The 90,699-nt window shown below is 73.8% G+C and carries 64 protein-coding genes and 2 pseudogenes; 29 read left to right on the top strand and 37 right to left on the bottom strand.

What is annotated here, in order from left to right; translation table 11 throughout:
- The first annotated feature begins 299 nt into the window (after positions 1 to 299).
- Complete coding sequence (locus tag AMK31_RS36515; protein WP_073945055.1) at positions 300 to 2,132, top strand: glycoside hydrolase family 15 protein; 1,833 nt, start codon at positions 300 to 302, stop codon at positions 2,130 to 2,132.
- A 38-nt stretch (positions 2,133 to 2,170) separates the two neighbouring features.
- Complete coding sequence (locus tag AMK31_RS36520) at positions 2,171 to 3,706, top strand: amidohydrolase (protein WP_073945056.1); 1,536 nt, start codon at positions 2,171 to 2,173, stop codon at positions 3,704 to 3,706.
- Between the two features lie 25 nt (positions 3,707 to 3,731).
- Here AMK31_RS36520 and AMK31_RS36525 read toward each other — a convergent pair whose 3' ends face one another.
- On the bottom strand, positions 3,732 to 5,087 hold the full coding sequence (locus tag AMK31_RS36525) for a lysine N(6)-hydroxylase/L-ornithine N(5)-oxygenase family protein (protein ID WP_385312649.1): 1,356 nt from the start codon (positions 5,085 to 5,087) through the stop codon (positions 3,732 to 3,734).
- Positions 5,088 to 5,141: 54 nt separating this feature from the next.
- Here AMK31_RS36525 and AMK31_RS36530 point away from each other — a divergent pair, with 54 nt between their 5' ends.
- The gene (locus AMK31_RS36530; protein ID WP_073945058.1) at positions 5,142 to 6,104 is read left to right on the top strand and encodes a methionyl-tRNA formyltransferase; all 963 of its coding nucleotides are present in this window, start codon (positions 5,142 to 5,144) and stop codon (positions 6,102 to 6,104) included.
- Between the two features lie 135 nt (positions 6,105 to 6,239).
- Positions 6,240 to 7,259, top strand: coding sequence for an iron-siderophore ABC transporter substrate-binding protein (locus AMK31_RS36535; RefSeq protein WP_073945105.1), 1,020 nt, complete (start codon positions 6,240 to 6,242; stop codon positions 7,257 to 7,259).
- Between the two features lie 72 nt (positions 7,260 to 7,331).
- Here the strand turns inward: AMK31_RS36535 and AMK31_RS36540 are convergent, their stop codons facing one another.
- The 9 genes from AMK31_RS36540 to AMK31_RS36580 are packed head-to-tail and all read right to left on the bottom strand — an operon-like array spanning position 7,332 to position 30,666.
- Positions 7,332 to 10,826: a non-ribosomal peptide synthetase gene (locus AMK31_RS36540; RefSeq protein ID WP_073945059.1), complete on the bottom strand. Its 3,495-nt coding sequence runs from the start codon at positions 10,824 to 10,826 to the stop codon at positions 7,332 to 7,334.
- A gap of 19 nt (positions 10,827 to 10,845) precedes the next feature.
- On the bottom strand, positions 10,846 to 18,756 hold the full coding sequence (locus AMK31_RS36545; protein WP_274535995.1) for a non-ribosomal peptide synthetase: 7,911 nt from the start codon (positions 18,754 to 18,756) through the stop codon (positions 10,846 to 10,848).
- Positions 18,753 to 23,330 carry a non-ribosomal peptide synthetase gene (locus AMK31_RS36550; protein ID WP_079187089.1) on the bottom strand — a complete coding sequence of 1,526 codons (4,578 nt, stop codon included), beginning with the start codon at positions 23,328 to 23,330 and terminating at the stop codon, positions 18,753 to 18,755. Before AMK31_RS36550 ends, AMK31_RS36545 begins: the two co-directional genes overlap by 4 nt.
- The gene (locus AMK31_RS36555) at positions 23,327 to 26,503 is read right to left on the bottom strand and encodes a non-ribosomal peptide synthetase (protein ID WP_073945060.1); all 3,177 of its coding nucleotides are present in this window, start codon (positions 26,501 to 26,503) and stop codon (positions 23,327 to 23,329) included. The genes AMK31_RS36550 and AMK31_RS36555 overlap by 4 nt, the downstream gene beginning before the upstream one ends.
- Positions 26,503 to 26,721: an MbtH family protein gene (locus AMK31_RS36560; protein ID WP_073945061.1), complete on the bottom strand. Its 219-nt coding sequence runs from the start codon at positions 26,719 to 26,721 to the stop codon at positions 26,503 to 26,505. The genes AMK31_RS36555 and AMK31_RS36560 overlap by 1 nt, the downstream gene beginning before the upstream one ends.
- Before the next feature lie 3 nt (positions 26,722 to 26,724).
- Positions 26,725 to 27,174: an aspartate 1-decarboxylase gene (panD, locus tag AMK31_RS36565; RefSeq protein ID WP_073945107.1), complete on the bottom strand. Its 450-nt coding sequence runs from the start codon at positions 27,172 to 27,174 to the stop codon at positions 26,725 to 26,727.
- A gap of 36 nt (positions 27,175 to 27,210) precedes the next feature.
- The gene (locus tag AMK31_RS36570) at positions 27,211 to 28,023 is read right to left on the bottom strand and encodes an alpha/beta fold hydrolase (protein ID WP_073945062.1); all 813 of its coding nucleotides are present in this window, start codon (positions 28,021 to 28,023) and stop codon (positions 27,211 to 27,213) included.
- A 27-nt stretch (positions 28,024 to 28,050) separates the two neighbouring features.
- On the bottom strand, positions 28,051 to 29,334 hold the full coding sequence (entS, locus tag AMK31_RS36575) for an enterobactin transporter EntS (RefSeq protein WP_073945063.1): 1,284 nt from the start codon (positions 29,332 to 29,334) through the stop codon (positions 28,051 to 28,053).
- A gap of 9 nt (positions 29,335 to 29,343) precedes the next feature.
- On the bottom strand, positions 29,344 to 30,666 hold the full coding sequence (locus AMK31_RS36580; RefSeq protein ID WP_073945064.1) for a salicylate synthase: 1,323 nt from the start codon (positions 30,664 to 30,666) through the stop codon (positions 29,344 to 29,346).
- Positions 30,667 to 30,836: 170 nt separating this feature from the next.
- On the opposite strand from AMK31_RS36580, the gene AMK31_RS36585 reads away from it, so the two are divergent.
- From AMK31_RS36585 to AMK31_RS36600, 4 genes are all read left to right on the top strand, one after another.
- Positions 30,837 to 32,468, top strand: a complete 1,632-nt coding sequence (locus AMK31_RS36585; RefSeq protein WP_073945065.1) for a (2,3-dihydroxybenzoyl)adenylate synthase — start codon at positions 30,837 to 30,839, stop codon at positions 32,466 to 32,468.
- Entirely contained in the window at positions 32,458 to 33,528 is a 1,071-nt protein-coding gene (locus tag AMK31_RS36590; RefSeq protein WP_073945066.1) for a FecCD family ABC transporter permease, read from the top strand. The genes AMK31_RS36585 and AMK31_RS36590 overlap by 11 nt, the downstream gene beginning before the upstream one ends.
- On the top strand, positions 33,525 to 34,604 hold the full coding sequence (locus tag AMK31_RS36595; RefSeq protein WP_073945067.1) for a FecCD family ABC transporter permease: 1,080 nt from the start codon (positions 33,525 to 33,527) through the stop codon (positions 34,602 to 34,604). The genes AMK31_RS36590 and AMK31_RS36595 overlap by 4 nt, the downstream gene beginning before the upstream one ends.
- A gap of 102 nt (positions 34,605 to 34,706) precedes the next feature.
- Entirely contained in the window at positions 34,707 to 36,353 is a 1,647-nt protein-coding gene (locus tag AMK31_RS36600; RefSeq protein ID WP_143204300.1) for a phosphodiester glycosidase family protein, read from the top strand.
- A 69-nt stretch (positions 36,354 to 36,422) separates the two neighbouring features.
- On the opposite strand, the gene fxsT is transcribed toward AMK31_RS36600, so the two are convergent.
- The 4 genes from fxsT to AMK31_RS36620 form a co-directional block, all read right to left on the bottom strand.
- Complete coding sequence (fxsT, locus tag AMK31_RS36605) at positions 36,423 to 41,156, bottom strand: FxSxx-COOH system tetratricopeptide repeat protein (protein WP_079187091.1); 4,734 nt, start codon at positions 41,154 to 41,156, stop codon at positions 36,423 to 36,425.
- A gap of 125 nt (positions 41,157 to 41,281) precedes the next feature.
- The gene (locus AMK31_RS36610) at positions 41,282 to 41,734 is read right to left on the bottom strand and encodes a YbhB/YbcL family Raf kinase inhibitor-like protein (RefSeq protein ID WP_073945068.1); all 453 of its coding nucleotides are present in this window, start codon (positions 41,732 to 41,734) and stop codon (positions 41,282 to 41,284) included.
- 42 nt (positions 41,735 to 41,776) lie between these two features.
- Positions 41,777 to 43,006, bottom strand: a complete 1,230-nt coding sequence (locus tag AMK31_RS36615; protein WP_073945069.1) for a DegT/DnrJ/EryC1/StrS family aminotransferase — start codon at positions 43,004 to 43,006, stop codon at positions 41,777 to 41,779.
- 105 nt (positions 43,007 to 43,111) lie between these two features.
- On the bottom strand, positions 43,112 to 44,227 hold the full coding sequence (locus tag AMK31_RS36620; RefSeq protein ID WP_073945070.1) for a GNAT family N-acetyltransferase: 1,116 nt from the start codon (positions 44,225 to 44,227) through the stop codon (positions 43,112 to 43,114).
- Positions 44,228 to 44,390: 163 nt separating this feature from the next.
- Here AMK31_RS36620 and AMK31_RS36625 point away from each other — a divergent pair, with 163 nt between their 5' ends.
- Entirely contained in the window at positions 44,391 to 45,836 is a 1,446-nt protein-coding gene (locus AMK31_RS36625) for a glyceraldehyde-3-phosphate dehydrogenase (RefSeq protein WP_073945071.1), read from the top strand.
- Between the two features lie 173 nt (positions 45,837 to 46,009).
- The gene (locus AMK31_RS36630; RefSeq protein WP_073945072.1) at positions 46,010 to 46,585 is read left to right on the top strand and encodes an AMIN-like domain-containing (lipo)protein; all 576 of its coding nucleotides are present in this window, start codon (positions 46,010 to 46,012) and stop codon (positions 46,583 to 46,585) included.
- Positions 46,586 to 46,763: 178 nt separating this feature from the next.
- Here AMK31_RS36630 and AMK31_RS36635 read toward each other — a convergent pair whose 3' ends face one another.
- On the bottom strand, positions 46,764 to 47,297 hold the full coding sequence (locus tag AMK31_RS36635; RefSeq protein WP_107468832.1) for a DUF2269 family protein: 534 nt from the start codon (positions 47,295 to 47,297) through the stop codon (positions 46,764 to 46,766).
- Positions 47,298 to 47,950: 653 nt separating this feature from the next.
- On the opposite strand from AMK31_RS36635, the gene AMK31_RS42505 reads away from it, so the two are divergent.
- Positions 47,951 to 48,262 carry a hypothetical protein gene (locus AMK31_RS42505; RefSeq protein ID WP_443333947.1) on the top strand — a complete coding sequence of 104 codons (312 nt, stop codon included), beginning with the start codon at positions 47,951 to 47,953 and terminating at the stop codon, positions 48,260 to 48,262.
- Positions 48,263 to 48,513: 251 nt separating this feature from the next.
- Positions 48,514 to 48,744: a response regulator transcription factor gene (locus tag AMK31_RS36650; protein WP_073945074.1), complete on the top strand. Its 231-nt coding sequence runs from the start codon at positions 48,514 to 48,516 to the stop codon at positions 48,742 to 48,744.
- 70 nt (positions 48,745 to 48,814) lie between these two features.
- Here the strand turns inward: AMK31_RS36650 and AMK31_RS36655 are convergent, their stop codons facing one another.
- Positions 48,815 to 51,271, bottom strand: coding sequence for a SpoIIE family protein phosphatase (locus tag AMK31_RS36655; RefSeq protein ID WP_079187092.1), 2,457 nt, complete (start codon positions 51,269 to 51,271; stop codon positions 48,815 to 48,817).
- A gap of 264 nt (positions 51,272 to 51,535) precedes the next feature.
- Here AMK31_RS36655 and AMK31_RS40575 point away from each other — a divergent pair, with 264 nt between their 5' ends.
- Positions 51,536 to 51,757, top strand: coding sequence for a hypothetical protein (locus AMK31_RS40575; protein WP_143204301.1), 222 nt, complete (start codon positions 51,536 to 51,538; stop codon positions 51,755 to 51,757).
- A gap of 35 nt (positions 51,758 to 51,792) precedes the next feature.
- Here AMK31_RS40575 and AMK31_RS40255 read toward each other — a convergent pair whose 3' ends face one another.
- The 5 genes and pseudogenes from AMK31_RS40255 to AMK31_RS40580 form a co-directional block, all read right to left on the bottom strand.
- A complete protein-coding gene (locus AMK31_RS40255; RefSeq protein ID WP_073945075.1) occupies positions 51,793 to 54,012 on the bottom strand; it encodes a serine/threonine-protein kinase in 2,220 nt (739 codons plus the stop codon).
- A 284-nt stretch (positions 54,013 to 54,296) separates the two neighbouring features.
- Positions 54,297 to 54,767: a hypothetical protein gene (locus AMK31_RS36665; protein ID WP_079187094.1), complete on the bottom strand. Its 471-nt coding sequence runs from the start codon at positions 54,765 to 54,767 to the stop codon at positions 54,297 to 54,299.
- A 157-nt stretch (positions 54,768 to 54,924) separates the two neighbouring features.
- Positions 54,925 to 55,479, bottom strand: a complete 555-nt coding sequence (locus AMK31_RS36670; protein ID WP_073945077.1) for a hypothetical protein — start codon at positions 55,477 to 55,479, stop codon at positions 54,925 to 54,927.
- Between the two features lie 137 nt (positions 55,480 to 55,616).
- Positions 55,617 to 56,475, bottom strand: a pseudogene (locus tag AMK31_RS40260) (IS5 family transposase).
- A gap of 177 nt (positions 56,476 to 56,652) precedes the next feature.
- A complete protein-coding gene (locus AMK31_RS40580; protein WP_143204302.1) occupies positions 56,653 to 56,973 on the bottom strand; it encodes a hypothetical protein in 321 nt (106 codons plus the stop codon).
- A gap of 245 nt (positions 56,974 to 57,218) precedes the next feature.
- On the opposite strand from AMK31_RS40580, the pseudogene AMK31_RS36685 reads away from it, so the two are divergent.
- The 7 genes and pseudogenes from AMK31_RS36685 to AMK31_RS36715 form a co-directional block, all read left to right on the top strand.
- Positions 57,219 to 57,407: pseudogene (locus AMK31_RS36685) on the top strand (MFS transporter); the annotation flags it as partial.
- A gap of 257 nt (positions 57,408 to 57,664) precedes the next feature.
- Positions 57,665 to 58,450 (top strand): GntR family transcriptional regulator, encoded by a 786-nt coding sequence (locus AMK31_RS36690; protein WP_073945078.1) that lies wholly within the window; start codon positions 57,665 to 57,667, stop codon positions 58,448 to 58,450.
- Between the two features lie 37 nt (positions 58,451 to 58,487).
- Positions 58,488 to 58,715 (top strand): 4Fe-4S dicluster domain-containing protein, encoded by a 228-nt coding sequence (locus AMK31_RS36695; protein ID WP_003992261.1) that lies wholly within the window; start codon positions 58,488 to 58,490, stop codon positions 58,713 to 58,715.
- A gap of 15 nt (positions 58,716 to 58,730) precedes the next feature.
- Complete coding sequence (locus AMK31_RS36700) at positions 58,731 to 60,074, top strand: ABC transporter substrate-binding protein (RefSeq protein ID WP_073945079.1); 1,344 nt, start codon at positions 58,731 to 58,733, stop codon at positions 60,072 to 60,074.
- Entirely contained in the window at positions 60,071 to 60,934 is an 864-nt protein-coding gene (locus AMK31_RS36705; RefSeq protein ID WP_073945080.1) for an ABC transporter permease, read from the top strand. Before AMK31_RS36700 ends, AMK31_RS36705 begins: the two co-directional genes overlap by 4 nt.
- The gene (locus tag AMK31_RS36710; protein WP_073945081.1) at positions 60,918 to 61,685 is read left to right on the top strand and encodes an ABC transporter ATP-binding protein; all 768 of its coding nucleotides are present in this window, start codon (positions 60,918 to 60,920) and stop codon (positions 61,683 to 61,685) included. The genes AMK31_RS36705 and AMK31_RS36710 overlap by 17 nt, the downstream gene beginning before the upstream one ends.
- Before the next feature lie 23 nt (positions 61,686 to 61,708).
- On the top strand, positions 61,709 to 64,441 hold the full coding sequence (locus AMK31_RS36715; RefSeq protein WP_385312638.1) for a fumarate reductase/succinate dehydrogenase flavoprotein subunit: 2,733 nt from the start codon (positions 61,709 to 61,711) through the stop codon (positions 64,439 to 64,441).
- A 63-nt stretch (positions 64,442 to 64,504) separates the two neighbouring features.
- Here the strand turns inward: AMK31_RS36715 and AMK31_RS36720 are convergent, their stop codons facing one another.
- The 5 genes from AMK31_RS36720 to AMK31_RS36740 are packed head-to-tail and all read right to left on the bottom strand — an operon-like array spanning position 64,505 to position 69,771.
- Positions 64,505 to 65,761, bottom strand: coding sequence for a vanadium-dependent haloperoxidase (locus AMK31_RS36720; protein ID WP_073945082.1), 1,257 nt, complete (start codon positions 65,759 to 65,761; stop codon positions 64,505 to 64,507).
- Positions 65,758 to 67,107 (bottom strand): LLM class flavin-dependent oxidoreductase, encoded by a 1,350-nt coding sequence (locus AMK31_RS36725; protein ID WP_073945083.1) that lies wholly within the window; start codon positions 67,105 to 67,107, stop codon positions 65,758 to 65,760. Before AMK31_RS36725 ends, AMK31_RS36720 begins: the two co-directional genes overlap by 4 nt.
- Positions 67,104 to 67,874: an ABC transporter ATP-binding protein gene (locus AMK31_RS36730; protein WP_073945084.1), complete on the bottom strand. Its 771-nt coding sequence runs from the start codon at positions 67,872 to 67,874 to the stop codon at positions 67,104 to 67,106. The genes AMK31_RS36725 and AMK31_RS36730 overlap by 4 nt, the downstream gene beginning before the upstream one ends.
- On the bottom strand, positions 67,850 to 68,716 hold the full coding sequence (locus AMK31_RS36735; RefSeq protein ID WP_073945085.1) for an ABC transporter permease: 867 nt from the start codon (positions 68,714 to 68,716) through the stop codon (positions 67,850 to 67,852). Before AMK31_RS36735 ends, AMK31_RS36730 begins: the two co-directional genes overlap by 25 nt.
- Positions 68,713 to 69,771, bottom strand: coding sequence for an ABC transporter substrate-binding protein (locus tag AMK31_RS36740; RefSeq protein WP_241842849.1), 1,059 nt, complete (start codon positions 69,769 to 69,771; stop codon positions 68,713 to 68,715). Before AMK31_RS36740 ends, AMK31_RS36735 begins: the two co-directional genes overlap by 4 nt.
- A 407-nt stretch (positions 69,772 to 70,178) precedes the next feature.
- Between AMK31_RS36740 and AMK31_RS36745 the strand changes: the two genes are divergently transcribed.
- The gene (locus AMK31_RS36745) at positions 70,179 to 71,354 is read left to right on the top strand and encodes an MFS transporter (protein WP_073945087.1); all 1,176 of its coding nucleotides are present in this window, start codon (positions 70,179 to 70,181) and stop codon (positions 71,352 to 71,354) included.
- A gap of 78 nt (positions 71,355 to 71,432) precedes the next feature.
- Positions 71,433 to 72,182, top strand: a complete 750-nt coding sequence (locus AMK31_RS36750) for a maleylpyruvate isomerase family mycothiol-dependent enzyme (RefSeq protein ID WP_385312636.1) — start codon at positions 71,433 to 71,435, stop codon at positions 72,180 to 72,182.
- An 11-nt stretch (positions 72,183 to 72,193) separates the two neighbouring features.
- Here AMK31_RS36750 and AMK31_RS36755 read toward each other — a convergent pair whose 3' ends face one another.
- Entirely contained in the window at positions 72,194 to 72,625 is a 432-nt protein-coding gene (locus AMK31_RS36755) for a MarR family winged helix-turn-helix transcriptional regulator (protein WP_073945088.1), read from the bottom strand.
- 112 nt (positions 72,626 to 72,737) lie between these two features.
- On the opposite strand from AMK31_RS36755, the gene AMK31_RS36760 reads away from it, so the two are divergent.
- The gene (locus AMK31_RS36760) at positions 72,738 to 73,022 is read left to right on the top strand and encodes a DUF6332 family protein (protein ID WP_073945089.1); all 285 of its coding nucleotides are present in this window, start codon (positions 72,738 to 72,740) and stop codon (positions 73,020 to 73,022) included.
- Here AMK31_RS36760 and AMK31_RS36765 read toward each other — a convergent pair.
- From AMK31_RS36765 to AMK31_RS36775, 3 genes are read right to left on the bottom strand one after another with little or no spacing between them, the layout of a single operon-like run.
- Complete coding sequence (locus AMK31_RS36765; RefSeq protein ID WP_073945090.1) at positions 72,983 to 73,648, bottom strand: response regulator transcription factor; 666 nt, start codon at positions 73,646 to 73,648, stop codon at positions 72,983 to 72,985. The genes AMK31_RS36760 and AMK31_RS36765 overlap by 40 nt on opposite strands.
- Positions 73,645 to 74,880, bottom strand: coding sequence for a sensor histidine kinase (locus tag AMK31_RS36770; protein WP_107468835.1), 1,236 nt, complete (start codon positions 74,878 to 74,880; stop codon positions 73,645 to 73,647). Before AMK31_RS36770 ends, AMK31_RS36765 begins: the two co-directional genes overlap by 4 nt.
- A 53-nt stretch (positions 74,881 to 74,933) precedes the next feature.
- Positions 74,934 to 77,090 (bottom strand): MMPL family transporter, encoded by a 2,157-nt coding sequence (locus AMK31_RS36775; RefSeq protein WP_073945092.1) that lies wholly within the window; start codon positions 77,088 to 77,090, stop codon positions 74,934 to 74,936.
- Positions 77,091 to 77,227: 137 nt separating this feature from the next.
- Here AMK31_RS36775 and AMK31_RS36780 point away from each other — a divergent pair, with 137 nt between their 5' ends.
- The gene (locus AMK31_RS36780; protein ID WP_079187095.1) at positions 77,228 to 78,019 is read left to right on the top strand and encodes an AfsR/SARP family transcriptional regulator; all 792 of its coding nucleotides are present in this window, start codon (positions 77,228 to 77,230) and stop codon (positions 78,017 to 78,019) included.
- Between the two features lie 33 nt (positions 78,020 to 78,052).
- On the opposite strand, the gene AMK31_RS36785 is transcribed toward AMK31_RS36780, so the two are convergent.
- The gene (locus AMK31_RS36785; RefSeq protein ID WP_073945094.1) at positions 78,053 to 78,766 is read right to left on the bottom strand and encodes a TetR/AcrR family transcriptional regulator; all 714 of its coding nucleotides are present in this window, start codon (positions 78,764 to 78,766) and stop codon (positions 78,053 to 78,055) included.
- Between the two features lie 174 nt (positions 78,767 to 78,940).
- Between AMK31_RS36785 and AMK31_RS36790 the strand changes: the two genes are divergently transcribed.
- The gene (locus AMK31_RS36790; protein ID WP_073945095.1) at positions 78,941 to 79,411 is read left to right on the top strand and encodes a nitroreductase family deazaflavin-dependent oxidoreductase; all 471 of its coding nucleotides are present in this window, start codon (positions 78,941 to 78,943) and stop codon (positions 79,409 to 79,411) included.
- Here AMK31_RS36790 and AMK31_RS36795 read toward each other — a convergent pair.
- The gene (locus tag AMK31_RS36795; protein ID WP_073945096.1) at positions 79,395 to 80,639 is read right to left on the bottom strand and encodes a geranylgeranyl reductase family protein; all 1,245 of its coding nucleotides are present in this window, start codon (positions 80,637 to 80,639) and stop codon (positions 79,395 to 79,397) included. The two genes, AMK31_RS36790 and AMK31_RS36795, sit on opposite strands and share 17 nt — an antisense overlap.
- Before the next feature lie 136 nt (positions 80,640 to 80,775).
- Here AMK31_RS36795 and AMK31_RS36800 point away from each other — a divergent pair, with 136 nt between their 5' ends.
- Together AMK31_RS36800 and AMK31_RS36805 are read left to right on the top strand one after the other, a co-directional pair.
- Positions 80,776 to 82,131, top strand: coding sequence for a dipeptidase (locus AMK31_RS36800; RefSeq protein ID WP_073945097.1), 1,356 nt, complete (start codon positions 80,776 to 80,778; stop codon positions 82,129 to 82,131).
- A 67-nt stretch (positions 82,132 to 82,198) separates the two neighbouring features.
- Positions 82,199 to 82,906, top strand: a complete 708-nt coding sequence (locus AMK31_RS36805; protein WP_073945098.1) for an MBL fold metallo-hydrolase — start codon at positions 82,199 to 82,201, stop codon at positions 82,904 to 82,906.
- Here AMK31_RS36805 and AMK31_RS36810 read toward each other — a convergent pair.
- The 3 genes from AMK31_RS36810 to AMK31_RS36820 form a co-directional block, all read right to left on the bottom strand.
- A complete protein-coding gene (locus AMK31_RS36810; RefSeq protein ID WP_073945099.1) occupies positions 82,878 to 83,954 on the bottom strand; it encodes an NUDIX hydrolase in 1,077 nt (358 codons plus the stop codon). The two genes, AMK31_RS36805 and AMK31_RS36810, sit on opposite strands and share 29 nt — an antisense overlap.
- A gap of 139 nt (positions 83,955 to 84,093) precedes the next feature.
- Positions 84,094 to 84,291: a hypothetical protein gene (locus tag AMK31_RS36815; protein ID WP_073945100.1), complete on the bottom strand. Its 198-nt coding sequence runs from the start codon at positions 84,289 to 84,291 to the stop codon at positions 84,094 to 84,096.
- Positions 84,292 to 84,381: 90 nt separating this feature from the next.
- Positions 84,382 to 85,329 (bottom strand): ROK family protein, encoded by a 948-nt coding sequence (locus tag AMK31_RS36820; protein WP_073945101.1) that lies wholly within the window; start codon positions 85,327 to 85,329, stop codon positions 84,382 to 84,384.
- 205 nt (positions 85,330 to 85,534) lie between these two features.
- On the opposite strand from AMK31_RS36820, the gene AMK31_RS36825 reads away from it, so the two are divergent.
- Both AMK31_RS36825 and AMK31_RS36830 read left to right on the top strand, forming a co-directional pair.
- The gene (locus AMK31_RS36825; RefSeq protein ID WP_073945102.1) at positions 85,535 to 86,581 is read left to right on the top strand and encodes a LacI family DNA-binding transcriptional regulator; all 1,047 of its coding nucleotides are present in this window, start codon (positions 85,535 to 85,537) and stop codon (positions 86,579 to 86,581) included.
- Positions 86,582 to 86,598: 17 nt separating this feature from the next.
- The gene (locus tag AMK31_RS36830) at positions 86,599 to 87,405 is read left to right on the top strand and encodes a hypothetical protein (RefSeq protein WP_198948658.1); all 807 of its coding nucleotides are present in this window, start codon (positions 86,599 to 86,601) and stop codon (positions 87,403 to 87,405) included.
- On the opposite strand, the gene AMK31_RS36835 is transcribed toward AMK31_RS36830, so the two are convergent.
- Together AMK31_RS36835 and AMK31_RS36840 are read right to left on the bottom strand one after the other, a co-directional pair.
- Complete coding sequence (locus AMK31_RS36835; RefSeq protein ID WP_073945103.1) at positions 87,351 to 89,081, bottom strand: serine/threonine-protein kinase; 1,731 nt, start codon at positions 89,079 to 89,081, stop codon at positions 87,351 to 87,353. The genes AMK31_RS36830 and AMK31_RS36835 overlap by 55 nt on opposite strands.
- 78 nt (positions 89,082 to 89,159) lie before the next feature.
- The gene (locus AMK31_RS36840; protein ID WP_073945104.1) at positions 89,160 to 90,455 is read right to left on the bottom strand and encodes a DUF6986 family protein; all 1,296 of its coding nucleotides are present in this window, start codon (positions 90,453 to 90,455) and stop codon (positions 89,160 to 89,162) included.
- Positions 90,456 to 90,699 lie beyond the last annotated feature (244 nt).

The following is a 90,699-nucleotide window of genomic DNA, read 5'->3' on the forward strand; positions in this document are numbered from 1 at the left end:
CTGGCACCGCGCCTCGCCGCGTTGTCGTCGGTCCCCGATGCGCCGCATCGGCTCCCTCCTCCGCCTTGCGATGCACGGCATCAGACGCCGCTCCCTGATCCGGCCTGATCGACGAGACACCCCCTAGCGCCCGGCGGGCGAGCGGTGGGGCCGCGGCCCGGCGGCGTCGCGGTCGGCTCCGGCCGGCGTGGAGCCGGGATGGGGGCCGGCTCGTGGACTGATCCATTCCGGGGGTCCGGCCTTCCTCGGCGCCCTAAGCTGGGAAACGCGTTGGGGCGGACCGTTCGAGGGAGGCTGCGATGGGCGAGGCACCGAGTGACGGCACATCCGGGGGCTCGCGCTATCTGCCGATCGCCGAGCACGGGCTGATCGGCGATCTGCGCAGCGTCGCCCTGGTCGGCACGGACGGCACGATCGACTGGTACTGCTGCGGCGCGTTCGACGCCCCGAGTGTCTTCGCGTCGATCCTGGACGCGGAGCGCGGCGGCTCCTTCCGGCTGTCGGCGGCCGGGCCGGCGAAGACCAAGCAGTTCTACTTCCCCGACACCAACGTCCTGATCACCCGCTTCTTCACCGAGGACGGCGTGGGCGAGGTGCAGGACTTCATGCCGATCCGGGGCGAGTCGGTCGAGGCCGAGCGGCACCGGCTGATCCGGCGGGTGGTGTGTGTCCGGGGTTCGGTCGTGTTCCGGGTGCGGGTGGCGCCGCGCTTCGACTTCGGCGCCCAGGAGCACACCCTGCGCATGGACGGCGACGTCGCGGTGTTCGAGTCGCCCGCGCTGTCGCTCGCGCTCACCGCGACCGTGCCCCTGGAGCCGGACGGCCCCGACGCGCAGGCGGAGTTCAAGCTGGCCGAGGGCGAGTCGGCGGTGTTCGCCCTGGACCAGGTCGGCGGCGACGTGTCGCCACGCCGGTGTCCCCGGATGGAGGCGGAGGAGCAGTTCGACGCGACGGTGAAGTACTGGCGGCGCTGGCTGTCGCAGTCCCGGTACCGGGGCCGCTGGCGGGAGATGGTGCACCGCTCGGCGCTCACCCTGAAGCTGCTCACCTACGCGCCGACCGGCGCGATCGTCGCCGCCCCGACGACCAGCCTGCCCGAGCAGCCGGGCGGCGAGCGCAACTGGGACTACCGGTATGTGTGGGTGCGCGACGCCGCCTTCTGCGTGTACGCGCTGCTGCGGCTGGGCTTCACCAGCGAGGCCGAGGCGTTCATGAACTTCGTGACCCGGCACATCAGTCCGGGCGACGGCCACGCCTCCGGGCCGCTGCAGATCATGTACGGGATCGACGGCCGCACCGATCTGACGGAGTGTGAACTCGGCCATCTGGAGGGGCACGAGGGCTCGGCCCCGGTCCGGGTCGGCAACGCGGCCGCCGAGCAGCTGCAGCTCGACATCTACGGCGCGCTGATCGACTCCATCTATCTGTACGACAAGTGGGCGCGGCCCATCTCCAGCGCCCAGTGGGACGACGTGTGCGCCCTCGTCGACTGGGTGTGCGAGCACTGGGACCAGCCGGACGAGGGCATCTGGGAGACCCGGGGCGGGCGCAAGAACTTCCTGTACTCGCGGCTGATGTGCTGGGTGGCGATCGAGCGGGCCATCCGGATGGCCAACCGGCGTGGCCTGCCCGCCGATCTGCCGCGCTGGCAGGCCTGCCGGGACACCATCTACCGGCGGATCCACAGCCGCGGCTGGTCGGAGAAGCGGCAGGCGTTCACGCAGTACGAGGACGGCGAGGTGCTGGACGCGGCGGTGCTGATGATGCCGCTGACCAAGTTCATCGCGCCGACCGACCCGAAGTGGCTGTCCACGCTGGACGCGCTGACCGATGAACTGGTGTCGGACTCGCTGGTCTACCGCTACGACCCCGAGGCCAGCCCCGACGGGCTGCGCGGCGACGAGGGCACGTTCTCGATCTGCTCGTACTGGTACGTCGAGGCGATGGTGCACGCCGGGCGGGTGGACGAGGCGCGGCTGGCGTTCGAGAAGATGCTCACGTACGCCAACCATCTGGGCCTGTACGCCGAGGAGATCAGTCACACCGGCGAGCAGCAGGGCAACTTCCCGCAGGCGTTCACCCATCTCGCCCTGATCAGTGCCGCGTTCAACCTGGACCGTGCCCTCGGCTGATCCGCCCGCGTCCTTCCACGTCCTTCTGGAGAGTTCGTATGACGAGCCTCGACGGCGTCCCGCGCCCCCGCACGGCCGGGCACGCCCCCGTGGTGCCCGCGTTGACGCTGACCGGGGTGCGGCTCGGTGCGGGCGGCCCGGCCGGGGCGCTGCGGATCGCGGGCGGCCGGATCGTCGCCGTCGCGGCGGACGCCGAGGACCTGGGGACCGGCGCCGGGGAGAGCGTCGTCGACCTGGCGGGGCGGGTGGTCCTGCCGGGGCTGGTGGACGCCCATGTGCACGCGGCGCAGTGGGCGAGCGTGCGGCACCGGCTGGATCTGTCGCAGGCGGACTCGGCGAGCGCGGTCGCGCGGGCCGTACGGCGGCGGGCGGCCGAGGCGGCGGAACCGGAGGTGCTGATCGGGTACGGCTTCCGGGACGGGCTGTGGCCGGACGTGCCGCACCGGTCGCTGCTGGACGCGGTGTGCCCGGACCGGCCGGTCGCGCTGGTCAGCGCCGATCTGCACGCGGCCTGGCTGAACTCGGCGGGCCTCGCGCTGGTCGGGCGCGGCGGGCATCCGACGGGGGTGCTGCGCGAGCACGAGTGCTTCGCGGCGGTCGCCGCGCTGCCCGAGGTGCCCGTGGACGTCCTGGACCGCTGGGTCGCCGAGGCGTGCCGGGCGGCCGCCGCGCGCGGGGTCACCGGCCTGATCGACTTCCACTACGCGGACAACCTCGGCGACTGGGGCCGGCGCGCCGCCGCCGGGCCGCTCGCCGTGCGGGTGGACGCGGCGGTCTACCCGGAGCACCTGGACGCGGCGATCGGGCGCGGCCTGCGCACCGGCGACGTCCTGCCCGGTACCGGGGGTCTGCTGCGGATGGGCCCGCTGAAGCTGTTCACGGACGGCTCCCTCAACACGCGCACCGCGCTGTGCTGCGACCCGTACCCCGGGCTGGAGGGCACCGAGGAGGCGTACGGCATCGAGCAGACGCCGTACGAGGAGCTGGTGCGGCTGATGCGGCGGGCCGCCGGGCACGGTGTCGAGCCGGCCGTGCACGCGATCGGCGACCGGGCGAACACCCTGGCGCTGGACGCCTTCGCGGCGGTCCGCTGCCGGGGGCGGATCGAGCACGCCCAGCTGCTGGCCGCCGCGGACGTGCCGCGCTTCGCGGAGCTGGGGGTGACGGCCGGGGTGCAGCCGGCGCACGCCCCGGACGACCGGGACGTGGCGGACCGGCACTGGGCCGGGCGCACCGGGCGGGCCTTCGCGTACGGCGATCTGCTGGCCGCCGGGGCGCGGCTGGAGTTCGGCTCGGACGCCCCGGTCTCCCCGCTGGACCCGTGGCTGGGCATCGCGGCGGCGGTCAGCCGAACCGGCGACGAGCGGCCCGCCTGGCATCCGGAGCAGCGGATCCCGCTGCGGGCGGCGCTGACCGCGGCGGCGCGGGGGCGGGCCCTGATCCGGGTCGGCGATCCGGCCGACCTGGTGGTGCTGGACACGGACCCGCTCACCGCGGACGCCGGCACCCTGCGGGAGATGCCCGTGCACGCCACCCTGCTGGGCGGCCGCTGGACGCACGGTCCGCTCGCCTGACATCCCCCTTCCGCGTGCCTGCCCGTCAGAGGCCGGCCGCGCGTCGCGCCAGCAGGGAGCGGTGGATCTCGCCCGCGCGGATCGCCGTGGTGGACAGCAGGGTCGAGGTGAGTCCGTGGGTGTGTTCGGTGCTGCCCTGGAGGTAGATGCCGGCGGCGACGTCGGGGGCGGTCTCCACCAGGTGGTCGCGGGTGACGCGCAGGGCGTCGCCGTCGTCGCGGAGGCAGACCTTGGCGGCCTCGCCGAGCAGGGCGGCGGGGTCGCGCGGGCGGTAACCGGTGGCGTGCACGAGGAGGTCGGCTCGGAGGGTCCGCTGTTCGCCGGTGGGCAGGAACTCCACGCCGACTTCGAGCGAGCCGTCGGCGCGGGTGCTCACCTCGCGGATGCGGGAGACGTTGAGGAAGCGCAGCCGCTCCCGGCCGGTGACCTTCTCCTGGTAGGCGGTGGCGTACAGGGACTCGATGAGGTCCATGTCGACGACCGAGTAGTTGGTGGAGCGGTGGTAGTCGAAGAGGGACTGCTTGACCTCGGCCGGGGCGGCGAAGTACACGTCCACCGCCTCGGGGTCGAAGATCCGGTTGGCGAACGGGCTGTCGTCGGCGGGGGTGTAGCCGTACTTGGCGAAGACCGCGCAGATCTCGGCGTCGGGGAAGGAGCGGTGCAGGTAGTCGACGGTCTCGGCGCCGCTCTGCCCGGCGCCCAGGACGATCGCGCGGCGCACGGGGGCCCGGGTGGCGGTGAGTTCGGCCACCCGGGGCAGTAACTGGCTGTTGTGCCAGACGCGTTCGGTGAGGGTGACGCCGGGCGGCACATGGGGTTCGAGGCCGACGGCGACGCTGAGGTTGCGGGCGCGGCGGGTGACGGTTCCGCCGGCGGGATCACGGCAGACGACGTCGAAGGCGGTGACGGTCCCCGTCTCGTCGCGGACCGGTTCGATGGCGGTGACCTCGTGGTCGTAGGCCACCTGGTGGCGGACCCGGGCGGCGGCCCATTCGAAGTACTCGTGGAACTCCACGCGCAGCGGGAAGAGGGTCTTCTGGTTGAGGAAGTCGATCAGCCTGCCCTTCTCCCTCAGGAAACACAGGAAGCTGAAGTCGCTGGCCGGATCGCGCAGGGTGACGAGGTCTTTGAGGAACGACACCTGCATGGTGGCGTCGTCGATGAGCATGCCCCGGTGCCAGCCGAACCGCGGCTGGCGTTCCAGGAACAGGGAGTCGAGCCGGCGTTCCGCCGGAAGGCCCGCGTTGTGTTCCTCGATGGCGATGGCCAGTGCCAGATTCGACGGACCGAAACCTATTCCGAGGATGTCGTGGATGCTGTCCGAGTCCGATCCCTTGAGCGGTGATTTCACCGTGGCATCGCCTCCCTCAGGCAGGCACATGTTAGATAAGGTAAGCCTTACCTTGCAACGGAGCCGCCGAAGGGGAGCACCTTCATGCGCGTCGTCATGTTCGGGTACCAGACCTGGGGTCACCGCACACTCCAGTCCCTGCTGGACTCCGACCACGAGGTCACCCTCGTGGTCACCCACCCCAGGAGCGATCACGCCTACGAGAAGATCTGGGACGACAACGTCGCCGAACTCGCCGAGAAGAACGACCTTCCCGTCCTGCTGCGCAACCGCCCCGACGACCCGGAGCTCCTGACCGCGCTGCGCGAGGCCCGCCCGGACATCATCGTCGCCAACAACTGGCGCACCTGGCTGCCGCCGGAGGTCTTCGACCTGCCCCCGCACGGCACCCTCAACATCCACGACTCGCTGCTGCCCGCCTACGCCGGCTTCTCGCCCCTCATCTGGGCGCTCGTCAACGGCGAGGAACGGGTCGGCGTGACCGCGCACCGGATGAACGGCGAACTCGACGCCGGGGACATCCTGATCCAGCGCGCGGTGCCGGTCGGCCCCGCCGACACCGTGACCGACCTGTTCCACCGGACCGTCGGCCTGATCGCCCCGATCGTGCGCGAGTCGCTGGACCTCATCGCCTCCGGCAAGGACGCGGGGCTGTGGCAGCCGCAGGACCGCAGCCGGGCGAGCTTCTTCCACAAGCGGTCCGCGCGGGACAGCCTGATCGACTGGAACTGGCCCGCCGAACGGCTGGAACGCCTGGTGCGCGCCCAGTCGGACCCGTACCCCAACGCGTACACCTTCCACCGCGGGCAGCGCCTGCGGATCGTCTCCGCGGCGGTCTCCGAAGGCCGTTACGGCGGCACTCCGGGCCGCGTCTTCATCCGCGAGGGGGACGGTGTGGTCGTCGTGGCGGGCGCGGACGCGCACACCGGCAGGCACCCCGGACTGCTGATCCGGCGGGTGCGCACGGACGACGGCACGGAGTACGCCGCCACCGACTGGTTCCGGACGATGGGCGGCTATCTGACGAGCCAGCCCGACGAGCACTGATCGGCTGCTGATCGGTCGTCAATTTGTACGGTCGGCAACGCACTTGACCGCAATCCGTTGCTGAGGCAAGGCTTACCTTGCTTAACTGACGGCCGTACACATCTGCCCGCACCTGGCGGAAAAGGGGCGTTGTACATGACGAGACCGTTCCTGAGGACCCTGATCGTCCTCTCCCTGGCCGCCGGACTGGCCGCCTGCGGTTCCGTGGAGGACGACGAGGAGGGCGGCGCGGCGCCGGGCGGGTCCGGGGCGGGGTCCTCCTCCGCCGCGTTCCCGGTGAGCATCAAGCACAAGTTCGGGACCACCGAGATCGAGCGGGCCCCGGAGCGGATCGTGGTGATCGGCGACGGCGGCACGGACGACGTGGACGCGCTGTACGCCCTCGGCGTCCACCCCGTCGCCATGTCCAAGGACGCCTTCGCCGCGGACGGGATCCACCCGTGGCTGAAGGACAAGGTGGACACCGAGCGGACCAAGCTGCTGGACACCATGAACGGCGTCGACTACGAGGAGGTCGCCGCCCTCCAGCCGGACCTGATCCTCGCCACCTCGGACTTCCAGCTGGACAAGAACTACGACAAGCTCGCCGCGGTGGCGCCCACCGTCGGCTTCGAGACGGAGTGGGGCCGGCAGACCTGGCAGGAACACGTGCAGGTGGTCGGCAAAGCCGTCGGCAGGGAGGAGAAGGCCGAGCAGGTCGTCGAGGACACCGAGGCCGCCATCGCCAAGGTGAAGGAGAAGCATCCGGCGCTGGCGGGCAGGACGTACAGCCTGTCCATCGGCAACACACCCGCCAAGATCTTCACCATCGCCTCCGAGGACGACTTCGCGGCCAAGCTGATGGGCGAGCTGGGCCTGCGTCTGACCCCGTCGGTGACGGACATCAAGACGGTCAGCGGCAGCCCCACCGGGGAGCTGTCGTTCGAGCAGCTCGACAAGCTCGACGCCGACCTGGTGATCATCGCCTTCACCACACCGGAGCTGAGGAAGGCGTTCGAGGCGAGCACGCTGGTGAAGAACATGGGCGCCGTGCGCGACGACCGTTACGTGGTCACCGACGTCTCGACCATCAGCCAGCTGCGCAGCCCGTCCGCGCTCGGCATCCCGTGGGCGCTGGACAACCTGGAGCCCGGTTTCGCCAAGCTGGACCGATAGCCGTCAACCCCAGGGGGGAGACGGGGCGGCGGGGTGCTCGACACGCACCCCGCCGCCCCGTCGTGCACGGCCCTACGCGTCGCGCAGCGCGGAGTCGACCTCCTCCGCCGACATGGTCTCGATCTCCAGGTGGATCGCGGCCACCTGTTCGAGGCGTCCCGGGGTCTCCTCCTCCGCGGCGAGGCGTTCGGCCATGCCGCCCGCCGTGAGACCGGCGAACAGGGAGCGGACGGTGACCTCGGAGGTGTCCAGCGCCTCCCGCAGCCGGGCCACGATGACGGTGGCGAGCACCGAGTCGCCGCCGAGGGCGAAGAAACCGTCGTCGAGGCCGACGCGGTCCGCGCCGAGGACGTCCGCCCACACCCGGGCCACCACCGTCTCCAGCGCGGTGCCCGGGGCCCGGTGCGCGGGCTCCTCCGCGCCCGCCTCCCACAGCGCGCGGACGGCACGCCGGTCGAGCTTGCCGTTCGCGGTGAGCGGCAGCTCCCCGGCGACGGCGATCCGCGCGGGGACCATGTGCGGGGGCAGCGCCTGCCGTACCCAGTCCCGCAGTTCGCCCTCGGCCGTGCCCGGGGCGGCGGTCACCGCGGCGGCCAGCTGGACGCCGGGCCCGCGAGTGAGTCCGGCCACGGCCCGGCGTACGGCGGGATGGCGGGCGAGGGCGGCCTCCACCTCGCCGGGTTCGATCCGGAAGCCGCGCAGTTTCACCTGGTGGTCGCGGCGGCCCAGGAACTCCAGGGAGCCGTCGGGCCGGTACCGGGCGAGGTCGCCGGTGCGGTACCAGCGGGTCCCGTCGCGCTCCACGAACCTGTCGGCGGTCCGCGCCGGATCGCGCCGGTAGCCGAGCGCCACGCCGTCCCCGCCGATCCACAGCTCCCCGGGCACCCAGTCCGGGCAGTCCCGGCCGCGCCCGTCGACGACCCGGCAGCGCACGTTGCGCAGCGGGGTGCCGTACGGCACCGACCGCCAGTGCGTGGGTACCCGGCCGTCCGTCACCTCGCAGACGGTCGAGTGGATCGCGGTCTCGGTGGTGCCGCCGAGCCCGGCGAACCGGCAGCCGGGGGCCCGCTCGGCGAGCCGGGCCGGCAGGTCGGTGCCCACCACGTCGCCGCCGAGCAGCACCGCCCGCAGCCCGGCGAGTTCGCCGGGGCCGGTGGCGAGCAGCAGCATGTCCAGCAGCGGCGGCACGCAGTTGAGGAGGGTCACGCCGTGGGCGTGCACGAGGTCGACCCAGTGGCGTGCCTCGCGCCGGTCGTCCTCGTCGACCAGTACGACCGCGCCGCCCGCGCCGAGCAGCCCGAACACGTCGTAGACGGAGAGGTCGAAGTCGAGGGCGGACAGGGCGAGAGCGCGGTCGTCGGCGCCGACCGCGAAACGCTCGTTCAGGTCGTCGAGGGTGTTCACGGCGGCCCGGTGCGGGATCTCGACGCCCTTGGGTTCGCCGGTGGAGCCCGAGGTGAACAGCACATAGGCGACCTGCTCGGCCTCCCCCGGCACCGGCTCCGCCAGCGGCGCGTAACCGCATGCCTCGGCGACCGGCAGGGCGTCGGCGCCGTCGAACGGGCGGCCGTCGGTGAGGGCGACGGTGAACCCGGCGGTGGCGGTGATGCGGGCGCGGCGGGCGGGCGGCTGGTCGACGCCGACCGGGACGTAGGCGCCGCCCGCGGCCAGCACCCCGAGGACGGCGGTGATCTGGTCGTGGCCCTTGGGCAGGGCGACCGCGACCGTGTCGCCGGGGCGTACCCCGCGCGCCACCAGGGCGGCGGCACAGCGCAGCGCCCGGTCGGCCAGCTCGCCGTAGGTCATGGCCCCCTGCTCTCCCCACAGCAGCGCCGGTGCGCCGGGGTGCTCGGCGGCGCGGGTGAAGAAGGCCTCGTGCAGCAGGCGCCGGGCGCGCGGGCCGTCGGTGGCGTTGACGGCGGCGCGGACCGCACGCTGGTCGGGGGGCAGCAGTTCGGGCACGGGCCGCTCCCAGACGGTGTCGTCGGTGCCGAGCCGGGTGACGAGCCCGTGGAACGCGGCGAACATCGCGTCGACCAGTCCGGGCGGGAAGGCGTCCTCGCGGACGTCCCAGTTGAGCAGCAGTCCGCCGTCGACCTCGGTCACCTGGGCGTCGAGCAGCACCTGCGGGCCCTGCGAGACGATCCACACCGGCTCGCCGAAGCACCGCCGCACGCCCGTGTCGAACAGCTCGCCCAGGTTCAGCGCGCTGGTGAACACCACGGGGGCCAGCACCTGTTCGCCGCGGTGCCGGGACAGGTCCCGCAGCACCTCCACGCCGGAGTGGTCGGCGTGGGCGGCGTCGGTGTGCATCCGGTCCTGGAGGCGCCGGGCGTGCGTGGTGAACGGCGCGTCGCCGGTGAGGTCGACGTCGAGGAGCACCGAGCTGGTGAAGTCGCCGACGAGCAGGTCGACGTCGGGGTGGGAGCCCCGGCGGTCGAACATCGGCACGTTCAGCAGGAAGCGCTGCCGTCCGCCGAACGCTGCCAGCGTCTCGGCGAAGGCCGTCGCCACCGCCATGGCCGGGGTGAGGCCGTGCCGGTGGGCGCGGGCGGTGAGCCGGTGCTTCTCGCCGGGCGGCAGCCAGTGGTGGCGCCGGGTCACGCGGGTGGGGTCGGCGCGCTCGCCCTCGGGGACGAGCGGCAGGTCGGGCGCGCTGGGCAGGTCGGGGACGCGGCGCCGCCACCACTCGCCCGCCTGTTCGCGGCTCAGCCGCCGCACCTCGGCGCGTTCGGCCAGGTAGTCCGGGTAGGAGGTGCGGATCGGCGGCAGCGGCGCGGCGGGGGTCTCGTAGAGGGCGGCCAGGTCGGACATCAGGATGCGGTAGCTGAGCGCGTCCGCGGCGAGCATGTCGACGTCGACGTGCAGCCGGGCCCGTCCGTCGGGCAGCAGCGACAGGTGCACCGCGAAGACCTCGCCCGCCTCGATGTCCAGCCGGGCGTGCGACAGCGTCTGCCGCAGTTCCTCCAGCCGGACGGCGGCCGCCTTGTCGTCCAGGCCGCGCAGGTCGTGCACGGTGGTCGCGGGGCGGGTGAGCGCGGGCAGGATCTCCTGCCGTCCGTCGTCGGTGAACCGGGCCCGGAGCATGGCGTGCCGGTCGGCCAGGGCGCGTACGGCGGTGTCGAGGCGGCCGGGGTCGAGGCCGGGTCCGTCGAACTCGACGTAGAGGTGCGCGGCGACGGACCCGAGGGCGGTCTCGTCGCCGCGGCCGATCCAGTAGGCGTGCTGCATCACGGCCAGCGGGAACGGCTCGCCGGGCGCCGTGCGGGGCGCGGTGCCCGGTGCCGTGCCGGGGGCCGGGGCCGGGCGCGTGGGCTCGGGGTCCGGGGCGCCGACGGCGGGGATGTGCGCCTGGAGCAGGGTGCGCCAGGCGCGCAGGGTCGGTTCCTTCGCCAGCTCGGCGAAACCGACCCTGACGCCCTGGCGGCGCCAGCCGCCGGCGATCCGCATCAGGGTGATGGAGTCCAGGCCCCAGGCGATGAGGCTGTCGTCCTCGCCCGGCGGGGTGTCGAACGTGTCGGTGACCGCGCGGAGCAGTTCGTCGGCGGTCGGGGGTTGTTGCGTCACCGGTTCCTCCGCTTCTGCTTCAGAAGTCGTCGTGCTCGCCGGGGTGGGTGCCGAGGTCGTCGAAGGCGTGCGCGAAGTCGTCCAGGTCCTCCTGGGTCACCTCGACCAGGGGGAGGTCCGAGGGGGTGAGGCCGCCTCCGGGGGCCGTCCGTGCGTGCCGGACGAGTCCGGTCAGCGCCTGCCGCCAGGCCGTGAGCAGGCCGTCCGCCTCCCCTGTGGTGAGGAGGGCGGCGGGCCAGGCGGCCGAGACGTGCAGCCGGACGCCCGTCGGGTCCTCGACGGCCACGGCGTCGAGTTCGAGAGCAGCGGCCGCGCGGTCCGGGCGTATGCGCAGCATCGGCGCCTCCGGGGCCAGTTCCCAGGGTTCGCCCGAGACGTCGGCGGAGGCGGTGAACCGGCCGAGGTAGTTGAAGGTCACCTGGGGCTGCGGCAGTTTCTCCAGGGCGGGCGCGGTGTCGGGGTTGAGGTGGCGCAGGAGGCCGTAGCCGAGGCCCTGGCCGGGGACGGCACGAAGTTGCTCCTTGACCCGTTTCAGGGCGGTGCCCGCGGCGGGGCCGCCGGTCAGGGCCTCGTCGAGGTCCAGCGGGCCGGGGTCGACGGCGACCGGGTGGTAGCCGGTGAACCAGCCCACCGTGGCCGACAGGTCCACGCCCTCGGCGATCTCCTCGGCCCGCCCGTGGCTCTCGACGCCGACGAGCAGGGAACGGCCCGCCAGGTCGCCGCGTTCCTCCCGCCGGGCGGCGACCGCCAGGGCGAGGGCGGTGAGCAGGACGTCGGGGACGTTGGCGTGATAGGCGGCGGGCACGGTGGTCAGCAGCGGGGCGGTGATCTCGTGCGGGAGCACCAGGGTGCTCTCCCGTACCGGACCGGCCGAGTCGGGGGTGTGGTCGAACAGAGGGCGCGCGCCCTCCAGCACGCCGGTCCACCAGGGCAGTTCACGCACCCGCTCGGGGCTTCGGGCCTCCTCGGCCAGCAGGCGGCTCCAGGTGCGGAAGGAGGTCCCGGCGGGGGCCGGCCGGGGCCGCTCCCCGGCCCTGACGGCCTGCCAGGCCTCGGCGAGGTCCGCGCCGACGATCCGCCAGGAGACTCCGTCGACGGCCAGGTGGTCGGCGACGAGCAGGAGCCGCGCCCCGTCCGGCCACCAGACGGCCTGGAGCATCCGCCCTGCCGACGGGTCGAGGCGCCGGACCGCGTCCGCCAGCCGCGCGTCCCGCTCCCCCTCCGACAGCCCGGCCCGGCTCAGCAGCTCCCCGGCCCGTACGGTGCCCTCGCCGGGGACGACGAGCCGGTCCCCCACCCGCCGTGCCCGCAGCATGGCGTGCCGGTCCAGGACGGTCTGGAGTACGACGGTGAGATCGGCCTCCGTGAGGCCGGGCGGGGTCACCAGGAGGACCGCCTGGGCGAGGCGGCCCCGGTCGGCCGTCCAGCGCATGACCGGCGTCAGCTCCAGCTCGCCGACCGGATCGTCGGCGACGACGGAGGCGGAGGCTGAGGCTGAGGCGGAGGTGCCGGGCGCGGGGGTGTCGGTCACGCTCGCGGCGAGTCCGGCGGGGGTGGGGGTCTGGAAGACCTGGCGCGGGCCGATCGGGATGCCCGCCTTGCGGGCCAGGGTGACCAGCCGGATGGAGACGATGCTGTCGCCGCCCAGCTCGAAGAAGTGGTCGTCCACGCCGACGTGCCGCCGCCCGAGCACCGTCGCGAACAGTTCGCACAGCCGGCGCTCCCGGTCGTTCGCGGGTGCCCTGCCGGCGGCGGACCGCGGGGCCTCGGGGGCGGGGAGACGGGCGCGGTCCACCTTGCCGGAGGGCAGCAGCGGGAAGGCGTCGAGGGCGGTGAGGGTGGCGGGCACCATGTGGTCGGGCAGCCGTTCGCGCAGCCAGTCACGCAGGGCGGGCAGGGCGTCGGGGGGTGCCAGGCAGTAGCCGGTGAGCCGTTCGACGCCCGGGGCGTCCCGGCGGAGCGCCACGACCGCGCGGCGCACGGCGGGGTGCTGTTCGAGGACGGCCTCGATCTCCTCCAGCTCGACCCGCATGCCGCGGATCTTGACCTGGTGGTCGGCGCGGCCCAGGAACTCCAGGGTGCCGTCGCGCCGCCAGCGGGCCAGGTCGCCCGTGCGGTACAGCCGCTCCCCCGGCGGGCCGAACGGGTCGGCGACGAAGTGGTCGGCGGTGCGGCGCGGGTCGTTCACATAGCCGCGGCCCAGGTAGACGCCGCCCGCGTACAGCTCGCCGGGCACGCCGACCGGGGTGGGCCGGAGCCGGTCGTCGAGGACGTACAGGCGGGTGTTGCCGTTGGGGCGGCCGATGGAGACGGCGCTGCGGATGGCGCCGGTGCGGTAGACGACGTGGCTGACGCCGATGGTGGCCTCGGCGGGACCGTACCCGTGGTACATCACCGCCGGGCTGAGGGCGCGGAAGCGGGCGAACAGTTCCGGGGTGAGGACCTCGCCGCCGCACCACACGTGCTTGAGGGAGGCCGCGCGCCGGGCGAAGCCGTCCTGTTCCAGCAGCAGGTCGAGCATCGAGGACACCAGGTAGGTGAAGGTCACCCGGTGCCGTTCGACGGTGTCGAGCAGCTGGTCGACGTCGCGTTCGCCGCCGGGTTCGGCGACCACCACCCGGCCGCCGTTGACGAGGGGCAGGAAGATCTCGTTGACGGAGATGTCGAAGCCGAGCGGCGCCTTGAACAGGGCCGCGTCCCCGGTGCCGAAGCCGAGCAGTCCGCGCTGCCACAGCAGCCGGTGGGCGATGGCCCGGTGCCGGATCATCGCGCCCTTGGGGACGCCGGTGGAGCCGGAGGTGTGGATGACGTAGGCGAGCCCTTCGGGGTCGACGGCGACGTCCGGGCGGGCGGCGTCCGGCACGGGCCCGCTGAGGTCGACCTCGACGACGGGCGGACCGCCGTCGCCGAGGGCGTCGCCGGTGCGTCCGAGCACCGCGGTGAGGGCCGCGCCGCGGCACACCTCTGCGATCCGGCGGGCGGGCCAGTGCGGTTCGAGCGGCACGAAAGCGCCGCCCGCCTTCAGCACCGCGAGCAGCCCGACGACCATCTCCACCGACCGTTCCAGGTGGATGCCGACCCGGCGTTCGGGGCCGACTCCCAGCCGGATCAGCCGGTGGGCGAGGGCGTTGGCGCGGGCGTCGAGTTCGCCGTACGTCAGCCGGGTGCCGCCCGGCACGCCGTACTCCACGGCGGTCAGGTGCGGGGTGGCGGCGGCCTGTTCCTCGACCAGTGCGGTGAGGGTGGTCGACGGCATGGGGTGGGCGGTGTCGTTCCACTCGCCGAGCAGCAGGGAGCGCTCGCGCGGGGTGAGGACGTCGGCGTGGCGCACGGGCCGGTCGGGGTGCCGGGCCAGGTCGGCGGTGAGGCGGACCAGCCGTTCGGCCAGGTCCTCGGCGCTCTCCCGGTCGTACAGCGCGGTGCTGTAGACCAGCGACCCGTCGATGCCGCCCGCCTCCGGGTGTTCGAAGAGGTGGAAGGCGAGGTCGGTCTTGGCGGTGTGGAAGCCGACGCGGTGCTCGGTGAGGCCGAGTCCGGCGAACTCCCGGTGCGCGGCGGGCGCCTGCTGGTGGGCGAGCATGACCTGGAAGAGGGGGTGGCGGCCCATCGAGCGGGCGGGTGCCAGGGCGTCCACCAGCCGTTCGAACGGCACGTCCTGGTGGGCGTAGGCGTCCAGGTCGGTCTCGCGGACCCGGGCGAGCAGTTCGCGGAAGGTGGGGTCGCCGGAGAGGTCGGTGCGCAGGACCAGGGTGTTGACGAAGAGGCCGACCAGGTCGTCGAGGGCGGGGTCGGCGCGTCCGGCGACCGGGGTGCCGAGGGGGATGTCGTCGCCCGCGCCGAGCCGGCCGAGCAGCACGGCGACGGCGGCCTGGAGGGTCATGAACACGGTGCCGCCGCCGGCGGCGGCGAGGTCGCGCAGGGCGGTGTGGACGTCGGCGTCGAGGGTGAAGCCGACGGCGTCGGCGGCGTGGTGGTGGACGGCGGGGCGCGGTCGGTCCACGGGGAGCTGGAGTTCCTCGGGGAGGCCGGCCAGCCGCCGGGTCCAGTGTTCGAGTCCGTCGTCGGGGAGCCGCCGCTGCCAGAGGGTGTGGTCGGCGTACTGGACGGTGAGCGGCGGCCAGGCGGGCGCGGTGCCGGTACGGCGGGCGGCGTAGGCGGTCTCCAGGTCGGCGAGGAGCGGGTCGGCGGACCAGCCGTCGGTGGCGATGTGGTGGACGAGCAGGAGCAGTACGTGGTCGTCGGGGGTGAGGGCGTAGAGGGTGGCGCGGACGGGGAGTTCGCGGTCGAGGGCGAAGGGGCGGGCGGCGGCCTCGCGGAGGAGGCCGTCCAGTCGCCGGGGGTCGGCGGGCACGGTCTCGAAGGGCACGTCCGGCGGGGGCAGGACGTGCTGGCGGGGGGTGCCGTCGTCGTCGGGGTAGACCGTGCGCAGCGTCTCGTGCCGGGCCACGACGTCGTTGAGGGCGGCCCGCAGGGCGTCGGGGTCGAGGGGGCCGGTGAGCCGGTACGCGGTGGGGACGTTGTAGGTGGGGCTCGGGCCCTCCAGCCGGTACAGGAACCACAGCCTGGCCTGCGCGGACGACAGCGGGAGGGGGTCGGGGCGCACGGGTGCGGGCCGCAGGGCGGGCCGGTCCCGGGCGGGGGTGCCGGCGTCCAGGAGCGGGGCGAGCGCGGCCGGGGTGGGGGTGTCGAAGACGGCCCGCAGCGGCACGGTGACGCCGTGTGCGGCGCTCAGCCGGTTGACGAGCCGGGTGGCCAGCAGGGAGTGGCCGCCGAGGGTGAAGAAGTCGTCGTGGACACCGACGGACGGCAGGCCGAGCAGGTCGGCGAAGAGCCCGCACAGGACGGCCTCCGCCGCGGTGCGGGGCGGGGTCGCGGTGGTGAGGGCCGCGAGGTCGGCGGCGGGCAGCGCACGGCGGTCGAGTTTGCCGTTCGGGGTGAGCGGCAGCGCGTCGAGGAGTACGACGGCCGCGGGCACAAGAGCGTCCGGGAGCGTCGCCGCGAGGCGCTGCCGCAGGTCCGCGGGGGCGGGCCGGGCGCCGGGCAGCGGGACGGCGTAGGCCACCAGCCGGGGCTGACCGTCCTGGTCCCGGCTGACGGTGACGGCGGCCTGGGAGACGCCGGGCAGGGCGGCGACGGCGGCCTCCGTCTCGCCCGGCTCGACCCGTGTGCCGCGGATCTTCACCTGGTCGTCGGTGCGGCCCAGGAACTCCAGTGTGCCCCGGCCGCTCCAGCGCACCAGGTCGCCGGTGCGGTAGAGGCGGGCGCCGGGCGGGCCGAAGGGGTCGGCGACGAACCGTTCGGCGGTCAGCGCGGGCCGGCCGAGGTAGCCGCGGGCCAGCTGGACGCCGCCCAGGTACAGCTCTCCCGGCACGCCGGGCGGGACGGGGCGCAGCAGGTCGTCGAGGACGAGGGTGCGGGTGTTCCAGACCGGGCGGCCGATGGGAACCGAGCCGCCCGGTGAGCGGGTGCCCTCGGCGCACGGCCAGGCGGTGACGTCGACGGCGGCCTCGGTGGGCCCGTACAGGTTGTGCACCTCGGTGCCGTCGAGGAGCCGGGCGCAGCGTTCGGCGAGTTCGGCGGGAAGGGCCTCGCCGCTGCAGATCACGCGGCGCAGGACGCCTCGGGCGCGGGCGGCGGCGGGGTCGTCGAGGAAGGCCCGCAGCATCGAGGGCACGAAGTGCGCGGTGGTGACCCGGCGGGCCTCGATCAGCTCGGCGAGGTGGGCGGGGTCGCGGTGGCCGTCGGGGCGGGCGAGCACGAGCGTGGCCCCGGTGATCAGCGGCCAGAAGAACTCCCAGACGGAGACGTCGAATCCGGCCGGGGTCTTCTGCAGGACGCGGTCCTCGCGGCCGAGTCGGTACGTCTCCTGCATCCACAGCAGCCGGTTGACGATCGCGGCGTGCGGGACGACGACCCCTTTGGGGCGGCCGGTGGAGCCGGAGGTGTGGATGACGTAGGCGGGGTGTTCCGGCCGCAGGGGCGGGTGGAGGTCGGCGGGGTCCGCGTCGGCGAGGCGTCGTCGGGTGCCGGGGTCGTCGAGGAGCAGCAGCGGTGCCGGGGCCGGTGCGGGGAACGGGTGGCCGCCGGTGGTGATGATCAGGGCGGGGGCCGTGTCCTCGATGAGCAGCGCCAGCCGTTCGGCGGGGTGGGCGGGGTCCAGGGGCACGTAGGCGCCGCCCGCCTTCAGCACGGCGAGCAGGGCGACCACCAGGTCGGGGCCGCGTTCCAGGGCCACGCCGACCCGTCGCTCGGGGCCGACGCCGTGCGCGGTGAGCAGCCGGGCGAGCCGGTTGGCGCGGGCGTGCAGGCCGGCGTAGTCGCAGGCGTTCGGGGTGGTGTCGGTGGCGAGGGCGACGGCGGTCGGGGTGCGGGCGGCCTGCCGGGCGAGGAGGTCGGTGAGGGTGACGGCGGGGACGGGGCGGTCGGTGGCGTTCCACTCGCGCAGGACGCGGTCCTCCTCGTCGTCCGACGTCAGCGGCAGCCGGGAGACCGGGAGCGCGGGGTCGGCGAGCGCCGCGGCGAGCAGGGTCTCCAGCCGGCGCAGGAGGCGGTCGACGGTGTCGGGGGTGAACAGGCCGTCGCGGTGGGTGGCCTCGACGCGCAGCCGGCCGCCGGTGAGGAACGCCTCCAGGGAGAGGTCGAACTGGGTGGTGTCGTTGTGGACCGTCTCCCACTCGGCGTGGACGCCGGGCAGGTCCGGCCCTTCGAGGCCCTGGGTGAGGAAGAGCAGCATGACGTCGAACCAGACGGCCCGGCCGGGCTGCCGGGGCGGGCGCAGTTCCTCGACGAGCCTGTCGAAGGGCATGTCCTGGTGGGCGTAGCCGTCGGTGCACACCCGCCGTACCCGTTCGACGAGTTCGGCGAGACCCGGGTCGCCTTCGAGGTCGGCGCGCAGGGCGAGGGTGTTGCCGAAGTTGCCGACCAGCTGGTCCAGTCCGGCGAGGTCGCGGTGCATGACGGCCGAGCCGATCGGGATGTCGGTGGCGCCGGTGGTGCGGTGCAGCAGGGCCGCCAGCGCGGCGAACAGCACCATGAACGGGGTGGCTCCGGCGGTGCGGGCGAACGCGGTGAGCCGGTCGGTGACGTCGGTGGCGAAGGTGTGGTGGCGGCGGCCGCCCCGCGCGGTGGGCCGGGCCTCGCGCGGGGCGTCGACGGGCAGGGCGAGCGGGGCGGGCGGCGGGACCAGGTGGGCGCGCCAGTGGCCGAGGTGCGGGGCGAGCCGCGCGTCGGTCCAGGTCTCGCGCTGCCACAGCGCGTAGTCGGCGTACTGGAGGGGCAGCGGGGCGAGGCCGGACGGCGCCCCGGTGAGCGCGGCGCGGTACAGGGCGCCGAGATCGCGGGAGAGCGCGTTGAACGTGCCGCCGTCCCAGGCTATGTGGTGCACCGTCAGGACGAGCGTGTGGTCCTCGGGTGTGCGTCGTATCAGCAGGGCGCGCAGCGGGTGGTGGGCGGCGAGGTCGAAGGGGGTCGCCGAGGCGGCGCGGGCCAGGTCGTCGGCGCGCCGGTCCTGCTCCTCGGCGCCGAGCCCGCCCAGATCGGCCGTCTCCCACACCGTCTCCGTCACCGGGTCGACGACCTGCTCGGGCGTGCCGTCGGAGCCGGCCGGGTAGCGGGTGCGCAGCACCTCGTGCCGGTCGGCGAGGCCCCGCAGGGCGGTCCGCAGGGCGTCCGCGTCCAGCGGGCCGCGCAGCCGGATGGCGAGGCAGACGTTGTACGCCGGGCTGTCCGGGTCGAGCTGCTGGAGCAGCCACATCCTCGACTGGGCGTACGACAGCGGCAGCGGGCCCGCGTCGGCCGGGCGGCGCGGGATGGGCCCGGAGCGAGCGGGTGTGTTCGCCAGGCCGGCGCTCTCCAGCCGGCGGCGCAGCAGTTCCCGCTTGCGGGCCGCGAGGTCGGCCGCGATGTCGGCCGCGTCAGGTGTCCGCGTCACTGGTCTCCGCCTTTCCGCAACTGGTGCGCAGACAGCTGGTCTTCGAGCGGCCGGGCTTCGAGCGGCAGCTCTTTCAGCAGCAGGTCGAGGGTCGCCGCCCACAGCCCGGCGAGCCGGTGGACGTCGGCCTCGGTGAACAGGCGGCCGGGCCACTGCCAGCCCACCTCCAGGACCGGGCCCGCCGGGTCGCGGCCGTCCAGGAGGACCGCGTCGACGGTGAGGGCGTGGGTGACCGGTGTGCGGGGGTCGGCGGTGCCGCCCGCGGCGCCGGTCTCGGGTGCGCTGGTGAACAGGGCGTCCGTGCGGTCCGGGCGTTCACCGAGGGTCATCCGGCCGAGGTAGCCGAACTCGATCTGGGGTTCGGGGAGTTCGGCGAGGCGACGGGCGGCGGCGCCGGGGGCGAGGTGGCGCAGCAGGCCGTGGCCGAGGCCCTGGTCGGGCGGGGCGGCGAGCTGGTCGTGGACGCGCCGCACCTGGTCGGTGCCGGGCGGGGCGCCGGGGTCGAGACGGACGGGGTGGGTGCTGGTGAAGCAGCCGACGGTGCCGGAGAGGTCGGCTCCGGGCAGGAGGTGCTCGGCGCGGCCGTGCGAGGCCAGCTCGACGAGCAGGGAGCCGCCGTGGGTGGGGACGGCGAGGGCCAGCGCGGTCAGCAGGACGTCCCGCACCGAGTGGCGGGTCAGCGGGACGGTGATGTCCGGGCCGAGGGTGATGGTGTGGCGGCGCAGGGTGGCCCGGGTGTCGAGCACGGGGTCCGGCGGGAGGGCGCCGAGGGGAGGTTCGGGACGGCCGAGGATGTCCTCCCACAGCGGGAGTTCCGGCGTCCGGCGCCGGGCCTCGGCGTGCGAGAACGCCGCCCACTCCGCGAAGGAGGTGACGGGGGGCGGGAGTTCGGCGCCCTGCCAGGCGGCGGCGAGGTCGGCGGCGAGGACGCCCCAGGACGCCGGGTCCGTGACGGTCTGGTGGAGCGCGACGAGCAGCCGTCCCTCGCGGTGCGGGCCCGCGTCGAACCAGCGGAAGCGGGCCATGGTTCCCGTCTCCGGGTCCAGTGCGGCGGCCAGTTCGTCGAGGGCGCCGGGCACCAGGGCGGCCGTCGCCGGGTGGTCCAGGTGGGCGGCGTCGGTGCGCTGTACGCGGTCGGCGGCGCGTACGGCGCCCACGGGTGCGGCGCGCAGCCGCCAGGTGCCGTCCGGGTCCCGGAGCAGGCGGGCCCGCAGCAGCTCGTGCCGGTCCAGGACGGCCTGCACGGTGCGGTGCAGGCCGTCCAGGTCCATGCCGGGCGGGGTGCGCAGGAAGCGGGCCTGGGCGAGGCCGCGCAGCGGGGTGCCGCGTGCGACGAGGCGGGCGAGGGCGGGGGTGAGCGGGATGTCCCCGGTGCCGGGCGCGCCGGTCCGGGCGGCAGCGTGCCGGGCCGGGGCGTTCCGGGCGGTGTCCACCCGTTCGGCGAGCCGCGCCACCGTCCGCCGTTCGAACACGTCGCGCGGGGACAGCGTCAGCCCGGCGGCGCGGGCCTGGGCGACCAGCCGCATGGAGACGATGCTGTCGCCGCCGAGGGTGAAGAAGTCGTCGTGCACGCCGAGGCCGTCCAGGCCCAGCACGGTGGCGAACAGGTCGGCGAGCCGCCGCTCGGTGGCGGTGCGGGGCGGCTGCGCGGCCGGGCCGGCGGTGCGGGCGGGGGCGGGCAGCGCGGCGGTGTCCAGCTTGCCGTTGCGGGTGAGCGGGAAGCCGTCGACCGGCACGATCGCGGACGGCACCAGGTAGTCGGGCAGCACGGTGGCGGCGGCCCGGCGCAGCAGCTCGGCGGTCCGCGCGGCGGGCGGCGCCGGGGGGGCCGGGACGACGTAGGCGACGAGGCGGCGGACGCCGGGGGTGTCCTCGCGGACGACCACGGCGGCGCGTTCCACCAGGTCGTGTCCGAGCAGTACCGCCTCGATCTCGCCGGGTTCGATCCGGTAGCCGCGGATCTTCACCTGGTCGTCGGTCCGGCCCAGGCACTCGACCAGGCCGTCCGGTGTCCAGCGGGCGATGTCGCCGGTGCGGTACATGCGGGCGCCGGGGCGGCCGGAGAACGGGTCGGCGACGAAGCGGCTCGCGGTGGCGCCGGGGCGGCCCAGATAGCCGCGGGCCAGGCCCTCCCCCGCGATGTACAGCTCGCCGTCGACGCCGGTGGGCACGGGGTTGAGGTGGCCGTCGAGGACGTAGAGGCGGGCGCCCGCGACGGGGTGGCCGATGGCGGGGCGGTCGGTGCGGGCGAGGTCGCAGTCGGCGGAGTCGACGGTGCACTCGGTGGGGCCGTACAGGTTGTGCACGGTCAGCCCTTCGGTGGCGCGCAGGGTGCGCCACAGGTCGGGCGGTACGGCCTCGCCGCCGACGCCGAGCACTTTCAGCCCGGCGCGCCAGCCGTCGCGGGTGACCAGCTCGCCGACGAGGGACGGCGAGAGCTCGATGAACTCGATGCGGTGCTCGGCGAGGAAGCCGCGCAACGCGTCGGGGTCGCGGCGCACCTCGTCGGGCACCAGGTGCAGTTCGTGCCCGGCGAACATCCACAGCATGGGCTGCCAGGAGGCGTCGAAGAAGACGGGCCAGGCGTGCCCGACGCGCAGCGGGCGCCCGCCGGCGGCGGTCGAGGCGGGCGTGAACAGGGCGGCGCCGTGGGCCGCGAAGAGGTTGACGATGGCCCGGTGCGGCACCACGACGGCCTTGGGGCGGCCGGTGGAGCCGGATGTGTGGATGACGTAGGCGGGGTGTTCGGGGTGCGGGGGCCGCGCGGGGTCGGTGGGGTCGGCGTCGGCGAGGCGGCGCCGGGTCCCGGGGTCGTCGAGGAGCAGCGTGCGGACGCCGTCGAGGCGGGGCCGGGTGGCCGTCGTGGCGAGCAGGGCGACCGGACGGGTGTCGTCGAGGATCCCGGCGATCCGTTCGGCGGGCCAGGCCGGGTCGAGCGGCAGATAGGCGGCGCCCGCCTTCTGGACGGCGAGCAGGGCGACGAGCGTGTCCGGGGTCGGTGGCAGCGCGAAGGCGACGACGCGTTCCGGTCCGGCCCCGGCCTCGGTCAGCAGCCGGGCCAGCCGGTTGGCCTCGGCGTTCAGCTCGGCGAACGTGGGCCGCCGGCCGGCGCCCACCACGGCGACGGCGTCGGGTGTGCGGGCGGCCTGCGCCTGGAACACCTCCGGCAGCGTGGGCCGCGGCACCGGCAACGGCGGTCGCTCTCCCGCCGCGAGCAGCGCGGCCCGTTCCGCGGGTTCGAGGGCGTCCAGTGCGGCGAGCGGCGTGCCGGGGTCCGCGAGCAGCGCGTGGAGGAGCCGTTCGAAGCGGGCGGCCAGCCGTTCGACCGTGCGGCGGTCGTAGCAGTCGGGGCGGAACTCGAAGACGACGCCGAGCCGTTGTTCGTCCAGGACGGCCAGGGTGAGCGGGTAGTGGGTGGCGCCGCTGCCGGTGACGTCCACGATCCGCAGTCCGGAGGCCGCCTCGGCGCGGGCGACGGCGGCCTGGTCGACCGGGTAGTTCTCGAAGACCATCAGCGTGTCGAAGAGGTCTCCGGCGCCGGCGAGCCGCTGGATCTCGGTGAGACCGAGGTACTGGTGGTCCATCAGCCGCGCCTGCTCGTCCTGGAGGCGGCGCAGGAAGTCGCCGGCCCGCTCGCCCGGCGGCAGGGTCACCCGTACGGGCACGGTGTTGATGAACAGGCCGATCATCGACTCGGCGCCGGCGAGTTCGGCGGGCCGCCCGGCGACGGTGGCGCCGAACACCACGTCGTCCCGGCCGGTGAGCCGGGCCAGGAGCAGCGCCCACAGTCCCTGCACGACGGTGTTGACGGTGACGCCGTGGGCGCGCGCCGACTCCCCGAGCGCCCGGGTCGTCTCCTCGCCGAGCCGCAGGGTGTGCAGCTCGGGCGGCACCGGCAGGAGTCCGGCGGGCGCCGGCGCCAGCAGGGTGGGGGCCGCCCCGGCCAGGGCGTCGCGCCAGGCGTCCGCGGCGGCCTCCCGGTCGCGGGCGGCCAGCCAGGCGAGGAAGTCGCGGTACGGCCGGACGGCGGGCGGCGGTGCGGCCCGGCCGGGGTCGAGCCGGGCGGCGTACAGCTGGAGGAGTTCGCGCACCAGCAGCGGGACGGACCAGCCGTCGAGGAGCAGATGGTGGTTGGTGACGACCAGCAGCCGGCGGTGGGTGCCGAGGCGGGCCAGGGTGAAGCGCAGCAGGGGCGGGTCGGTGAGGTCGAAGCGGGTGTCGGTGCCGGCGGTGACGGCCGCCTCGCGGGTGGCTTCGTCGGCGGTGGTGAGGTCGGTCTCGGTCCAGTGGACGGGGACCTGTTTGAGCACCACCTGCACCGGTTCGTCGACGTCCTCGTGGAGGAAGGCGCCCCGCAGGTTGGCGTGCCGGGCGAACAGTTCCTCGGCGGCGGCGCGCAGCGCGGCGGAGTCCAGCGGGCCTTCGAGCTCCACCAGGGTGCGCATGGTGTAGACGTCCTGGGCGCCCTCGTCGAACAGGGCGTGGAACAGCAGGCCCTGTTGCAGCGGGGACAGCGGCAGGACGTCCTCGACGAGGGAGCCGTCGTCCTCGGGGGCGGCGGGCTGCGTGCTCATCGGTTCCTCCACCTCGCCTTGACCTTGTCGAGCTGGGACGGGCTGAGCGAGACCAGCGGTGTGCCGGTCGCGGTGAACTCCTCGGGGGCGGGCCCGCCTTCGGGGGTGGCGGCGGTGCTGGCGAGGGCCGCGGGGGTGCGGTGGGTGAAGACGTCGCGCGGGGTGAGGGCGAGCCCCGCGCGGCGGGCGCGGTCGGCGAGCCGGACGGAGACGATGCTGTCGCCGCCGAGGGTGAAGAAGTCGTCGTGGACGCCGACCTGTCGGAGCCCCAGCACCTCGGCGAAGAGTGTGCACAGCGCCTTCTCCGCCGCGGTGCGCGGCGGGTCGGGGACGCTGTCGCGGGTGAGGTCGGGGGCGGGCAGGGCGCGCCGGTCGACCTTGCCGCTGGGGGTGAGCGGAAGGGCGTCGAGGACGACGACGGCGGACGGTACGAGGTGGCCGGGCAGCCGCTCGGCGAGCGCCCGGCGCAGGCCGGCCGGGTCGGGGGCGCGGCCGGGTTCGGGGACGGCGTAGCCGACCAGGTGCCGCCCGGCCGGGCCGTCCTCGCGGGCGGTCACCGCGGCCCGGCGCACCCCGGGCAGGGCCCGCAGGGCGGCCTCGGTCTCGCCGGGTTCGACGCGGAAGCCCCGGATCTTCACCTGGTCGTCGGCCCGGCCCAGGAACTCCAGGGTGCCGTCGGCACGCGGCCGGGCGAGGTCGCCGGTGCGGTAGAGGCGGCTGCCGGGCGGCCCGTAGGGGTCCGCGACGAACCGTTCGGCGGTGCGGGCTGGCCGGCCGAGGTAGCCGCGGGCCAGTCCGTCCCCGGCGAGGTACAGCTCGCCGGTCGCGCCGGCCGGTACCGGCCGCAGGAAGGGGTCGAGGACGTGGGCGCGCGTGTTGGCGACGGGGTGTCCGAGCGGCACCGGGTCGTCGCCGTCCGCGCAGACGTGGAAGAGGCTGTCGCCGGCGGCCTCGGAGCAGCCGTAGAGGTTGACCAGGCGGGCGTCGGGCCAGCGCCGGGTGATCGCCGCGGCGAGGTCGGGGGTGAGGGGTTCGCCGCTGGATATCCAGGTGCGGACGGAGGCGAAGGCGCCGGGTGGGGCGGTGTCGACGAGGGTGGCGTACAGGCTGGGGACGGCGGTGAGGAGGGTGACCCGGTGGCGGTCGGCCAGCGCGGCGAGGGCGGCCGGGTCGCCCGCGTGGTCGTCGTCGGCGAGGGCGACGGGTTCGCCCGCGACGAGGGCGCCGAGCAGTTCGGTGAGGCCGTCGACGAAGCTCAGGGGGCTCTTGGAGAGCCGTACGCCGTCCTCGCTCAGCTCCCGTCCCCAGGCGAGCCGGTTGGCGAGGGCCCGCTGGGTGCCGACGACGCCTTTGGGGCGGCCGGTGGAGCCGGAGGTGAACAGCACGTAGGCGGGGTGGTCCGGGGAGAGGGGCGGGGGCGGGCGTAAGGGGGCACCCGGGGGCGTGGCGTCGGGCGGGCACACCGAGTCGGCGTCGAGGGCGAGGCGTCGGGCTGTCGCCGGGTCGGACACGGTCAGGCGGGGGCGGGCCTCGTCCAGCATGAGGGTGATGCGGTCCCGCGGGTAGGCCGGGTCGACGGGCATGCAGGCCGCGCCGGCCTTGAGGACCGCGAGGAGTGCGGTCACCAGGTCGGGGCGGCGGGGCAGGGCGACGGCGACCACGGACTCGGGTCCGGCGCCGCGGGCGGTCAGGGCGGCGGCCAGCCGGTCGGACCGGGCGTCGAGTTCCGCGAAGGTGAGCGTGCCGGTGCCGTGCAGCACGGCGGGCGCGTGCGGGGTGCGGGCGGCCTGCTCGGCGAAGAGGGCGCGGACCGTGGGGTGCGGGAGGGGGCGGGTGGTGTCCCGGGCGGGAGGCGGGGGTTCGCCGGCCGCGAGCCGGGCGACGGGGCGTGCGGGGTCGTGGGGGAACTCCCGCAGGAGGCCGGCGAGCCGGTCGGCGAGGCCGGTCACCGTCGCCCGGTCCAGGACGGCCGGCTGGTACGCGAAGGTCAGGGTCAGCCGGGGGCCGGGCAGCGCGGTGAGGGTCAGCGGGTAGTGGGTGGCGTCGAGCACGGAGACGTCCGTCAGGCGCAGGTCGTCGAGGGCGCGGGCGATGCCCTCCTCGTCGATCGGGTAGCTCTCGAAGACCAGCAGGGTGTCGAAGAGGACGTCGTGTCCGGCGGCGCGCTGGACGTCGGCGAGGCCGAGGTGCCGGTGGTCGAGCAGCGCGGACTGCTCGGCCTGGACGCGGGCGAGCAGGCCGGCGAGCGGTTCGGCGGGGCGCAGCCGTACCCGTACGGGGAGGGTGTTGATGAACAGGCCGACCATCGACTCGATGCCGGGCAGGTCGGCGTCACGGCCGGAGACGGTGGCGCCGAGGACGACGTCGGTGCGGCCGGTGCGGTGGGCCAGGAGCACCGCCCACAGGCCTTGGAGCACGCTGCTGACGGTGACTTTGTGGGCGCGGGCGGCGGCGGTGAGGGCGGCGGTGTCCGGTTCGGAGAGGGTGACGACGTGCCGTTCGGGCGGTTCGGGCGGCCGGTCGCGGGCGGCGGGGGCGATCAGGGTGGGTTCGTCGAGGCCGGCGAGGGCGGAGCGCCACGCGGTGCGGGCGGCCTCGCGGTCCTGGCGGGCGAGCCAGGCCAGGTAGTCGCGGTAAGGCCGTATCCGGGGCAGGGCGGCCGGGTCGCCGCCGGAGCCGTACAGCTGGAACAGCTCGCGCACCAGGAGGGGCGCGGACCAGCCGTCCCAGAGCAGGTGGTGGGAGGTGAGCACCAGCCGGTGGTCGCGCTCGCCGCAGGTCACCAGGTGGAAGCGGAGCAGCGGGGGGCGGGCCGGGTCGAACCGCTCCTCGCGGTCCTCGGCGAGCAGCCGTCCGAGGGCGGGCGGGCGCTCGTCCGGTGGGCGGGTCGTCAGGTCGGTGACCCGCCACGGGGTGCGGACCGCGCCGGGGATCACCTGGACGGTGCGCCCGGACCGCTGGGTGCGGAACGCGGCCCGCAGGTTGGCGTGCCGGTCGAGCAGCGCGGAGGCGGCCGTGCGCAGCCGGCCGGGGTCGAGCGGTCCGTCGAGGCGGAGGACCGTCTGCCCGGTGTAGACGTCCCGGGCGTGCCGGTCGTACAGCGCGTGGAAGACCATGCCCTCCTGCGTCGGGGACAGCGGGAGGACGTCCTCCACGGCCGGGCGGGCCGCCATCAGGCGTCGGCCTGGCGCATGGCCTCGGCGAGGCTGCGCGGCCGCATGTCCGTCCAGTGCCGTTCGACGTAGTCCAGGCACGCCGTGCGGCTGTCGGGGCCGTGCACGCCGGTCCAGCCGGCGGGGACGGGGGCGAAGTCCGGCCACAGGGAGTACTGGCCCTCGTCGTTGACCAGGACGCGGAAGACGCCGTTGTCGTCGTCGAACGGGTTGGTCATGGGTCAGTCCCTCTCCTGCTCGCGGGTGCGGTGGTGGGGTACGGCGATGGTTCCGGGGAGCTGGCCGGGCGCCCCGGGTACGGGTTCGGACGGGTCGGCGCCGAGGGCGACGATCCGGTTGGCCTTGTCGACGTGGACGACGCGGGGCCGGTGGCCGGCGCGTTCGGTGTCGTCGAGCACGGCGAAGGACATGACGATGACCAGGTGGCCGGGGCGGATGAGATGGGCGGCCGCGCCGTTGACGCCGAGGACGCCGCTGCCGGGGGCGCCGGGGATGGCGTAGGTGGTCAGGCGGGCGCCGTTGTCGATGTCGACGACCTGGACGGCCTCGCCGTCGACGATGTCGGCGGCGTCCATGAGGTGCCGGTCGATCGTCAGCGAGCCGACGTAGTGCAGGTCGGCCTGGGTCACGGTGGCTCGGTGGATCTTGCCGTTGAGCAAGGTGCGCTGCACCACTACCCCCTGAGTGTGACTTAGGTGAGGCTAACCTCATTCATCGCGTGTGTGGAAGAACTCCAGCAGCACCCGGTTCACCTCCGCCGGGCGCTCCAGGTAGCCGTAGTGGCCGCAGTCCTCGATCTCCCGGTAGAGAGCGCCGGGGATCGCGTCGGCGACCTCGCGGGCCAGGCGCGGCGGCAGGATCAGGTCGTCGGCGAAACCGATCACCAGGCAGGGCACGGTGATGGCCCGGTAGGCGGCGAGCCGGCCGTCCGGCACGCACAGCTCCGACTGGGCGCGGACGCCCGGCCCGGTGACCGGGGGCGCGCACTCGAAGAGCTCCAGCCAGTCCTGGACGTGCCGCTCGTCGTCCAGGGTGGCCGGGGACAGGTTCTGCAGGGCACGCGTCCAGGCGGAGTACGCCGGCGGCAGCTTCACCCCGGCGTCGTACAGGGCGCGTTCCGCGGCGGCCATGGCGGTGCGCAGGGCGTCGGTGCGGCCCCGGGTGGCCATCAGCACGCCCTGGCGGGCGAGTTCGGGCCGGGCCAGCAGCAGCTCCTGGACGACGTACGCGCCCAGGGAGACGCCGACGACGCGGCAGGGCGCGAGGTCCAGGTGCTCGATCAGGCCGGCGGTGTCGGCGACCAGGTCGCCGATGGTGAAGCCCTCCGCGCACTCGTCGGTCGGCGGGACGCCCCGGTTGTCGAAGGTGACCGCCCGGTACCCGGCCGCGACCAGCGCGGGCACCTGGTGGAGGTGCCAGGAGCGGCCGCCGGCGCCCCGGCCCGTCACCAGGACCACCGGATCGCCGTGGCCGGTGTCCTCGTAGTGCAGGCGGATTCCGTTGATCCGTGCGCTCGGCATGCCCCTCCCTGGCGTACGGCCATCTGGTCAGTCGGTCGCCTCGACGGGCGCCGGCGGCCGGTCCTCGGTCGCGGGCGGCCCCTGGAGGGTGGCCCTGCGCAGGCCGGGCATGGCCACCGCGAGGGTCGCCACCCCGGCCAGGCAGACCAGCCCGCCGAGGGCGGCGGCGCCCGCGGAGGAACCCAACGCCCGTGCCACCAGGCCCGCTTCGAGGTTGCCGACGGACGGGCCGGCGGTCGCCTGGGCGAGCCACAGGCTGCCGACCCGGCCCTGGAGCCGGTCCGGGGTGTGGTGCTGGAGCAGGGCGCGGCGCAGGATCTCCGAGGCGGTGTCGCCGAAGCCCGCGAGGGCCAGGAAGGCCAGCGCGGGCCACAGGCCGGGGCTGAGCCCGAAGCAGGTGACGGCCACGCCCCACAGCGCGACCGCGCCGATCAGGGCCCGCCCGGTGTGGTGCACCCGGCCGGTCCAGCCGCTGGTCAGCGCCCCGCACAGGGAGCCGACGGCGGGGGCGGTGTAGAGCAGTCCGACGGTGGACGGGCCGCCGCCGAAGTGCTCGGTGCCCAGCTCCGGGAAGAGCGCGTACGGCATCGCGAAGACGACCGCGCACACGTCGATCAGCAGCAGCCCGGCCACCACCTGGCTGCCGCGCAGGAAGCGCAGACCCTCCGCCATCGCGCGCATCGGCCGCTGCCGCTCCCCCGCCGGGTCCGGCGGCATGGCGGGCAGCGGCGCGAGCAGGGCGAGCCCGACGACGTACACCGCCGCGTCGACGGCGAAGCACACCGCGACGCCCGGGCCCGCCGCGATCAGCCCGGCGAGCGACGGGCCCAGCACGGCGCCGAGCTGGGCGGTGAGCGTGATCAGCGCCCCGGCGGCGGCCAGTTGGCCGGGCGCCACCAGGGACGGTGTGGCGGCCATCAGGGCGGGCCCGCCGAGGCCGCTCGCCGCGCCCGCGAGCACGGCCGCCACGTACACGAACCACACCCGGGGCTCGGACAGTGCCGCGTTGACCGCCAGACCGGCGATCACCACCGCCGTCACGGCCCGGGTGACCAGCACGATCCGGCGCCGGTCGACCCGGTCCGCGAGCAGACCGCCCGCGAGCAGACCGACCAGCAGGGACAGCCCGAGGGCCAGGCTCATCAGGCCGACGCGCACCGAGGAGCCGGTGAGCGTGTAGATCTGCACGCTCGCCGCGACCGAGGTGAGATGGGTGCCGACCATGGAGATCGCCTGGGTGGCGAACACCAGTCGGAAGGGGCCGCGGGCCCGCAGCGGCGCGATGTCGACGACGACTTCTCCGAGACGCACGCCCGGACCCTAACCCTCGGCGGGGACCAGGTACGGGGCGACGCTGCGCAGTTTCTCGCAGGTCTCCTCCAGTTCACGCGCGGGAGTGGACCCGGCGAGGATGCCGGCGCCGGCGCGCAGCCAGGTGCGGCCGTCCTGCTCGAACAGGCTGCGCAGGACGAGCGCCGCGTCCAGTTCCCCGTCGGCGGCGGCCATGAGGACGGCACCGCTGTAGACGCCGCGCGGCCCGTCCTCCAGCCGGGCGATGCAGTCGTACGCCTGGGACTTGGGGATGCCGGAGGCGGTCACGGCCGGGAACAGCGCGCGCAGGGCGTCCCAGCAGGTGGCGTCGTCGCCCAGCCTGCCGTGCACGCTGGAGCCGAGGTGCTGCACGCTGCCGCGCTGCCGCACGGTGAGCAGTTCACGGACCGAGACCGAGCCGGGCCGGCACACGGTGGCCAGTTCCTCCTCGGCGAGCTTCACCGAGAGCACGTGCTCGGATATCTCCTTGGGGTCGGCGAGGAGTTCGGCGCGCAGCCGCTCGTCCTCCCGTTCGCCGAGGCCGCGCGCCCGGGTGCCGGCCAGCGGCTGGGTGACGAGGTGCCCGTCCGCACCGACCTCGACGACCGTCTCGGGGCTGAACCCGGCGACCCGGCGGCCGCCGAGACGCAGCAGGAAGGAGCGGGCGGGGGTGTTGTGGGCGCGGCCGTGCAGGTAGGTGCCGACGAAGTCGACGGGGAACGGCACGGGGACGGAGCGGGAGAGGATCACCTTCTGCAGGCCGGTCGCGGCGGCGCGGATCTCGTCGACGGCCCGCGCCACGAGACCGGGGTAGTCCGCCGCGCCCTCGGTGACGTCGACGGGGCGGGGCGCGGCGACCGGCCGTTCGGCGGGCGGGGCGGTGAGCAGCGCGAGCAGGGCGTCCACGGTCTCCCGGTCGGCGCCGCGGACGACGGCCGTGCCCCGGCGGAGCCGCACTTCGGTGTGCGGGACGATCAGATGGAGCAGGTCGGCGTCGCCGGCGCGGTCGAGGCGGCCGGCGTGCAGGTGGGCGAACTCGTAGGCCATCCAGCCGTACGCCCGCCAGCCCTCGATGCCGCTCTCGCCGAGCAGTCGGTGGACCTGGCGTAAGGGATACGGCCCGACGGGCGCCGTCGACTCGGCGGCGAGGACGCGGGCGCGCACCTCGGAGCGGTTCACCACGATCTCGGCGAGCGCTCCTCCGGCGAACCAGCAGTCGCCGTCGCGTTCGTAGATCACGTACTGGTCGAACAGGCCCGACTCCGCCAGTGTCGTGGCCCATGGGACGGGGTCTCCCGGCAGTTCCGTCTCCGCGCACCGGTAACGCAGCAAGGACCTACCTCCCTGGAGTTAGGTTAACCTAACCTAATCAGCAAGGAGCCTAGCCCTCGCATCGGAGGCGCGTCCAGAACGCGTTCGACGCGGACTCGCACACACCCTCCAGGCTTGACCCGGCGACTTGGGTAGGCAAGCCTTTCCTAAACAGCAGGCGGGAGTTGAGCATGCTCGACGGGTGGGTCCCCTGGCCGAAGGAACTGGCGGAGCGCTACCGCGCCGAGGGTTACTGGCAGGGCCGGCCGCTCGACCGGCTGCTGCGCGACCGGGCCGGACACGACCCGGGACGCACCGCGCTCGTCGACGCCGGCGGCAACCGCTGGACGTACGCCGAACTCGACGCGCGCGCCGACCGCACGGCCGCCGGACTGCGGGCGCTGGGCATCGGCGACGGCGACCGCGTGGTCGTCCAGCTCCCCAACACCGACGCGTTCGTGGTGCTGTTCTTCGCGCTGCTGCGGGCCGGCGCGATCCCCGTGCTCACCCTGCCCGCACACCGCGAGAGCGAGATCGCGCACGTCGCCGAGGTGGCCGGGGCCACCGCCTACGCCATCCCCGACGTGCACGACGGCTTCGACCACCGCGTCCTCGCCCGCGCCCTGCGCAAGACGGTGCCCTCCGTCGAGCACGTGCTGGTGGCCGGGGAACCCGCCGAGTTCACCCCGCTGTCCGCCGTCGACGCCGACCCCGTGCCGCTGCCCGCGCCCGACCCCGGCGACGTGGCGCTGCTGCTGCTCTCCGGCGGCACCACCGGCAAGCCGAAGCTCATCCCGCGCACCCACGACGACTACGCCTACAACGTGCGGGCCAGCGCCGAGGTCTGCGGCTTCGACGAGTCCACCGTCTACCTGGTGGTGCTGCCGACCGCGCACAACTTCGCCCTCGCCTGCCCCGGACTGCTCGGCACCCTGCTGGCGGGCGGCACCGTGGTGCTCTCCCCCACGCCCAGCCCCGAGGACGCCTTCGCGCTGATCGAGCGGGAGAAGGTCACCGTCACCGCCGTGGTCCCGCCGATCGCGCTGCTGTGGCTGGACGCGGTGGAGTGGGAGGAGGCCGATCTGTCGTCCCTGCGGCTGCTCCAGGTCGGCGGTTCCAAACTGGGCGCCGAACCCGCCGCCCGCGTCGGCCCCGCCCTCGGCTGCACCCTCCAGCAGGTGTTCGGGATGGCGGAGGGCCTGCTCAACTACACGCGGCTGGACGACCCCGACGAGCTGGTGCGGCACACCCAGGGGCGGCCGCTGTCCCCCGCCGACGAGATCCGCGTGGTCGACGCCGACGGCGACGACGTACCGCCCGGCGAGACCGGCGAGTTGCTGACCCGCGGCCCCTACACCCTGCGCGGCTACTACCGGGCACCCGGGCACAACGCCCGCGCCTTCACACCGGACGGCCACTACCGCACCGGCGACCTGGTGCGGGTCCTGCCCACCGGTCATCTGGTCGTCGAGGGCCGGGAGAAGGACCAGATCAACCGGGGCGGCGACAAGATCTCCGCCGAGGAGCTGGAGAACCATCTCCTCGCCCACCCGGCGGTGCACGACGCCGCCGCCGTCGGCATGCCCGACCCGGCCATGGGCGAGCGCACCTGCGTGTACGTCGTCCCGCGCGGCCCGGCGCCCACCCTGCGGGAGCTGACCGCGTTCCTGCGCGAACGAGGCGTGGCCGCCTACAAGTCGCCCGACCGGCTGGAGGTCGTCGACGCCTTCCCGCGCACCTCCGTCGGCAAGGTCGACAAAAAAGCGCTCGGCCGCAGGATCGCGGAGCGGCTGCGCGCGGAGGGAGGCGCGAGTGCCGGGTGAGGCCGCGCGCACGAAACAGCCGGACGTACGCCGTCCCGCTCCGCCCGCCCCACCGCACCGGCGCCGGGCCCCCGCCCGGACCCTGGCCCTGCTCGGCGCCCTGCTCCTGCTGCTCGCGGCCGCCCTGCTCAGCCTCGCGATCGGGTCGCGTTCGCTGCCCGTCCCCGTCGTCTGGGACGCGCTGCTGCACGACGACGGCTCGACCGCGGCGTCCGTCGTCTGGGACGTCCGGGTGCCGCGCACCCTGGCCGGAGTCGCGGCCGGCGCCGCGCTCGGGGTCGCCGGGGCCCTCATCCAGGCGCTGACCCGCAATCCGCTGGCCGACCCCGGGCTGCTCGGCATCAACGCGGGCGCCGCCACCGGCGCGGTGTGCGCCATCTCGGTGTTCGGGCTGACCAGCCTGTGGGCGTCGGTGTGGTTCGCGCTGCTCGGTGCCGTGGTGGCGGGGCTGCTGGTGTACTCGCTGGCCTCCGGCGGACGCGGCGGTGCCACTCCGGAACGGCTCGCGCTCGGCGGAGCGGTGATCGCCGCCGTGTTCACCGGGATCGGCCAGACGCTGATGCTGCTCGACGCGCAGGCCCTGGACCAGCTGCGGTTCTGGAGCGTGGGCTCGCTCGCCCGGGCCGACGAGGAGACGCTGGCCATGCTCACGCCGTTCGTCGCGGTGGGCCTGGTGGTGGCGCTGACCCTGGTCCGGCCGCTGAACGCGCTGGCGCTCGGCGACGACACGGCCCGCGCGCTCGGCGCCCGGCTCACCCGGACCCGCTTCCTCGGCCTGCTCGCCGTGACCCTGCTGTGCGGCGCGGCGACCGCGGCGGTCGGCCCGCTGGTCTTCGTCGGGCTCGCGGTGCCGCACATCGCCCGCCTGATCGTTGGCGCCGACCAGCGCTGGACGCTGCCGCTGTCGATGCTGCTGGCCCCCGCCCTGCTGCTGCTCGCGGACGTCCTCGGCCGGATCGCCGTACGCCCCGACGAACTGGACGCCGGAGTGGTCACCGCGGTCGTCGGCGCGCCGGTGTTCATCGCCCTGGTGCGGCACCGCAGGGTGGTGGCGGCATGACGCGGACTCAGGCCCGGCCCCTCGGCAAGGCCGCGCCCCCAGGGGCCAGGGTGGTCCGCAGCCGCTCCCAGCGGCTGTCGCTGCGCGTCGACGTGCGCGCGGTGGCCGTCTGCGTGCTGGTGATGGCCGGCACCGCCGGAGTGGGCGTCCTCGCGCTGGGCACCGGCGAGTACGGCATCTCCCCCGCCGACGTGGTGCGCACCCTGCTCGGCAACGGCAGCCGGCGCACCGACTTCGTGGTCGGCCGGCTGCGGCTGCCCCGGCTGCTCACCGGCATCCTCGTCGGCGCGGCGCTCGGTCTGAGCGGCGCGCTGTTCCAGAGCCTCACCCGCAATCCGCTGGGCAGCCCGGACATCGTCGGCTTCACCTACGGCTCCGCCACCGGCGGCCTGCTGGTGGTGCTGGTCGCCGGCGGCAGCGGCGGGCAGATCGCGGTCGGCGCGGTCGGCGGGGGCCTGGCGACGGCGGTCCTGGTGTACGTCCTGGCCTGGCGCCACGGCGTGCACGGCTACCGGCTGGTGCTGGTCGGCATCGGGGTCAGCGCCCTGCTCCAGGGCGTCAACGCCTATCTGCTCGCCAAGGCCCGGTTCGCGCACGCCGCGCAGGCCATGGTGTGGCTCAACGGCAGTCTCAACGGCCGCGGCTGGCACGACGTACGCCCCGCCGCGATCGGGCTGCTGCTCGTCCTGCCGCTGGTCGCGCTCGCGGCGGGCGGCCTGCGGGTCCTGGAGATGGGCGACGACCTGGCGGGCGGCCTCGGGGTGTCCGTGCAGCGGACCCGGCTGGCGGTGCTGGTGCTGGCCACGGCCGCCTGCGCGGTCGCCACCGCGGCGGCCGGGCCGATCCCCTTCGTGGCGCTGATCGCCCCGCAGCTGGCCCGCCGCCTCACCCGGGCCCCCGGACCCAACCTGGCGGCGGCCACCTGCACCGGCGCCCTGCTGGTCGTCACGGCCGACTTCGCGGCGCAGCGGATCCACGAGACGGCCCAGTTGCCGGTGGGCGTGGTGACCGCGGTGATCGGCGGGCTCTATCTGGGCCTGCTGCTGCGCCGGCAGCGGCGGGCGGGCCGCATCTAGCCGCACCCGGCGATGTCCGGCGATGTCCACCGTGTCGCCGAGGAGACTGGCCGCCGCCCCCCTCGGGACCGGCTCTCGGCCCTGTGGAAAGATGACGCGCCCATGAGGACCCGAACGCCACGACGCTGGCTGATCGCCGGGACGACGGCCGCGTGCGTGGCCGCCGCCACGCTCGCCGCCACGCTGGAGACCGAGCCGGCCGCGCGGCGGACCGAGGCCGTCACCCACGAGAAGCTGCCGCTGGGCTCCGCCGCGCTGCCGGAGACCAGGACGTCGCGTCAGGTCGCTCCGGGCGTGACCCACATCGCGATCGAGCGCGGCCGGGAGTCGGCGGACGACTTCTGGACCGTCACGATCGGCGTCGCCACCAGCGAGCGGGAGGCCGCCGGGCTGGAGGCCGAGGCCCGCGACGCCGGTTACGAACCACGGCGTGACCGTACGGCGGGGCCGGACCCGCGGGGACCGGGTGACCGGCCGCTCGGCTGGACGGTGCGGGTGGGCCGGTACGCCGACCGGGCCGCCGCCGACCGGGCGAGGACCGAGATGGCGGCCCGCGGGCTGTCCGGGAGCGTCCAGCACACCGGTGAGGACGGGCACGCGACGACCGGCCCCTGGTCCCTGGACTTGCTCGTCGTCGACCCCGCCGAGTTCCACGGCCGCCTCCGGGCCGAGCCGGCGAGCGGGATCGTGCCGGGTCGCGAGACCACCAGCTCCCTGGCGCGGCGCACCGGCGCCCTCGCCGCCGTCAACGGCGGTTACTTCGTCACCGGCGACAGGACGACCCCCGGCAACGGGGTGGCGGGCACCGACGGCGACCTCGCGGGCGTCTCGGTGGTCGGCGGGGACCTCCTCTCCGAGGCCGTGAACGGGCGGCCCGCCCTGATCGTGCCGACCGGCTCCGGCCGGGGCAGCTCGGTGCGCCGGGTCACGACCGAGCTGACGGTCCGTACGGCGGACGGCGCCGGCCGCGAGGTGACCGGCCTCAACCGGCAGTCCGGCCTGATCGCCAACTGCGGCGGCGTCGGGAACGCCACCCCCTTCGCCCACCCCGCGCACGACTACACCTGCGGCAACTCCGACGAACTCGTCGCCGTCACACCGGCGTTCGGAACCTCCGCCCCGGAAGGCACCGGATACCAGGCCACACTCGACGCCGACGGCCGGGTGACCGCCGTCCAGGACAGCCGGGGCGGCTCCGTCCCCGCACGGGGCACCGTGCTGCAGGGCACCGGGACCGGCGCCCAGTGGCTGCGCACCCACGCCACGATCGGTGCCCGGCTGACGGTGCGCGGCACACTCGTCGACGCCGAGAAGGGCACCCGGCTGCCGCTCACCCCGAAGACCTCCGTCGTCAACGGCGGTCCGCTGCTGCTGCGAAACGGCCGGACGGCCCTCGACCCGGTGCGCGACGGGTGGAGCCCCGAGGACATCGAGGGCGTGGACCGCGCGGCCTTTTACAACGACTGGTACCTGCGCCGCAATCCGCGCACCGCGGCGGGCGTCACCCGGGACGGACGCATCGTCCTGCTCACCGCCGACGGCCGCCGCCCCGGCCACAGCGCAGGCCTGTCGATCACCGAGACCGCCACGGTCATGCGCGCCCTCGGAGCGGTGGACGCGATCAACCTGGACGGCGGCGGCTCCACGGCGATGGTCGTGGGGAACGAACTCCAGGGCCTTCCCAGCGACCGTACTGGCGAACGCGCCGTGGGTGACGGGCTCGTGGTCCTGCCCCGGCGCCCCCGGTAGCCGCGACACCGACCGCCTGCTGCCGCGGCGGTACGGGTGACGCGGCTTGCGCCAGACCCAGCTCCTCGGTCACCAGGTGCGCTGCACGGGTGGCAGATCGGCGTTGGCCGGCCCGTCGACCCATTCGGCAACGTCCACCGGGTCGGGTGCGGCCCCGGTCGTCTGCCGGATCCTGTGGTACAGCGCGCGGACCAGCTCGGGCCTGTGGATCAGCGCCCTGGCCGCCGCTGCCGGTGCCCGCTGATCGCGGCGCACCGCGAGGGCGAGACGGACCCACGGCTCGGGCGAGAGGGGGCTGTCCGCGATCTGCCGGGTCGCCAGGTGCCGGGCCCGCGGGAGGTCGCCGAGCAGGCGGGCGACGTCGGCCACCTGTCCGTCCGGGTCCGCGCCCTGCGGACCGGCGGCCTCGTGGGTGCGCCGGAACTCCGCGAGGTCCACGGCCGCCTCGCGCAGCAGGGGCAGGCCTGTGTCCAGCAGCCGGGCCGCCGGGTCGGGGCAGAGAGCGGCGAAGCCCCTGGGAACGCCCGGGCGTTCCCCGCCGGCGGCCCAGGCGCGAGTGAGACGGGCGGGCACATCCGCCTCGACTCGCAGGTGGTGGAGGCGCCAGCGGGCGCGCTGTCCGGCGGCGGCCTCCACGGCGAGTTCGGCCACGTCCTCGGGAATGTCGGTCTCCCCACGCCAGGGGCTCGCGGTCCTCTCCAGTTCGTCCATGAACTTCCGGCCGGCCTCGCCGAGGTGCGGGGAGGAGCGCAGGGCGGTGAACACGTCCCAGGTCTCACGGCCCCAGTAGGCCAGCTCGAACTGGGCGCGCCGCCGCTCACGACCGCTGCTCGCGCAACTCAGCAGCCACCAGAACTCGGTCACGCCGAGGTACGCGAACACGCCCTGGAAGAGGCCCGGGAACGGACGCGGGTCGTCCCGCCAAGGCGCGTAGCCCGGCTCCGTGAAGCTCCCCGCGGTGTGCAGGGTGACGCCGTGCAGGACGCCGGTGAGCTGCGTGTGCCGGAACTCGTGCACCAGCGTCGCGGCCAGTTCGGTCGCGTCCCGCGGTTCGCTCAGGGTGATGCCGCCGAACGCGTCGCTGGACGTCAGGGACATCCCCGTACGGCCGGGCCCTGCCGGCGGCCGGGGCGTCAGGGCGGTGACCGCGCGTCCCATCGCTTCCGCCCGCGGTGCGTCGAGGCGGACCAGGAGCCGCCACGCCTGCTGGACGAGAGCGTCCCAGCGGGCGGCGCGTTCCGGAGTGAGCGGGTCGGGGGCCGAGGGCCCGTCGGCGTCCCGGAACGGATCGCTGTCGTCGAGCACCGGGGCCCAGGAGGCCGCCGCCGTGCGGGCCGGGGTGCGGTGTGGCGTGTGCCAGCGGGCCGGGCCGCCGCCGGGCGCCTGCGGGATCGGGATGCTGCCGCCTCCCGCCTTCAGCACGGCCCGCCCCGCCACCACTTCCACGAGCGCGGTCTCCGGCCGGCCGGCACCCGCCGCGGCGTGGCCGAGGGTGGGCAGGTGGACGACTCCGTCACGGACCGGGACCGGGCCGGTGAAGTCCAGGCCCGCCTTGATGGCGGCCGCGGCAGCCAGGGCGTTGAGATGACCGAGGTCGACCCAGACAGGGACGGCCGCCCTGTCCTCGGAGTTCTCCAGCCTGCGTAGGACATGGGCCATCCAGCGGCCTGTCGCGGGATACAGCAGGAGGTCGTCCAGGACGTCCGGCGCCGTGTCCTCCAGTTCCAGGAACAGCTCCACCGCCGGCTCGACCGGGAGCCGGGGATGCAGGAGGTGCGGTGACGCCATGGCGGCCTTGACGACCCGCGCCCAGGTCACCTTCCGGAGGCCGCGTTCCTGCCGGATCAGCCCGTCGACGAGGTCCCGTGTCTCCCGGCCGGTGGCGGCGCGCCGGGCGGCGAGGGTCAGCCCGTGTGACGGAGGCAGCGGTTTCGGCGGCTGCTCGGGGTCCTCCTTCGGCGGGGCCGGCGGACGGTAGGTCGGCTCCGCCTTCCCGCGGGGCGAGGGGGAGCTGTAGTCCACCCACGACATCCCGCCGCTCCCGCCGGGTTCGCCGCCGCCCCTGCTGACGCGGGGGCGGGTGAACCGCTCCAGGATCCTGAGGATCTCGGGGTCGTCCTCGTCGGCCAGTGCGAGGGCGTCGCGCAGCCGGATGTCGGCGAAGTCCGGTACCGCCTCGCCGCGGTCGTCGGTGCCGTCAGTGCCGTCAGTGCCGTCAGTGCCGTCAGTGCCGTCGATCATCGGTGCCGCCCCCTGTGCCGTGCCGGTCCGTCCGTCGTCTGTCAGCTCGTCCAGGACGAGAGCGAGGTTGCGTCGGCAGGTCGCGACATCGGGATGTGTGTCGCCGAGACGTCTGCTCAGGCTGTCGCCCACCGCGCGGTAGTGGGTCGCCGCCTCCTCGCGGCGGCCGAGCAGGTGCAGGACCGTCCCCAGTTCGTGACGGCTGGCCAGGGTGTCCGGATGCTCTGCGCCGAACCGGCGCTCCTCCACGCGCCAGATCGCCGTGAACTCCGCCTCCGCCGCCGCGTACCGCCCCTGGTCACGCAGGACGCGGGCCCGTTCGTGGCGGGCGACCAGCACGTGGGGATGGTCGTCGGTGTAGCCCTCGCCGTAGCCGTCCATGACTTGGGTGATGATCTGCTCGGCCTCGTCGGTGCGCCCGGCGTCGCGCAGGCTCCGCGTAAGGCTGGTGCCGATCGTGAGGGTGTCGATGTGTCGCTCGCCCAGCAGGTTCCGGCTCTCCTGCCATACGGCGCGCAGTTCGTCGGCGGCCTCTTCCCAGAGCCCGCGCCGGTGGAGGACGGTGGCGATGTCACGCCGGGTGCGCAGCAGCCCCAGGGCGTTGGCCTCCGGGTCGCGTCGGCGGACCTCCAGCACGGTGCGGAGTTCGCGTTCCGCCTCCGCGTAGTTGTCGGCGCCGCCAAGGCCGCGCAGGGCCCGGGCCAGGCCCCCGCGGGCCGAGGGGAGCAGCGGGTCGTCGTCCGGCAGCGTGCGCGCGAGGCGCCCGATCGTCTCCCGGTACTCGGCGACGGACTCGGACAGATCGCCGTTGTCCCGCAGCGCCCAGGCCAGGCTCAGCCGGCCGGCGAGGGTGTGGCGGTGGTCCGGGCCGAGGCGGCTGGTGCGCAGGGCGGCGACGGCGCGCAGGTCGGCGACGGCTTCGTCGTAGATGCCCATGTAGGTGCGGTACTCGGCGGCGCGCACGGCGAAGCGGGTGGCCCGGTGAAGCAGCTCGGGGCTGCTCCCGTCCAGACCGGGCAGGTGCAGCGCCGCGGAGCAGTGCGGTGCCCAGTGGCGCCACAGCGGCCAGTCCGCCGGGTTGCCCGGGTCGAGCGGGTCGGTCGCCCCGCCGAGCAGCGCGACGGCGAGCTCCAGGTACTCCGCGCCGTGGGCCCGGTTGAACTCGCGGACCAGCGGATGGAGGGTGAGCACCCAGCGGATGTCGGTGGTGAACGGGCGGTCGGCGGTGAACGGTTCCACCCGGATCAGGCCGAGCTCCTTCAGCCCGCTGAGCGCCGCGCTGATCTCCGGCTCGGTGGCGCCCGCGAGGGGGCTCGCCGCCAGCGCGCCGGAGTCGGAGGAGAGGAGCTGCCGGTGCGGCAGGGGTGCCGGTCCGAAGCAGGAGAGCAGGCGCAGCAGCGGCCGGGAGAAGCGCTTGCCGCGGCTGCGCGGAACCTCCTCGGCCTGGCGTTCCAGGAGCCGGAGGGAGAGTTCCCAGGTGGTCCGGATGGTCCGTCGGTCCGGGTCCGGATCCAGCTGTGTGCCGTCGGGGTCGGCCACGTCCTCCGGGAGCCGCTCGTGCACGCTGCGCCGGTAGGCCTCGAAGGTCGCCGGAGCGTCCGGGTCCGCTGCGACGCCCTGCTTGTCCGCCGCCAGGTACGACCCGGCCAGGTACAGGGCGAGCGGCAGGCCGCCCAGCCGCTCGGCCAGCAGGCGGGCGGCCGGTTCCTCGCCCGCCTCCGGCGCCAGGTCGATGAGCACCTGGGCGCCGTCGTCCGCGTCCAGCACGTCCACCGGCAGCATGCGTGCCTTCGGGTCCCACATCGTGAGCCGGGAGTTGCGGCTGGTCACCAGGACCGTGCCGTTCGGGCGCTTGGGGCGCAGTCGGCGGATCACCGCCCTCAGGGCGGCGGGGTCGTCCATGTTGTCCAGCACGAGCAGCCACGGCACGGTGAGGGAGTTCAGCTGCCGCCACAGCACGGTGGACGGGTGCGCCCGGTCGAAGTCGCCCACGTCCGCCCCGGCGGCGAAGGCTATGGAGTGCAGCGCGCCGGAGAGGTCGCCGTCGGCTTCGGAGACCCACCAGACGTGCTCCATGTCGGGTTCGAGCCGGTGCGCGATCTCCAGCGCCGCCGTGGTCTTCCCGCAGCCGCCCAGACCCGACAGCACCCAGGTGCTTCCGCCTCCGTCGCCGTCGTGGCCGGCGAGGCGCCGGCGGACCTCCTGCTCGACCTGGGCCACGAGGTCGTCCCGCCCGCGGATGAGTTCCTCGTCCACCCGGCGCGGTGGCAGGTCCACCGGGGGCAGGGGGGCGGGCGACGCCGCCGGGCCCGGGCCCGGGGTGACCGCCTCGTACGGGAGGCCCTGGACGTACAGGAGATTGTCGGCTCGGACGTAGATCCGTTCGGCGACGATGTTGTCCCGGCCCGTGACGTTGCCGTCCCCGGTGACGACCTCGCCGATGTCCCTGCCCGCGGCGACGGCCCCGGCCTCGGAGGCGGTCACCGACGGGTGCGAGCGTCGCGGTGGCTCGCCCGTGTCGTCGTCCGCGCCCTCGCCGCCGCCCTTGCGGAACCGGCTCACCGCGGCCCTCGCCCGGCCACGGCGCCACCGTCGTACGGACCCCCGTCACGGCACCGGCGCCGTCCCCCATCCCTGCCCATGCCCTTCCGTTCCCCGTCGTCCGGGCGGTCCAACCCTGTCGCGGGTCACCGCCGGTACAGCCCGACGAGCGTCCCGCTGGCCAGCTGCTCGCGGTCGAGTACGCGGTGGACGTCGTCGGCGGTGGCGTCGTCGGGGAGGGAGACGGGTTCGGGGAGGGCGTAGAGGCGGAAGAAGTAGCGGTGCGCGTCGTCGCCCACGGGTGGTTTGGGACCGCCCCAGCCGCGGTCTCCGAAGCCGTTGCGGTGCGGTTGGCCGCCGGGGCCGGTGCCGCCCGCGGGCAGCCCGTCGGCGTGCGGGTCGATTCCGGTCACCAGCCAGTGCAGGAAGGTCCCCGAAGGCGCGTCTGGGTCCTCGCACACCAGGGCGAGCTCAGCCGCCTCATCGGGGACTCCGGACCAGGTCAGGGGCGGGGAGACGTTGTCCCCGTCCTTGGCGTACCGGCGCGGTATGGCAGTGTGATCGGTGAATGCGGAGCTGTTGAGTTCGATTCCGGCCATGTGCGCCGCAGTACCCCGGACATTCGCGGTCGAATCGGGCGGCTACTGGCCCAGCGGGGCGGGCGGGGCGGTGTCCGGGACCGGGTCGGGCAGGGTGGGGCGGGCGGACAGGGCTCGCTCCTTCGTCAGGGCGCCGGTGATCCTGCGGGCCAGCAGCGGGTCGGCGGGCAGGACGTGCGAGGCGAACCAGCGGGCGGCGGCCGGGTCGGGCGAGGGGTCGGCGAACTCGGTGCCCGCGTAGTCGTCGAGCGGCGGGTCGTAGACGTACCCGGTGACGACGCCGTGGTTCACCAGCCGCTCCACCAGGGCGTCGCGGTCGTGGACCAGCAGCGGTACGCGGAACAGGGGCACCAGGCCGTCGTGGGCGGTCAGGCCGCGCAGCGCCGGGGACGACCAGGCGGTGCCCGACAGCAGCGACACTCCGGCCCGGCGGCGGTCGAGGTCGCCGTCGAGCCGGGCCAGGCGCAGCCCGAGCTGGCCGCGCAGCAGCGCCCCGTGCCGGGCGCGGTAGTCGTGCAGGTCGACGCGGACCCAGGGTTCGTACGCGGTCAGGCTCGGGGCGTGGCGGGCGGAGCCGGTGAGCCGGGGCGCGTGCAGGGCCATGCGGAAGTCGTCGCGTTCGAGCAGGCCGAGGCGCCGCATGGAGCGCCACACGGGGCGCACCAGGTGCAGGGTGCGCACGGTGGAGCGGGCCAGGGGCCGCAGCGTGGTGGCGAGGTCGGCGCGCAGCCGGCGCGGGACGAGCAGGTCGTCGCGCAGGAGTTCCAGCTCCCGCCGGGTGCGGGCGTCACCGACGGCGAGGAAGCCGCCGGCCATGGCGGCCACGTGCTTGGACAGGCTGAAGGCGGCCGCCGTGCCGAAGGTGCCGACGGGCTGTCCGTCGACGTGGGTGCCGATGGCGTGCGCCGCGTCCTCGATGAGCGGGATGCCCAGCGCGTCGCAGCGGCGGCGCAGTTCCACGACCCGGTCCGGCATGCCGTACAGGTTGGTGGTGAGCACCGCGTCGACGGTGCGCCAGGTGGAGTCCGGTACGGCGTCGGGGTCGATGTTGCCGTCCCACACGTTCACGGGCGCCTGTACGGGGCGCAGCCCGGCCGCGAGGACCACGAAGAGGATCACGTCGTCGTTGACCGGGGACATCAGCACCCGGGCGCCGGGCCGGCACCAGCGACGCAGGGCGAGGTAGAGGGCCAGTCTGGCCGAGGGGGTGTAGACGCATTCGCGTCCGAGCCGCCGTGTCATCGCCGCGGCGAGCCGCGATCCGTACGGCATCGTCACCTCTTCCGTTTCTGTTCCGTGGAGTGCGGGTGCGGTGTGCGGGTGCGGCGGCACGCCGCCGGTCGGCGTGTGCCGGTGGAGAGGGGGACGCCGGTTCGTTCAGCGCGTACGGGTGGCGGCGGCGCGCCCGCTGCGCAGGGTGCCGACCGTCTTCAGCAGCCGGTCGGCGGGCTGCCGCAGGCCGGGGTGGGCCAGGACCGTGTTGCGCAGTCCGCGCACCGGTCTGCGCCACAGCCGGTGGGCGGCCGCCACCGGGTGCGGGCGGGTCGCGAACCCCTCGCCGACCCGCAGTTCACGGGTCTTGAGCCAGTCCTTGTACTCCTTGTCGCCGCGCCCGAAGTCCATCACGCGCACACCGTCGTGGCGCGCGGCCTCGGCCATCCGCAGATGCATGAGCAGGCCGGGCGAGTAGTAGCGCAGCTCGGGGTCGTACGTGGTGAACCAGGCGGCGAGCACGGTGTGCGACCGGGGTCCGAAGTGGGCGGCGACGGGCCGGTCTCCGGCGTAGAGCACGGAGAGCACTCCGGTGCAGTGCTCCTCCCGCAGCTGGAACAGGTGGTCGACGAGGCCGACGATCCAGGGCCGGGAGAACCGGTCCATGCGGCCGGTCCTGCGGTACTGCGCGGACTTCCAGCGCATCAGCCGGCGCAGCATCCGCGGGTCGCGCTCGTCGTGCACGAACCGCACGTCGCCGAGGTCGCGGGCGAGGCGGCGCTCCTTCTTCAGCGTCGTCTTGGCGAGGCCGGGGTAGGTGGCGCGCAGCCACTGCGGGTAGTCGGCCTCGTCGCCGGGTCTCAGGTCGACGACCGGTGAGGCGAAGGTGCCGGTGACGTGCTCGGCGAACGGCTTCTGCTCCTCGACGAGGTGGTCGAACTCGAGGATGGACAGTCCGCAGGCCCGCAGCAGTGCGTGGGTGTCCCAGGTCACACCGGGCAGATGGACGAGGGCCTGGCAGTCGGACAGGCCTAGGCCGATGGCGCGGCCGACGCCGAGGGGGTTGCGCTCGTACGGCAGGAAGCCGACGGGTTCCCCGCCCTCGCGGAGCACGGCGACCCGGGCGCCGCCGCGGAACCGGGCGATGCCGGCGGCGAACTCCGGTGACAGGAACGGGTTGGCGTACTCGGGCGACTCCGCCATCGCCCGGTGCCAGGCCCCGACGAGCGGGGCGTCCAGTTCCTCCGGTCTGTGGATCGTGATGCTGCTCAGGCTTCGCATGTCGACCGCTCCCCCCAGAACCGCGCCGCAAGGCTCAAAGGTGGCGAAACACCACGCACGCCGTCAAGAGTGCCCGCCAAAACGGTTCCGGCAGCCCCCCTTCCGATCGCCCCGGAACGACATGGTTATCATCTGAGCGCCACCTAGCTCGAAAGATGGATCTGTGACTGTCAACGAGGACTCGTTCACGAACTGGAAGAACCGCGAAGAGATCGCGGAGTCGATGATCCCGATCATCGGGAAGCTGCACCGGGAGCGGGACGTCACCGTCCTCCTCCACAGCCGCTCCCTGGTGAACAAGTCGGTGGTCAGCATCCTCAAGACCCACCGCTTCGCCCGGCAGATCGCCGGCGAGGAGCTGTCGGTCACCGAGACGATGCCGTTCCTGCAGGCTCTGACCACGCTGGACCTGGGCCCGTCCCAGATCGACATCGGCATGCTCGCCGCCACCTACAAGGCCGACGACCGCGGTCTGTCCGTCGAGGAGTTCACCGCCGAGGCGGTCGCCGGGGCCACCGGCGCCAACAAGATCGAGCGCGGCGAGGGCCGGGACGTCGTCCTCTACGGCTTCGGCCGCATCGGCCGCCTCGTCGCCCGCCTGCTCATCGAGAAGGCCGGCTCCGGCAACGGGCTGCGGCTGCGCGCCATCGTGGTGCGCGGGGGCGGCGACCAAGACCTGGTGAAGCGGGCCTCGCTGCTGCGCCGCGACTCGATCCACGGCCAGTTCCAGGGCACGATCACGGTCGACGAGGAAGCCGGCACGATCGTCGCCAACGGCAACACGATCAAGGTGATCTACGCCAACGACCCGTCCGAGGTCGACTACACGGCGTACGGCATCAAGGACGCCATCCTCATCGACAACACCGGCAAGTGGCGCGACCGCGAGGGCCTGTCGAAGCACCTGCGCCCCGGCATCGACAAGGTCGTGCTGACCGCGCCGGGCAAGGGCGACGTCCCGAACATCGTGCACGGCGTCAACCACGACACCATCAAGCCGGACGAGCGGGTGCTGTCCTGCGCCTCCTGCACCACCAACGCGATCGTCCCGCCGCTGAAGGCCATGGACGACGAGTTCGGCGTGCTCCGCGGCCACGTGGAGACCGTCCACTCGTTCACCAACGACCAGAACCTGCTGGACAACTACCACAAGGCCGACCGCCGGGGCCGCTCCGCGCCGCTCAACATGGTGATCACCGAGACCGGTGCCGCCTCGGCCGTCGCCAAGGCCCTGCCGGACCTGAAGGCGCCGATCACCGGCAGCTCCATCCGCGTGCCCGTGCCGGACGTCTCGATCGCGATCCTCAGCCTGCGCCTGGGCCGCGAGACCACCCGCGAGGAGGTCCTGGAGTACCTGCGCGACGTCTCGCTGAACTCCCCGCTCAAGCGCCAGATCGACTTCACCACGGCCCCCGACGCCGTCTCCATGGACTTCGTCGGCTCGCGCCACGCGTCCATCGTCGACGCCGGCGCCACCAAGGTCGACGGCGACAACGCGATCCTGTACCTCTGGTACGACAACGAGTTCGGCTACTCGTGCCAGGTCATCCGGGTCGTGCAGCACGTCTCCGGGGTGGAGTACCCGACGTACCCGGCGCCCACCGTCTGATCCCGTCACCTGATCCCGTCACCCGGCGACGGCCGTGTGCCCGCCCGCCCCTCGTGGGCGGTGTGAGCACACGGCCGTCGCCGCTCGCGTTGCCGACGTCCGAGAACAGCGCAACCATTCCCCCATCCCGGCTGTCTCACCTGATAACGGACAGTAGATCTGCGGGGAACACAATGGGACGAACGAAAGCCGTATCGGTGACGCTCGCGCTCCTGGGCGCGACCTTGGGAATGGCGGCGGTACCGGCCGCGGCCGGCCCCCTCACCGCCACCCAGGCCACCGCCTGCCCCACCGGCTGGGGCAGCGGCACCAAGACCGACGACGCCGCCACGACGGCGCCGGTGACGGACATCAGGGCCGGCCGCCACGCCTGCTTCGACCGGCTGGTCGTCGACATCCCGGGCGGCGGCACCGTCGGCTACCGGGTCGGATACGTGGACCGGCTCCACCAGGACGGGTCCGGCACCCCCATACCCGTCGGCGGCGGTGCCGTCCTCGAGGTACGGGTCGCCGCACCCGCCTACGACCCGGAGACCGGCGCGCCGACCTATCCCGCCCGGGCCGGGCAGGCCCTGCCGGGTGTGGACCTCACCGGGTACCGCACCTTCCGGGACGCCCGCTTCGCCGGCAGCTTCGAGGGCGACACCCAGATCGGGCTCGGCGTCCGCGCCCGGCTGCCGTTCCGGGTGACGCAGCTGGCCGACCGGGTCGTCGTGGACGTCGCCCACAACTGGACCGGCGCCAGCTGACCGGACCGGCTCCGGCTGACCGGGCCGGTTCCCGCTGATCGGACCGGTTCCCGCTGACCGGGCCGGTTCCGTCCGTTCGGGCCGGGACCGCTCCCCGCCCGAATGGGCCGGTGCCTCCCGACGGGACCGATCACCGCCCGACCGGGCCGACGCCCGCCAGCCCGGATCAGGCCCCGGATCAGGCGGCCTGCCGGGGCCTCGGGGCCGCTCCGGCCGGGCGGGCGGCCCGCGCCGCCCGGCCCCGCCGGGTCGGCCCCCACGGCTTGAGAACCGAGACCGCCGTCATGAAGACGTAGGCGGACAGCGAGACGACCGGGCCGAACAGCACATCGCCGGCGTCCGGCAGCGGTCGTCCCGCGGCGACCGCGGCGACCGCCTCGTTCACGCCCGGCCGCAGGGCGAACGCCGTGGCGGTGGTCGTGGCGAGCGTGAGCCAGAACTTGGTGTACACCCACCGGTGCCGCGCGAGCCCCCACGCGGTGCCCAGCGCCAGCACCAGCCCGCTGAGCAGGGTGAGGAACGCGGCCGGCAGCAGCAGCCAGTCGGCGAAGAGCTTCATGGCCCGTACGGAGGCCTCCACGGCCGCCGCGGAACCGGTGGTGGCGGCGGTGGTCCCGAGGGCGAGCAGCCCGAGCGTGAGCCCGAGCCAGCAGGCGGAGGCGGCCACATGGACGACGAGGAAGGCCCGGCGTGCGGGTCGGCTGAGTTTCACGCCCACCACGCTGCCCGGCCGCGGCGGCGAAGGCGTCCGACGGCGGGAGCAACCGCGGGTACTCGGCTGGGCGTACCCGCCACCGCGAGCGCTGGCAGATCTTCCCCCACGATGGGTGAAACCGCAGGTCAGCGCGGCGCCTGTGGGGGCGTCAGGTGGCGCAATACTTCGGCAACACCACTTTCCGCCACCCTCGCCTGGTTCAGAACCCCAGTCGTCCCCACCTCCCGAGCGCAGGGCCGGATCAGCGGGGTGGTGGCCCGCTTCATCGAGGGCGAGGAGGCACACGAACGGATGGACCGGCTGGCCCGTAAGTACCTGGGCAGCGAGCGCTTTGAGCGGATCATGCCAGGGGAACAGCGGGTCGCGGTGATCGTGCGCCCGGTCAAGGTGCGGCAGATCCTCGGGGTGGAGCGGTTCCGTCCCGGCGGTCCGGTCCGCGCCGACCGGCACACCCGGCATGGCAGGCGTCGCCGCAGGCTGGGTTCCTTGATGCCGGGGATTGCCTGTATCGCGGACGTATCGAGAATCGCATACGCCGCCACAACGGCCCTCGGTCTCCAACGAGGGCGTGAACCACGACGCATCCCTGTCAGCTCCGCCCCGCCGCACGCACAGGCTCGTACTCCTCAGCCTGGCGGTCCTCGGCATGGATGACCATGATGCCGGGCGGCGCGGCCGGCATCGTCCCCGGCCGGGTGAGCCTGGCGCCGCTGCGGGGCCTGGTCACGATGGGGCCGCTCGGGGTCGTCGGCAACCTGCCAGTGACTACAGACAGCTCGCCGAGCTGTTCGGGCACGGCGCCTTCGACGGCTGCCTCCACCTCCACGTACCCGGCGCCGGTTCCCACCTACAGGTGGCCCATCCTCATGCGGGGCGAAATCCCTGGTTCCTGGCAGCAGTTCGACGGGATGACCGCCGAGTTCATCTACCGCATGCTCACCGACCGGCAGCACCCGTTCTGACGGCCCGCTACTTCGACACCCACTGGTTCGAGAGCTACGACACGCCCTTGGCCGTGATCAAGGATTTGAGCGAGCCGTGCGGCGCGCCTGCCGACGTACCCCGTGACACGTCTGTGACAGTCGGCGGACAGCGTCGTGAAGTCGTCCGGGCAATCTTTCTCAAGAGGACAAATAGAACTATTCGGTCGTATGCCTCCTGCTTCCGAGGGTGCGAGCAGTGATGACCGAGCCGATCCGTCGGAGACGATCCCATGAGCCTCACCGTCACCATGCCGCACGTCGAAGCCCCCGCGTCTGTGCTGGCTCCGCGCGAGCGAGAGACACTGCGACACATCGCCGCTGGGCGTACCTACCTGCAAACGGCCCGCCACATGGGGCTCTCCAAACACACGGTCGACGCCTATCTCCGCCGTATCCGGGCCAAGCTCAACATCCACAGCACGGCCGAACTCACCCGCCTGGCCATCTCCATGGGGCTGTGACGCCCGACCGTGCCGGGGCGCCGTGGCCGCCGTCGCGATCATTACGCGGTTGTCCACGACAGGCTGCCGGTCACAGGAGTGATGCGACAGCTGAAGCCATGCTTGGCTCCCCACTCAGGGACTGCTCGGCCCAGACGGTCTTGCCGACGAGGGAGTGCCGGGTTCCCCAGCGGCGGGCGAGCTGGCCGACCAGCAACAGGCCGCGACCTCCTTCGTCGAAGATCCGGGCACGCCGCATGTGCGGGGTGGTGCTGCTCGAGTCGGAGACTTCGCAGATCAGGGTGTTGTTCTCGTGGATCAGCCGGAGCTGGACGGGTGGGCGGCCGTAGCGGATGGCATTGGTGACGAGTTCGCTGACCATCAGTTCGGCGACGAAGACGGCGTCGCCGAGTCCCCAGTCCGCCAGCTTGTCGGTGGCCAGCCGGCGGGCCCGGGCGACATCGGCGGGGTCGCAGGCCAGGTCCCAGGCGGCGACCCGGTCGGGGGCAAGGGCCCGGGTGCGGGCGATGAGCAGGGCGACGTCGTCGTCCGGGCGGTGGCCCAGCAGGGCCGCCAGCACCCGGTCACAGGCCGACTCCGGTGTCTGGGCGGGTTGGGCGATGGCGGCGAACATCTTGTCCAGGGCCTCGTCGATGTCGCGGTCGCGGACTTCGAGCAGACCGTCGGTGTACAGGGCGAGGAGGCTGCCTTCGGGCAGCTCTGTCTCGATGGTCTCGAAGGGCAGGCCGCCCAGGCCCAGCGGCGGGCCGGCCGGCACGTCGAGGAGGTACACGGCGCCCCCCGGGGTGACCACGGCGGGTGGGGGGTGGCCGGCTCGGGCGAGGGTGCAGCGGCGGGAGACCGGGTCGTAGACGGCGTACAGGCAGGTGGTGCCGACGCCCCCTGCGGTCTCGGCGGCGCCGCCCGTGACGGCCGCGTCGGAGGACAGGCGTATGACGAGATCGTCGAGGTGGGTGAGCAACTCGTCGGGCGGCAGGTCGACATCGGCGAGCGTACGCACCGCGGTGCGCAGCAGGCCCATGGTGGCCGAAGCCCGGATACCGTGTCCGACCACATCGCCCACCACGAGGGCCACCCGCGCGCCGGAGAGCGGGATCACGTCGAACCAGTCGCCGCCCACGCCGGCACGGCTGCCGGCCGGCAGGTAGCGGGAGGCGATCTCGAGGGCCGCCTGGTCGGGCAGTGTCTGCGGGAGCAGGCTGCGCTGCAGAGTCATGGTGGTGGTGTGCTCACGGACGTGCCGCCGGGCGCCGTAGATACCGGCGGCCGCCCGGGCGGTGAGCTGCTCGGCGAGCCACAGGTCTTGCGGTGTGAAGGGCTCCGGGCTCCGGTGACGGCCGAAGAGGGCGACGCCGACCGTATTGTCCGATGAGCGCATCGGCACCACCATCAGCGAGTGGGTCCCCACCTGCCGGATCCGGGCGGCCTGGGGGTCCTCGCCCGCCCACCGGGCGACGGCGAGGTCTGCCGTCGTGTACAGGGCGCCACGGCCCCGGGCCAGGCATCGGGCCACGGGTGACAGTGCCGGGTAGGCGGTCGTCTCGCCCGTCGCGACCACCGACTCGGGGCACCCGTCGAGAACCGACTGCACCGCGGTGCGGCGCAGGGTGACGCCCCCGGCCGGCGGGGCGGGAGGCATCTCGGCGCCGCTGCCGGGGCCATCGAACAGGTCGACGACGGCGAAGTCGGCGAGAGGGGGTACGGAGGCGTCGGCCAGTTCATGCGCGGTGCGGGCGATGTCCGAGGTAGTGCCGATGCGGGTGTCGGCTTCCTTCAGCAGGACCGTGTGCTGCCGGGCGGGCAGCGCCTGTGCCCTGTGGTGCGCCGCCAGGCAAACGGAGCGCACCCGGCCGTCGGGGTCCTTCATCGGGGCCAGCGAGGTCAGCTGGGTCTGCTGCAGGCCTGACGCCGTAGCGGGGCGGACATCGGCCTGCAGGTACTGCGCCTCGCCGGTCTCGAAGGCCAGACGCATCCTGCTGTGGGCCTCCTCGCTCGTGGGATGCGGCGCGATCTCCGGCAGGCACAGCCCGCGCATCTCGGTTTCCGTGAAGCCGAGAGCGCGTTCCATGGCGGCGTTCGCCCGCACCAGGCGCAGATCCGCGTCGAACAGCGCCAGACCACAGGGGGACTGGGTGAACATCCATTCCCCCGGCGTCTCTGCCGCGGGCCTGCTGGGACGGCCGGCCACAGCGCAGACCACGAGCCACTCGCCGGCCTGCCCGGCGTGCGTGCGCCGGTTCGCGAGCAGTCGCAGCCGGAGCCGGCTGCCGTTCTGGTGCCGCACCGCCACGCTGCCGCTCCACCTGTCCCGCCCGGGGACGCTCTCACCCAGGGCATCGGCGAGCAGGTGGGCGGCGGGGCGTCCCACGACCTGCGGAGGCTCGTAGCCGACCAGCCGCCGCGCCCCCTCGCTCCACCCCGTCACGATGCCCTGTGCACTGACGGTGGCCGCGGCCGTGTACGGCGGCTCGCCGGAGTCGTCCGCCCTGTCGTGCCACTCACCAGGAGGTGTGGGAAGTCGCTGCATCGCCGCTCATCTCGCCCTCGCTAATTCCTTCCCCTGCAGTCCCGCAGGAACCTGCACGGCCAGGGCCCTACTGACAAGCATGATCCTGCGAGGCGCGCAGCACCAACACAACGGCGTCACCAGGGGTCCGAGCCAGCCCCTGCGAGAAGTCCGCGATATTCAGAAATGTCCAGATACTGTGACAGGTTTACCCCGGCCGTTGACGACGTCATTGCCGGCCCCCACGCTGGTGGTAGGCAGTCCGTCCACCCAAGGGAGATCATCGTGAAGACAACCGTCTGGCGGTGCCTGCGACATCTCGCCGGTGCGTCCTGCGCCGCGGCGCTGCTCGCCGGAACGGTGGGCGTGGCGAGCGCCGAGGCAGCGCCGCGAACGACGAAAGACGCTGTGGAATCACTCAGGGCGACACCGCACGACCCCTGTACGGGCAACCACATCGAGGGCGGCTCGCTGGTCTGGGACCCGCCGGGCTGCACCCCGCCCTGACGTCAGGTGAGGCAACCGCCACCGACGCCGCGTAGTCACCAGGCCTGCTGCGGCGGACAGCGGCTGGGCGGGGTGGCCCCGCCCGGGACGGCGGTGGTGCCGGTCCCGCCGGAATCGGCCGGGCACAGTGCTGACGCGTCAGACGTATTCCGGAACGGGATCACCGACACCGAGTCCGCGACGAAGTTGGACACGAGGAGCTGGCGCCTGTCCTGGTTGGGCGACACCGCCACCTCCAGCGGGCCGAGGCCGACGGGGATCGTGTGGTCCACCTTGTCCGTCGCCGTGTCGATCACCGACACCGAGCCTTCGTAGTTGTTGGCCACGTAGACCCAGCGCCTGTCCGGCGACACAGCCACGCCCCACGGGCCGCCGCCCACGCGGATGGTGCGGTCCACTTCGTCCGTCGCCGTGTCGATGACCGACACCGAATCCGAGTATCTGTTGGTCACGTAGACCCGGCGCCCGTCCGAGGACACCGCCACCCCCAGCGGGGCCTTGCCGACGGAGATGGTGTCGTTCACCTTGTTCGTCTTGGTGTCGATCACCGACACCGAGTCCGAGCCGTAATTGGTCACGTAGACCCGGCGTCCGTCCGGGGCCACCGCCACCCCTTGCGGGTCTTTGCCGACCGAGATGGTGCGGTCCACCTTGTCCGTCGCGGTGTCGATCACCGACACCGAGCCCGGCACCGAGCCCGAACGGCTCAGGGTCACGTACACCCAGCGCCCGTCCCGGGACACCGTCACGCCCACCGGGGTGGAGCCGACGGTGATGGTACGGTCCACGCGGTTGGTGAGGGTGTCGATCACCGAGACCGAGTCCGAGCCGTAATTGGTCACATAGACCCGGCGCCTATCCGGGGACACCGCCACATCCCGCGGGTTCTTGCCGACCCGGATGGGTTTGTCCTCGGTGCGGTTGGTGAGGGTGTCGATCACCGACACCGAACCCGAGCCGAAATTGGTCACGTAGCTCCGGCGTCCGTCCTGGGACATCGCCATCCCCTGCGGTGAGTCGCCGACCCGGATCGAGGGCACCGGTTCAGGGTCCGAGGGGCCGGACTGCGCCAGGTAGACGCCCGCGCCCCCCACGGCCAGCACCACCGCCACCATCCCCGCAACGAGCCTGCCCCGTCGGCGCCCGGAACGCGACCGGGCCTCGTCACCATCGGGCGCCAGCGGCTGAACGGGCTGGGCCGCCTCGGCCGCCTCGGCCGTCGGTAGCGGCTGACGGGGCAGGTCGGCAGGTTCGACCGGCGGCAGCAGCTCGGTCGACGGCTCCGGCTCCCGGGGGCGCGGCGGCTTCTGGCCGGCCGGCTGCTCCGGCTCGGTCGGCGGCACGACCGGGGGAGGAGTCAAGGGCTGCGAAGCAGAAGGGCTGGGCTGGGCGGCGATGGAGGTGAGCCGCTCGGCGGCCTCGTCGCCGCCCATGCGCTGCGCGGGGTCCTTGGCCAGCAGCCCGAGGAAGACCGGGGCCAGCTCCACTGCCCGGCGCGGCGGGGCGGGAGACTCCGACAGGAGGGCGCTCAGCATGTCGCAGTCGGAGTCGCGGTCGAAGGGGCCGGTTCCCTCCAGCGCGAAATACAGGGTGCCGCCGAGTGAGAACAGGTCGGAGGCCGGGGTGGGCGTCTCCCCGCGCAGCCGTTCGGGAGCCATGAAGCGCACCGTCCCGATGATCTCCGCGGGGGCGGTCAGGCGCGCCTTGCCGGAGCTCGGCTCCAGCGCAATGCCGTAGTCGGTCAGCAGCACCCGGCCGTCCTCAGCAGCATGGGAGGAAGCCGGGTCCGGGTCGGTCAGCAGGACGTTGGCCGGTTTGACGTCCCGGTGCAGGACGCCGAGCCGGTGGCCCTCCAGCAAAGCGTCCAGAATCGCGAGCCCGATCCGGGCGACGTCGGCGACAAGCAGCGGCCCTCGCTCGCGCACCACCGCCTCCAGGTCCATGGCGCCGGGAACGAACTCCATGACGATCCACGGCAGGCCGCCGGACTCCACGATGTCGTACACCGTGACGACATGGGGGTGGTTGCGCAGCCGGGCGGCGTGCTGCGCTTCGCCGCGGGCCCTGGCGATCCGGGCGCCCACCTCGCTCTCCGGGACGTGCGGCGGGAGGATGATCTCTTTCAGCGCGACCTCGCACGCCAGTTCCTGGTCGTAGGCCAGCCACACCCGTCCCATGCCACCAGCGCCGAGTCGACGCAGGAGCCGGTAGCGTCCGGCGATCACGCGCCCGGCGGCCTCGTACGCTCCCGTCATGGCGCTCCCTCTTCCGGGAACGCCAGCAGGGTTCCCGGCGAGCGTGGAAGAGCCCTTTTCCAGGGTATATCGCCACACAGTGGCAGGCTGCTCGGAGCGGGTGCAGCCCGCCCCGCGTATGCTCGGTGCGGTCGGCGCTCACCCGATGCCTCGTGCGGCTCACCCGATGCCTCGTGCGGCTCGGCAGGCCGCCACGGACCGCAAGCGGCCGCCCGGGCAGGCAGAGCCCAGGCGGCCGGTCCGGCCGTGATCACCGGCTTCCTATGGCCGGCAGTCCGCCTCCTTCACCAGCAGAAGGGGAAGGCGCTCTTCCCGTTCTCCGTGAACCACGCGGACCAGTAGCCGTCGAGGAACTGCCGCTTCCAGGTGTCGATCTCCGCTTCCGGGACGTCGCACTTCTCGGCGACCTCGGCGCTCGTCGCGTGTCCGGACATCACGAACATCACGATCCGTACCTTGTCCGCTCCCCCGAGCTTCGATCCTTCCGGCTTGTGCGGCAGCAGGTCCTCGAGCCGGAAACAACCGGGCTTGCCTGGCTCACCGGGCTTACCGGGCTCGCCGCCCTTACCGCCCTCCCCGCCCTTGCCGCCCTCGCCGCAGTCCGAACGGTGACCGAGGGGATGACCGGCATCAGTGGAGTGAGTGGAGCCTGTCGGGGCACTCTGCGCCGCCTGGGCGGCGTACACGGTGCCGGTGGCGAGAGCCGCTGAGGCCATCGCCAGGATGAGTGGACGCTGCCAGATACTCCTGGGCATGAGGTTTCTCCGTTTCCAAGTCAAGGGATCAGCCACGGCGCCGGCCCCGGACGTCGTGTCCGGTCGGCCGGGGCCGGCCGCAGTGACCTATGAGGGGCGGGGTGAAGGTCTCGCCGGACCTCCACCCCGTCCAGGTGGGGCTGCCGTGGCCCGCCGCTCAGAAGACGCTGGAGCCGCCCGCGCCGCCCGCGCCGCCGTTGCCGAAGACGCTGGAGCCACCGGCACCACCGGCACCGCCATCACCGAATACGGTGTTGCCACCGTTGCCGCCACCGCCGCCGTTGCCGAAGACGCTGGAGCCACCGGCACCACCGCCGCCGCCATTACCGAAGACGCTGGAGCCACCGCCGCCGCCACCGCCGCCGCCACCGAAGACGCTGGAGCCGCCCGCGCCGCCGGCGCCGCCGTTGCCGAAGACGCTGCCGCCACCGGCACCGCCCGAGCCGCCGCCACCGAAGACGCTGGAGCCGCCCGCGCCGCCGGCGCCGCCGTTGCCGAAGACGCTGGAGCCGCCCGCCCCGCCGGCCCCGCCACCGGTGACGACGCTCGCCGCGGAGTGGCTCGGGGCCGCCGTCGCGGCGGACGCAGGAAGGACGACGCCTCCGGTGACGACAGCCGCCGACGCGAAGACCATCGCGCAGCGGAAGCCCCACCGCTTGGGCCTGGCGTCCTTGTGGGTGCCGGCGTGGGCGCTGTGAACCTTGCGAGTCATGGGATTTCTCCTTTGTGAAAACATTTTTTCTGATCCTGAAGAGGAAACCCTGGTCGAGGATTCCTCCGCACCGCACGGTCCTCATTTCCTTTCCGGTGAGAACCACACTTCAATTAGGCCCGAGACGACGCAGCGCGTCATGCTCCGAGGACTCGGGACTTGACCGAGCCGCAGACGCCGGGTAAAAGCCCATAAGACGCTGTTTCACTTGGTGAAAGGACTGCGGCTATGCCGACGAAGGCGAGGAAGTGTTCTGCTGTGCGTTCGTAGCGGCGGTGGAGTCCGCGGCAGCCGGCCAGCCAGGACACGGTTCTCTCGACCACCCGGCGTTGTCGGCCCAGCCGCTGTGAGGACTCGACGCCCTTGCTGGCGATGCGGTGGCGGATTCCACGCTCGCGGAGCCATCGGCGCAGGTGGTCGTAGTCGTAGCCGTTGTCCGCGTGCAGTTTCGCCGGACGTCGCCGCCGGGGGCCGCGGCGGGATCGGATGGGTGGGATGCCGAGCACGAGCGGCTCCAGGCCCTAACTGTCGTGCATGTTCGCGCCGGAGATGTCCAGGGACAGTGGCAGTCCGTTCCCGTCGTTGATCAGGTGGATCTTCGATCCCAACTTGCCGCGGTCGGTCGGATTCGGTCCCGTGAATGGCCCCCCTTTGCGGCGCGCAGGCTGACGGAGTCGATCGCGCACCGCGACCAGTCCAGCTGACCCCGGGCGCCGAGTTCGTCGAGGATGACACGGTGGAGCCGGGCCCGGACACGGGCCCGGCTCCACTGGGCGAAGCGTCGGTAAACCGTTTGCCGGCTCGGACCGAACACCGGCGGGAGCTCGCGCCAGGTGCAGCCCGAGGTCGCCACGAAGATGATCGCGGCCAGGGCCTCGCGGTCACCGGCGCGCCGTCGGCCCCCATCCTGCGGACGTATCACCTCCGTTGGCGGCACCACCGCCGGAACAGCACCCACAACTCGTCCGGCACCATCCGCTCAACCAGATCCGTCATGCGCGGTTCAACGAACGTCACACCAAAAGAAACGATGTCTAAATCCCCCAGGGCGGCCACGGCCGGTCTCGGCGTCGAAAGTCCACAGCAAGGACCAGTTCTGCAGCCGGACATGCCGCTGGCCTGGCCGGGCGTTGCCGCCCGGCCAGGCCGTGAAGTCGATGCCGTCTACAGAAGTCAGGTCAGCGAATTGCCGCTCCCATTACCGTTGCCGTTACCATTGACCGTATTATTGTTCCCGATGACGATGATGGTGACGGGGCCGTTCTTGTTTCCGCCGTAGCGGCTTTTCTTGTGCTTGCTGTCCTTGCCGTACTTCTTGTCCTTGTCGTTGCCGTATTTCTTGTGATCACCGTGACCGGCTGTCGTCATGGCCACCGTGCCGGTGTGCGGCGCCGGGGCTGCGAACGCACTGGTGGGAACCAGCACACCTGCTGCGGTCAGGACGGTCGAGGCGGCAGCCATCACGAGACGCTGCGTCGAAAAGGTACGGGGCATGGGAATTCTCCTCCAGCGAGAAACATCGGGGGCTTGTGAGACGGCTCTGCCGGGTCGCACCAGGTCATTCCGCACCATGCGGGCCGACCAGCTGCTCTGCGCAAGCCCATGCCTCAAGTAAGCCCTGGCCGACGCATCGCGTCACGCCCCTGGAACCCGGGACTTGACAAACTCACAGCGACCACTCCGCGTGGGGTCGTCGCAGGCCAGGGGCGTGTCGTTTGGATCAGGCCGACTGTGAGGGACTGTGGGCGGCGCTGCTGGGCTTCGCGGTCGCGGGGCTCGGCCTCGCCAACCTCTTCCCGGTCGCGGTGGAGCGCGCGGGCGCCCTCGCCGGTCCCGGCGGCGTCGCCGTCGCCTCGACGCTCGGCTACGGCGGCATGCTGATCGGGCCGCCCGCCATCGGGTTCATGGCCGACTGGCGGAGGCGGCCACATGGACGACGAGGAAGGCCCGGCGTGCGGGTCGGCTGAGTTTCACGCCCACCACGCTGCCCGGCCGCGGCGGCGAAGGCGTCCGACGGCGGGAGCAACCGCGGGTACTCGGCTGGGCGTACCCGCCACCGCGAGGGCTGGCAGATCTTCCCCCACGACGGGTGAAACCGCAGGTCAGCGCGGCGCCTGTGGGGGCGTCAGGTGGCGCAATACTTCGGCAACACCACTTTCCGCCACCCCCGGCTAGGGTCCACCCCATGCCCACCGACCGCATCCGCGACCACGTCGGCCAGGGCGCGCCCACCGTCGCCGCTCACCGCACGCGGCGCCGGCTGCGCGCGGACCAGGCCCGTCAGCTCGCCGACCTCCTGCGCCGCCAGCTCCTCACCGGGGGCTTCCCGGCCGGCACCCTCCCCCACGAGTCGACCCTCGCCGCCGACTACCGGGCCTCCCGCAACACCGTCCGCCAGGCCCTCGACCTGCTGCGCGCGGAGGGCCTGGTGGAACGCCTGCCCGGGGTGGGCACGGTGGTCGTCGCCGAGAAGTACCCGCACGGGCTGGACCGGCTGATGGGGCTCGCGGAGACGCTGCACGAACACGGCCGCGTCACCAACGAGGTCCGTACCGTGGGCCCGGCGCCCGCCCCCGCCCCGGTCGCCGAGCGACTGCGCGTCCCGGCGGGCGCCGACGTCCTCTACATCGAACGGCTGCGCCGGCTGAACGGGCTGCCCCTGTCCCTGGACCTCACCTACGTCCCGCTGGACATCGGCGCCTCGCTGCTCGGCTGCGACCTGGAGAACACGGATGTCTTCCGCCTGCTGGAAAGCCTCACCGGGCAGCCCCTCGGGCACGCCGAGATCACTCTGGAGGCGGTCAACGCGGACGCCCACTCCGCCGCCGTGCTCCAGGCGCCGCGTGGCGCGGCCGTGCTGATGCTGGAGCGCCTCACCCATCTCGCCGACGGACGGCCCGTCGACCTGGAGTTCATCCGTTTCCGCGGCGACCGCATCACGATGAGCGGCCTGCTGCGCCGCTCCCTCTGACCCATCTCCCCACAGCGCAACCTTCCTGGAGACAGCCATGCCTTTGGCGCCCCAGCGGGCCGACGTGCCCGTGACCATCGACGAGTCGAAGTGCATCGACGGCTGCACCCTCTGCGTGGACATGTGCCCGCTGGACTCCCTCGCCATCGACGAGCGCAACGGCAAGGCGTACATGCACGTGGACGAGTGCTGGTACTGCGGCCCGTGCGCGGCCCGGTGTCCCACCGGAGCCGTCACGGTCAACATGCCCTATCTGCTCCGGTGAAAGGCCCGAACCAGCATGAATCGCACCGCAGTCGCCGTATCGGCGCTCGCCCTCCTGCTTCCCCTGACCGCCTGCGGCGGTGACGCCCAGGCCGGCGACGGCTCCACGGTGACCGTCACCGTCGGCTACCAGTCCAAGACGATCAACACGGTCACCGCGGGCACCCTGCTCCGCTCGCTCGGCTACTTCGAGAAGCAGCTGAACGCGCTCGACGACGGCGTCACCTACAAGGTCGTCTGGCAGGACTACGCCACCGGCGCGCCCATCACCGCGCAGATGACCGCCGGGAAGATCGACATCGGCTCGATGGGCGACTTCCCGCTGCTGCTCAACGCGGCCCGCGGCAGGCAGCTCGGCAAGCCGACCCATCTGGTCTCGGTCACCGGCTACAACCTGCGCGGCGGCCTCAACACCGTGGTCACCGCGCCCGGTTCGTCCCTCGACTCCCTGAAGGACCTGAAGGGCAGGAAGGTGTCGACCAGCGTCGGCTCCGCCGCCGACGGCACCCTGGTGCGCGCCCTGCAACGCGCCGGTCTCGACGCCGGCGAGGACATCGAGAAGCTCAACCAGCAGCCCGCCGTGGGCGCTTCGGCGCTCGCCGCGGGCAGCGCGGACGCGCTGTCGCAGTTCGTCGCCTGGCCGGGCCTGCTCGTCCACCAGGGCAAGGCGAAGGCGCTGTACGACGGTGCGCGGCTGGACCTGCCCACCTTCCACGGGGTCACCGCCCGCGAGGACTTCGCCGAGCGGCGCCCGGCCGTGCTGGAGGCGTTCCTGAAGGCCCAGGCGCAGGCCACGGACTATCTGAACGACCGTCCCGTGACCGCCGCCGAGCAGGTCGCGGAGGCCACGGGCCTGCCCGCCGAGGTGGTCTACCTGTACAACGGCGCGCACGGCATCGCCACCTTCGATCCGGCCGTCAAGCCGCGGCTGGTGGCCGCGCTGAAGGAGGACGTGTCGATCCTGAAGTCCGCGAAGCTGACGGGCGACGTGGACGTGGACGCGTTCGTCGACGACCGCTACGTCCGCAAGGCGCTCGGCGCGGACTACGCGAAGCGGCTCGCCGCCCCGCCCGCGCCCGCGCGGAGCGAGGTGTGGAGCGAGGGCGAGGACACGACGCGCACGTTCGGCACGCCCGCCGAACTGCTGGCGCACGTCGCCCGGCACCAGGACGGCGTCCGCGCGGCCTACGTCCCCGACGCCACCACGGGCACCCAGTGGTTCGCCGACAAGGCGGTGTGGGTGGCCGACGGCGACCAGCTGCTGCCGTTCGTCGCGCCGGACACCGCGCGGGGTTACGTCGGCGGTCACGACGGGGCGCGTGTCGTCTCGTACGCCGAGGCGCTGGAGCGGGCGTCGTGACCCGGTACGCGCTGCGGGTCGCGTCCCTCGCGGCCGCGCTGGGCCTGTGGCAGCTGCTGACCAGCCGGGACGTCGATCTGTGGCTGCGCTTCTCGCAGTTCCCCACGGTCACCGACGTGGCCCGCGCCTTCGCCGGCCGGCTGGCCGGGCCCGACTACTGGACGGACCTCACGGACAGCCTGACCCGGATCCTCAGCGGCTTCCTGCTGGCCGCCGTGCTCGGCGTGGCCGGGGGCGTGCTCGTGGCCCGCTCCCGGCTCGCCGAGGACCTGCTCGGGCCGCTGCTGGAGGTCGTCCGTCCGATCCCGGCGATCGCGCTGGTCCCGGTGGCGATCCTGCTGTTCCCCTCCAACGAGCAGGGCATCGTCTTCATCACCTTCACCGCCGCGTTCTTCCCGGTCCTGGTCTCCACCCGGCACGCGGTGCGCGCGCTGGCCCCGGTGTGGGAGGAGGCGGTGCGCACCATGGGCGGCGGCCGGTGGCGGATCCTCGGCTCGGTCGTCCTGCCGGGCGCGCTGCCCGGCGTGTTCGGCGGTCTGTCGGTCGGCATCGGCGTGTCGTGGATCTGTGTGATCTCCGCCGAGATGATCTCCGGCCAGTACGGGGTCGGCTACCGCACCTGGCAGGACTACACGGTCGTCGACTACCCGGGCGTGTTCGTCGGGATGGTCACGATCGGCGTGCTCGGCTGGCTCACCTCCACCGCCGTGGAGCTGCTGGGCCGCCGGCTGACCCGCTGGCTGCCGCGCACCTCGTACGTCCCCGGCGGCCGTGCCCCGCGGCGGGTGCGCGGCGCCGCCACCCCCGCCCCGGCCGGCCCGCGGCCCCGGAAGGACGTGCCCCATGACCAGTTCGTCTGACGTCCGTTCACCGTCCCGTACCGGCGCCCGGCTGGCCCTGCGCGACGCCACCCTCGGCCGCCCGGGGGCGCCCGCGCTGCACGCGGTGGACCTCGACGTGGCCCCCGGCGAGATCCTCACCGTCGTCGGCGCCTCGGGCTGCGGCAAGTCCACGCTGCTGCGCACGCTGGCGGGGCTGCTGGCCCCGCTCGCCGGCGAGGTCGCGCAGGACGCGCGGCCGCTGACGGGCCCGGCCGCCGACCGCGCCCTGGTGTTCCAGGAGGACGCGCTGCTGCCGTGGCGGACGCTGCGCGGCAACGTCGAACTGCCGCTCGCCATCCAGGGGGTGCCGCGCGCCGGGCGCCGCGCCCAGGCCGAGGCCTGGCTGGACCGCGTCGGACTGGCCGCGCAGGCCCGGCAGTTGCCGCACCGGGTCTCCGGCGGGCAGCGGCAGCGCGCCCAGCTGGCCCGGGCCCTGGCCGGGGCGCCGCGCGCCGTGCTGATGGACGAGCCGTTCGGCGCGCTGGACGCGCAGACCCGGGCCGGGATGCAGGACCTGCTGGTGGAGGTGCTGCACGGCACGGGCGCGACGGTCGTCTTCGTCACCCACGACGTGGACGAGGCCCTGTTCCTCGGCGACCGCGTCGCGCTGCTCGGCGACGGCCGGCTGACCGCCGTACGCGAGGTGCCGGGCCCCCGCGACCGTACGGCCCACGACGACCCGGCGCGCGTGGCGCTGCGGCGCGAAGTCCTCACGTCCCTCGGTACCTGAAAGGCCCTGTGGTGGACCCTTTGGTGGCAATTCCCGCCCTCACCGACGCCGAAGAGCTCTCCTGCGACGTCCTCGTCATCGGGGGCGGCACCGCCGGCACCATGGCGGCGCTGACCGCCGCCGAGCGCGGCGCGGACGTGCTGCTGCTGGAGAAGGCGCACGTGCGGCACTCCGGCGCGCTCGCCATGGGCATGGACGGCGTCAACAACGCCGTCGTCCCCGGCCGGGCCGAGCCCGACGACTACGTCGCCGAGATCACCCGCGCCAACGACGGCATCGTCGACCAGTCGACCGTCCGGCAGACCGCCGTCCGCGGCTTCGACATGGTGCGGCGGCTGGAGTCGTACGGCGTGAAGTTCGAGAAGGACGAGCACGGCGAGTACGCGGTCCGGCAGGTGCACCGCTCCGGCTCCTACGTGCTGCCGATGCCGGAGGGCAAGGACGTCAAGAAGGTCCTGTACCGGCAGCTGCGGCGGCGCGAGATGCGGGAGCGGATCCGGATCGAGAACCGGGTCATGCCGGTGCGGGTGCTGACGGCACAGGGACGCGCGGTGGGCGCGGCGGGCTTCAACACCCGTACGGGCGCCTTCGTGACCGTCCGCGCGGGCGCGGTGATCCTCGCGACGGGCGCGTGCGGACGCCTCGGTCTGCCCGCCTCCGGCTATCTGTACGGCACGTACGAGAACCCGACCAACGCGGGCGACGGCTACGCGATGGCGTACCACGCGGGCGCCGAGCTGACCGGCATCGAGTGCTTCCAGATCAACCCGCTGATCAAGGACTACAACGGTCCCGCCTGCGCCTACGTCGCCAACCCGTTCGGCGGCTACCAGGTGAACCGGCACGGCGAGCGCTTCGTCGACTCCGACTACTGGTCGGGCCAGATGATGGCGGAGTTCGCGGCGGAGGTGGCGAGCGACCGGGGTCCGGTGTACCTGAAGCTGAGCCATCTGCCGGAGGAGTCGGTGGCGGCCCTGGAGTCGATCCTGCACTCCACGGAGCGGCCGACGCGGGGCACCTTCCACGCGGGCCGCGGCCACGACTACCGCACCCACGACGTGGAGATGCACATCTCCGAGATCGGGCTGTGCGGCGGCCATTCCGCCTCGGGCGTACGGGTGGACGACCACGCCCGGACGACCGTGCCCCGCCTGTACGCGGCCGGTGACCTGGCCTGCGTGCCGCACAACTACATGATCGGCGCGTTCGTCTTCGGCGACCTGGCGGGCGCGGACGCCGCCCGGTACTCGGCGTACGACGGGGAGCTGCCCGCCGACCAGCTGCGTGAGGCGCACGAGCTGATCTACCGGCCGCTGCGCAACCCAGACGGCCCGCCGCAGCCGCAGGTGGAGTACAAGCTGCGGCGCTTCGTGAACGACTACGTGGCTCCGCCGAAGTCCGGCGCCCGGCTGTCGCTGGCGCTGGAGGCGTTCGAGCGGATGCGGGCCGACATCGCGGAGATGGGCGCGCGCACCCCGCACGAGCTGATGCGGTGCGCCGAGGTGTCCTTCATCCGGGACTGCGCGGAGATGGCGGCGCGGGCGTCCCTGGCCCGTACGGAGTCCCGCTGGGGTCTCTACCACGACCGCCTGGACCATCCGCACCGCGACGACGCGTCCTGGTTCCACCACCTCGATCTGCGCAAGTCGCCGTCGGGTGCGATGGAGTTCACGGCGCGGCCCGTGGCGCCGTATCTGGTGCCGGTGGAGGAGTACGCGCCGGTCGGCGGTCCTTCGCGGCAGCTCGGCGAGGTCCACCCGGAGCAGGTGGCGACGGCGGGGGCCAGGGAGGTCGCGCCGGTCGCGATGGGGCAGGAGTCCGCCGTGCCCACGGCCGCCGTGGCGTCGGCGGCGGACGCGGACACCCCGGCCACCCCGCGCCTGCTGGAACTGCTCGCCCTCGCCGAGGAGGAACCGGAACTCGGGGCGCTGGAAGGCTACTTGGCCGATCCCGATCCCGCCGTCCGCCGCACGGCCGTCACCGTCCTGACGGAGACCGTGCCGACGGGCACCGGTCCGGCGCTGGCCGCGGCGCTCACCGACACCGACGCCGGCGTGCGCGCCGCCGCGGCGGCCTCGCTGCGGGAACTGGTGGAGACCCTGCCCGCGGAACCGGCGTTGCGCGACGCCCTCACCACCGCCCTGTCCGAGGCCGACCCCGTCGTCCGCGCCGCGGCGCTGGACGTCCTGCGCGCCCTGCGGCTCGGGGACGCCGGGCTGTTCGCCCGCTGCCTGCCGGACGCCGACATCGCCGTGCGGACCGAGGCGGTGCGCGCGCTGGTGTCCGTCGACGCCGCCGCGGAACTGGCCCGGGCGGCGGCGGCCGACCCGTCCCGCGAGGTCCGCGTCACGATCGCCAAGGGGCTCGCCACGGTCGCCGCGGGCGGACCCGACGTGGCGCGGGCGGCGCTCGCCGGGCTCCTCGACGATCCGGACGCGCTGGTGCGAGCGGCGGCGTACGAGGCGCTGGGCACCGCCGGCTGCCCCGCGCCGCTCGCCGCACGCGCCGAGGCGGCCCTGGCCGACCCGGCCTGGCAGGTACGGGCCGGAGCGGCCATCGCCCTGGGAGTCGCGGACCCCGGCCTGGCCGTCCCGGCCCTCGCCAAGGCCCTCGCCGACCCGAACGCGGACGTCCGCAAGGCCGCCGTACGGTCCCTGACCCGGCATCGCTCCACCGAGGAGGTCCGCTCGGCCCTGGCCGGCGCCACGACGGACTCGGACGCCGACGTGCGCGCCTACGCGGCGAAGGCCCTGTGACCCGGTCCCGCCCGGCCCTCTCGGGGGCCGGGCGGGCGTCCGCGGCCTGCCGGGTGGGGGGGCTCAGCGGGCGGTCAGGAGCCGTCCCGCGTCGCCCAGGACGTACCGGGCCACGTTCTTGCCGAGGGTGATGCCGGCCTCGTCGGCCGAGCGGGTGTGGATGCCGGAGAAGATCCGGGCGTCCACGTTCTCGTCCGAGAGCTGCTTCCAGGCGGTGTACGTCCGGGTCACGCCGGGCGCGGTGGGACTGGTCAGCTCGAAGGGCTCGGTGCGCGGTCCGGCGAGCGCGCTCAGCACGGCCTCCGCGGCGCCCGAGTAGGTGTTGTGGCCGCTCGGGTAGTCCGGGTGGGCCGGGGTGGTGTGCAGCGGCGTCCACGCCGGGTCGGGGTCGATGGCGCCGGTGCGGATGGCGGTGACGGGACGCCACCGCTCGTGGGCGTACTTGCTGTCGGAGGTGGCGATCTGGGTGTCCACCAGGGCGACGTGGAAGAGCGCGACCAGCCGGGCCTGCCCGGCGATCCCCTGGTCGGTGCGGGAGAGCGCCACGCGCAGCGGCTCGGTGTACAGGGTGTAGGAGGAACCGAGCCAGAAGGTGGCGGTCTCCGTCTGGCGGGCGCTGCGCCGGGTGCTGTCCGCGGCGCCGTACGCCCGTACCTCCGCGAGGTCGGCGGCGTAGCGCGCCGAGTCGAGCGCGGGCGGCGGGCCGAGCCGGAACTGGCTCGGGGCGGTGAGCGCGAACGGCTTCGCGAGCCGGTTGCCGTACTGCGTCGCCGGGGCGTAGGCCGGCGGCGTCGGCTGCCAGACGCCGGGGGCGGCGGGCCGCACGGTGTACGGCGCGTTGACGGAGGCGGGGTCGAGGCCGTCGCCCTCCCGCTCGGCGAGCAGGAGATCGGCCTGGCGCCGCCCCGCCGCGACCCCGCGGTCCTCCGCCCGGCCGTCGGGGATGGCGTCCAGGGTCTCCTTCAGCTTCGCGTCGAGCTGTTCGGTGCGGCCGGGGGCCAGCGCCACCAGGGCGCGGTGGACGGCCGAGGCGAGCGCCGCCTCCTGGTAGGGGCCGCGCGCCACGCCCGCGGGCACCGCCCGGGTGGCGCGGGCCGCCGCGAGCCAGCCGACGGCCCAGGTGCGGCTGTTGGTGACCTGCGTGGGCGCCCCGGCGGCGACGAGCGTGTCGGCAGTGACGTCGTACCAGGTGAGCGCGGTGGAGGGGGCCGTACGGGCGGCCGGTGCGGCCACGGCGGCCTGCGGGACGGCGGCGGACACGGCCAGCAGGGCCGCCGCGCCCAGGGCGGCGAGGGCGGGGCGGGTTCTGAACGCGCTCATGCGTGCTCCTTCGGTGAGGTGAGTGCGAGGCGACGGCCGGTGGGGCGCGGCAGTCCGTAGTGGTCGCGCAGGGTGGTGCCGCGGTACTCCGTGCGGAACAGTCCGCGCCGCCGCAGGATCGGCACCACGTGCTCGGTGAAGAGGTCGAAGCCGCCGGGCAGCCAGGGCGGCATGATGTTGAAGCCGTCGGCCGCGCCGTGTTCGAACCATTCCTGGAGCTGGTCGGCGATCTGCTCGGGGGTGCCCGCGACGACGCGGTGGCCGCGGGCGCCGGCGAGGCGGTGGAGCAGTTGGCGGACGGTGGGCCGCTCGCGGTCGATGATGTCGAGGACCAGCTGGAAGCGGCTGCCGTTGCCGCGTTCGCCGCCGGTCTCGACGAGTTCGCGCGGCACCGGGCCGTCGAGTTGCTCGGCGGTCAGCCTGACGCCGAGGAGGCGGTGCAGCAGTTCCAGCGAGTACTCGGGCTGGGTGAGTTCGTCGAACTCCTGGTGCAGGGCGCGTGCCTCCGCCTCGGTGGAGCCGATGAAGGGGCTGATGCCCGGCAGTACGAGCAGCCGGTCCGGGTCCCGGCCGAGCGCCGCGGCGCGCGTCTTGAGGTCGGCGTAGAACTCCTGGCCGCTGCGGAGTGTCTGGTGCGCGGTGAACACGGCCTCGGCGTGGCGGGCGGCGAAGGCGCGTCCGTCCTCGGAGGAGCCGGCCTGGACGTAGACGGGGCGGCCCTGCGGGGTGCGCGGGGTGTTGAGCGGGCCGCTCACCCTGAAGTGGCGGCCCTCGTGGTCGATCGGGTGGATCCGGTCGGTGTCGGCGAACAGGCCCGACTTCTGGTCGGCGATCAGCGCCTCGTCCTCCCAGCTGTCCCACAGCCGGGTGACGACGTCGACGAACTCGTCGGCGCGGTCGTAGCGTTCGGCGTGCGCGGGGTGCGCGTCGAGGCCGAAGTTCCCGGCCGCCTGGGGTGCGCCGGTGGTGACGATGTTCCAGCCCGCCCGGCCCCGGCTGAGGTGGTCCAGGGAGGCGAAGAGCCGTGCCAGGTTGTACGGCTCGGTGTAGGTGGTGGAGGCGGTGGCGATCAGGCCGATCCGCTCGGTGGCCGCGGCGATGGCGGACAGCCAGGTGAACGGTTCCAGCCGGAAGCGGCTGGCGTAGCGGACGTTGTCGGCCTGGGACGGGCCGTCCGCGAAGAACACGGCGTCGAACGTGGCGCGTTCGGCGGTGCGGGCCAGTTCCTGGTAGAAGCCGATGTCCAGGAGCCGGTCGGGGTCGGTGCCGTGGTGGCGCCAGGCGGCCTCGTGGTGGCCTCCCGGGTAGACGAACAGGTTCAGGTGCAGTTGCCGTCGCTCGGTCATGCCGGGCCGTCCTCCTCCGCGAGGTCCACTCCCAGCCGGCCGAGCAGGCGGTCCCGCAGGGCCGCGTAGGCGGGGCTGCCGTGGCGGCGGGGTGCCGGGAGTTCCACGGGAAGGTCGGCGGCGATCCGCCCCTGGTCCAGTACGACGACCCGGTCGGCGAGCGCGATCGCCTCGTCGACGTCGTGGGTGACCAGCAGGACGGCGGGCCGGTGCCGTTCGCACAGGCGGCGCAGCAGGGCGTGCATGCGGATGCGGGTGAGCGCGTCCAGCGCGCCGAACGGTTCGTCGGCGAGCAGCAGACGCGGTTCGCGGACCAGGGAGCGGGCGAGCGAGACGCGCTGCTGCTCCCCGCCGGACAGCTCGACGGGCCAGGCCCGTTCGCGTCCCGCCAGGCCGACTTCGGCGAGTGCGGCCCGGCCGCGCTCTTCGGCGTCCGGTCCGGCCAGGCCGAGTACGACGTTGTCGAGGACGCGTTTCCAGGGCAGCAGCCGGGCGTCCTGGAAGACGACGGAGAGGTGGTCGGGGGCGGCGAGCACGCCGCTCCCCGCCACGTCCTCGTCGAGCCCGGCCAGTGCCCTGAGCAGGGTGCTCTTGCCGGAGCCGCTGCGCCCGAGCAGGGCCACGAACTCGCCGTCGCCGATGGTCAGGTCGAGCCCGTCCAGGATGGTGCGCTCGCCGAAGGAGCGCACCAGGTTCTCGATCCGGACGGTGGTCCGCCCGGTCGTGCGGTCCTGTGTGGTGGTCAGGCCGCCAGTGTGCGTCGCCATGACAGGGTCCTCCTCTCCACGAGTCGCACCAGGCCGTCGGAGAGGAGCCCGAGGAGGCCGTACACGACGAGGCCGACGAGGATGACGTCGGTCTGTCCGTACGTCCGTGCGAGCTCCATCATGTAGCCGATGCCGCTGGTCGCGTTGACCTGTTCGACGACGACGAGCGAGAGCCAGGCGGCGGTCACCGCGAAGCGCATCCCGAGCAGGAAGCCGGGGAGGGCGCCGGGCAGGACGACGTGGCGGACGAAGCGGAGCCTGCCCAGCCGTACGGTCTCGGCGAGTTCGACATAGCGGCTGTCGATGGTGCGCAGCCCGTTGTGGGTGTGGATGTAGATCGGTACGAACACGCCGAGCGCGATGGTGACGACCTTCATCGTCTCGCCGATGCCGAACCAGAGGATCAGCAGCGGGATCAGGGCGAGCGAGGGGATCGCCCGCTTGATCTGAACCGGGCCGTCGATGACGGCCTCGCCGATCCGGCTGAGTCCGGAGACGAGCGCGAGGAGCAGTCCGGCGGCGATGCCGAAGAGCAAACCGAGGACGGCGCGTTGGGCGGAGGTGGCGAGATGGGCCTGGAGCCGGCCGTCGGCGATGAGGTCGCCCGCGGTGGCGGCGGTGGTCCACGGGGCGGGCAGGCTGCGGGCGTCGAAGAGGCCGGCCGCGGAGCCCGCCGCCCACAGCGCGAGCAGCAGCAGCGGGCCGAGCGCCCAGCCGTACGGCACGGGGCGGCCGGGGGCGAGCCGCCCGCGGGTGCGGCGGCGCGCCGGGCGCCTCAGGGCGGCGGGGACGGCACGCTTCGTCGTCGATGGGGTCTGCTGGTCGAGGACGGTGGCGCTCATGACGCCTTCCCTTCGTCGGCTACGGCTTTCGCGGCCACCGATTCGTAGCGGCGGTCGAACAGGATGTCCGCCTCGAAGCGCGGACGGTCCTGTTCCTTCGCGAGCAGGTCGATGGTCTGCTGCTGGCGTTCGATCGCTTCGGACCAGTCCGCGGGAATGTCCGAGAAGCCGGACCGCTCGACGAGGTATTCGCCGTCCTCGTGGCTCAGCCCCTGGTCCTTGACGTAATAGCCCTCGATCCATTCCTTCGGGTGTTCGTCGATCCAGACGCGGGCCCGCGCCCATATTTCGACGAGTTCACGGATGGCCGCGGACTTCTGGGGATCGCTCACGGAATCCGTGAGCGCCCACAGGTGCTCGGGATCGTCGCGCAATCCGTGCTGGAGGGTGGTGGCGCCGTCCTTTCCGTATTTCGTGAGATAGCGCTTGATATTGACGCCGCCGATGGGTGCGGCGTGCACCTGGCGTTCGCCGAGCGCGGTGGGGTAGACGTCGTCGGTGCTGGCCAGTTCGACCAGTTCCACGTCGTCGCGGGTGAGCCCGGCCTTCTGCAGGATGCGCAGCACGAGGGCGCCCTGGGCCTGGCCCGGGCTGTAGGCGATCTTCTTGCCGCGCAGGTCGGCGAGGGTCCGGATGCCGGCGCCGGGGGCGATGCCCAGCTCGTAGATGGGGTGTTTCAGGGGCTCCTTGTGGAACTTCGTCGCCACCAGCTTGGTGTCGAGCCCCGTCCAGTGGGCGTTGATCGCCGGGATGTCCGCGGCCGAGCAGACGTCGAGGGCACCGGCCCGGAAGGCCTCGGAGCACTTGGGGCCGCCGCTGATGTTGGCCCACTCCACCTTGAAGGGCAGTTCGTCGATCTGCCCGGAGAGTTCCAGCGCGACCTTCAGTTCGGGCGATCCCACGGTGAGGGAGGTGTCCGGCGACACCTCGGCCGGAATCTCCTTGGCGGAGACGTCCTTTCCGACCGAGGTGGATTCGTCGTTCTGGGCGCACGAGGAGAGAAGGAGGCCGAGGGAGAGCGCGGCGCCCAGGGCCGCGAACCTGCTTCTGGGCATGCGTATACGGGGGATCATTCACGCCTTCACAAAGTGAGCGAACGGGACATCTAATGGGGGGTTGACCGACGCGGCGGAGTTCGGCTGGAGTTCAGCTACACACCGCGGTGGCGATCCGCATCAGATCGATGGCTCGCCGCTTGTAAAAGCGACCGAACGTCCTCATGCCGCCGAACCTAATGGCGGGTCAAAATCCGGTCAAGGGAAAAGGGTTCGCTCGGCGGCCGCTGCAACGGCACTTTCGTTCGGGCGCCATGTCCGCGTTACAAGCGCCGCTCATGCCGCGGCGTCCCGACGCGGGGACGCCGCCGGGACGCCGCCGGGACGCCGCCCCCTTGCCCCGCGACGGTGCGGCTCCTAGCCTGGACTTTGTGCCGGAAATAAACAAAACCTGCTCGCACAATGTCGTGCCGGGTCACCACACCGACCTCACCCGCCTCCGAATCGCCCTGACCACCTTCTTCGCCCTCGACGGCTTCGTCTTCGCCGGCTGGGTCGTCCGTATCCCCGCCATCAAGGAACAGACCGGCGCCTCCCCCAGCACCCTCGGCCTGGCGCTGCTCGGGGTGTCCGCCGGCGCGGTCGTCACGATGATCCTCACCGGCCGCCTGTGCCGCCGCTTCGGCAACCACCGGGTCACCGTCGGCTGCGCCGTGCTCCTCTCGCTCAGCGTCGCCCTGCCCCCGCTCACCCACTCCGCGCTCACGCTCGGCGCGGTGCTGCTGGTGTTCGGGGCCGCGTACGGCGGGATCAACGTGGCCTTCAACAGCGCGGCCGTCGATCTCGTGACCGCACTGCGCCGGCCGGTCATGCCGACCTTCCACGCCGCCTTCAGTCTGGGCGGCATGCTCGGCGCGGGACTGGGCGCACTGGTGGCCGGAAGCCTCTCCCCCACCCGGCATCTGCTCGGACTCACCCTCGTCGGCCTGGTCGTCACCGCCCTCGCGGGACCGACGCTGCTGCGCCACGAACCCCCGGCGCGGCCGGCACCGGCGGAGCGGGGGCACCGCGCGGCGGACGCCTCGCCCCGCCCCGACCGCCGTACCCGCGCCCTCGTGATCGTGTTCGGGCTCATCGCCCTGTGCACCGCGTACGGCGAGGGCGCCCTGGCCGACTGGGGCGCCCTGCACCTGGAGCAGGACCTGCACGCCTCCCCCGGCGTCGCCGCGATCGGCTACTCGTGTTTCGCGCTCGCCATGACCTTGGGCCGGCTGAGCGGGACCGTGCTGCTGGAGCGCATGGGCCGCACCCGCACCGTGGTCGCGGGCGGGGCCACCGCCGCGGCCGGCATGCTGCTCGGCTCGCTCGCGCCCTCACTGTGGGCGGCGCTGCTGGGCTTCGCGGTCGCGGGGCTCGGCCTCGCCAACCTCTTCCCGGTCGCGGTGGAGCGCGCGGGCGCCCTCGCCGGTCCCGGCGGTGTCGCCGTCGCCTCGACGCTCGGCTACGGCGGCATGCTGATCGGGCCGCCCGCCATCGGGTTCATGGCCGACTGGTTCTCCCTGCCGACCGCCCTCACCAGCGTCGCCGCGCTGGCGGCCGTGGCCGCGCTGATCGGGTTCGTGACGCGACGGACCGCGGCGTAGCCGCGGAGAGACCTCGCCCATACGTCCCGCGGAAACCGCCTTGCCATGAAGCCCTCTCCATCCGGCAGACTGCGCCGCATGGAACCCACTGCCCTGGATACGGGCCGATTCGTCGAAACACTGGACAGGGAAGGCCGGTTGCTCGCCGCGGCCGCCGAGCGGGCCGGCACCGACGCAAAGGTGCCGACCTGCCCCGGCTGGCAGGTGCGCGACCTGCTGCGGCACACCGGCGCGGTGCACCTGTGGGCCGCGTCGTACGTCCTGGAGGGACACACCGAGCGGCGCCCCTTCGGCGACGCCCCGGACCTCGACGGCGCCGCGTTGGTGACCTGGTACCGGGACGCGCACCGCCGACTCGTCGACACCCTCACCGACGCGGCGCCCGACGTGTCCTGCTGGGCGTTCCTGCCCGCGCCGTCGCCGCTGGAGTTCTGGGCCCGCCGCCAGGTCCACGAGACGACCGTGCACCGCTTCGACGCCGAGTCGGCGCTCGGCGGCACACCGAGTCCCGTCGAGAAGGCCGTCGCGGCGGACGGCATCGACGAGTTGCTGCGCGGCTTCCACGCCCGCTCGCGAAGCCGGGTCCGCACGGACGAGCCGCGGGTCCTGCGGGTGCGGGTGACCGACACGGACGCGGACGGGGTGTGGACGGTACGGCTGTCGCCGGAGCCGCCGGTGACGGTCCGGGGCGGCGACGGGGAAGCCGACTGCGAACTGTCCGGCGGCGCCGAGGAGTTGTACCTGGCGTTGTGGAACCGGCTGCCGCTGCCGTCCGTGACGGGTGACCGGGCGCTGGCCGCGCTGTGGCGGGAGCGGTCCGCGATCTGACAGGCCTTCGGTCAGCCCTGCGCGTCCGGCGTATCCGGCGCGCCGGGCGTGTCCTGGCCCAGCATCCGGGTCAGCACCGCCCGCTGCACCGGCAGCACCTCACCGTGCAGGGCACGCCCCTTCTCGGTCAGCGCGACCCGGACACCGCGCCGGTCCTCGGCGCACATGCCGCGGCTGACCAGCCCGTCCTTCTCCAGCCGGGCGATCAGCCGGGACAGCGCGCTCTGACTCAGGTGGACCCGCTCGGAGATCTCCTGCACGCGATAGCTGCAGTGACCTTTCGGCGCCTCGGCCTCGGCCAGCACGTCGAGGACCTCGAAGTCGCTGGCGCACAGCCCGTGACCGTGCAGTGCCCGGTCGAGTTCCCAGTGGGTGCGGGCGTGCAGCGACAGGAGGTCCCGCCACTGCTCCACGAGCGCCCGCTCGTGCTTGTTCGCCGCCATGTCGGCACCGTAACAGAGAAAGCGCTTTATTGCACAGGCATTAAATGTATGTGCATGCATTTTCCGTCGGGCTCGCTTGCTCCGCCGGGCGGGCGGCTGTGAGACTCGTGCCATGACTTTTCACGGGGGACGGCGCACGCAGGCCGAGCGGGACGCGATCACCGTCGAGATCGGGTACGCGCTGTGCAGCGCGGCCTTCGCGGCGGCGCTGCTCTTCGGGGCGGTCGCCGGTCCGGCGCTGCTGTTCGACCTGCCGCCCACGCTGTCGGCCCTGCTCCTGCGCACCGGCCAGGTGCTCGCACCGGTGCTGTTCCTGGCACGGGTGATCGCGGTGCTGGTCCGCTTCCGTACGGCCCCTCAGCCCAGCCAGCCCGGTCGCACCAGCCCCGACTCGTAGGCCAGCACGACGAGTTGGGCCCGGTCGCGGGCGCCGAGCTTCACCATCGTGCGGCTCACATGGGTCTTGGCGGTGAGCGGGCTGACGACCAGGCGGCGGGCGATCTCCTCGTTGGACAGGCCGATGCCGACCAGGGCCATCACCTCCCGCTCCCGCTCGGTGAGGGCGGCGAGCGCACCGGCCGCCGCGGGCTCCTTGGAGCGGGCCGCGAACTCGGCGATCAGCCGCCGGGTCACCCCCGGCGAGAGCAGGGCGTCGCCCGCGACCACCGCCCGCACCGCGCGCAGCAGTTCCTCCGGTTCGGTGTCCTTCACCAGGAAGCCGGAGGCGCCCGCGCGGATCGCCTCGAAGACGTACTCGTCGAGTTCGAAGGTGGTCAGCATGACCACCCGCACACCGTCCAGGCCCGCGTCCCCGGTGATCCCGCGGGTGGCGGCCAGGCCGTCGAGGACCGGCATCCGGATGTCCATCAGGACGACGTCGGGGCGCCGCTCCCGCACCGCGCGCAGCGCCTCCTCGCCGTCGGCGGCCTCCGCGACGACCTCGATGTCGGGCTGTGCGTCGAGCAGCGCCCGGAAACCGGCCCGCACCAGTGCCTGGTCGTCGGCGAGCAGTACGCGGATCACCGTTCCTCCTCCTCGCGGCGCGCCGGCAGCGGCAGTACGGCGACCACCCGGAACCCGCCGTCGGGGCGCGGGCCCGCCTCGATCGTGCCACCCAGGGCCGCGGCCCGCTCCCGCATCCCGGCCAGTCCGTTGCCGCTGCCGCCCGCGTCGGCGCCGGTCGCGGGCCCGTCGTCGTCGACACTCAGCCGTAGCGCGTCGCCGTCGGTGGCGAGCCGCACGCGCGCGTGCCGTGAACCGGAGTGCCGTACGACGTTGGTGAGCGCTTCCTGGACGATCCGGAAGGCGGCGAGGTCCGTGCCGGGCGGCAGTCGCGGTGCCGTGCCCTCGACCCGGACCGTGAGGCCGGCGTCCGCCGCCGCCTCGACCAGCTCGGGCAGCCGCTCCAGGCCGGGCGCCGGGGCGCGGGGCGCGTCACCGGGGGCGCGCAGTGTGTCGAGTACCTGGCGGACCTCGCCCAGGGCCTCCTTGCTGGCGGCCTTGATGGTGGTGAGCGCGGTGCGCGCCTGTTCGGGGTCGCTGTCGAGGAGGGCGAGTCCGACGCCGGCCTGCACGTTGATCACGGAGATGCTGTGCGCGAGGACGTCGTGCAGTTCGCGGGCGATCCGCAGGCGTTCCTCGTCGGCGCGCCGCCGTGCGGCCTGGGCCCGCTCGGCGCGCTCGCGCGCCCACTGCTCGCGTCGGGCGCGGGCCAGCTCCGACAGCGCGACGACCGCCACCACCCAGGTGGCGACCACGATCTCCTGCCCCCAGGACGCGGCGTCGTCCCCGGACGGCGGCAGCCACCGGTACAGCCAGTGGGCGACCAGCACACGCGCGGCCCACAGCGTGCCGAGCGCCGCCCAGGCCGCTCTTCGGTGTCCGGTGACGACCGCGCTGAAGCAGGCCACGGCGACGGTCAGCAGCACCGGCCCGTACGGGTATCCGGCGCCCAGGTAGACCGCGACCGTCGCCGCCGTCCCGAACAGCACGACCCGCGGCCGGCGGTACCGCCACAGCAGCTGGCCCGCCGCCACGAACAGCAGCACCCGCGCGAAGAGATCGAGGGCCGCCCTCTCGCCCTCCTGGGCGTGCGCGGCGAAGTTCGAGCCCAGCAGGACGAAGACGGTGAGCAGCGCGGTGGAGCGCCACGGCCACCGGGCCGGGCGCCCCTCGTCCTCCGGGGCCTCCCGCCACGGCGGCCCGTGCCGCCACCACGCGGGCGGACCGCCCCGGCGTACGTGCTGCTGTTCCATGACGGCCACGCTAGACGCCGGGCCGCGTGGTCGGCGTCACCCCCGGGAGGTGCTCACACGTACTCCTCGCGAGGTACGGGCCGCCCCGTACCGGTGTCCTCCCTGAGTCGCAGCCGGCGCAGCGGCCGGGGCGCCCACCAGTTGGCGCGCCCGGCGAGCCGCATCGTCACCGGGAGCAGCACCACCCGGATGAGGGTGGCGTCGACGAGGATCGTCACGGCCGTGCCGACGCCCAGCTCCTTGAGGAAGACGACGCCGCCGGTGGCGTACGACAGGAAGGACAGGGCCAGGATCCCGGCCGCCGCGGTGATCAGCGGGGCACTGCGCCGGATGCCCTCGGCGACCGCCCGCGCGGTGTCGCCGGTGCGTTCGTGCTCCTCCTTGACGCGGGCCAGGAGGAACACCTCGTAGTCCATCGACAGCCCGTACGCCACGCAGAACATCAGCACCGGGATGCTCGGCTCGATGGAACCGGTCGGGGTGAAGCCGAGCAGCCCGGACAGGTGGCCGTCCTGGAACACCCACACCAGGCAGCCGAACATCACGGACAGGCTGAGCAGGTTGAGCACGGTCGCCTTGGCGGGCAGCAGCACACTGCCGGTCATCAGGAAGAGGATCACGTACGTGGCGACCAGGACCAGGGCGACCGCGAGCGGCAGCCGGTCCAGGAGCGTGGCGCGGAAGTCGGTGGTCTCGCCCGGATAGCCGCCGACCAGCACGGGCGCGGGCGCCGGGGTGTCGCGGATGCGCTCGACGAACGCGGGGACGTTCCCGTACATCGCCTCCTGGGTGGGTACGACGGCCAGGCGCACCCGTCCGTCGGGGGCCGTCAGCCGGTCCTGGCCGGGCGCGCCGGTGCGGACGCCGTCGCGGTAGGCGCCGTCGGGGGCGTCGACCAGGAAGACGCCCGGGAGACGGGAGAGTTCGGCGGCGTACGCGCGCGTGGCGGCCGTCTTCGTGAGCACGACCTGGACCGTGTCGGTGGGCTCGGCGGCGAACTCCCGGTGCACGATCTCGGAGGTGGTGCGCGAGGAGGTGCCCTCGGGCAGGGTGCGCTCGTCGGGCAGGCCGAAGCGCAGCCCGAGCACGGGCGAGGCGGCGACGAGGAGCACGGCCAGCACCGCGGCGCCCGCCAGGACCGGGCGGCGCATGGCGGTGAGCGCGGTGCGGTGCCAGAAGCCGGAGGCGGGGGCCTCGGCGCGTTCCACGCGGTGTCCCCAGCGGGCGAGCGCGGCGGGCAGGAACAGCACGGCGCCGGTGACCGCCGCCGGCACGACGAGGACACCGGCGTAGGCGAACGAGCTGAGGAAGAAGAACGGGAACACCAGCAGCGCGCACAGCGACACCGCGACCGTGACCCCGCTGAAGACGACGGTCCGGCCGCCGACGGCGGTGGCCCGGACGACGGCCTCGGGCCGGGCGAGGCCCGCGACCCGCTCCTCCCGGTACCGGTTGATCACGAACAGGCTGTAGTCGACGCCGAGGCCGAGTCCGAGAACCAGCGCGAGGTTCGCGGCGAACGTCGACACCTCGGTGACCTGCGCGAGCGCCCGCAGTCCGGCGAGGGTGCCGACGACGGAGAACAGTCCGACGCCGACGGTCAGCAGGGCGGCCACCGTCCGCCGGTAGAACAGGATCAGCAGGAGCAGCACGGCCGGCAGGGCGAACGCCTCGGCGCGCAGGAAGTCGGTGCGGGCCTGCTCACCGACCTGCCGGGAGATCTCCTCCTGCCCGCCGACCCGCACCTCCAGTTCGGGGGTGACCCGGGTCAGCCGGGGCGAGAGCGTGGCCAGTTCCTCGCGGGTCTCGGTGGCGGAGCCCTCCAGGCGGGCGAGGATCAGGCCGCGCCGGCCGTCCTCGCCGCGCAGCGCCGGACCGTTCGCGTCCCAGTACGAGGTGACGTCCGTGACCTGCGGCAGCCCCTCCACCTCGGCGGTGAGGGCACGGGCGGCGCGGGCGGTGGCCGGGCTGTCCACATCGCCGTCGCGGGCCGTGACCAGCAGGGCCAGATTGGGGTTGCCGGTGCCGAAGCGGTCGCGCAGCTGCTCCGCCGCGCGCACCGACTCGGTGCCGGGCGAGTCCCAGCGGGACAACTGGAGGTCGTCCTGGGCGCCGGCGCCGTACGCGCCGAGGCCCAGGAAGGCGAGCAGGACGCCGATCAGAACGGCACGACTGTGCCGCACGGCCAGGCGGCCGAGCCGGGTGAGCATGTGAGGGCCTTTCTCGGGGAAACGCTGTCCGGACACCGTCCGGGAGAGCGCTGGAAGGCCCGCTGGAACAACCGCTGGAAGATCCACTGGAAGACCTGTGATCCGCCGGAACCCGGGCCTCGGGATACGCTCGACGCATGGGTGAGGGGACAACCGGCACATCGGGCGTGCGCTTCGAACTGCTCGGTCCGCTACGGGCGTTGCGCGACGGCGGGGAGATCCCGCTGGGCCCGCCGAAGCAGCGGGCGGTGCTCGCCGTCCTGCTGCTCCAGGAAGGCCGCTCCCTGTCGTACGACGGTCTCGTCGAGGCCGTGTGGGGCGGCGCGCCGCCGGTCCATGTGCGCAACCTGGTGCAGAAGTACGTCTCCGGGCTGCGCCGCGCGCTGGGGGACGGGCCGCGGCTGTCGTGGACGGGAGCGGGCTACCGGCTGACCGGCGCGGACATCGACGACCTGCGCGAGCGGCGCCGGCTGGTGGACTCGGCCCGCGCCGCGCGGGACGCCGGCCAGGTGGCGCAAGCCGTCGAACTGGCGCGCTGCGCAGAGGAGTTGTGGCGAGGGGAGTTCGCCGAAGGCCTCCAGGCGCCGTACCTGGCGGCGGAGCGGCTGCGCTGGGCGGAGAAACGCCTCACCGTGCTGGAGGCGCGCCTCGGCGGCGAGATCGAGCTCGGACGCTCCTTCGAGTACGTCCACGAACTCGTCCGCCTCGTCGCCGCGCACCCCCTGCGCGAACGCCTCGTCGAGCTGCTGATGCTAGCCCTGTGCCGCAGCGGCCGCCCCTCCGACGCCCTCACCGCCTACGAGTCCGCCCGCCACCGCCTCGCCGAGTCCCTGGGCGCGGACCCCGGCCCGGCCCTGCGCTCCCTGCACGCCCGGATCCTGCGCCAGGACCCGGAGTTGCTGCCGGGAGCGGCGGTGGCGGTGTCCTGACGAGGGGCTTCCCCGCCGGCAGCCCCGGCCGTGTCACTCCGCGTGGACCAGCCCCACGGAGTGGGCGAGCCCGGTCACGGCGTGGCGGAAGAACGGTTCGCGGTCCTCGACGATGCGGTTGAACTGGCCGAACACCTCGAAGGTCACCAGCCCGTACAGCTGCGCCCAGGCCGCGACGAGCACGGCCACCACCTCGGGCGGGAGGTCGGGGGCGAGGTCGGCGGCCATGCGCTCGGCCTCGGCGCGGAGACCGGCGGGCAGGGGCGTCTTCGCCACCCCGCGGCCCCGGTGGGCGTCCCGCACGATGCGGATGAGCAGGTGCCCGACGCGGGCCGCGGGCGGCACGGTGGTCCGCGGCGCGGTGTAGCCCGGCACCGGTGAGCCGTAGATCAGCGCGTACTCGTGGGGCTGCGCGAGCGCCCATGCCCGCACGGCCTCGCACACGGCCGTCCAGCGCCGGATCGGCCCGGCGTCGGCCACCGCGTCGTGGGCGGTCTCGGCGGCCTCGCCGAGGGAGTCGTAGGCGTCGATGATGAGCGCGGTCAGCAGGTCGTCGCGGCTGGGGAAGTAGCGGTAGAGCGCGGAGGAGACCATGCCCAGCTCACGGGCGACCGCGCGCAGTGAGAGCTTGGCGGCGCCGTCGACGGCGAGCTGGCGGCGGGCCTCGTCCTTGATGGCCTCGGTGACTTCGATCCTGGCGCGGGCGCGGGCGCCGCGCGTGGTGCTGCTTCCGGTGCTGCTGCTCATGAGGGGGAGTTTCCCATGTTTCCGGAGCAGTGCACACATAGGTGAGCGGCGCTCTTCTCGGAGATCGGCGACCCGAAAAGAGAGCGCTGCTCTTGCTTTGGAGCATCGCTCTCGTGCACACTGCTCTCAACCGAGAGCAGTGCTCACACTTCTTCTCTCCCAGGGGGACCCAACATGTCCACGTCCACGCACGTCCTGAAGCCCGGCTGGTTCACCGTCAACGTCTTCAACCGCACCGTGGCCTGGCTGACCCGCCGCGGCCTCAGCGTCTGGGGCTCCCGCGTCCTCGCCGTCCGCGGCCGTAAGAGCGGGCAATGGCGGACGACCCCCGTGAACCTGATGACCTTCGAGGGCCGGCAGTACCTGATCGCACCGCGCGGCCACGTCCAGTGGACGCACAACATGCGCGCGGCCGGCGGCGGCGAGCTGCGGCTCGGCAAGGGCGTGGAGGTGTTCACCGCGACCGAGGTCGCCGACGACGACAAGCCGGCGCTGCTGCGCGCCTACCTCAAGCGCTGGAAGTTCGAGGTGGGCGCGTTCTTCAACGGGGTCGGCCCCGACTCCTCCGACGCCGAGCTGCGCCGGATCGCCCCGGACCACCCCGTCTTCCGCGTCGAGATCACGTCGGTCAGGACGACGGGGTGACCTCGCCGTCGGCCGTGGCCGACCTGCGGTCCAGTGCCGCCAGGGCGCGCTGGGCGATCGGCCGGGTGCGGACCATCTCGCCCAGCGAGGTCGACCCGCGGGTGATGTCCATGAACGCCCGCCACGCCGGCCGGAAGCCGGTCAGCGCCGCGTGGAACAGGCCGGGCCGCCGCTCGAACGCCTGCAGCAGCCGCTTGCCGACGGCCATCTCGACGCCCAGGCCCGCCTTGACGGCGAACGCGTAGTTCAGAGCCTGCCGGCGGGTGTCCACGGCGTCGTGCGCCTCGGCGATCCGCACCGCCCACTCCCCCGCGAGCCGGCCGGAGCGCAGCGCGAACGAGATGCCCTCGCGGGTCCACGGCTCCAGCAGCCCCGCCGCGTCCCCGCACACCAGCACCCGCCCGCGTGACAGCGGCGAGTCGTCGGCGCGGCAGCGGGTGAGATGCCCGGACGAGATGCTCGGCTCGAAGCCGGCGAGGCCGAGCCGCCCGATGAAGTCCTCCAGGTAGCGCTTGGTCGCGGCGCCTTCGCCGCGTGCCGAGATCACGCCGACGGTGAGGGTGTCGCCCTTCGGGAACACCCAGCCGTAACTGCCCGGGATCGGCCCCCAGTCGATGAGGACGCGCCCCTTCCAGTCCTCGGCGACGGTCTCGGGCACCGGGATCTCCGCCTCCAGGCCGAGGTCCACCTGCCCGAGCTTCACGCCGACGTGCGCTCCTATGCGGCTGGCGCTGCCGTCCGCGCCGACCACGGCGTGCGCCAGCAGGGTCTCGCCGCCCTGGAGGACGACGGCGACCGTGCGCCGGTCCGGGACCGCCGAACCGTGCTGTTCGACCCGCTGGACGGTGACGCCGGTGCGCAGTTCGGCGCCCGCCTTCTGTGCGTGCTCGACGAGCTGCTGGTCGAACTCGGGCCGGTTGATCAGTCCGAACAGCATCTGCTTGGAGCGCCGGGTGCGGCTGAAGCGCCCGTTGTGGGAGAACGTGACCGCGTGGACGCGGTCCTTGAACGGCAGTTCGAAGCCGGGTGGCAGCGCGTCGCGGGAGGGGCCGATGATGCCGCCGCCGCAGGTCTTGTAGCGGGGCAGCTCCGCCTTCTCCAGCAGCAGCACGCGCCGTCCCGCGACCGCCGCCGCGTAGGCGGCCGAGGCCCCCGCGGGTCCCGCCCCCACCACGACGACGTCCCACACCTGCCGCACGTCGTCCGCCGAAGAGTTCTCGCTGCTCACGATGGTCTACTGCTCCCGATCCAGCCGCCTGCCGCCTCTGTCCCTCGCATCCTACGGCGGAGATCGCCACAGGCCGCTGTGGGAGGATCGGCACTACTCGCACCCGTACAACGTCGCACCCACAAGGAGCGTGCCCATGTCGTCGAATCCGGTCGCCGAGACCGTCGCCTCGCTGATGCCCAGGGCGAAGGCGGAGCTCACCGAGCTGGTGGCCTTCAAGTCGGTGGCGGACTTCGACCAGTTCCCGAAGAGCGAGAGCGAGGGCGCCGCGCGCTGGGTCGCGGACGCGCTCACCGCCGAGGGCTTCGAGGACGTGGCACTGCTGGACACCCCGGACGGCACCCAGTCGGTGTACGGCTACCTGCCCGGTCCGGCGGGCGCGAAGACGGTCCTGCTGTACGCGCACTACGACGTGCAGCCGCCGCTCGACGAGGCGGGCTGGAGCACCCCGCCGTTCGAGCTGACCGAGCGGGACGGCCGCTGGTACGGGCGCGGCGCCGCCGACTGCAAGGGCGGCGTGATCATGCACCTGCTGGCGCTGCGCGCGCTGAAGGCGAACGGCGGTGTGCCGGTGCACGTGAAGGTGATCGCCGAGGGCTCGGAGGAGATGGGCACGGGCGGCCTGGAGCGGTACGCCGAGGCGCACCCGGAGCTGCTGGAGGCCGACACGATCGTGATCGGCGACGCGGGCAACTTCCGCGTGGGCCTGCCGACGGTCACCGCGACCCTGCGCGGCATGACCCTGGTGCGGGTGCGGATCGACACGCTCGCCGGCAACCTGCACTCGGGCCAGTTCGGTGGCGCCGCGCCGGACGCGCTGGCCGCGCTGATCCGCGTACTGGACTCGCTGCGGGCCGAGGACGGTTCGACGACGGTCGACGGGCTGACCGGCGAGGCGTCGTGGGACGGGCTGCAGTACGACGAGGAGCAGTTCCGCGCGGACGCGAAGGTGCTGGACGGCGTGGAGCTGATCGGTTCCGGCACGGTCGCGGACCGGATATGGGCGCGTCCGGCGGTCACCGTGCTCGGCATCGACTGCCCGCCGGTCGTGGGTGCCACGCCGTCGGTGCAGGCGAGCGCCCGGGCGCTGGTCAGCCTGCGGGTGCCGCCGGGTGTGGACGCGGCCGAGGCGACCAAGCTGCTCCAGGCGCACCTGGAGGCGCACACCCCGTGGGGGGCTCGGGTCAGCACGGAGCAGATCGGCCAGGGCCAGGCGTTCCGCGCGGACACCTCCAGCCCGGCGTACCAGGCGATGGCCGACGCGATGGCGGTGGCGTACCCCGGTCAGGAGATGCAGTACGCCGGTCAGGGCGGCTCGATCCCGCTGTGCAACACCCTCGCGGCGCTCTACCCGCGGGCGGAGATCCTGCTCATCGGTCTGAGCGAGCCGGAAGCCCAGATCCACGCGGTGAACGAGAGCGTGTCGCCGGAGGAACTGGAGCGGCTGTCGGTGGCGGAGGCGCTGTTCCTGCGGAACTACGCGGCGAGCTGACACCCGCGGGCTCTGCTCTCGGCTAAGGGCCCTCGCCCGCGGGCGGAGGCCCTTCTACGGTCGTCCCATGGACGTCATCGAGTTGCTGCCCAGCCTCCATCTGCTGCGTTTCCCGGTCGGCCAGGCCTATCTCTGGCGGGACGGTGACGAGTCGACCCTGATCGACGCCGGGCCGGGCGGCTCCGGCGCGGCTCTCGCCGAGGCGGTCACCGCGCTCGGCCGCAGGCCCCGGGACGTACGGCGGATCGTGCTCACGCATTTCCACGAGGACCATGTGGGCGGGGCGGCCGAGTTCGCCGCGCTGAGCGGGGCGGAGGTGCTGGCCCACCACCTGGACGCGCCGTTCGTCCGTGGTGAACGGCCGGGTCCGCCGCCGGCGTTCGAGGACTGGGAGCGCCCGATCCACGCCGAGGCCGTCAAGCTTCTGCCGCCGGACGGCTTCGCGCGCCCGCAGCGCGTCACCGAGGTGTCCGACGGTGACGTTCTCGGCTTCGGCGGCGGGGCACGGGTCGTCCACGTCCCGGGCCACACGGACGGCAGCGTCGCGCTCCATCTCCCCGAGCACGGTGTGCTGTTCACCGGGGACGCGGTCGCCGCGTCCCCGGTGGACGGCGCGGTGATACCGGGCGTGTTCAACCTGGACCGGGCGCGGACGGTCGCCTCCTTCCACCGGCTGGCCGCCCTCGACGCGGAGGTGGCCTGCTTCGGGCACGGCGATCCGGTGGTCGGGCAGGCCGCCGCGGCGCTCAGGAAGTCGGCGGAGGCGTACGCGTAGCCGTGTCACCGACCGGCACGCCCGCCTCCAGGTACAGCGCGGCCCCGCGCTCTCTGGCCCGCAGTGCCCAGCGGAGCCGTTCGTAGCGCACCGGCGGGAGCAGGTCGGCGGCCTCCTGCTCGGTGACGAAGCGCCAGTCGCGCAGTTCGGGCCCGGGCAGCAGGACCCGGCCGGTCTCCTCGGAGTCGAGCCGTCCGCCGTCGAAGAGCAGACGCAGACCGCCGTAGCCGGGGGGCGCCGGCGGTTCCCAGTCGGCGACGAGCAGACGTGGTACGTCGTCGAGGCGGATGCCGGTCTCCTCGGCGACCTCGCGGATCCCGGCCCGGGCGGGTGCCTCGCCGGGTTCCACGACGCCGCCGGGGAACTCCCAGCCGGGCTTGTAGGTGGGGTCGACGAGGAGGACCCGGTCCTGTTCGTCGAAGAGGAGGACGCCGGCGGCGAGGGTCTCGGCGGTGGGTTCGGGGGTCTGCACGATGTCGCAGACGGGGACGGTCCCCGAGGCGACGGCCTCCGCGATGCGGGCGGCGGTCTGCTGCGGGGTGAGGCTGCCGTTGTCGACGAGGTGGGCGTCGGCGGTGAGCCAGGAGGCGAGGGCGGCCTGGTACGGCTCGATGTGGTCGTAGGACCACTGGCGGATCCGTATCTCCCCGTCGGGCAGGTCCGGTGGGACCTCCCGGTGGGCTATCCGCTCCCGCAGTATCGTTTCGGCCGGAGCGAGCAGCACATGGCGGACACTGATCCGGCGGGCGGCGAGACCACCGAAGATCTCGTCGCGGTGCTCCTGGCGGAGCAGGGTCATGGGGACCACGAGGGTGCCGCCGAGTTCGGCGAGCATCGCGGCCGCGGTGTCGATGACGAGGCGGCGCCAGATCGGCAGGTCCTGGAAGTCGCCGACCTCGGCGAGGTGTTTGGCCGGCAGCAGGTGCGTGAGTGCGCCGCCGATGACCTCGGGGTCGAAGAGCGTGCTGTTCGGGATCAGGTCGATCAGTTCCCGTGCGGTGGTGGTCTTCCCCGCACCGAACGTACCGTTGATCCAAACGACGGTCACGTTTCCCCCTCTTCTGTTGGCCCCTGTGGCTTGCCCGCTCCACCCTGCCACGGAAACCAGCCCCCGTTGAGGGCGCACAAACGGAAGGCGCCGGTCCCCATGTCGGGAAACCGGCGCCCGCTGTTCCGGGGTGGCCCGGTCAGCGCTCCTGCCCGCCGGACGTGTCGTCGCCCGGCATGGCCAGGCTGTCGCTGGCGATGGCCGGGTCGAGGCTGCTGAGGGTGTCACCCACGTTGAGGTCGGTCAGCTGTTCCCCGAGCGCGTGGGACGGGGTGACCGCCGCGACGACGAAACCGGCGGCGAGGGAGGCGATGGCGAGCATGCTGCGCTTCTTCATGCCCCGTTCAACTGCGAACCGGACCGGAGGTCACGCCCGCACCGCCGGACGCTTCCTCCGCGGCCGCCGCCTCGTCACACCCCCGTCTCGTCACACCCCCGCCGCGGCCGCGCGCCGGGTCAGCGCGGCGGCCGCCGCGCCCACCAGGCCCGCGTCCGTGCCCATCCGGGCCGGGGCGACGGTCAGGTGCCGGACGAAGGAGAGAGTCGCGTAGTCGGTGAGCGCTTCACGCAACGGGGCGAACAGGACGTCACCGGCCTTGCCCACACCCCCGCCGATCACGGCGATGTCGATCTCCACGAGGGTCGCGGTGGCCGCGATCCCGGCGGCCAGCGCCTGCGCGGCCCGCTCGAAGGAGGCCACGGCGACCGGATCGCCGGCCCGCGCCGCGGCCGCCACCGCGGCGGCGGAGCCGTCCCCGTCCGGGCCGGGCCGCCAGCCGTTCTCCAGGGCCCGCCGCGCGATGTTGGGACCGCTCGCGATGCGCTCCACGCAGCCGCGCGCCCCGCACGGGCACGGGTCGCCGTCGAGGTCGACGCTGATGTGGCCGATGTGTCCGGCGTTGCCGGTCGGGCCGGGGTGCAGCCGCCCGCCCAGGACCAGCCCGCCGCCGACGCCGGTGGAGACCACCATGCACAGCGCGTTGTCGTGGCCGCGCGCGGCGCCCTGCCAGTGCTCGGCGGCGGTGATCGCCACCCCGTCGCCGATCAGCTCGACCGGCAGCCCGCCGGTCGCCGCCCGGACCCGCTCGACCAGCGGAAAGCCACGCCAGCCGGGCACGTTGACCGGGCTCACCGTGCCCGCCGAGGCGTCCACCGGGCCCGCGCTGCCGATGCCGACGGCGGTCACCCGGCTCCACGGCGGCGCGACGGACAGCTCCCCGAGGATGTCCTCGACGGCCCGCATCACGGTGTCGCCGTCCTCCTGCGCGGGGGTCGGGCGCTGGGCCCGCACCACGATCCGGCCGCCGCCGTCCACCAGCGCCCCTGCGATCTTGGTACCGCCGATGTCGAGCGCGGCCACGAGGTCGGTGTGCATCAGTGTCGGATCTCCCGCTCAGACAGGTTCTCCCCACCGGGGGAGACGGGTCGTCCGGTCCTGCGGTGGGGGCGCGAGGCCGGAGTGTGCGGTGGACAGTCTCTCCCGGCCATGACAACGTTGTCCAGGCTCTATGCTCGACGCCACATCCTCATACAACCCATGGGCCGACGCATCCCGTGGATCACAGGACAGGACACCGCACGTGCCCGAGACCATCCGAGCCGACCGTCTTCCCGGCAGCCGCTACGGCAACCGGCCCACCATGAAGGACGTCGCGGCGCGCGCCGGGGTCGGACTGAAGACGGTCTCCCGGGTCGTCAACGGCGAGCCGGGCGTGACCCCGGAGACGGAGGCCCGCGTCCAGGAGGCCATAGCGGCCCTCGGATTCCGCCGCAACGACAGCGCCCGGGTGCTGCGCAAGGGCCGCACCGCCAGCATCGGCCTGGTCCTGGAGGACCTCGCCGACCCGTTCTACGGCCCCCTCAGCCGCGCGGTCGAGGAGGTGGCCCGCGCGCACGGCGCGCTGCTGATCAACGGTTCCAGCGCCGAGGACCCCGAGCGGGAGCAGGAGCTGGTGCTGGCGCTGTGCGCACGGCGGGTGGACGGCCTGGTGGTGATCCCGGCCGGCGACGACCACCGCTACCTGGAGCCGGAGATCAGGGCGGGCGTCGCCACCGTCTTCGTGGACCGGCCCGCCGGGAGCATCGACGCCGATGTGGTGCTCGCCGACAACCACGGCGGTGCCCGCGCCGGAGTGGCCCATCTGATCGCCCACGGGCACCGGCGGATCGGCTTCATCGGCGACATGCCCCGCATCCACACCGCCGCCGAGCGGCTGCGCGGCTACCGGGCGGCCATGGAGGACGCGGGCATTCCGGTCGAGGACGCGTGGATGTCCCTGGGCGTCACCGACCCGGCGCGGGTGCGGCGGGCGGCCGAGGAGATGCTCTCCGGCCCGGCCCCCGTCACCGCGGTCTTCGCGGGCAACAACCGGGTCACCGTCACCGTGGTGCGGGTGCTGGCCGAACAGAGCCGCCGGGTCGCCCTGGTCGGCTTCGACGACTTCGAACTGGCCGATCTGCTCCGGCCGGGCGTCACCGTCGTCGCCCAGGACGCGGCCGCCCTCGGCCGGACCGCCGCCGAGCGGCTGTTCCGCCAGCTGGACGGCTCACTGATCGTCCCGGAGCGGATCGAGCTGCCGACCCGGCTGATCACACGCGGCTCGGGCGAACTGCCGCCGGCGGACTGAGGGGATCGAGAGCCCTGGTGAGTCACCGCGACGACCGGACGCTGCGCGCGCTGGGCCTCGCCGAGGCGCCGCGCGACCATCCGCTGACCTACCCGGGCGCCTGGCCCGAGGACTCCGGGCTCCTCACCGGAGACCGGTTGCTGCCCCTGGACCGGTTGGTGTACGAGGACCGCACGCCCGTCCTCGCCGTCGGCTCCAACGCCTGCCCCGGCCAGCTGCGCCACAAGATGGACGACTTCGGCATCGACTCCCCCATCCCCATGGTGCGGACCCGGGTGACCGGCCTCGACATCGGCGTCTCGGCACATGTGAGCCGCCTCGGCTACGTCTCCGCGTCGCCCTTCGCCGCGCCGGGGACGGTACGGGAGCTGTTCGTCATCTGGCTGGATCCCGCCCAGCTGACGATCATCGACGCCAGCGAGGGGGTGCCGCTGCCGGACGGCAACTTCCGGCGGGCCTGGCTGCCCGCGCCCGAGGTGCGCGTCGAGCTGGCGGACGGCACCGTGCTGCCCGGAGCGTACGCGTACGTGAATCGCCGTGGCGTCCTGCGCGACGGCGCGGGCGCGCCGCGTCGGCATCCCGGCCGGCAGCGTCCCCTGATCGCCGGACTCCTCGCCGCGCTCCCCCGGTTGCGGGCCCTGTTCGGGGGCACGCCGGAGGAGTTCACCGCGCGGGCGCGGGCCGACCGGCGGCTGTGCGAGCGGGGCACCCGGGTGTTCGCCGAGGAGAAGCTGGTGACGGCGTCCGGGCTGGAGCGGTACGTGCGGACTCAGCAGAACGGAAGTCCCGGCACCGGCCCGTCGTTGACGCCGCCCTCGATGTAGACGTCGCTGACCCAGACGTCCGCGTTGCCGCTGTCGTCGTCGGTCTTCGCCCACCAGACGTTGGTCCACCGGCCCTGGGTCTCGCGGCGGCCCAGGTTCTGCTGGCAGTAGAAGTAGTTGGTGCCCTCGTTGAGGACGCCCGCCTCGGTGCCGGAGGCGGTGTAGGACTTGGCGGTGCGCCAGACCCGGCAGTTGTACTTGCCGCCGCCGATGGGATGACAGGTCGGTGCGGGGGTGCCGTCGTCGGCCGCCGTCCGGCTCGGGGACGGCGCGCGGGACGACTCCCGGGCCGTGGGCTCCGCCGTGCGGCCCGCGCTCCGGGTGGCGGTGGGGCGCGGCTCGTCCGCGGCCCGCCCGGACGGCGCCGGGTCCGCGGAGCGGCCGCCTCCGGCACGGTCGGCCGCCGAGGACGCCGATGGCGCGGTCGGCCGGTCGTCCGCCTTGGCGTCACCGGCGGGGGTGTTCAGCAGGGCGACGGTGACGCCGGTCGCGACGAGGACGACGGCCACGGCCGCGGCGGCGAGCAGCGCACGCCCCCTGCGGCGGGCCGGGGTGCCCACGGCCATGGGGCTGGTGACGGGGGGCGCGGCGGGCGTGCCGGACGCCGGGACGGGGGCTGCCGGGCCGTATCCGGGTGCGGTGGGGACGCCGTGCCCCGGCGCGCCACCCGTGACGTGGCCGCCGCCTCGGGCGTACCCCGGAGCGCCTTGGGGCGGGCCGAAGCCCGGTGGTACGGACGGTACGCCGCGCTCGGTCTCCGCCCGGGGCGGGGTGGTCGTGGGGCCGCCGCGCAGCAGGGTGGTCGGCAGGTCCCGGTCCGGGGCCTGGGCCACGGCTTCCAGGAGGTCGCGGCCCCGTTCGGCGTCGGGGCGGGAGTGCGGCTGCTTTTCCATCAGCTGCCGGAGCACGGGGACGAGGGGTCCGGCGCGGCGGGGTTCCGGGAAGGGTTCGGCCACGATCGCGGTGAGCGTGGAGTACGTCGACGTACGGCGGAACGGCGAGGCGCCCTCCACGGCGGCGTACAGGGTGGCGCCGAGGGCCCAGACGTCGGACGCGGGGCCGGGTTCGGCGCCCTGGGCGCGTTCGGGGGCCAGGTAGTCGAGGGAGCCGACGATCTCGCCGCTGCGGGTGAGGCGGGTGGCGGAGCCGTCCCCGGGGTCGTCCATGGTGGCGATGCCGAAGTCGGTGAGGACGACACGGCCGGAGCGGTCGAGGAGGATGTTGCCCGGCTTGACGTCGCGGTGCAGGACACCGGCGCGGTGGGCGGCGGCGAGCGCGTCCATGACCTTGGCGCCGATGCCGGCCGCCTCGCGCGGGTCCAGGGTGCCGCGGTCGCGCAGCACGTCGTCCAGGGACGGCCCGTCGACCAGCTCCATGACGATGAGCGGCCGGCCGTCGACCTCGGCGATGTCGTGGACGGCGACGACTCCGGGATGGCGCACCCGGGCGGCCGCGCGGGCCTCGCGCTGCATCCGCAGCCGCAGTTCGGCCAGTTCGGGCCCGGCGGCGTCGTTGTAGGTGCGCAGTTCCTTGACGGCGACCTCGCGGCCCAGGACCTCGTCGACGGCCCTCCACACGACTCCCATGCCGCCGCGTCCGAGCCGGGCCGTCACGCGATACCGCCCGGCCAGCAGCCGGCCGGCCCCCTCCGTCTGTCCGTACTCCCCCGAAGACACCGATGCCCCGTTCCCGTGTCACGTCATTGCGTGGCGTACAGGGTACGGGGCAGGGGTGACGGCGGCGGCCGGGCCCCGCTACTTGGCGGAGGCCGTCAGATCGCCCCGGCGGGGCGCGGCGAAGCCCTCGAGGTCGGCGCGGGTCAGCCCGGTCAGCTTGGCGACCTCGGCGATGTCCAGGGCGCCGCAGTCCAGGCCGCGCAGCAGGTAGCCGCTGAGGGCCTTGGCGGTGGCGGGCTCGTCCATGACGTCGCCGCCGGCCCGGTTGGCGTACCGGGCGAGGCGGCCGGCGGCCTGCTCGAAGCCCTCGCGGTAGAAGGCGAAGACGGCCGCGTAGCGAGTCGGGATGTGGCCGGGGTGCATGTCCCAGCCCTGGTAGTAGGCGCGGGCGAGGGCGCGGCGGGTGAGGCCGTAGTGCAGGCGCCAGGCGTCGTGGACCTTGGCGGTCGGGCCGACGGGCAGGACGTTGGTGGAGCCGTCGGAGACGCGTACGCCGGTGCCCGCGGCGGCGACCTGCATGATCGCCTTGGCGTGGTCGGCGGCGGGGTGGTCGCTGGCCTGGTAGGCGGCGGAGACGCCGAGGCAGGCGCTGTAGTCGAAGGTGCCGTAGTGCAGGCCGGTGGCCCGGCCCTCGGCGGCCTGGATCATCCGGGCGACGGTGGCGGTGCCGTCGGCGGCGAGGATGGACTGGCTGGTCTCGATCTGGATCTCGAAGCCGATCCGGCCGGCCTCCAGGCCGTGCGCCTTCTCGAAGGCCTCCAGGAGCCGGACCATGGCGGTGACCTGCTCCGGGTAGGTGACCTTGGGCAGGGTGAGGACCAGTCCGTCGGGCAGTCCGCCGGCCCGCATCAGGCCGGTGAGGAAGATGTCGAGGGTGCGGATGCCGCGGTCGCGGACGGCGGCCTCCATGCACTTCATGCGGATGCCCATGTAGGGGGCGGCGGTGCCGTTCGCGTACGCCTCGGCGATCAGCCGGGCGGCGCGGGCCGCGTCCTGGTCCTCGTCCTTGCCCTGGTAGCCGTCCTCGAAGTCGACGCGCAGGTCCTCGATGGGCTCGCGCTCCAGCTTGGCGCGGACGCGGGAGTGGACGGGCTCGGCGAGCACGTCGGGCAGGCCGAGGACGGCGGCGAAGGAGGCGGCGTCCGGCGCGTGCTCGTCGAGGGCGGCGAGGGCCTGGTCGCCCCAGGAGCGGATGGTGTCGGCGGCGAAGGCGTCGCCGGGGACGTAGACGGTGTGGACGGGCTGGCGGGTGCCGGGGTCCCCGGGGTAGAGGCGCTCCAGTGCGGCGTCGACCGGTGCGAGGGAGGCGCTGATCTCCTCGCCGACGGCGCCCGCGAGGCTCGTCGCCACCTGCTCCTGCTGGCCCTGACCCATTCCCACACCCTCCTGTTTTCCGTTGTGCGGAATCAATAATCCGCAGAACGAAGTTATCCGGGTGGCTTCCCGCTGGTCAACACCCGTCCGCAGCATGGTCCGCCCTGACGGCCGCTCCCGCGCGCCGGGCCCGGACGAGCCGAGGCCCCCGTGACCGTCGGCGGTCACGGGGGCCTCGGAGGAACCGGTGGGGATCAGCCCTTGCGGGTCTTGATCTCCTCGGTGAGCTGCGGGACGACGTCGA

This window comes from Streptomyces sp. TSRI0107, assembly GCF_001905845.1.
GTDB lineage: Bacteria > Actinomycetota > Actinomycetes > Streptomycetales > Streptomycetaceae > Streptomyces.

What these genes read in the sequence shown, in the direction of transcription:
- AMK31_RS36515 (WP_073945055.1), top strand. Translation starts at nt 300, where the DNA reads ATGGGCGAGGCACCGAGTGACGGCACATCCGGGGGCTCGCGCTATCTG.
- AMK31_RS36520 (WP_073945056.1), top strand. Translation starts at nt 2,171, where the DNA reads ATGACGAGCCTCGACGGCGTCCCGCGCCCCCGCACGGCCGGGCACGCC.
- AMK31_RS36525 (WP_385312649.1), bottom strand. Translation starts at nt 5,087, where the DNA reads ATGTGCCTGCCTGAGGGAGGCGATGCCACGGTGAAATCACCGCTCAAG.
- AMK31_RS36530 (WP_073945058.1), top strand. Translation starts at nt 5,142, where the DNA reads ATGCGCGTCGTCATGTTCGGGTACCAGACCTGGGGTCACCGCACACTC.
- AMK31_RS36535 (WP_073945105.1), top strand. Translation starts at nt 6,240, where the DNA reads ATGACGAGACCGTTCCTGAGGACCCTGATCGTCCTCTCCCTGGCCGCC.
- AMK31_RS36550 (WP_079187089.1), bottom strand. Translation starts at nt 23,330, where the DNA reads ATGAGCACGCAGCCCGCCGCCCCCGAGGACGACGGCTCCCTCGTCGAG.
- AMK31_RS36555 (WP_073945060.1), bottom strand. Translation starts at nt 26,503, where the DNA reads ATGGCGGCCCGCCCGGCCGTGGAGGACGTCCTCCCGCTGTCCCCGACG.
- AMK31_RS36560 (WP_073945061.1), bottom strand. Translation starts at nt 26,721, where the DNA reads ATGACCAACCCGTTCGACGACGACAACGGCGTCTTCCGCGTCCTGGTC.
- AMK31_RS36570 (WP_073945062.1), bottom strand. Translation starts at nt 28,023, where the DNA reads ATGCCGAGCGCACGGATCAACGGAATCCGCCTGCACTACGAGGACACC.
- AMK31_RS36585 (WP_073945065.1), top strand. Translation starts at nt 30,837, where the DNA reads ATGCTCGACGGGTGGGTCCCCTGGCCGAAGGAACTGGCGGAGCGCTAC.
- AMK31_RS36595 (WP_073945067.1), top strand. Translation starts at nt 33,525, where the DNA reads ATGACGCGGACTCAGGCCCGGCCCCTCGGCAAGGCCGCGCCCCCAGGG.
- AMK31_RS36600 (WP_143204300.1), top strand. Translation starts at nt 34,707, where the DNA reads ATGAGGACCCGAACGCCACGACGCTGGCTGATCGCCGGGACGACGGCC.
- AMK31_RS36610 (WP_073945068.1), bottom strand. Translation starts at nt 41,734, where the DNA reads ATGGCCGGAATCGAACTCAACAGCTCCGCATTCACCGATCACACTGCC.
- AMK31_RS36615 (WP_073945069.1), bottom strand. Translation starts at nt 43,006, where the DNA reads ATGCCGTACGGATCGCGGCTCGCCGCGGCGATGACACGGCGGCTCGGA.
- AMK31_RS36620 (WP_073945070.1), bottom strand. Translation starts at nt 44,227, where the DNA reads ATGCGAAGCCTGAGCAGCATCACGATCCACAGACCGGAGGAACTGGAC.
- AMK31_RS36630 (WP_073945072.1), top strand. Translation starts at nt 46,010, where the DNA reads ATGGGACGAACGAAAGCCGTATCGGTGACGCTCGCGCTCCTGGGCGCG.
- AMK31_RS42505 (WP_443333947.1), top strand. Translation starts at nt 47,951, where the DNA reads ATGACCATGATGCCGGGCGGCGCGGCCGGCATCGTCCCCGGCCGGGTG.
- AMK31_RS36650 (WP_073945074.1), top strand. Translation starts at nt 48,514, where the DNA reads ATGAGCCTCACCGTCACCATGCCGCACGTCGAAGCCCCCGCGTCTGTG.
- AMK31_RS36655 (WP_079187092.1), bottom strand. Translation starts at nt 51,271, where the DNA reads ATGCAGCGACTTCCCACACCTCCTGGTGAGTGGCACGACAGGGCGGAC.
- AMK31_RS40255 (WP_073945075.1), bottom strand. Translation starts at nt 54,012, where the DNA reads ATGACGGGAGCGTACGAGGCCGCCGGGCGCGTGATCGCCGGACGCTAC.
- AMK31_RS36665 (WP_079187094.1), bottom strand. Translation starts at nt 54,767, where the DNA reads ATGCCCAGGAGTATCTGGCAGCGTCCACTCATCCTGGCGATGGCCTCA.
- AMK31_RS36670 (WP_073945077.1), bottom strand. Translation starts at nt 55,479, where the DNA reads ATGACTCGCAAGGTTCACAGCGCCCACGCCGGCACCCACAAGGACGCC.
- AMK31_RS40580 (WP_143204302.1), bottom strand. Translation starts at nt 56,973, where the DNA reads ATGCCCCGTACCTTTTCGACGCAGCGTCTCGTGATGGCTGCCGCCTCG.
- AMK31_RS36690 (WP_073945078.1), top strand. Translation starts at nt 57,665, where the DNA reads ATGCCCACCGACCGCATCCGCGACCACGTCGGCCAGGGCGCGCCCACC.
- AMK31_RS36695 (WP_003992261.1), top strand. Translation starts at nt 58,488, where the DNA reads ATGCCTTTGGCGCCCCAGCGGGCCGACGTGCCCGTGACCATCGACGAG.
- AMK31_RS36700 (WP_073945079.1), top strand. Translation starts at nt 58,731, where the DNA reads ATGAATCGCACCGCAGTCGCCGTATCGGCGCTCGCCCTCCTGCTTCCC.
- AMK31_RS36710 (WP_073945081.1), top strand. Translation starts at nt 60,918, where the DNA reads ATGACCAGTTCGTCTGACGTCCGTTCACCGTCCCGTACCGGCGCCCGG.
- AMK31_RS36720 (WP_073945082.1), bottom strand. Translation starts at nt 65,761, where the DNA reads ATGAGCGCGTTCAGAACCCGCCCCGCCCTCGCCGCCCTGGGCGCGGCG.
- AMK31_RS36725 (WP_073945083.1), bottom strand. Translation starts at nt 67,107, where the DNA reads ATGACCGAGCGACGGCAACTGCACCTGAACCTGTTCGTCTACCCGGGA.
- AMK31_RS36730 (WP_073945084.1), bottom strand. Translation starts at nt 67,874, where the DNA reads ATGGCGACGCACACTGGCGGCCTGACCACCACACAGGACCGCACGACC.
- AMK31_RS36735 (WP_073945085.1), bottom strand. Translation starts at nt 68,716, where the DNA reads ATGAGCGCCACCGTCCTCGACCAGCAGACCCCATCGACGACGAAGCGT.
- AMK31_RS36740 (WP_241842849.1), bottom strand. Translation starts at nt 69,771, where the DNA reads ATGCCCAGAAGCAGGTTCGCGGCCCTGGGCGCCGCGCTCTCCCTCGGC.
- AMK31_RS36750 (WP_385312636.1), top strand. Translation starts at nt 71,433, where the DNA reads ATGGAACCCACTGCCCTGGATACGGGCCGATTCGTCGAAACACTGGAC.
- AMK31_RS36755 (WP_073945088.1), bottom strand. Translation starts at nt 72,625, where the DNA reads ATGGCGGCGAACAAGCACGAGCGGGCGCTCGTGGAGCAGTGGCGGGAC.
- AMK31_RS36760 (WP_073945089.1), top strand. Translation starts at nt 72,738, where the DNA reads ATGACTTTTCACGGGGGACGGCGCACGCAGGCCGAGCGGGACGCGATC.
- AMK31_RS36770 (WP_107468835.1), bottom strand. Translation starts at nt 74,880, where the DNA reads ATGGAACAGCAGCACGTACGCCGGGGCGGTCCGCCCGCGTGGTGGCGG.
- AMK31_RS36775 (WP_073945092.1), bottom strand. Translation starts at nt 77,090, where the DNA reads ATGCTCACCCGGCTCGGCCGCCTGGCCGTGCGGCACAGTCGTGCCGTT.
- AMK31_RS36780 (WP_079187095.1), top strand. Translation starts at nt 77,228, where the DNA reads ATGGGTGAGGGGACAACCGGCACATCGGGCGTGCGCTTCGAACTGCTC.
- AMK31_RS36785 (WP_073945094.1), bottom strand. Translation starts at nt 78,766, where the DNA reads ATGAGCAGCAGCACCGGAAGCAGCACCACGCGCGGCGCCCGCGCCCGC.
- AMK31_RS36790 (WP_073945095.1), top strand. Translation starts at nt 78,941, where the DNA reads ATGTCCACGTCCACGCACGTCCTGAAGCCCGGCTGGTTCACCGTCAAC.
- AMK31_RS36800 (WP_073945097.1), top strand. Translation starts at nt 80,776, where the DNA reads ATGTCGTCGAATCCGGTCGCCGAGACCGTCGCCTCGCTGATGCCCAGG.
- AMK31_RS36805 (WP_073945098.1), top strand. Translation starts at nt 82,199, where the DNA reads ATGGACGTCATCGAGTTGCTGCCCAGCCTCCATCTGCTGCGTTTCCCG.
- AMK31_RS36815 (WP_073945100.1), bottom strand. Translation starts at nt 84,291, where the DNA reads ATGAAGAAGCGCAGCATGCTCGCCATCGCCTCCCTCGCCGCCGGTTTC.
- AMK31_RS36820 (WP_073945101.1), bottom strand. Translation starts at nt 85,329, where the DNA reads ATGCACACCGACCTCGTGGCCGCGCTCGACATCGGCGGTACCAAGATC.
- AMK31_RS36840 (WP_073945104.1), bottom strand. Translation starts at nt 90,455, where the DNA reads ATGGGTCAGGGCCAGCAGGAGCAGGTGGCGACGAGCCTCGCGGGCGCC.